Source organism: Palleniella intestinalis, from assembly GCF_013166595.1.
Taxonomy (GTDB): domain Bacteria; phylum Bacteroidota; class Bacteroidia; order Bacteroidales; family Bacteroidaceae; genus Prevotella; species Prevotella intestinalis.
Genome location: NZ_JABKKG010000001.1, coordinates 1 through 115,343 on the forward strand (window position 1 = coordinate 1; position 115,343 = coordinate 115,343).

Sequence of the window (115,343 nt, forward strand, 5' to 3'; positions counted from 1 at the left end):
GGACATAAGCACTGTATCGGACAAGAAAATTGCTATGATACAGCACAAAATCAACAAGAGACCAAGGGAAAAACTGAAATTCTCTACGCCGGTAAGGGAGTTTTTCAAATTCTTTATGTAACTTTGCAAAAACAATTGCACTTGCGGGTTGACTCTTTACAAAGCAATAAATGGCTGAGTTTTCTATAAAAATATCCAAAATAGTTGCGTACGTGAAATAAAAGAGGTAACTTTGCAAGACGATTGGAGAATTCATTCTAAATGCTGATAATAGAATTCTAACATACTAAATAATAGAACATGGAATACAAAAAAACCGGAATAGAGGGAGTCTATATCATTCAGCCAAAAGTGTTTAACGACCAGCGCGGATATTTCTTTGAGTCATTCCGTCAGGCGGATTTTGACGCTAACATTGGAGGGCATACAGAGTTCATCCAAGACAACGAGTCGAAGTCAAGCTATGGCGTCCTCCGTGGCCTTCATTATCAAAAAGGCGAATTCTCGCAAGCAAAACTTGTCCGTGTGATAAAGGGCAGGGTGCTTGACGTTGCGGTTGACATCAGGAAAGGCTCGCCGACATTCGGAAAATATGTCATGGTGGAACTTAGCGAGGACAACAAGACTCAGTTCTTTATTCCGAGGGGATTCGCCCACGGCTTCCTTGTGCTTAGCGATGAGGCTGTCTTCACTTATAAAGTAGATAATGTATATGCTCCGCAGAGTGAGGCGAGCATCCGCTTTGATGACCCGGACATTAATATCAAGTGGCCGATAGACGCAAATGAAATCCTGACGAGCGAGAAGGATATGAAGGCGAAGTGGCTGAAGGATGCCGAGGTCTTCGGGTAAGAGGCTTGCCGTTTGCAGTGCGGTGTGAACGGCAGGTGTTGTTTGGATGATAAATGGATTTTACTGCTGTGCGTAAGATATTCTTTTTTATGGCTTCCTGTTTGCTGTCTGTGTCATGTTATGATGCCGTCAGGGACAATACTGCCGTTCTTGAAGAAGACAAGGACGCGAAAGCTCTTCTGCAAGGCGTTTGGACTAACGGTGACGATGGTGAGGTGACGATGATGGTGAAAGGCGACAGTATCATCTATGCGGATTCCATGCTGTCTCCTGTCTATTTTGCCATTATAGGTGATACGCTGATGCTTCGCGGAAACACCGAGGCGCGTTATGCTATCACAAGGCATACGGCTCACCTTTTCGATTTTGAGAACCGTAATGGTGATGCTGTGCATCTGTGCAAGTCGGACAATCCTTATGACAAATACATCTTTGACGGGAGGAAGCCTGTTGTGCTTAACCAGCATCGCCTGATAAAGCGTGACTCCATAGTAGGGGATGGTGAGGACAGGTATCATGTGTATACGCAAGTCAACCCTTCGACATACAAGGTTGTCAGGACATCGTACAATGAGAATGGCATATTGGTGGAGAAAGTCTATTACGATAATGTCATTAATGTGTGTGTCTATAAAGGTGCGCAACGGCTTTTCTCTGCAGACGTGTATAAGCGTGATTTTGCAAAATATGTTCCGGAGTCATATCTCCGGCAGGCAGTGCTGAGTGATATTGGCATAGATGGGGTTTCAAACGGCAGTGTTGAGCTGACAGCCTCTGTCTGTGTGCCTGACTCGCCTACATCGTATAGGATAAAGATGATTGTTTCCAAGCAAGGGAAACTGACAATGAAAGTCCTTTGAACATGATTCTTGGCAATAATTTATGGTGTGATTGCAATAAAGCAGCAAAGGCTTCGAAAAGGAGCCTTTGCTGCTTTATTGTTTGAACGGTTTGTTGAAAAAAGTCTGTGTGGAGTGAAAAAGGGTCATACTGTGATTGTGATGAAAACTCCTTATGTAGGTAGAGTGCCATGTATCTTTGTAATCCACCGGCTCTGAAAATATGGCTTGGAGTAGGGCAGAGGTGAGGTTTGAAGGACAAGTCTCGACAGTGACCTCGCGATAACCTGCTCCGTTGTGGCCCGCCATTGAGTACACGCGTTCTCAGTTTTCTTGAATTATTTGATGAGTTCCCCGATCTAACCAGTATGACCCATGTGCAAAATTACAACTTTTTTCTCTTATAGCAAATAAAAACAAGGGAAATTTTGATTATTCCATAATTTTTTCTTAATTTTGCATTCCGTAAACAAACATACATTATTTATATAGTAAGATGTACAGAACAAATACCTGCGGTGAACTCCGCATAGAGAATGTAGGTCAGACAGTGACTCTCGCCGGTTGGGTGCAGGGCGTGCACAATCTCGGTGCTTTGATTTTTGTTGACCTCCGTGACCGATATGGCATTACGCAGCTTGCGTTCAGTGATGATGCTCCGGAGGAGCTCCGCCAGAAAGCCGGTCATCTTGGACGTGAGTATGTCGTTCAGGCGACAGGTGTTGTGGCAGAACGCTACTCCAAGAACTCCAAGATTGCGACAGGAGATATAGAGATAATAGTCTCCGAACTGAATATTGTAAGCGAGAGCCAGACTCCTCCTTTCACGATAGAAGACAATACTGACGGTGGCGATGAACTGCGAATGAAGTATCGTTACCTTGATTTGCGTCGCTCATGCGTCCGCAAGAATCTCGAATTGCGTCACCGCATGGCGATACTTATACGCAATTTCCTTGACTCACGTGACTTTATCGAGGTTGAGACACCTATTCTGATCGGTTCCACTCCTGAAGGGGCGCGCGACTTCGTTGTGCCTTCACGCATGAATCCGGGACAGTTCTACGCTCTCCCACAGTCTCCGCAGACTTTGAAGCAGTTGCTCATGGTGTCCGGGTTTGACCGTTATTTCCAGATTGCGAAATGCTTCCGTGATGAAGACTTGCGTGCTGACCGCCAGCCGGAGTTCACACAGATTGACTGTGAAATGTCCTTCGTTGACCAGGACGATGTCATAGCAATCTTTGAGGATATGGCGCGCTCACTGTTCAAGGAAATCAGAGGCGTGGAACTTCCTGCAAAGCTGCGTCAGATGACTTGGAAGGAGGCGATGGAAAAATATGGCTCTGACAAGCCTGACCTTCGTTTCGGAATGGAGTTCCGGGAACTGAAGGAGGTTTTCCCGGCAGGACAGTTTGCGGTGTTTGACTCCGCTAACTATGTTGGCGGTATTGTTGCTGATGGCTGTGCAACCTACACTCGCAAGCAGCTTGACCAGTTGACTGATTTTGTGAAATCACAGCAGGTTGGTGCAAAAGGACTGGTGTACATAAAGCTGAATGCCGATGGTACGATAAAGTCATCCATAGATAAGTTCTATACTCCGGAACAGTTGCAGGCTGTTGCTGACAAGTGTGGAGCAAAGAAAGGCGATTTGATTCTTATCCTTAGTGGTGAGCAGCCTAACAAGACACGTGTGCAGCTGTGCGCTTTGCGTCTTGAGATGGGCAAGCGCCTTGGACTGATGGACAAGGACAAGTTCGAGTGCCTCTGGATCATAGACTTCCCTCTGTTTGAATGGAGTGAGGAGGAGCAGCGTCTGATGTCTACTCACCATCCGTTCACTATGCCTAATCCGGATGACATTCCATTGCTTGACACTGACCCTGCAAAGGTTCGTGCAAAGGCGTACGACTTTGTATGCAACGGTGTGGAAGTCGGTGGCGGCTCACTCCGTATTCATGACGGCAAGCTGCAGGCAAAGATGTTCGAAGTGCTTGGGTTCACTCCTGAGAAAGCAATGCAGCAGTTCGGTTTCCTCATCAACGCATTTAAGTACGGTGCTCCTCCACATGCAGGACTCGCATTCGGCTTTGACCGTTTCGTAAGTCTTATGGCAGGCTTGGACTCCATACGTGATGTCATTGCATTCCCTAAGAACAACAGTGGGCGCGATGTAATGCTTGACGCACCTGGAACTCTTGACCAGAAGCAGCTTGATGAGTTGCAACTGAAATTGGACTTGAAGGATTGAATCCTTGATGTTTAGTCGTCGTGGACTTTGATGTTTGTCAATAAAAGTGCGTGTCTGTTGTCAAAATGGCGTAAATGCTTGAAATATCGTGCGATTCTTGTTGCTCATGTCGAAAATAATGTTTACTTTTGCATCATAATTACGAAAAGAGACTTATATTTTTTCAGGTAAATAATTATGGCAGAAAAGAAAACAGCTACTGTAACAACAAAGGCAGCAGCAACAAAGGTGGCGAAAGCTGCACCAGTGAAAAAGGCTTGTACAACAAAGAAAACTTGTGCAACCAAGACAGCCAAGGCTGTTGACATGGCAGTTGAGAATATAGGCTTCCGTGCAGGTGATGTTTATCAGACACTCGCAAGTGAGGCACAGCCAATGACAGTGGCAGAGATAGCAAAGGCTGCAAACATCAGTGAGACAGAAGTGCTCATGGGAGCCGGCTGGTTGATGAAAGAAGGTAAGGTTGCTGCAGAAGCAGACAAACTCATCCTTGCTTAATCAAGAAAAGGCTCATCAATAAGGAGTCGTTTTCTGAAATATCTCACTCTTAATAAACAAAGGAATTCTACCGGTCCATTATAAGGCAGGCAGAATTCCTTTTTGCTCTTTTAGAGGAAGGTTGCTTTTGTGCAAAAGTATGCTTTTCTCCTGATTAGATACAACGAAAGTAATAAAAAAGATTCACGCATCATTTGGCAGATTACAGTAAGGACATAACAGAATTGTTGTTGAGGATTCCTGACGGATTGCCGTTAAGGAAGATTGTGCGGCATGTATACAATGCCCACAATACGTTCTTTGAGACAATATCCATGGAGGAAGTCAGTCGTGATGTAGCCTCCTATCTTCAGCGACGGAGTAAGACTCCCGGGTCTCTTATCGAACGTGTGGGAGCGCGCGGTTTTTACCGCCTGAATCCTGATTCCGGAGAGTCCAGGCAACTGATGCTTCAATTTAGGGAGCAGGAAGAAGAAAATGCGGTGGAGCAGCATGAGGAGGAACAGAAGGGGGCGCCCGGTCTTTTTGATGATTTCTTCGACAGCCTGTAATTGTCTGATGCAGAAAAGGGTATGCGCTGATGATGCAGTAATACGGTAATAATTTTAATCCCCTGATATATTTATGAAGAATAATAACCTCGTGATTATGGCGGGTGGCGTAGGCAGCCGCTTTTGGCCAATGAGTACAGAAGAGACACCAAAGCAGTTCATTGATGTGCTTGGTGTAGGAAAGTCGTTGTTGCAGCTGACAATGCAGCGTTTCGCAGGAATCTGTGCCCCGGAAAATGTATGGGTAGTCACAAATGCTGCTTATGTGGAGAAAGTTCATGAGCAGTTGCCTGAGATTCCACGTGAGAATATTCTCAGTGAACCTTGCCGCCGCAATACAGCTCCATGTATTTGTTATGTCAGCTGGCGCATAAAGTCAAAGAATCCGAATGCCAATATTGTTGTGACACCGAGTGACCATATCGTTACAGACACACAGGAGTTCCAGCGCGTGATAAAGTCTGCTTTACAGTTCACAAGTGAGAGCGATGCCATTGTCACTCTTGGAATGAAGCCGACACGTCCGGAGACCGGCTATGGGTACATACAGGCGGACCTTGCTTCAAACACTCTGCGCAACAAGGAAATCTTTGCCGTCGAGCAGTTCCGTGAGAAGCCTGACCTTGAGACAGCCAAGGAGTATGTCAAGCAGAACAACTATTTCTGGAATGCAGGAATCTTTGTGTGGAGCGTCTCAACCATTGTCAATGCCTTCCGCCTTTACGCTCCTACGATAAACCGTATATTCGAGAATTTGGAGAGCGTTTATGGCACACCCGAGGAGCAGGCTATGATAGACAAAGTTTATCCGGAGTGCGAGAGTATCTCTGTGGACTATGCCATTATGGAAAATGCAGAGGCAATATATGTCCAGCCTTCTGATTTCGGTTGGAGTGACCTTGGCACATGGGGTTCGTTGTGGACTCTTGTCAAGCATGATGTCAATGGCAACGGATGCATCGGCAACAATGTGCGTATGATTGATTCTCATGACTGCATTGTGCATACAACGGAGGAGAAGCAGGTTGTCATACAGGGACTTGACGGCTACATTGTAGCAGAGAAAGACGATACATTGTTGATATGTAAATTGTCGGAAGAGCAGCGTATAAAGAACTTCCACGATTGATAAAGGCCAGCTTTGTATATGGACAACATAAATTACGGCAGGTATTCATGTTTGAATGCCTGCCGTAGTTGGTTTTGTTTGTATGTATGTTGTTTTCCGGAAAATTTTCTTGGAATTATTTGATTATCCGAACAGTAGTTTGAGGGCTTCCTCCACTCTTCTTACGGGATGGATGCTGATGTGGAATCGCTTTAAGTCTATGCCTGCGGTGTTGTGTTTCGGAATGATGATGTCTGTGAATCCGAGTTTTTCTGCCTCGGCGATCCTTTGTTCTATGCGGTTTACGGGGCGCACCTCTCCCGACAGTCCGACTTCGCCGCACATGCACCAGCCGGCTTCGACGGGGATGTCGATGTTGCTTGAGATGACGGCGGCAAGGATGGAGAGATCCATTGCCATGTCCGTGACGCGTAGTCCGCCGGCGATGTTTATGAAGACATCCTTCTGTATCAGTTTGAATCCCACGCGTTTCTCGAGCACGGCGAGCAGCATGTTCAGCCGTCGCTGGTCGAATCCTGTTGCCGAACGTTGCGGAGTGCCGTAGGCTGCTGTGGAGACAAGAGCCTGTGTCTCAACAAGGAATGGGCGCACACCTTCTATTGCAGCCGAGATGGCAAGTCCCGACATGCCATCCCGGTCTTGTGTGAGGAGGAGTTCGGATGGGTTTTCCACTTGCCGGAGTCCAGTCTGCTGCATTTCATAGATGCCGAGTTCGGATGTTGAGCCGAAGCGGTTTTTTATGGAGCGGAGGATGCGGTACATGTGATGTTGGTCACCTTCAAACTGTATGACAGTGTCGACGATGTGTTCAAGGATTTTTGGTCCGGCAATGGCTCCGTCTTTTGTGATGTGTCCGATGAGGATTATTGGTGTGCTGCTTGTTTTCGCGTATCTCAGCAATGCTGCTGCGCATTCGCGCACTTGTGTGAGGGAGCCTGGCGAACTGTCTACTGTGTCTGTGGCGATGGTCTGTATGGAGTCGATGATGACAAGCTGGGGGTGAATGTCATTCATGAGATTAAGGATGTTCTCCAATGAGTTCTCGCATATGACATCTATGTTGTCGTTGTTTGCACTGCTTCCCTTGCTTAAACGCTCCGCACGCATCTTTAGCTGGTGCGCACTTTCCTCTCCGCTGACGTAAAGTATGCGTATGTCGCTGATGTTGAGTATTGTCTGTAATGTCAGCGTTGATTTTCCGATGCCGGGTTCGCCTCCAAGCAGCACGATGCTTCCTTTTACGAGTCCTCCTCCGAGCACACGGTTGAGTTCATTGTCGTGCATGTCGAGCCGCGGTTCGTCTTTTGTTGCTATGTCACGCAGTTTGTGTGATGTCGGAGTGTTTTTCTGCCCGATACTTAAAGAACTCTTTGCGGAGTTGCCTGCGATACGTATCTCGCGGAATGTGTTCCACTGTCCGCAACTTGGGCATTTGCCAAGCCATTTTGATGATTCCTGTCCGCAGTTGGAGCAGACATAAGCTGTTTTGTCTTTTGCCATTATTTGTTTTTGGAAGGACATAATTCTGATATCGGGCATTTATTGCAATGCGCTTTTCTTGCTGTGCAGATGTATCTGCCATGGAGAAGTATCCAATGGTGGGCGCGGGACAAGAGTTCTGCCGGAATGAGTTTCACAAGTTCGCGTTCCACCTTCTCCGGAGTGTCGGCTTTTTTCGTTGCAAGCCCGAGTCTGTGGCTTACGCGGAATACATGTGTGTCGACCGGCATTGCAGCTTGGTCGAATGCGACGGCAAGCATCACATTTGCAGTCTTCCTTCCGACTCCGGGGAGCGAGACCAAAGCGTCGAAATCATGTGGCACCTCACCGTCAAATTCCGTGACAAGTTTTCTTGCAAGTTGCACAAGATGAAGAGATTTCGCATTAGGATAACTTACGCTTGATATATATGCAAGTATGTCCTCTGCTTCGGCTTTCGCCATTTCCTGTGGTGTGGGGAAATGCTTGAACAGTGCAGGTGTCACCATATTCACGCGTTTGTCGGTGCACTGTGCACTTAGAACGACAGCGCACAGCAACTGGAATACCGAGCCGAACTCCAGTTCGGTGGTGATTTCCGGTTGCTGTGCGTGGAAATATTCAAGTATGCGTTCTGTACGCTCCTTCTTTGTCATTATTTTTTCTTGTTCTCTTTCTTTGCGGCAGGTGCCGGCTTATATGCCTTGTTGAGTCCTGCGATAATTTCGTTTGTCACGTCGTATGCTTTGTCAGCATAGAGGAGGTTGTCTCCTGATTTTGAGAAGATTATAGAGTACTTCTTGTCTTTGTTGTACTTTTTCAGATAGTTGGCGATAGAGTCATGGAGGGCAATGTTGTATTTCTCCTGCTCTTGCTGGAACTCTGCGCCAAGACGCTGCTGAAGAGCCTGAAGGTCAGCGTTCTGCTTCTGCAAGCCAGCCTGAATGGCTTCTGCCTGTTCGCGTGTGTATGCATTCTGCTGTATCTTCTGCTGGAAATTGTTTGCGGCAGTCTGCAGAGCCTGACCTTTCTGTTGGATGGTAGCCTCGATGTTCTGTCCCTTTTTGGTAAGAATCTGTGTGTAGTCCTTGCAAAACTGGTATTGTGTCATGATAGAGTCGACCTCCACATACGCTATTTTGAGTTCTGCCGGTGCGTTCTGTGCCGGTGCGGCAGCTTCGTCTGCGCTCTTTGATTTGTCGCAGGCTGTCAGTGAGACAGTGGTGAGTGCAGCGATGGCGGCTGCACGGAAGATGTTCTTGTTCATTTCTTGTTTATGGTTTTTGTTTGTTGTTTCTCGATTGATTCGGGTGATTCGGGGTGCGGTCATGCTTTCTTGCGCATTTTCCTGCTGACGGTTTCTGCGCGTTCCCGTTCTTCCTTGTCTTGGTCCATGACGCAGTGTATTCCCCTGTCTTTCATGGCTTGGGAGTCGTGGATGTGGATTGACGACATTTCACCATCGGGTTTCAGCAGCACCTTTATTCCGATAAATGCCATGCCGATAGCAATAATTAACATCGAAAATAATAGAGTTTCAATCATTTTTTCGTATCTTTGCAACACATTTCTGATGTATTCAGGTGCAAAATTAGTAAAAAAAGTTCATATAACCTTATTAATTATATTAAATAATGACTAAAAATGAATTAAAACCCCAAATCGTGTTTGATGAGTTCGCGAAAATAAACGAAATCCCGCGTCCTTCAAAGCATGAGGAAAAGATTATAGAGTATCTCAAGAGTGTCGGTGAGGAGCTTGGTCTTCCTACGAAGGTGGACGAGGTCGGCAATGTGGTCATCTCGAAGCCTGCCACTCCGGGTTACGAGGGCAAGCCGACGGTGATATTACAGTCGCACATGGATATGGTCTGCGAAAGTCTTGCAGGCAAGGAGATTGATTTCGAGAACGACCCGATAGAGACTTACGTTGAGGGCGAGTGGCTGAAGGCCGACCGCACCACTCTCGGTGCTGACGACGGCATCGGTGTGGCGATGGAGCTTGCATTGCTGCGCTCCAATGATGTGGAGCACGGTCCGATAGAGTGCGTATTCACTCGTGACGAGGAGACAGGACTCACGGGTGCGATGGGCATCAAGGAAGGTTTCATGACCGGTGATTATCTCATCAATCTGGACTCGGAGGATGAAGGGCAGTTCTTCATTTCCTGTGCAGGCGGCATTGGCACTACAGCAGTGTTCAGGTACAACAGGGAGGAGATTGGCGGTGACTTCTTCTTTGTGGAGGCAGAGATAAAGGGACTTCTGGGAGGACATTCTGGGGACGACATCAACAAGAAGCGTGCGAATTCCATAAAGCTGATGGCGCGCTTCCTTTACAATGAAATGCAGAAGATGCCGGTGCGCCTTGTCTCCTTTGAAGGAGGAAAGGCTCACAATGCCATTCCGCGTGACTGCAAGGCAGTCTTTGCCGTTCCAGTGGCAAAGAAGGAAGAGGTGAAGGTGGACTGGAATGTGTTTGCTGCGGAAGTTGCCGACGAGTACCATGCCACCGAGCCGGGTATAGAAATGCTGATGGGTTCGGCAGAAGCCGGTCATGTGATAAAGGAGGAAGCCGGTAACCGCATTGTACGTTGCTTGCAGGCTGTTGACAACGGAGTGTTCGCAATGTGTCAGGACGAAGAGCTTTCTTGGCTTGTGGAAACATCAAGCAATCTAGCAAGTGTTCGCACGCAATGTGATGAAATGGAGATTGTTACATCGCAGCGCTCTTGTGTCATGAGCCAGCGTGACAATATCGCTGCTACAGTGAAGGCATGCTTTGAGCTTGCCGGTGCGGAGGTGGAGCAGGGCGATGGCTATCCGGCTTGGCAGCCACGTGCAAACTCACATCTTGTTGATGTTACTGCGGAGACTTACCGCAAGTTGTTTGGCAAGGAACCTAAGATTCTGGGAATCCATGCGGGACTGGAATGTGGATTGTTTGCAGAGCGTTACCCGAACCTCGACATGGTTAGCATGGGACCGACACTCCGTGGCGTGCACTCTCCGGACGAGAAGCTCCACATACCGTCAGTGCAGATGGTGTGGGATCATTTGCTTGAAATATTGAAGAATATCTGAGAAAAAACAGTAAAGTATTCATAGGACGAAGATGCGAGGGTGTCATGTCTTTGTGTGCATTCCTGCATCTTCGTCTTGTTGTCTTTTTTGCGTTTGCATTCCGGTGTGGATGCAAATGCGGAATTCTATCTTTTTGATTGAAATTGAATAAACGGAAAATATTATTTGCGCTGTCGCTGTTTTGCTTGTTCGGTGTCAGTTCTTTTGCCATAAAACATCCCAAACGTGAGGTTCGGGCGGTGTGGCTGACCACCATAGGCGGACTTGACTGGCCGCATTCTTATTCCCAGTCACAGTACAGCATGGCACGACAACAGGAAGAACTGCGGACGATTCTTGACAAACTGCAGCGTGCGAACATTAATACAGTGTTGCTTCAGACGCGCATACGCGCGACAAGCATTTTCCCGACGACAGCTGCTTCGGGCAACGAACCGTGGGACGGCTGCTTGTCTGGTTTCCCCGGAAAGTCTCCGGGATATGATGCTCTTTCTTTTGCGGTGGAAGAGTGTCACCGCCGTGGCATGGAGTGCCATGCGTGGGTGGTCGCCATTCCAGTTGGAAAATGGAATGGGGCGGGCTGCCGGCATCTCCGCAATTCGCAGCCGGGGATTGTCTATCGAATAGGGCAGGAGGGATACATGCGTCCGGAAGATTCGCGTACGGCAGTATATTTGGCGCGCTATTGTGCTGACATTGCACGGCGATACGATGTTGACGGCATCAGTCTTGACTACATTCGCTATCCGGAAGCGCAGGCTAAACTGCCGCGTGCGGATGTTGGGAGGGCGAACATCACCCGTATCGTGAAAGCGGTGCACGATTCCGTCAGGGCGGTGAGGCCGTGGGTGAAGTTGAGTTGTTCCCCTGTCGGGAAGCATGATGATACGCGCCGCTTTTGGAGCCGTGGCTGGAACGCGCGAAGTCGTGTGCTGCAGGATGCCAAGGAATGGATGCGATTGGGATATATGGACCAAGAGTACCCGATGATGTATTTCCGTGGAGACAATTTCTATCCTTTCGCTGTTGATTGGATAGAAGGCTGCCATGGCAAGGCAATGGTGCCGGGACTGGGAATCTATATGTTGCATCCGCGTGAGAGCAACTGGAGTTTGGATGACATTACGCGTGAACTCTATGTTCTTCGTCATGAAGGTGCGGGATTTTGCATGTTCCGTTCAAAGTTTTTCACAGATAATGTTAAGGGGATTTATGACTTCGTGAGCCACATCTTCTGCCGTTATCCTGCCATTGCGCCTGTGATGTGCGGCCGTGAAAGTGACGTTGTCCCGGTTCCTGCGGATATAAAAGTGTTCAGTTCGGCGGACGGGACGAGTGTGAGTTGGAATGGCAATGGGAAGGATTTATTATATAATGTGTATGTGTCGGATTCTTACCCCGTGGATGTGAGCAAGGCGGAGAATCTGCTGTGCGTGCGCAGAAAGGAAACCTCCATAGCAATCGCCAAACCTATGAAAATGTTTTTCGCTGTCACAGCGATGGACCGTTATGGCAATGAGAGCAAGCCATGCCAGCAGCCATATGCAAAACTTCCAGAGGAGATAAAGCCCGGTTGGTATTGGGTGACTCGCCCGCTTGGCAGATAGTTCGCTTGTGGTTTTCCTGTAAAGGAATTTTGTTTGAACAGGCAATGAAAGAAATGAAGTGTGACCTTTCGGATGACGGAATGTCACACTTTTATTGGTCGGAAGTAACCTTTTTCAGTACAAAAGGTCACCTTCGGTTTGCTATGCCGTCAAAATTGGATTTTACGGGGAAAACCGTTGTTTTTATCATTTTTCACCTCCAAAAACAACAAAAATGCAGAAAAATAGAAAAAAGTTCGCGAAATATTTGCACAGTTCGCGAAAAAGCTGTACCTTTGCACTCGCAATTAGGAAATCACTCATCCTTTGCAGGCAAGCAGGCCTTTTGGAGAGATGGCAGAGTGGTCGATTGCATCGGTCTTGAAAACCGACGTACTGAGAGGTACCGGGGGTTCGAATCCCTCTCTCTCCGCTAAGGGCTCTTGAAGAAATTCATGAGCCCTTTTTCATTTATTAATCCCATGAGTGGGAAATGTCAATCCGCCGAATGGGAAATGGCTGATGATTTTCATGGAAATAGAATAGTGAATCCATAGAACTGTAACCATAATAAATATAAAAAGAAATGTATCCACTTTTGTTTGAGCCAAATCTACATACTGTGGTTTGGGGAGGGAATAGACTTGAAGAATGGAAAGGAGTTGGCAGGACCGGTTCGCCTGTCGGAGAGTCATGGGAGGTGAGTTGTGTGCCTTCATCAACATCGGTCATTGCCAATGGCAGGTGGGAAGGCAGATTGCTTTCTGAGGTTATCAAGGAGTGTCCGTATGGAATACTTGGGGAGAAGGTCGCCAAGAAATATGATTGTGAGTTGCCTTTGCTCGTGAAATTCATTGATGCAGCGCAGGATTTGTCCATACAAGTTCACCCTGACGATGACATGGCGCAGAGGGAGCATGGCAAAATGGGCAAAAGTGAGATGTGGTACATCATTGACGCAAAGCCCGGTTCTTATCTTTATGCCGGTTTCAAGGAAAATCTTACACCGGAGGAATATGCGCGAAAGGTGGCGGATGGAACAATCTGTGAGAGTCTTGCGAAGCATGAGGTTCACAAGGGCGATGTGTTCTATCTTCCTGCTGGAAGGGTTCATGCCATTTGTGGCGGCATTTTTCTTGCGGAAGTGCAGCAGTCTTCCGATGTGACTTACCGTATATTTGATTATAACCGTCTTGGCATGGACGGCAAACCTCGTGAGCTGCATACGGAACTTGCATCAAAGGCTCTTGATTTTGAGGTTATAGACGAATACCGTACGATTTATGATGATGATGCTCATCGCGCAAACCACTGCATTGACTCACCTTTCTTCAATGTCCGCGTCGTGGATGTCGAGGCTCCTTTTCATCGTAATCTTCTGAAATACGATTCGTTCATAATAACGATGTGCTTGGAAGGAGACTGCAAACTGCGGATGCGTTCCGATTTGTCATCGGAGTCTGAGATTATCCTTCATGAAGGACATTCGTGCCTTATTCCGGCAGCGATAGCAGACTATGATGTGATTCCGTTGAATGGCAGGTCGTTGTTGCTTGATGCTTTCATTGACAACAAGGATCGCTCGCTGTTGTCACGTGCAACACGATTCCTGCATATTACGGACAAATAGAGTCTTTTTCTTTTGTGCAGCATTGCAGATGCTTTTGCTGTTCGTGAAGATTTAAGAAAATGAGATGCTTCCTGAAAGATTCCAAACTGTTTTTGGGGACATCTCGTTTTTTTTTTGTACCTTTGCATCACAAACTTAATAAAAAACATTAGAATCTTATGGCAGATATAAAGAATTATAGGATTGGAGTTGATTATAAGCTCTATACAGTTGGAGATAACGGAGAGCGTATTCTTGAGGAAGAGACAACAAAGGATGTGCCGTTCCGCTATCTTTCCGGTTTTGCGATGACATTGGATAAGTTTGAAGAAGAGACAGTCGGACTTAATGTCGGTGACACTTTTGACTTCACCATTGAGAAGGAGGATGCTTATGGTGACTATTTCGCTGACCGTGTGCTGGATTTGAGCAAGGACATGTTCTCTGTCGACGGAAAGTTTGACGCAGAGAACATAAAGGTCGGAGCTATTGTGCCTTTGCAGAATGAGGATGGCGCACGTTTCTTCGGACATGTGCTGGAAATCACAGACACTACAGTAAAGATGGACCTTAATCATCCTTTGGCCGGTCGCAGACTGAATTTTGTCGGCTGCATTGTTGAAAAGATTGAGGCTTCGGCACAGGAGATACAGGCAATGATGTCGCATCTTGCCGGTGAGGGCGGTTGCGGAAGTTGCGGCGGTGGTTGTCATGGTGGCGATTGTGGAAGCTGTGACGGCGGCTGTGGCGGTTGCAAATAAGCGGAAGAGCTTGGAATATAAGAATCATCAATAATATATAACCCGATTACTATGTCGAATAGCACAGGTACAATCTTTACGTTGACAACTTTCGGCGAAAGCCATGGTGCTGCCATTGGTGGTATTGTTGATGGTATGCCGGCAGGAATAGAAATAGACGAAGAGTTCGTTCGGCAGGAGCTGAATCGCCGTCGTCCCGGTCAGAGCGCGATAACCACAAGCCGTAATGAGCCGGATAAGGTTGAGTTTCTCAGTGGAATATTTGAAGGCAAATCAACCGGATGCCCTATCGGTTTTGTCGTTTATAACCAGAACCAGCATTCCCGGGATTATGAGAACATGCATTGCTTGTTCCGTCCGTCCCATGCTGATTTCACATACCATGAGAAATATGGCATACGTGACCATCGTGGCGGTGGCAGGACCTCTGCACGCATAACCATCAGCAGATGTGTTGCCGGTGCGTTGGCAAAACTTGTGCTGCGACAGATTGGTGTGGAGATTCATGCGTACACAATGCAGGTTGGCAATGTCGGGATAGGAAAGGATTATCAGAAATATGACTTGTCATTGGCGGAGACAAATGCTGTCCGTTGCCCAGATTTGCAGAAGGCGGCGGAGATGGAACAGCTGATAAAGGAAGTGAAGTCGGGAGGTGATACCATTGGCGGTATAATCCAATGTGTAGTGAAAGGCTGTCCCGTAGGGCTCGGCTCACCGGAGTTTGACAAGCTTCATGCAGTCCTTGGCAAAGCGATGCTGAGCATCAATGCCGTTAAGGGCTTTGAGTACGGTGATGGTTTTGATTGTGTCTGTACTCGTGGTTCGGAACAGAACGATGTGTTCTATACGGATGCGGACGGTTCTGTACGGATACGGACTAACCATAGCGGCGGAATACAAGGCGGACTGTCGAACGGACAGGATATTGTCTTCCGTGTGGCTTTTAAGCCTGTCGCGACATTGTTGAGAGAGCAGGAGACAATCGATGTGGAAGGAAATCCGACTGTGCTGAAGGCAAAGGGACGCCATGACCCTTGTGTCCTGCCGCGTGCAGTTCCTATTGTTGAGGCTATGGCTGCGATGGTTGTACTTGATGAATATCTTAAGAACAAAAGTGCAAGATAACAAGAAAACTGCTGAGAACTAATTTATATGGAGTTTTATAAATTGGTTCTCAGCAGTTTCTTTATTATATAGGGATAGGGCTTATTCCGAGAGAATCTGTGCGTAAATCCTTTCAAAATTACTGCGAAGGAGTGTAGGGGAGGCTATTATATTACGTATGTTTTTCAGGTGCTGTTCATTCTCCGAACCGGCAATCCAAAGGTGGATGTAGCCACGGGCGGAGTATTTTGCATCCAAATGTTTGTAGAACCGTTCAAAATGCTCCTCCTTGGTTTTCTCCGGATAATGGTCCATACCGTATTCTATTGTGCGGCGCATGATGGTTTCAGGCTCCAATTCACGGTCAGCCTCAGCAACAATCTTTCCATAGATGCTTCTCGGAGCTTTTGAAGCAGAGGCGCGATGATCCTCCACAGCCTCTTTCATTATCTTCAGCTGCTCCGGTGAGAACCAGCGTCTCAGTCTTGCATCGGTGATGAGAATCTTTCCTGATGTTATGTGGTGTATGGCGCGAGGACCTTCAAGTCCCAGATCGTGGTATGCTGCTATGACATACGCCATATCCTCGTCCGCACCGATATTGCGTGCGAGATTCAGGGAATTGTTAATCACATTTGTTGCGTGCCGTATAGAATGTGCACGGTCGAAATCATTGTATCGAGGGAGAATCTCTGTCTCGATAAAATTCATTATTTCAAGGTTCATATCAGTTATTGAAAGTCCAGTTAAGTCCAAAGCGGAACACACGTCCGTTGACAGGGTTGTGTGGGGTTAGGAAATAGTTGCCCTTTCCAGAACAGTTTACATGGCTCATCATAAAGAAGAAGCGGCATTGTTTCAGCTGGAAGTTCGCATAGACGTTGCAGATAGGGTAGTTGCCAACTTTTGTGCGTATGTCCGGGTTCTCCTGGATAGCGAATGCTTGTAGCTGAGGAACATATTCCGGTGCGTAATAATTTGTGAAGTAGCGCATGTCGACACCGAAGTCTGTTGCGAGTACTCGGGCTATCTTAAAGCGCAGGTACAGAGTGCTGTAGACATTGAATTTAGGTAATGGCAATACAACATCGTCTGAACTTTTCTGGAATGTGAGCACATTGTCAAAATGTAGTATGCCCCATTTCAGGTTCTGCCATAACTGCGCTGTGATGACCTGTACACTCGATGCCTGATGCGGTGCTGCTGTTGTGGCGATGTGTGCGTTGTTTTCTCCCAATTCGTATGATGTGCCGAGGTAGGCGTAGTTTGTGATGTTGTCGACAGCGAACCGAAAGCGTGTTTGCGTACGCTGAAGTGAGAAGTTACCTTCGATATGAGTGCGTGTTGTATTATCGATGTCCTCATTCCATTGGAAATGCCGAGATGTAAATGTCTCAAAATATTCGCTTGCATCATCAAGACTGAACTCAGCTTTTGCCTCCAGTGTCACAGTGTCCCCAAGCAATGGGAAATTGACTTCCGCCTCAGCTTCAATCTCGAACTGTCCTACATCGTCTCCGGCAACGCATACCTCACCTGTGACATCAAAGTTGAAAGTCTCGCCCTGATGCTTCGAGAGTTGTCCGCCTACAATGAAATTATGATCGTTCCAGCTCTTAAATTCGTATGGTGAGATTGGATTTGAATAGTGATTCAGTTCACTTGTCGCAAACACTTTGAGTCCGGCTTTCGCATATTTGTTGAATCCTTCGAGAAGAGAGACTCCGAAAGTGTTGCGAAGACATGAATATTTGTATCTGTCGTTGATGGAGTCTGTCTCCAGATTGTAGAAATCATCCCTGTAATAATTCTCAGGCGATTTGTATGCAAGATATGTTCTGCGGTAATTGTCAAACTGTGCTGTATGGAAGAAACTTGTAACAGGAACGTATTCTTCTTTGGTGAAGTCCTCTGTCTCTTGTTGTGGTTTTTCCTCGATGATTTCCCCGTTGCCGGCTTCCTCATTCTCCTTCTTTTCTTTCTCTGCCTTTTCCTTTGCAGCAGCAATGGCAAACTTTTTTGCTTCTATTTCCTGCTCCGTCATTGGAACACGTCGTGTGAAGCCCAAACTGTAGCGGTGGGTGAAGAATACGTGCTGATTGTCGTGCCTGTTCCAGTTGTTGCTCAGGACTGTGGGAATCTCGTTCTCACTGAAGTTGTCCGTGAACATTTCCGGATGTTTTATGTAATTGTCATCCAGTATGCCACCGTTCTCTGCTTGTTTCTGGTGGTTTGTGGACATCAGCAGATGTGCCTGGTATCTGTTGCCAAGATAGCTGCCCCACATAGTGTAGTTAAAATGCGAGGTGCTTTGGTTCTGGTAATATCCTCTTGCGTACAAGTAGTCAAACTTGAATCCCACTCCGAGTTTCTTGCCGGCGTTTACGGCAAACAAAGCTTTCAGGTGGTCTTCACCGTTAGTTTTGTTGCCGCATTGGTTGTACTCAAAGTTTGTTATTGGAGACAAGGTGTTTGTGAAATGGAAGTCCTGCGGTTTGACAAGGATTTGCGACCATCCGCTTGTGAATATGAATTCCTCGTCATCATCATCTCTATCTATGAAAATCCTATTAAGGCGTGGTGAGCCGTTATTGCCAAGTGTCTGATATTCTCCATATATTCCTGATGGGAACACATGGTTCATACGGAGATAGGAGGTTGTGTCAGGTTCGGCGTCATCAATGTCTCCGGACAAAGCGTCTACTGTCCAAACATAAAGTCCTTTAGGAATCTTTTTATGTTGAGCGGTAGAGTCACGGCGTCCGTTTGTCATATTGCCATCGGCATCGACCATTGTTCCATCGTCAGAGAGTAGTGTGTCGTCAAATTGTGCGTTGGCTGTTGCTGCACAGAGAAACAGGAGTGATATTACAAGAAGTCTTTCCACTTATAGAATTATGAGTTATACAATGATAGGGAATGGTGCTGTTGGGATGCCGCTTGTTATTTTCGGAATCTCAATACACATTCCGCCATTTTGAAGAACATGGCTGTCATAATGACAAGAATGCCTAATGTTGGTTCGGGCTGGAACCAGTAGAGCAGACCGCCCACTATTGCGCCAATCATGAAAATGATGTTCATAATCTGTCGTATAATGAAAACCCTGCTCCTGCCTCCATTATCTTCGTTGTCCATGTTTCTTTTATGTGTTTCCATTCTTTGCTTAGTTATTGTTGCTGATTCTTGAAAGATAGTTGAATATTTCCCCGACACGGTCAATAGTTTTTCTGCGGAATTTTCCGCTCAGAGGATAAAGCCGTGTGCCTTTCTTGTTTATGGCTTTGCTGTCTGTAATCCATTCCTCCGCAGTGTATATTTCCTTTTTGTCGGTTCTGTATTCGTAGGAAATGCGGCAGAGCTTGAAATCCACGGCGCCATCTTTACAATTGGCTATGAGTGTATAGCGGAATTGTGTGAAATCCTTTGAAATGAACGAGGAGGAGAACACCATTTCCTCATCAAGTTTCGCAGCGATGATGTGTTCGCGTTTGTTTACTGCGGCTATACGGCTGTCGGATTGCAGTGAGTCTTTTGTAAGAGATTGTATGACATTTAATGCACGGTCGTACAATTCGTCAGCAGAAACACCGGGAACAGTTATTGTCTTGTCCCATTCCACCTTACCGTTCACTTCCGGCACTTTTCCTGTAGCATATTTTGGCTCTATTTTAGAAATAGCTTGCTTTGTCCCCTTATGTGCGGAAATAGCTGTAGTATTTTTCTGCTCTTTCTGTTTCTTTCTGTTAGAGTTTTTAGTGTTCTCTACTTTAGTGTCTTCCGGCAATTCCCATTCGGATTGTGCCATTGAGCTTAGAGGGAGGCAGGCAATGGCAAGGATGATAAGTTTTTTCATGTTTATTGTTGATTAAGAAGGAATTGTTTGAAATCATTAAATTTTTTGTTTATAGGTATAACCACTTTCTTTCCGTGCATAAATGCTTGTAGACGTGCCGGTATCTCAATGTCTGTTGAAAGGATTCCGTCAACGGTGTCCTTGAATTTTGCCGGATGAGCCGTTTCGCAGAACACTCCCGTCTCACCGTCCTGCAATTGTTCCTCAAGGGCTTGATAACCACATGCGCCATGAGGGTCAAGTATATATCCGGTAGTAGCATAGCATTGTCTCATTGTCTCACGGATAAGCTCGTCACTGTATGTGGCACCGGCAATATCGGCGCAAATGTCCTGATGACTTCCTTTGTACAGTTCAATGATACGTGCGAAGTTTGAAGGCGCTCCGACATCCATGGCATTTGCGATGGTTTGGACTGAGGCTTTCGGTTCATAGACTCCTGTTTGCAGATATTTGTAGAAAATATCGTTGGCATTGTTGGCTGCAATGAAACGTTTTATCGGCAGTCCCATCCGCTTACCAAAGAGTGCTGAACATATATTTCCGAAGTTGCCTGACGGAACACAGACAACCAGCTTGTCTGCAAGACCTTTTTCTTTCATGCGAGCATAGGCATTAAAGTAGTAGAACGCTTGTGGCAGGAAGCGTGCAACATTAATTGAATTTGCTGATGTGAGTTTCAATTTTCGGTTTAACTCTTCATCCATAAATGCCGCTTTTACAAGTGCTTGGCAGTCATCAAACACTCCGTCAACTTCAATGGCGGTAATATTCTTTCCAAGAGTCGTAAACTGGCATTCCTGGATAGGGCTGACCTTTCCTTTCGGATAGAGAACATAGACATGTATGCCCTCAACACCAAGGAATCCGTTTGCCACGGCAGAGCCTGTGTCACCGGATGTTGCGACAAGGACATTCACTTGATGCTCTTTGTCGAGTTTTCCTTCTTTCTTCAAAAAATATTGTAGAATTCGAGCCATGAAGCGTGCTCCGACATCTTTGAAGGCAAGTGTCGGACCATGGAACAGTTCAAGTGTGTATATGTTTTCTGTAACTTTCTTTACAGGACAATCAAATTGCAATGTGTCGTACACAATCTCCTTAAGGGATTCTGCGTCAATGTCTTCACCGAAAAAAGCGTCGGCAATCTTGTACGCAATCTCCTGAAAGGACATTTTCTCAATATTGTCGTAGAACTCTTTCGGGAGTGGCTTGATATGCTCAGGCATATACAGTCCTTTGTCCTCTGCCAATCCTTTTACAACAGCCTTTTCAAGCGTTGCCATTTGGGCTTTTTTGTTTGTTGAATAATATAGCATAATAATGTTTTTTCTGTGTTTGTAATTGTCAGATTGACATTAGAGTCTTTATGAATTCATCTTTCTCAAGCAACCCATAACATCCGTTTTTACAAGCATCTTCGTCATATTGCTGTACAGAGTCAGGGGCGATGTTTGGTGCATAGATAAGAAATGGCACAGGGGCGGATGTGTGCGTGCGGTGGTGGACAGGTGTCGGATGGTCTGGCAAAACAGCTATTGCAACATCCTTTCCATTTACAGCTTCACAGACAGGTCCTATTATTCGTGAGTCAAGAGCTTCTATCGTCTTTATTTTCAATTCAAGGTTACCGTCATGCCCGGCCTCATCGCTTGCCTCAATGTGGAGATATACGAAGTCGTCGCCTTCATCTAACGCCTTTATGGCAGCTTCTGCTTTTCCTTCATAGTTTGTGTCGTAGAGTCCTGTAGCACCTTCGACATCAATACATGTCAGCCCCGCAAGAGTGCCTATGCCACGAATAAGGTCTACAGCAGTGATTACTGAACCTTTTTTTATCTGTGGAAATCTCTCTTGTAATGTTGTCATGTGTGGCCTGTAACCGCCAGCCCAAGCCCAGATGCTGTTTGCAGGGTCTTTTCCCTGCATAATGCGCTTTATGTTTAGCGGATGTTTAGCGAGAAGCTCTTGTGACTTGATTGTCAGATTATTGATGAGGTCAGCTGTTTGCCAGGGTGTTAGCTCTGTGGCTTCATTGCAGGCTGTACTGTTATTGTCTGCTTTGACAAGTAGGGGACGCCATGTCTGTCCCGGAACATCGTGGGGCGGGGTGCATAGTATGTTCTTGTTGCCGCCTTTGATTACAAGGAGGTGACGATACTGTACGCCTGAATAAAAATGAACTCTTTCATTTCCAAGATTCTCTTGCAGATATTCAATGAGCACTTTTCCTTCTTCCGTGTCAAGATGCCCGCAGGAGTGGTTCTTGATGTTCTCGCCCTCAATGCAGATGAGATTACAGCGTATAGCCATATCATCAGGAGCGAGTTCCACGCCGATAGATGCTGCTTCAAGCGGTCCGCGCCCTTCGTAAACCTTTTCTTGGTCATATCCGAGTATGGAGGAATTAGCAACTTCTGAACCTGGGTGAAAACCATCCTGAATGGTTTTCAGCATGCCTGTGCGCCCGTTTTTGGCAAGCATATCCATATAAGGTGTGTTGGCAGCTTGCAACAGAGTTTTGCCGCCAAGCTCTTCGTTATGCCAGTCTGCCATGCCGTCACCTACTATAATAATGTGTTTCATAGGTTCTTGTATTTACAATTCACATTATATATTAGCTATGGACATCACATTAGCGAACACACCGGCGGCTGTGACAGAAGCTCCTGCACCATAGCCTTGAATAAGCATTGGATATTCCTTGTATCGCTCTGTGGTCAGAAGCACAATATTATTTGAGCCTGCAAGTTCATAGAATGGATGCTCCTGCGGGACTTTCTGTAGTGAGACGCTTGTCTTGCCATTGTCAAGTTTTGCTACAAAACGCCACCTCATGTTGCTCTCTTCCATCACTTTACGCTCTGCCTCGAACTCTTTGTCGAGTTCCGGAAGTCTCTTCCAAAAAGTCTCCAGGCTGCCCTCAAAATATTCATCCGGAACGAAAAGGTGCTTCTCGACATCGTCTTGCTCCACTTTGTAGCCTGCCTCTCGTGCGAGAATGACAAGTTTGCGGACAACATCCATGCCGGAAAGGTCTATGCGCGGATCCGGTTCTGCATATCCTTTCTCGTGGGCAAGACGTACCGTCTCCGAGAATGGCACATCCTCGGAAAGTTCGTTGAAGATGAAATTCAGTGTCCCGGACAACACTGCTTCAATCCTGAGTATGCGGTCACCGGAATGCACAAGGTCGTTGATTGTTCCGATGATAGGCAGTCCTGCTCCGACATTTGTCTCAAAGCGGAATTTCACGCCATGAGCAAGTGCCGTTTCCTTAAGATGCTTGTAATTAGTGTATTTGGAAGAGGCGGCAATCTTGTTGCAGGCCACGACACTGACATTATGCTCAAGCAGCTCCTGATAGAGTTTTGCCACCTCAATGGATGCTGTGCAATCGACAAAAACACTGTTGAAGATGTTCATTTTCAGTATGCCTTCAAGCATTTTCTTTGCATTGCTTGGCTCCGCCTTGTCGAGTTGCTCGCGATATTTGTTCAAGTCTATACCCTCGCGTGAGAAGATCGCTTTCTTTGAAGAGGCTATTCCTACGACATTGAGGTTGAGGCGGCTGTACTTTTTCAGTATTTCCTGCTGGTCGCGTATCTGCTCTATTAGTTTGCCGCCTACAGTTCCTACACCGCAGATAAAGATGTTGAGGACTTTGTATTCCGAGAGAAAGAAGGAGTCGTGGATAACATTCAGCGACTTGCGGAGATATTTCTCCTGCACGACAAACGAGATGTTTGTCTCTGAAGCACCCTGCGCACATGCGATGATAGAGATGCCCGAACGTCCCAATGCACCGAACAGTTTGCCGGCAATGCCCGGAGTATGCTTCATGTTCTCACCCACAATGGCAACTGTGGCAAGACCACTTTCTGCTGACATAGGGAACATTGCTCCAGTTTCAATCTCTTTTGCAAATTCGTTGTTGAGCACAGTCACGGCACGTTCCGCATCGGTATCCTGCACACCGATGGATGTTGAATTCTCGGATGATGCTTGCGAAACAAGGAACACGGAAATGCCCTGCTCGGCAAGTGCTGTGAAAATACGGCGGTTGACACCTATGACACCGACCATGGAGAGACCGGTCACGGTGATAAGCGTCGTGCCTTTGATGCTCGAAATACCTTTGATTGGCTTGTTGTCATCGTCAACCTTCTGCTTGATGAGTGTTCCCGGATGCTGTGGGTTGAACGTGTTCTTTACCCTGATAGGAATGTTGTTTACACACACCGGATAGATTGTCGGAGGGTAAATTACTTTCGCACCAAAATTGCACAGCTCCATGGCTTCGATGAAAGATAGCTGGTTGATGGTGTATGCTGCCGGTATGACTCTCGGGTCAGCGGTCATAAAGCCATCAACATCAGTCCATATCTCAAGAATTTCTGCTCCGAGTGCGGCTGCAATGATGGATGCCGTATAGTCCGAACCGCCACGTCCAAGATTCGTAGTCTCGCCGTTGTCCTTGTCCATGGAGATGAATCCCGGCACAAGAGAGATGCGTGGAAGGTCGGCAAATGTTTTTTTGACAAGTTTGTTTGTCAATTCTGAATCAAGGATGTGCTTCCCATTCTTGGAAGAAGTCTTGATGAACTCCCGTGAATCAAACCAATGTGCCCCTTCAATAAGTGTTGCCACAATCTGTGACGAAAGCCTTTCTCCATAGGCAACAATGGCATCCTGAGTCTTTGGCGAAAGGTCATGTATCAGGTAGACACCGGAGTAGATGGAGCGCAACTGTTCTAGAAGTGCATCGACTATGTTAAAAAGCTTTTCCCTGTTTCTGGAATCAGTGATTATGGTGTCAATCATCTTATGATGACGGTCAACCATTGCGTCAAATTCCTGTTTCCACTCGTCTTTGCCTTCAACGGCAAGGCGTGATGTGGAGATAAGTTTGTCGGTTATGCCGCCAAGGGCGCTGACAACTACAACTACCGGTTGCTCTTCTGCAGCGTTAAGGACAATCTGCTTAAGGCTGAGAATACTTTCAACAGAACCTACACTTGTTCCGCCAAATTTCAATACTTTCATTTCGTTCTATTAATGTTTTTGGTCTGCTTGCATTCCCCGATACGTAAGGGGACGGAGACGGTTACACATCCGGGCACATGCTGGTTCGGCACCGTCCTCGTTCAAGACCTCAAAACAAAAGAGGATTCCCTTGCGTAAGACAAACTGCAAAGCCGGCCTTTGCCCAATGAATGATAATTTAGTGCAAATATACTAATAATTTCTCAAGAAACGATGCTTTTCTATGATTAAATATGTAATTTGTTTGCTTTTTTTAGTATTATGACTGATTGGCGAAGGTATGACGGAGACCAAGAGAGGGCAATCGTAAAAGTGCAACGCAAATGCTGCCATGGTCAAAGGTAACGTTTCACAATGCAAAAGGTTGTGTTTTGCCATGTTAAAGGTAACCTTTCACCCTGCAAAGTGTTACCTTTTGACAAGTATTGGGCAAATGATTTCTATCTTGAGTTTAATAAATTAATGCAAGTGTCTGATAATCACTGTGTAACTTTGTTTGCTTGTGCATAAAAAGAGCGTAAGTTCTGCAAACTATTATTCGCACAACTTACGCTTGAAAAAATCCTTTCCAAGATGTTATTTCATCATGTATTGTTTATTTGTAGAACTCTTTCTTTCCGGCTGAGAGAGTGTTCTTCATCAGTGAGCAGATTGTCATAGGACCGACACCGCCGGGTACAGGGGTGATAAAGGAACATTTCTCTGCAACTTCATCGAACTTAACGTCACCTGTCAGCTTGAAGCCGGATTTGCGTGTTGCATCAGGTACACGTGTCGTGCCGACATCTACAATCACAGCCCCTTCCTTTACCATGTCTACTGTGACAAAGTTAGGACTGCCAATTGCTGCAATGATGATGTCCGCTTCGCGGCATTCTTTCTTGAGGTCTGCAGAATGTGAATGGCACACGGTAACGGTGGAGTCACCGTATTGTTTCTGCATCATGAGCTGTGCCATCGGTTTTCCTACAATGTTTGAGCGCCCGAGAACGACACATTTCTTGCCGCTGGTCTCAATGTTGTAGCGTTTCAGCAGGGTGATGATGCCAAGTGGTGTGGCGGAAATGAAGCATGGCAGTCCGATTGCCATACGGCCGACATTGATAGGATGGAAGCCGTCCACGTCTTTTCTGTAGTCAATGGCTTCAATAATTTTCTGCTCATTGATGTGTTTCGGGAGTGGGAGCTGTACAATGAATCCGTCAACGTCCTCGTCCTTGTTTAGTTTGTCAACACAATCAAGCAGTTCTTCCTCAGTGATGTCGTCCTCGTAACGAATCAAGGTTGACTTGAAGCCGCAGGCTTCGCATGCAAGAACTTTGTTTTTCACATAAGTCTCGGAACCACCGTCATGTCCTACAAGCACTGCGGCAAGGTGCGGTTGCTTGCCGCCTGCTGCCATGATTTCCTTGACCTCTTCTGCTATTTCTGCCTTTATGGCTGCAGCTGTTGCTTTTCCGTCTATTAATTGGTACATGGGAATGGAAATATGATAAATTAAGATGCGTTGCCGTGTATGTGGCAACGCATGTGTACTATATGTTATCGTCTAAGGTTTTTCATGGCGTTTGCCATAGCCATCATCTTGCCGGGTCCCATGCCTGTCACCATTTTCATCATCTTGCGTGTCTGGTCAAACTGCTTTATCAGGCGGTTAACCTCCTGAATGTCAGTGCCGGAACCTTTGGCTATGCGCTGGCGGCGTGACTGGTTGATGATGTCCGGGTTCTCACGCTCCTTCGGTGTCATGGAGCCGATGATGGCTTCAATGTTCTTGAAAGGGTCGTCGGGGATTTCTATGTCCTTGATAGCTTTGCCTACTCCCGGAATCATGGCGGCAAGATCCTTGACGTTACCCATCTTCTTTACTTGCTGGATTTGTCCGAGGAAATCATTGAAATCGAACTTGTTCTTACGTATTTTCTTCTCCAGGCGCTTTGCTTCTTCCTCGTCAAACTGCTGCTGTGCACGCTCCACAAGTGACACAACGTCACCCATGCCGAGGATGCGGTCTGCCATTCGTTCTGGATGGAAGACATCAAATGCTTCCATTTTCTCTCCGGTGCCTATGAACTTGATAGGTTTGTCGACAACGGCACGTACGGAAAGGGCGGCACCACCACGTGTGTCACCGTCAAGTTTGGTAAGGATAACACCATCAATTTCAAGTCTGTCGTTGAATGTCTTTGCTGTGGTGACAGCTTCCTGGCCAATCATTGCATCGATGACAAGGAGGGTCTCGTCCGGATTCACTGCATCCTTGATGTCGCGAATCTGTACCATCAGCTCTTCGTCGATAGACTGACGGCCTGCGGTATCGATGATGACAATGTCGTTGCCGTTGAGCCGCGCATGGTTGATTGCTGCCTTTGCAACGGAAACAGGGTCTGTCGCACCTTCCTCTATATAGCATGGCACAGCAACTTGTTCTGCAAGTACACGGAGCTGCTCCATGGCTGCAGGACGGAAAGTGTCACAGGCAGCAAGCAATGGCTTGCGGTGCTGCTTGGACTTAAGCATCAGGGCAAGTTTTCCGGACATGGTTGTCTTTCCGGCACCGTTAAGGCCTGCCATGAGGATGACAGCCGGATGTCCCGGAGTGGACTCCAGTTTCAGTTCTGTAGCCTTACCACCCATGAGTGCTGCAAGCTCGTCATGGACAACCTTGACCATGAGTTCTCCAGGCTTTATGGCAGTGAGCACATTCATGCCCAATGCCTTTTGCTTCACGGTGTCTGTGAAAGATTTTGCAACTTTATAGTTTACATCGGCATCAAGCAGTGCACGGCGCACATCTTTAAGTGTTTCCGCAACATTGATTTCGGTGATTTTCCCCTCACCTTTCAGTATCTTGAACGACCTTTCCAGGCGTTCATTCAAGTTTTCAAACATATCTTTTCTTTGTATTTGTTATCTAAAATGCAAAGATACAAAAAATATATAAAAATACTGAGTTGAAAATTAAGATTTTAAGTTACTATAACAAAACTGTGGCATTTAATGAGGCTTATTGCTTGATAGTTTCTTTTTTGCTGGGTTATGTGACATTGTAGTTTCTGTTGATTTGCATTTGCTTGTAGCGGAATGACCACTGTTTTTCCTTCTCTTTTACGCCTGATATCTGTGAACGAGGGTGTTAATTGTGAAATTTTGATAATTTTTCATTTCATATTATGAGATTTCAATATAATTGGTTTACCTTTGCTGATGTTAGGTTCCTTTGTGAGCTTGCTGACATTTCTTAATGAATAAAAGATTCGGAGGGAATTTGGAATATAACTTTACATTCTGCTCATATACATTATTTCTGATAAACTAAAACCAACTGAAACTATGAAGAAAAAGATTATTGTATGCATCGCTGCATTGTTGGCGATGACTTTTAACTCCTGTGAGCAAGCTGATTTCACGCCTGATGAAGGAGAGGGGGTTGAAACTGTACCATCTGCAAAGGGAAAATCTGTGAACATCTCATTAAGGAGTGCCAGTGACACGCCGATAGAGTATCCTGTCCGCGTATATGCCTTTGATGAGAGTGGTATGTGCAAAGCTTCGGGAATAATAACTTCTGATGCGGAAAACACAGTCGTGCTTAAACTCCCCAAAGGCACTTACCGGTTGGCAGCAGTTTCATTGCCGGAGAACTATTCGCTTGTGGATGGCGATGTGCTGTCTTCAACAATAATTCGCATGCCGGAATGCGGATATGCCATGAAACCGTTTTCTACGGGCAATGCCGACGTTATTGTGTCATCGTCTGCGTCACAGTCTGTAAGTATCAGGATGGGATACAGGCAGGCTGCTGTAAACGTAAGGTTGCTCAATACGCCGGCAAACGTCACCAGTATGGATATTTCTCTCAGTACACCGTATAGCACCATGTCATTTAACGGTTTGTATGACAACGCAAAGTCTGTTACAGTCCCAAGCCGGAAATCCGGAGACTCATGGACTACGGAAACGTTTTATGTAATGCCGACACAGAACTCGCAGACTATGCTGACGATGCATCTGACATTTGATGATGGCTCCTCACAGTCATATTCCTACACTTACAATGCCATACTGAACGCAGGTGTCCCCTATGTGTTTACAGGACAATATGATGGAGTGGAATCCGATGCGGACATCACTGCTTCAATCCAAGGAGGGGAGTGGGCAAAGCCTATTGAGACAACCTTTGATTTTGGTCCTGGTGTAAACTCAGGTGGCAGTCATAACGAGACAACATGGTATATGTCTTCTTTACCAAAAGCAGGTGAAGTTGTCAATGGACATGTTGTTGTGATTTCGGATGAGAAATCGTCAGAAGAGGCAGATATAGTGTTGCTGTCCCTTGATGAATGGAGCAATGTTTATTCAATGGCAAATGAGAGCCATAAAGCGGAGACGACTGCGCTTGTCAGCAAATATGCAGAGAATGGTCTGATGGAATGGCGTTTCCCGACAACAGAAGAAGCTACGGTGTTGAATCAGCTTTATTCGTCAGATTCGGCATTGGAGGAACTCAATAGTGTGATTTCCAATGCCGGTGGTGCGAAATTGTCAAAGACAAAAACTGGTGGGAACGTTCGTTACCTTTGTAATAATGGCAAATCTACATTCACCTTTGCTGTGAATGGGAAGATTGGTTCTGCAGGCGCGACTGTTACATATAATCTCAGGCTTGTCAAGTCGATAACAGTCAAACGCAAATAAATTGCGTGACAGAGTGTTATATATGAAAATGTCCTCAAAACCGATTCGGCTTTGAGGACATTTCGCATAAGTGCTTTTGTTAAGTATTTTCATGTTCTTAAAACAATGAATTGCACTCGCAAAAGACACGCAGTTTGTTCTTTTTATGAGTTCATTGTAAGCAAGAACTCTTCATTGTCATGTGTGCCGCGCATACGGTTCTGTATTTCCGTCATAGCCTCGATAGGGTTCATGTCGGAGATATACTTGCGCAGAATCCACATGCGGTCAAGAGTTGTCTTGTCCTGCAGCAGGTCATCGCGACGAGTGCTTGACAGGATAAGGTTCGCAGCAGGGAATATTCTCTTGTTGGCAAGTGAACGTTCAAGCTGCAGCTCCATGTTTCCGGTTCCTTTGAATTCCTCGAAGATAACCTCATCCATTTTCGAGCCGGTGTCGATGAGTGCTGTCGCAATTATAGTCAATGATCCGCCACCTTCTATGTTGCGCGCTGCACCGAAGAAGCGCTTTGGCTTTTGCAGTGCGTTGGCATCAACACCACCGGTGAGAACCTTTCCACTTGTAGGCGCGACAGTGTTATATGCGCGTGCAAGGCGTGTTATCGAATCAAGGAATATCACCACATCGTGTCCGCATTCCACCATCCTCTTTGCTTTTTCCAGCACAAGACCTGCTATCTTCACATGACGCTCTGCAGGTTCGTCGAAAGTTGAGGCGATGACTTCTGCGTTCACCGTGCGTGCCATATCGGTGACTTCCTCCGGGCGTTCATCGATGAGGAGCATCATCAGGTAAGCCTCTGGATGGCTTGATGCTATAGCGTTCGCGATGTCCTTCATCAGTATTGTCTTACCTGTTTTCGGCTGTGCGACAATAAGTGCGCGTTGCCCTTTTCCTATAGGGGAGAAGAGGTCTACTATCCGTGTTGACAGATTTGTTGTCTTTGGATTGCCGCATAGATTGTATTTCTCGTCAGGAAAGAGTGGGGTAAGATGCTCGAAAGGCACACGGTCACGAATCTCCTGTGGGTCTCTGCCGTTGATTTTCAGTACATCCTGCAAAATGAAATATTTATCTCCGGTATTTGGCGGGCACACTGTGCATTCTACCATATCTCCCGTTTTCAGTCCTAACTTGCGCACTTTCGGCATAGGGATGAAGATGTCGTCAGGTGAAGAAAGGTAATTGTAGTCGCTTGAGCGCAGGAAAGCATAGCCCTCCGCCATCACTTCTGTGAAACCGATAGCCTTGATGCTCTCCTTGAAATCAAAGCATGGTATGCTGTCTTCTGACACTTGCAGTGATGCAGAGAGAATCTTGTTTGTTTGCGGATTGTCAAATATGTCGACATTGACAGTCATGTTTGTGTCCACAATTGGCAAATCCTCTATTGTGATGAAGTCTGTTCCGTCGCCGGGGTCTCCGAGCCAGATTCCGTTTTCTGAGGTTTCTGCATCTTCTTCAGAGTCACTGTCTTGCTCTTCGTCATCTTCTTCGTCCTCATCCTCGCCATCGGTGTCTTCCTCGGACATGTTCTGTGTGTTCATCTTTTCTTGGAGTTGGGCAATGGTGGCATCATCGACAATCTCTTCCTCAGGTATGGCATCATCCTCAGAATTGTCGTATTCCTGATTATCTGTGTAGTCTGTTGTACTGATAGTTTCCGGAAATTCCGGCTGCTCTGCATCCACATCATTGTAATCCTCGTCAGCAACTTCTGTTTCAAGGGAACTCTGGCTTTTCGCATTTTCCTCAGCGATTCTTGCAAGATACTCCAATTCAGCTTTTGACTTTCGCCCACGATGTTTAGGGAAAGGGTTTGCTGTGGAGTCGGACTCTGTGACCATTGGTGTTGAGAATACTTGCGCGTTTTCCATGGCTCTCTTTTGTGATGCTTTGGTGTCAAGGTTTTCTCCCTCAATGCCATTTACACTGTATACATGGTCCGGAGCTTCTTTCTTGACAACTCTTTTACGCATGCGCTTTATAGGTTCTTCTGTATCAACCATATTGTATTGTTAGAATAAAGTCGGGTGAATTTTAGAAAAAAGGCACGTCAAGGAAATGTGCCTTTGGAAATTTGTGCAAAGGTATGATTTTTTTTTGTTATTTCAAAATAATTTTAAGAAAAAGGTATGTGTTTTTTGTCCTTTTGCTCGTTTTTGTGTGTTTTTTGCTGGAAAAGCAATGCATATGCCTGTGTTTACAGTAAAGAATAGGTTGCGTTTGCAATATTGGATTTCTGTCATGCCGACTCATGTCGTGGCTGTGAGTCCGGCGGTATCGGGCACATGCCAACCTTAAGTAAGCATCATTTCATCCAAAGTGCTTTCTATGGTGTCTTGTTGCTGTTGCAAGAAAAATATCGCCTGTTGTGAGATACCCATATACCTTACTTTTTGCAGCAAAAAAATGTCATGAGTTTTCTAATCCTCTATTTATCATAATCGGAAAAACTAAGATTTCCGAGATGAAATGTGACACTTAATGTCCCCAATCGTTATCTTTCGTGTTGTGAAAGGTAACCTTTCATACTGCCAAAGGCAACCTTTTGCAATGAGGAAGGTTAGGAAAATCACTGTTGTTCGTTACAAAAAAATGGCGAAAGGTAACGATTTGCGGTGCTTTCTTGTGATTGTGATTTTGTATTACAATGATAATGCTCTGGTATACAGTGAAATAACGAATGGGAAGATTCATGCGATATTTGGCAGCCTGTCATCTCAATATTGTTTCTGCATGAAATATGGAGGGCAAAAAGACTCTGAGTTTTCCAATTCTTACATTTGGTTTGTTGTGTCAATTTTGTGAGCGAGTCTTGCAAGGTGCCGTGTGAAGCATGATACGCCATGCTATTAATATTATTAAGGTGTAATGCGGAAAAATAGCCTTTTTATAAAAAAATGCTTGAAATATTTTGGAGGATTCGGAAAAAATAAGTACCTTTGCACTCGCATTTGGAGAAATGCTTCTGATAAAGAATACTGAAATGCGGAAATAGCTCAGTTGGTAGAGCACAACCTTGCCAAGGTTGGGGTCGCGAGTTCGAGTCTCGTTTTCCGCTCACATCTTGAACAATGGCTTTCTTCTTGTGGAAGTAGAAAGGTTTTAATGCCCAGGTGGCGGAATTGGTAGACGCGCACGTTTCAGGTGCGTGTGCAGCGATGCGTGCAGGTTCGAGTCCTGTTCTGGGCACACAATATTGCAGAGTGTTCTGTGATTTTGGGATATGCTGGAGAGGTGGCGGAATTGGTAGACGCGCTACTTTGAGGGGGTAGTGTCAATTGTGACGTGGGAGTTCGAGTCTCCTCCTCTTCACCATTCAAGATTCTTAACCGAATGCGGATTGAACCTCCGCATTTCTTGCGGAAATAGCTCAGTTGGTAGAGCACAACCTTGCCAAGGTTGGGGTCGCGAGTTCGAGTCTCGTTTTCCGCTCTATTTTCCTTAAAAGGGGAAGCAGATGAAGTTTTTGACTTTATCAGTATAAGGTATATTTGAGATATGCTGGAGAGGTGGCGGAATTGGTAGACGCGCTACTTTGAGGGGGTAGTGTCAATCGTGACGTGGGAGTTCGAGTCTCCTCCTCTTCACCACTCAAGGAATCTTGTCAAATGCGGACAAGTTCTCCGTATTTTTCTTGCGGAAATAGCTCAGTTGGTAGAGCACAACCTTGCCAAGGTTGGGGTCGCGAGTTCGAGTCTCGTTTTCCGCTCTTCTTTTCTTAAAAGGAAAACAAAGAAAAAACACGACATCACTAATGAATTTATATGTAAGATATTTTGATAGCGAAATATTGGTGACCAATGCCGATGACGCTATCTCTTTTCTGTATGGTATAGACGAGATATGTATGAATGAGCGCATAGCCTCGGATATACGTGAGTATTACGAAAGTGACAACCGTTTCCCTAAACGCTACAAAGTGCGTCCGAAGGTCTATTTTATTATGATAAAGACTGATGCGGACACGATGCAGGCATTCAAGGACTATCGCAAAAAATCTGTATCACAGGCAAACGAAGGCAGCATGCATAACTCTTTCTATGGTCAGGGGTATAATGACTATAGAAATTCTAATGTGCATAACGTTGAATCGGCTGTCTATTCTTTGCAGAAGGAACATTTCGGCTGGTATGAAGGCTGTCTTGATTTCAAGCGTGTCGTGACCAACCCGTCCACAGGCAAGAGCGAATATCGTGATACGCATTTCGTAGCACGATGCAAGGCTATGTCTGGTATGGATTGCTATAATCGCATTGTTGACCATCTGTATTCGCGTGTTGACGGACGCAGCCAGTTCCCGTCAGCCAAAGGCAAGAATTTCAGGTATAAGTTCCTTGGCGAATGCAAACCTTTACCCATAGAGTACAATGAATAAGGTGATGCTTATAGGCAATGTGGGAAAGGAGCCTGATGTCAGGTATTATGCGGCAGACCAAGCCGTGGCTCATGTCAGGCTTGCTACAACTGAACGTGGCTACACCCTCCCCAACGGAACTCAGGTTCCTGACCGCACGGATTGGCATTCCCTTACTTTTGGCAAGGGATTGGCAAAGGTTGTGGAGCGCTACGTCCATAAAGGCGACAAACTCTATATAGAAGGACGTATCAGATACAGTACTATGGAGGACAAGCGTGGAGTGCGTCAGCTTGTAACCGATATTCTTGTTGATAATATGGAAATGCTGTCACCAAGGAAGTCTGAGAATACAGGGCAGACGCAACCTGCTGCCATGGGACAGGAAAAAGATAACATTGAAATTCCATTTTAGATGGACTTGGACATTATATTACAATCATTAGGGCAAGTGCATTTCATAACACCAACATTTGGTGTTGTTTTTGCTTTCGTGCTGACGCTCGTTCTTATATTCTTTTCCGGGTTGGCGAGTGGCTCGGAGATAGCTTTTTTCTCTCTTTCACCGAATGAACTTTCGGAACTCGCCCCGGAACATTCCAGTACAGATGCTACCATCAAATGTTTGCGTGAGGATTCCGAGCGCACTTTGGCTACAATATTGATTGTCAACAATCTTGTCAATGTGACTATAGTTATGCTGTGTAACTATATTTTCACACATATTGTTGATTTCGGTGGTGTTGTATGGCTTGAAATCCTCTGTGTTACAGTACTGCTGACATTTATATTATTGCTCTTTGGAGAGATTCTTCCGAAAGTGTACAGCCGTCAGAATCCATTGGCATTTTGCCGTAGGATATGCGGAGCGGTGATGGTATGCCGGACTGTATTCTGGCCGTTGGAATCTATACTGATGTCAACTGGCTTTTTAGCCTCCAAAGTTGTGCAAAAGGATAATCATGTCCTTAGTGTGGATGAGTTGGAACAGGCATTGGAACTTACAGACAAGGAGGATATTCGTGAGGAGGAAAGGATTCTCCAAGGTATTGTCCGCTTTGGTGATGAGATGGCAAAAGAGGTCATGACCAGCCGTCAGGACATTGTGGATTTGGAGATTCAGAGTTCGTATGCCGATGTGTTGAAATGTGTTATAGAGAATAATTACAGTCGCATTCCTGTCTATCAGGGAAGCGAGGATAATATCTGTGGTGTGCTATACATCAAAGATTTGCTGCCACATCTCTCCAAACCGTCGACATTCCGTTGGCAGTCGCTTATTCGACCGCCTTATTTTGTTCCTGAGACAAAGAAGATAGATGATTTGCTGCGTGATTTCCAAAAGAACAAAGTGCATATAGCCATTGTGGTGGACGAGTTTGGAGGAATATCAGGAATCGTTACTCTTGAAGACATTCTTGAAGAGATTGTAGGTGAGATTAATGATGAGTTTGATGATGAAAAACGTTCGTACGTGCAGATTGCCAATGGTGTATACGTGTTTGAAGGAAAAACATTGATAACAGACCTTGTGAAGATTCTTGATGTCAATGATGATGAATTTGACGAGGCAAGTGGCGACAATGGTACTGTAGCAGGCATGCTTTTGGAACTGAAAGGTGATTTCCCTATACTTCATGAAAAATTGGCATATAAGAATTATTCTTTTGAGGTTCTTGAATTGGAAGACAGGCGTATTTCCAAAGTTAAGCTGATGATTAGGACGGACAATGCATAATGCTCGTCCGTTCAATATGATTGCTTGTGATTACATTTGTTGTGTGGTAATGTAAAGGTAATCATGGGCTGAACTTCCAAATCGGAAGTCAGCCCTATCTTTGTGGGGAATCAATAATTTTTAGGGACAGTAATATTTCCCAAAGAAAAGAACCAAGAAGAAATGATGAATGAAAATGATTTTTCTGGCAGATATGCAATTGGAAAGGTTAGGCAGATTGCAGAAGAATTGTCGTGTGATGGTGCTGAAATAAGGCAACTTATTGATTGGTTGCAGCATTCTTCTGATAAGCGTGTGCGGATGAATGCTGCATGGGTATTGAACAATATTGATAGGAATACTCGTACAAGGCTGCTTTTGCCATATCGGGATGAATTGACTGACCTTGCCATGTGTGATTTGCCCTTCCGCCGTCAGATGATTCTTTCTTTGTTACTTGATTTTCCTGTAGATAACAATCCACGTATAGATTTGCTTGATTATTGTCTGGAACATCTGTGTGACGAGAAAGAGAGCCCCAGTAGCCGTGCTTTTATGATATACCTTGCAGCAAAGATGTGCAAGCCTTATCCAGAACTTTATGCAGAACTGCTCAACATGTTGGATATGTTGCCGGCTGTTCTGCCACCGAGTATTGCTTGTGCAAAGCGGAAAGTTAAAGGTAATATGCCTTGTAACAATATGCTTTGATATGCTTGTGCTAGTTTTTTTTGTTTGTCTGAGCACTAATATGCTTTCAAACATTATATAACCTAAGTTATAAAAAATATCGCCACTACCAATAAGTATGCACTTGTCAGTAGTGGCGATATTTTTTTATTCAAAGAACTATTAAATAAAATAGTTGCGTGAATTGATTGTTGTTTTATTTTTCAATATAAAGCATTGCAACACGGTTGAACTCGTATACTTCGAACAGTTTGTCTGTTTCACCGCAACCCTCAGCTGTGATGCGATTTGGGTCAATGCCGTATTTCTTAACGAGCATGTCTTTGACTGCATTTGCACGGCGTACACTAAGGTTCATGTTGTTATCATGTGGACCTTCTGGAGATGCATAGCCCTTGATTTGTATTTTAAGTTCAGGGTGATTCTGCATCATCTTTGCTGCAATCGCTACATTGTTAGCCTGCTCAGGAGTGATTACGGATTTGTCGAGCTGATAGAATACAGCCGGCAGACTTGGCTCGTTGATAATCGTTTTTGGTGCTTTTTCGCAATCATCAAGCGCTTTTTTCAGATTTGCAATCTCGTTTCTGAGTCTCTGGATTTCATCATTGTCTGCAGCATTTTTTGCACGGAGACTATTGATTTCGTTATTCAGAGCGTCAATCTCGTTCTGGTCACATGGCTCGACAATGAGGAAATTGTGTGAACCATTTGAAGTCTTGAACTTGTAGTTTACACCTACGTTGAGCTGCAAGAATGAAGCATTGCTATGGTATTTCACGCTTTGGAAGCCCTGTGAATAAGGGTCAGAGTTGACACCGGCTATATTGTAGATGATAGCAGGCTCTGCGTATACAGACCATTCACGGTTTTTACCGAAATTATAGTTGAGGTCCAAACCAATCTTATGGTTCAGCATATTCTTTACAGTTCCATTCTTGCTTGTGTTCTGTCCCCAATAAATACCTGTTATGACATGTATGTCAAACTTGCGTGGTTGTCCCAAATATCCCCAGAAGCAGTTGCTGATGTTTAATGAACCCAAAACTCCTGCTGTCCAGTAACGTGTGTTCTCTTTTTCTAAGTTCTCACCATACATCTCGTTGATATACTGACCAACACTCTTACCATTTGCTTTAGTGGAAAAATAATAGTTTCCTTCTAATGCAAGACCGAAAGAAGGGGTCAGCCATTTTCCAATGCGGAGACCTGCATTTCCGTTTACGCTGAATTTGTCAGGCTGGTTTGTTGTTTTTGTTGATGCACCACCATTTACGCCAATGTACCAGTTGTCAAAAAACTTGTTGCCATAAAAACCGTGTTCATTGTTTTGTGCATTTGCAGCCATTGCAACTATACTAAAGACTGCAATAAATAGACTCTTTTTCATTTTTGATATTTATTAAGGAATAAGAAATTAATCATATCTTCTGCAAAATTATTGTTTTTTCTTAATACCTCCAAATTTTCCGGTTAAAATCAATAAAAAAAAACGTTAAAATGCTGTAAATATTAGTGTTTTGATGATTATCTGGGTCTTTTGATGATTTTTTTCACAAAAACTTGCAAGTAAATATTAGTTGCCATTTGCTGGTTCGCAATCATTAACGAAATGACATTTTAAGTAATGTATTTGGATTACTCATATTGTTGACAGATACAGTATGAGCAATCCAAATGATTTGATAAAAGCATTTTTGAACCTCTTTGCGATTTTAATCTTCAAGTAATGCTTTCACTTTTTCCAGTAGCCATTCCTGCTGCTCCGGAATTGACATGTTACTATTGTCAAGAAGGATAGCGTCATCGGCCGGTTTTAGTGGAGACACTTCACGATTGGAGTCCATGTGGTCACGCTCCTTGACATTTTTCAGTATTTCGTCATAATCTGCCGGCATACCCTTTTTTTGCAGTTCATCATATCTGCGTTTAGCACGAACCTCCGCCGACGCTGTGACAAAAACTTTCAGTTCGGCATTGGGGAACACCGTAGTGCCAATGTCCCTGCCATCCATGACAATACCTTTTCCTTTACCCATTTCTCTCTGCTTGTTCACCATTGCCTCTCGGACAAATGGGATGGCGGCAATAGGGGAGACATGCTTGCTGACCTTAATGCTTCTGATTTCATCCTCTACACGCTCTTCATTAAGATAAGTGTCAGGGCATCCTGTTGTTGCGTTGAGTTTGAACGAAATGTTAATCTGTGGCATTTGGTTGCAGAGTTGGTCCATGTCAACCTTATTATCCATGCTTATCAGATTGTTGCGCATAGCATACAATGCTACCGTGCGATACATGGCACCTGTGTCTACATAGATATATCCGAGTTCTTTAGCCAACTGCTTTGCCATTGTGCTTTTGCCACAGGAAGAGTGACCGTCTATGGCTATCAAGATTTTTTTCATATATTATTATAAGATTTGTTTGTTATATTTTTATAGTATGAAAGCTATGTTTGCGATGATGCTTGATGATGATACATGATATTTTGCGTATGACAAGTTCAATCTGAATCGTTCAAGGTTTATGCCTGCTCCAATAGACAGACCGGCAGAATGGGCTGAAGAGTTCCCCTCGCTGTCAATGGTCTTCATCTCGTCTGCACGACGGAAGCTGTATCCTCCCGCAACATAAAACTGTTCAGAGAGCAGAGCTTCTGCACTAATACTTAAATGATTGATAATTTTGTAATTAAGGTGATTTAAGTCAACAAGAGTTGCGGAAAGTCTCAATGGTGATGTGCCCAATTGCTTGCTGACACCAAGTTGTATGTCAAGAGGCATTTTCTCATAATTATTATCATACGCTTTTATCTGTCCTCCAAGATTTTTGACGACGAGGCTGAATGACCATTCCGCATCCGGAAGATAGTAGTTCAATCCAAGGTCGACGGCAACGGCGAGTGATGTGTATGAAGAGATATTTCCATATACCATTTTTGCAGCAATGCCACCGGCAAGGTTTTCCATAAGTTCATATCCAAGAACCCCGCTCAAAGCTATATCCGTAGCAGAAAAAGTCCCAAGGTCATTGTTGTGCTCGTCCCTGTATTGCATGGAGCCATATCCCATATATTGCACTCCAATTCCCACATTCCACTTTTCTTTGAACACCATATTAAAAGCAGCAGAGGCATTATGGCATCCACTCATATAGTTCATGTATTGTAGACCGACCGTCTTTGGTGTGGCTCCTATGATTAGTGAAGGGTTTTGGAACATCATCATCAGGTCGTCATCAGGTATCGTGATGTTGTCGCCTCCAAGAGCTGCCGCGTGAGCACTAACCGGAAGACGAAGGAAATTATATTCTGTCCGACTCTCGTCCTGAGACCATAGGTTTGCGGTCAAAATGAGGAAAAGACAAGTGGAAAGTGTTCTCTTCATATAAATATTTATAATTTATCAGCAAAGTTAGTCATTTTTCCAGAAAAGAGATGTATATTTGCATATTATTTTATAATATAATAACGATTTTGATAGTAAGAAAGACATATCGTGCTGACATAGACCGGCTTCGTCCGAAGATATTCCTACTGGCTTTTATTGCTGTTGTAGGGGTGTTCTTGTTGGTACTGCAATGGCAATCTGTGAATTTCACATCCCGTCTTTTGGAAGACATTTCTGATGATGTCGAAGTCGACATGGATTTCCTGGCATCATTGAAACCGGAAGAGGATGTCATTGCCGCCAAGGTTCATGAGCAGCCTTCCTCAACGGATCAAATAAACAAGGTTGATGAACTGACAGACCAAGCAGAACTTGAGGAATTAAAGGAGCAGGTGAAGTTCACCACTTCAGAGTCAGACAATGCTGACCAACTGAAAGAGAGCGAGGCTGATCCGATAGCCCCGGCCAACGCTTCTGTTGCCGGTGAAGATGTTCCATTGCGTGTTGTAGAGCAGTTGCCGGAGTTTCCAGGCGGAATGTCTATATTCATGACTTGGCTTACCAATGAGCTCCACTACCCGCCATCTTGTCGCAAAGCGAATCAGCAGGGCACGGTGTCTGTGAAGTTTGTTGTGGAAAAAGACGGCTCTATAACAAATGTTGAGATAGCCCAGCCGTCTTACGCTCCTCTAAATACTGAAGCCTTACGTGTCATCAAGGCTATGCCAAAATGGAAACCAGGGCAGGAAAAGGGAAAGCCAGCACGTACAGTTGTTGCTATACCGATTGTCTTCGCTTTGTGATTCCAACAAAATTATGAATTAATTATTATAACACAAGTATGAAAACATCAAAAGAACTACTCGCCATTATCAATGAGTATATTGATAATATAAATTATGATAGGCAGCCTCAGTCTCTTTACGAACCAATAAAGTATGTCTTGTCTCTTGGTGGCAAGCGCATTCGTCCGATACTGATGCTTTTGGCTTACAATATGTATAAAGAAGACATTGAAGCTGTAATACCTTGTGCCTGTGGCATAGAGACTTATCATAATTTTACTTTGCTTCACGATGACCTTATGGATAATGCCGACATGCGTCGTGGAAAGGAAACTGTACATAAGAAATGGAATGCAAACATGGCTGTCTTGTCCGGAGACACAATGTTGGTTACTGCCTTTTCCCGTATGGCAGAGTGCGACGCAAAGCACATGCCTGACGTGATAAGACTGTTTACCAAAACCGCCCTCGAGATAGATGAGGGACAGCAGTATGACATAGAATTCGAGTCACGCAATGATGTCTGTGAGGAGGAATACATAGAAATGATACGCCTGAAGACAAGTGTACTGCTTGCCTGTGCCATGCAGATTGGTGCTATCCTTGCCGATGCTTCTAAGGAAGACAGGCATAACCTTTACATGTTCGGTGAGAAACTTGGTCTTTCTTTCCAGTTGCAGGACGACTATTTGGACGTTTATGGAGACCCAAAGGTCTTTGGGAAGAATATCGGTGGCGATATAATTGAGAACAAGAAGACTTTCATGCTCATCAATGCCACGAAGCTGGCAGAAGGTGATGATAAGGCTGAATTAGAAAAATGGTGCTCATTCTCTGCAGAACAGGTGATGACCGGAGATTGCGACCGAAACGAGAAAATAAAAGCAGTGACAGGCATTTATGACAAATTAGGCATAGGGAAACTCGCAAAACAGCGTATGGAAGCATATTATCAGGAAGCCTTGAGTCATCTTGATGCTGTCTCTGTTCCGGAAAGCAATAAGGCACAGTTGCGTGAGTTTGCGGCAAATATGATGAAGCGTGAGAAATAACACTACTATCCAACAAACATAAAAGAGCCGTGATAGATACCCATACACATTTGGACGGAGAGGAATTCAAGGATGACCTTTCGGAAGTTATAATGCGTGCAAAGGCTGCGGGAATAGAGAAGGCATTCATTCCCGCCATAGACTTGCAGTCGAGCAAGCGGATTTTGGCATTATGCCGGCAATATCTCGACTATTGTCATCCAATGATTGGCATTCACCCTGAGGAAGTCAAGAATGATTGGCGGGAACAAATGGATGGCATTATGGCACTATTGTCACCAGATGTTATCGGAATAGGAGAGGTGGGGCTTGATTATTATTGGAGCCGTGAGTTCGAGAACGAGCAGCTTGCCTGCTTTGAGAGGCAGGTGGAATGGTCTGTTGCCACACAGCTTCCACTTATGATTCATTGCCGCAAGGCGCAGAATGAAATGGTGAAACTGTTGCGCAGGTATGAGAAAGACTTGCCGGGCGGAGTGTTCCATTGCTTTACAGGCAATGAGCATGAGGCATTGGAACTTCTCGAATTTGAAAGGTTTGTGTTGGGAATCGGAGGCATATTGACATTCAAGAAGAGCAACCTTCCTCAGACATTGCCGTCTGTTGTGCCGCTTGACCGCATTGTGCTTGAGACAGACTCCCCATACATGGCTCCTGTTCCGCATCGTGGAAAGCGTAATGAGCCATCCTTTGTCGCAATGGTATGCAATCGTCTTGCGGAGGCTTATGGCGTTGCAGCAGCTGAGGTTGATGCAATAACGACAAAGACCGCCAAACGCATATTTGGGTTGTAGAGCAGGAATCATATTCTAGAATAGAAACGAAACAGCCGGATATTCCTTACGTCAAGGTGTATCCGGCTGTCTCGTTTCCGACTTTTACAGTTCTGTACGAATGTGCTATTTGCAGAATAATCTGTAACGTGGATTTCCGTGGTGATAATTCTTCAAGGGTAAAATATAACATAGGCAATAGAGATTGGTTAATATTTGTTCGTCTTGATTGTATAACGCATCATATAGCCTTTTATTGTAGCTGTTTCAGTGTTTTTTCATATTCGTGGTTGTTTGTTGCACTTAAAGAAAATACAATGGATTTAATTGGCGCAGGTTTTCAAGTTGCAAGATGAGCATAATGCTTCTTTTTGCTTATGTCTTGGAAAGGGTAGCCTTTGCCTGAATGCAAAATTAGTTGTTTTTATTGATGTTTTGCTTACGCCAATTGGGTTTAAGATATTTTTAACGAATATGAATTAGATTAAACAACTTCATTATAAAGGTAATATAATCATGACTATAAGAGGTCACGCTTCGGATGATGAATACATGAGTTCGGGATAAGAATGTCCATTTCAAAGTGGAAAATTATGTTGTTTTGCCAATATGAAAGCAAAATAAAGGGAAATGCTTGCAAGATGTCGGGTATTTGTTGTTTGTGGTGAAATGAAAACAAAACAGATGTTAAAATGCTGTTGCTGTGGCATAAGGTAAGACTTTGTGTTGTAAAAGGTAATCTTTTGTCAGGCGAAAGGTAACGCTTTGTATTGCGGAAAGTAACCTTTCATAATGTCATTCATTGTCTTTTTGATTTGATGTCAGCAGGCAGCCTTGCCAATTCCATCCTTTATGGGCTGATTGTTGTCATACGGCGGCGAGTGGCTATGGACATTGTGCATTCATCGTTTGCTCAAATTGCAGCAATTTGGATGTGTAGGTTGTTTTTTTTGTTTATAATAATGAAATAATTTGTATAATTCCACAAAATGCTGTACTTTTGCAATGAAAACGAATACCATATAGATTCATGACAGATTACGGTCTGTTCTATATAAATAATGTCATGTCATGACTTAATGTTGCTATAATAATAAAAATCCTTATCCATGTCAATTTTTTTGCGAAATATTGTTTTGCATTTAGGTGCCTGCCTTCGCACCACAGTTTTGTTCTTTGCATCCACAATCATTCTCTTGCCTCTTGCTGCCCAAGGTGAGAATGACGGCAGGACTCGGATTGTGATAGAGACTACATTGGGAAACATCAAGGTGGTACTATACGATGAGACTCCGCTACATAGCAAGAACTTCAAGTCGTTGGTGAACAGAGGGTTCTATGACGGACTGCTGTTCCATCGTGTCATAAATAAGTTTATGATTCAGGCTGGCGATTCTACAAGCCGCTCTGCTGCTCCCGGAGAATTGCTTGGCGACACCTCGGAACCTTATACAGTACCTGCAGAGATTCGTTACCCTGAACTTTTGCACAAGCGTGGAGCGTTGTGCATGGCACGTGAAGGCGATGCTGTCAATCCACAGAGAGCTTCGTCGGCATATCAATTCTACATCGTTTACGGAACACGTTTCAATGATGATATGCTGGATAAGGTGCAGACACGACTTGATGCGTCTGCAGGAGGAAAAGTCGTGCTTACACCGGAAGCCAGAGAGGTCTACAAACGCATAGGAGGCACTCCGCATCTTGATGGGCAATATACGGTTTTTGGCGAAGTCGTAGAAGGCATTGACATTGTGCGAGACATTCAATGGGTTGATACTGATGCCAATGACCGTCCGGTGAAAGATGTGCGTATCATCAAGGCTTATATGCTGGAAGATGAATGATTTCCGTTTTGTACATGAGACGGAAAGTGTTAGAGAATGTAGTGTTAAAAAAAAATAAATACAACTTATTACGGTTGCATACTCTTGGCGTTCTCACAAAAAATATGTAATTTTGCATTCTGTTTGGAATAAGTATCAATTAGAAACGCAAAAATTTAGGATAGAAATGTCTAAAGTTTGTATGATTACGGGAAAGAAAGCCATGATAGGCAACAATGTTTCCCACTCAAAGCACCGCACAAAGCGCAGCTTTGACGTAAACCTCTTCAGCAAGAAATTCTACTATGTAGAAGAACAGTGCTGGATTTCACTTAAGATTAGTGCAGCTGGTCTGCGTCTGATCAACAAAATCGGTCTCGATGCAGCTCTCAAGAAGGCTGTGGCAAACGGTTATGTTGATTGGAAGGACATTAAAGTTATAGGAGAATAATCAAAATGGCAAAGAAAGCTAAAGGCAACAGAGTGCAGGTTATCCTCGAGTGCACTGAGATGAAAGAAAGTGGTCTTCCTGGAACAAGCCGTTATGTAACTGTTAAGAACAGAAAGAACACTCCGGAGCGTATGGAGCTCAAGAAGTATAATCCAATCCTTAAGCGCATGACTGTGCATAAGGAAATTAAATAATCCATTAAACCGATTAGACAATGGCAAAGAAAGCGGTCGCAACCCTCCACGAAGGCAAGCAGGATGGTCGCGCTTACACTAAGGTTATTAAGATGGTGAAAAGTCCTAAGACCGGTGCTTATATTTTTGATGAGCAGATGGTCAAGAACGAGGACGTAAAGGATTTCTTCAAATAAATCAAGATTTCTTTCACCGTAATATTCGAAAAAGATACTTTTGTCCGCACAAAGTTCTGCAACGCAGAGCGTTGTGCGGATTTTCTGATTAGATATGGGATTGGGAAAAATCAAAGGACATGCTGCACTTATCGGTGCAAACGTTATATGGGGGTTATATGCTCCGTTATGTAAAGATTTGCTGAATGCGCAGATTATACCACCCCTCATTCTTGCCGGCATAAAGACAGCCGGTGCAGCGGCGTTGTTTTGGGTGCTTTGGGCTGTATTCCGTATTGTAAAGCCTTCCCATACTATTTCCAAAGAGCATATTGAGAAGAAGGACTATTTGAAAATCTTGAATGCTTCACTGATGATTATCGCTGCCAATCAGATATTCATCACTTTAGGATTGAAGTACGCCAGCCCGGTCGACGGAACGGTATTATGTGGTATCACACCATTCTTTACTTTGGTATTAGGAGTTGTTTTCCTGAAGCAGAGGGTGGGATGGATAAAAAACTTAGGAGCAATCCTCGGGTTTGCCGGTATGTTACTGTTTGTATTCGGCAGCGATGTAAATACTGCGATGCATGTCAGCAATCCGGTGCTTGGTGACACTCTGTTCGTATTGAGCCAGGTATGCGGAGCCATCTATCTTGTGTTTTCCGGTGATATTCTTGGAAAGTATTCATCATTCACACTGATGAAATGGATGTTCCTGATTTCCGCTGTAATAATGTTGCCGCTATATGTACCGGACGTTATGGCACTTGACTGGACATTGCTGTCAACAGACATGTGGATAGAGTTTGGGTATATCATCACCTTTGCAACATTCCTTGCATTCCTCCTCCTTCCGGTTGGTCAGAAGCAAGTGTCACCGACAACGGTGGCTATGTACAATTACCTGCAACCTGTCGTAACTGCCACTTATGCAGTAATATTCGGATTGGCACAGCTTAGCATGCAGACCATTGTTGCCACAGCATTGATTTTTGTCGGTGTGTGGATAGTAAACAGAGACAATAAATAAAAACACCACTCATGGGAATATTCAGTATTTTTAAGAAAAAAGAGACTCTTGACAAGGGGCTTGAAAAGACCAAGACCAGTGTATTTGAGAAAATCAGCCGTGCGATTGCCGGAAAGAACACTGTCGATGATGATGTGCTTGATGACCTCGAAGAGGTGCTGATAACATCAGATGTCGGAGTTGACACTACACTTAAAATCATAGAACGCATACAGCAACGTGTGGCGCGTGACAAGTATGTCTCCACATCAGAACTTAATAATATCCTCCGTGAGGAAATTGCCTCTTTACTTGAGGAGAACAATACAGGTGACCTTGATGATTGGGATCTCCCTTCTGACCATAAGCCGTATGTTATTCTCGTCGTGGGAGTTAATGGTGTAGGCAAAACAACTACAATAGGCAAACTGGCATATCAGTTCAAGCGTGCCGGCAAGAAGGTTTACCTCGGTGCTGCGGATACATTCCGTGCGGCAGCTGTCGAACAGATAGTTATCTGGGGAGAAAGGGTAGGTGTGCCGGTTGTAAAGCAGCAAATGGGAGCAGACCCGGCAAGTGTCGCGTTTGACACACTTGCCTCAGCAAAGGCGAATGGTGCAGATGTTGTAATCATTGATACTGCCGGACGCCTTCATAACAAGGTGGGCTTGATGAATGAGCTCAAAAAAATCAAGGATGTCATGAGAAAGGTTGTTTCTGAAGCACCTGACGAAGTTATGCTCGTCCTTGACGGCTCTACAGGTCAGAATGCTTTTGAGCAGGCGAAACAGTTCTCCGCTGTTACAGAAGTGTCATCCCTTGCCATAACAAAACTTGACGGAACAGCGAAAGGAGGAGTTGTCATCGGAATATCTGACCAGTTGAAAGTCCCTGTGAAATATATCGGACTTGGTGAGAATATGGAAGACCTTCAGTTGTTCAACCGCAGGAATTTTGTTGACTCTCTGTTTGGCAAGAAATAAGGACATTATAAGTTTAATGTCGTGTTGTTGAAGCTATTATATTGATATGATAAAAGGAAGAATTGACATAATCACGATGGGGTGCTCAAAGAATCTTGTTGACAGTGAGTCTTTGATGCGTCTTTTGGGAAAGAAAGGCTATGATGTACGTCATGAGCCAACTGTTCCTGAGGGTGAATATGTTGTTGTAAATACTTGCGGATTCATTGGTGATGCAAAGGAAGAAAGCATTAATGCTATCTTGGAACTTGCAGAAGCAAAGGCTGAAGGACGGATAGGAAAACTCATTGTCATGGGATGTCTGTCAGAAAGGTATCTCGCTGATTTGGAGGAGTCAATACCTGAAGTAGACAAGTATTACGGTAAGTTTGATTTCAAGGACTTTGCCGACTCATTACCGGAACTGGGCTGCAATCTCAATGATGGTGATGTGAAACTCACAACTACTCCCAAGCACTATGCTTATATCAAAATAAGTGAAGGGTGTGACCGTCGTTGTGCTTACTGTGCTATTCCTCTTATCACAGGAAAGCACAAGAGCCGTACTATGGAGGACATCCTTGACGAGGTTCGTCTTCTTGTAGCCAATGGCGTCCGTGAATTCAATGTCATAGCTCAGGAACTGACATATTACGGCATAGACCTGTATGGTGAGCGTCGTATAGCACAACTTATCGATGCAATAGCTCATGTGAAAGGAGTGAAATGGATACGTCTCCATTATGCTTATCCTAATCAATTCCCAATGGAACTCCTTGACGTGATGCGTAAGCACAAGAATGTCTGCAAGTATCTTGACATTGCACTGCAACATATCTCTGATAATATGCTTGAACGTATGCATCGCCATACTACAAAGGATGAGACGATGCAACTTATAGAATGCCTTCGTGAAGCTGTTCCCGGAATACACTTGCGCACAACTCTCATGGTTGGTTTCCCTGGAGAGACTGATGAGGATTTCCGTGAACTTGTTGATTTTGTCAAATGGGCACGCTTTGAGTGTATGGGCGCATTTGCCTATTCGGAAGAAGAGGGTACATACAGTGCCTTGCATTATAGAGATGATATTCCTTCCGAGACAAAGCAACTGAGGCTTGACAAGCTTATGCGTGTGCAGCAGAACATTTCTGCAGAGTTGCAGGCAAAGCTTATCGGAAAAACGATGACTGTCGTTGTTGATAGAAAAGAAGGTGACTATTATATCTGCCGTTCAGAGTTCAGTTCGCCGGAAGTAGACCCGGAAGTTCTTGTGCCTGCTCGTGAGAAAACTCTCCGCAAAGGATGTTTCTATGATGTCACCATAACCGCTGCCGAGGAGTTTGACCTCTATGCAGCGGTTGTGGAATAGTTTTGCTCATTATCCATAAACATACAGACTGTGAATAATAAGGAATTTATAGCTACTCTGGCAAAAAATACAGGTATTGGCAAAGAGAAGACACAGACTTTGGTCAATGCTGTCATAGCAGCCATGTCTGCAACGTTCGACGATGGTGATAATGTCACTGTCGCTAATTTTGGCACTTTTGAACCTAAGAAACGTACAGAACGTATCATTGTTAATCCTTCTTCTGGACAGCGTATGCTTGTTCCTCCAAAGATTGTGCTTAACTTTAAGCCTGCTGCAAATGTTAAGGATAATATGAAGAGAGGAGGAGTAGAATGAGTACGATGAAAGAACTTGCACGCACGATGTCTGAACGACAGGGACTTACACGTGCGGAGGCAGAACAGTTTGTCTATGCAATGTTTGACCTCATAAAATACACCCTGCATTCCGATGATCAGGTGAAAGTCAAAGGACTGGGCACATTTAAGGTTCAGACAGTAAAATCACGCAGTAGTATTAATGTGAATACCGGTGAAAGGGTTTTGATTGATTCTCATGAGAAGATAACTTTCACACCGGATAAGGCTATGGCTGAAGCGGTCAATAAACCTTTCGGACATTTCGAGACAGTCGTGCTCAATGATGGGGTTGTCTTTGATGATATGGAAAATCCTGCAAATGACGAAGTGGGAATTTCCGATGAACCTCGTATAGAACCGAGCATGCAAGAAGCTATGCCAAAACCTTCTAATCAGATAACTAATGTACAGATTATACCGACTGTTCCTGAGGATCTGAATATTGGTTCAGCAAGTAATGAGGCTATTCCAGAGAATCAGGAGATGATTTCTGGCAATCATGAGGAAATTCTGGACCAAGAACATGAAACCATTCCTGAAGATGAGCGGAAGGTTGAAGAAGAGGTTGTTGCAACAGACTCGGAAAACATAAACGCTTCAGACATTAAATCCTTACTGTCGAAGACAAATGCAACGGAAGAAGAATCTCCAGAACAAAATGCCGAAGATGACAAACCGTCTTCTGACAGATCAGGCAAGAAGATGATGTTCTTCCTTTACAGTGTGCTCCTTGCCGCCTTTTTTGTAGCTGGATTCTTTACAGGTCGCATGACGATGACCACAGAACATGCTGCAACCTCTCAGACAAATGTTCCTCCGAAAAAGACTGTTATAAGGAAAGTTGTAAAAAGCGCTCCTAAGCCAGTAGCTGTCAAAAAGAAAGATACTATCCATGTGGAGCAGCCAAAAGCAGAGGTTTCACAACAGCCAACAGTAGAACCGTCAAAGAGTCCGGAAAAGGAAATCCTTGTAAATTCATACGATTCCGACCCGAGAATACGTACAGGAGCCTATATTATCACCGGCATAGAAAAAACTGTAACTGCGAAAAAGGGGCAGACCCTTGAAAGCATTTCAAAGACATATTTAGGTCCTGGAATGGAATGCTATGTAGAAGCTGTCAATGGCGGAGCGAAAGAATTGCGTGAAGGACAAAAAATAAAGATACCTTCTCTCATACTCAAGAAGAAAAAGCAATAAAGCTCAATGTAGAAATATACACTCGACATTTCATAAGACAAACAATCGTCCACATACAGTGCATCGCATTGGAGTTGGGCGATTGTTTTTATTGTCCTTAAACAATAAAAGTGTTATTGTTTTAAAAAACTAAAGAGTGAGGTAAAACCATTTCATTATTTTTTATTACCTTTGCAGTAATTAAGGATAATAATAAATTATTTTCTCTAAACAATGGGTGGTTTTTTCGGGACGATTCAAAAGAAAAGATGTGTTGAGGAGTTGTTTTATGGAATAGACTATCAATCACATCTTGGTACAAAACGTGGAGGTATGGCTACTTACAGCAAGGAGACGGGTGGTTTCAAACGCTCAATCCACAATCTGGAGAGTACATACTTTAGGACTAAGTTTGAGGACGAGTTGCCGAAATTTTTCGGTGAGCAAGGAATTGGGGTAATATCAGACACGGATGCCCAGCCTTTGTTGATGAATTCTCATCTTGGCAGATTCGCTATCGTTACAGTAGCGAGAATAAATAATGCAGAGGAGATTGCCCACAAACTGCTTGCGGAAAACATGGTGCTTTCTGAATTTTCTTCTGGCAGAATCAATCCTACTGAGCTTATCGGGCTTTTGATAATCAAGGGCAAGGATTTTGTCTCAGGAATTGAGAATGTTTACAAGAATGTTCAAGGTTCTTGTTCTATGCTTATTCTAACCGAGGACGGAATAATAGCAGCACGTGACTTTTGGGGCAGGACACCGATTGTTGTTGGACAAAGGAAAGACACTGATGGCAGCATTGAAGCCATGGCGGTAACGTCTGAGACCACAGCTTTCCCTAATCTTGGTTTTGAAATTTCTCATTTTATAGGACCGGGTGAGATTGTGCGACTGACAGCTGGCGGCATGCAACAGTTGCGTAAACCGGAGACGCAAATGCAAGTTTGCTCTTTTCTGTGGATATACTATGGTTTCCCTACATCAATCTATGAAGGTAAGAATGTAGAGGAAATGCGTTATCAGACAGGCTTTGCTATGGGTGAGGAAGATGATACAGAGATTGACTGTGCAGGCGGAATTCCTGATTCGGGTATAGGCATGGCTGTGGGATATGCTGCTGGTCATCATGTTCCTTTCCAGCGCGCAATTTCAAAGTATACTCCTACATGGCCACGTTCTTTCATGCCAACTAACCAAGAGACACGTAACCTTGTAGCGAAGATGAAGTTGATTCCAAACGAGTCCATGCTCAAAGGCAAGCGTTGCCTTTTCTGCGATGACTCCATTGTCCGCGGAACACAGCTGCGTGAAAACACGAAGATTCTCAAAGAACTTGGTGCAAAGGAGGTTCACATGCGCATTGCCTGTCCGCCGCTTATATGGGCATGCCCATTCATAAACTTTTCTGCATCAAAGAATGTTCTGGAACTTATAACACGTCGTGTTATTGAGGATTTTGAGTCAGGAAGAACAAAGGCAACACAATTGAGTGATGTTTCTGGTGGAACAAAAGGAGATGATGTGTCTGAGATGGAAATCTCTGACGAGCGTCTGCATCAATATGCACAGACAGGCTCTCCTGAATACGAGGCAATGGTTGCAGAGATAGCGAAACGACTAAATCTTGATTCCTTGCGTTTCACAAAAATAGAGGATATTATAGAAGCTATAGGTTTGCCAAAGTGCAAGATATGTACCCATTGTTTTGATGGAAGTTCGAGTCATACGATAAAATAATTTCTAAACTTTTATAGCCCTTGTACCTAAAAATAGTGGTACAAGGGTATTTTTAGTACCGCTCTATTGGATTATAGAATAGAGGAGGCGGAAAGAGAATTTGCAAACTTTACTTGAAGAATCTTTGGCATTAGCATTGTTAACGTGTCAGTTCACCAAAGCCATAGAGTAAGTCTGCACGTCCGCCTGTCGGGCGGAAATAAACCAGGCACGAATAGCGATTCTCCGTTTGGTGGTAGTTGCCTTCTGTTGGTAGTGTTATTGTTTCTCCATTATTCTGGCGGAGGAGGTATTGATATGAGTAATATCCCATTTTAAGTTTGACAGCGCAATGGTATTGCTTGTGTTCTGGGTCATACTCCATAAGATACTCATTTAGTAGACGGTCGTTTGTCCATTGGCCATTAAGGTAGACATCACCTTTGAATGGTCGTGGTGAGTCATATGTGAAATGGCAAATAAAGTATTCTGATTCTGTGTCATTGTTTATGTTGTCAGTGTTGCGAATGTAGAATGCTCCGTTGGCATCCTCGTCGTAGACATAATTCGGGCGTGGTTTGTCGGTGAATAGCCATACATGATAGTTCTCTCCGTCGAAATCCGTATGGTCAACTCCCATGGAGGTTCTATGGAGGTCAAGAAACTCAAATTTTCGGTATTCGTTTCCTGCTGTAAAAATCAAATCTTTGCTATGCTTCCATTCCATTCCATCAGCAGAGCGGAATGTCGGGCGTGGCAGCCATCGTGCGCTTGTCCACCTATTATTTTGCAGAGCAATTGTTTTTATTTGGTTATCAGGGTTCTGTATTCTGACATTATTATATGAGAGACGAACAGTGAGTTGTTGGTGTGCATTGTTAAAATCAATATCTGTTGCTGTGGTCATGTCAATACCTACACTGAACTTTGGTTCTATAACCATAAAGCAACATTTTGCTATGTCTTTTCCAGAGTTGTCATCTGTTATTGTGATTCTGTAGTTGCCGGAGAGTTTTAAGCGACATTGTTCATTAGGTAACTGGAGACGGTAATGGGTGTAGAGTGTAGCCATATTTATGGATTCTTGGTAGTCATCAATTGTCAGCCCATTGTAAAATCCATCAATGAAATCTGTCTCAAAAAGTCCTTTGCTTGGTGTCCAATCCGCCTCACAATGTTCGAGTTTGTAAGTGTATCGGTGATAATCATGTGTAAGGTCATCAAATTCTATATTTATTCTTTCATCGCGTCTGAGAGAAATGATAGGTAATCCAAGCCAGTTCTGGTCCGCAACAATTTCAAGAGACTTTATCTCTGGTGAGAGGATTTCATGGCGTTGAGCACTGATGTAAGTAGGTATCAGTGAAAAGAGGTATGTTGCTACTATTATAATTGTATATTTTTGTTCCATGACATGATTTTAATATTGCTGTTGCAAAGATACAAAAATTAATTGAAAAATAGCACTCAACCGACAAAATAAAGTTTTGTAAAAAATAAACATACTTTTCTTATTAAAAGTTTGGAGGTTGTAGTAAAAATTATTATCTTTGCATAAAATTTACATTATAGTATATGAAAAAAATATATTTCTTTTTCCCTCTCCTGATTGCAGTGATGACTCTTATGAGTTGTGGAACTTCTAAAAAGATTGTCTATTTTCAGAATGCAGATGAGGTAAGCCTTGAGGCTTCTCGTATGTTGTATGATGCAAAAATAATGCCGAAAGACCTGCTGTCTATTTCTGTACACACTACAGACGCGCAGGCTTCTGCTCCATTTAATATTACTTCTAGTCAGGGAGCTGGAGGTACAAGTAATAACGGTTATCTTGTTGATAATGATGGTAATATAGAATTCCCTATATTGGGTAAACTTCATGTGTCAGGACTGACAAAAAACCAATGTCAGGATATGATTGCTGCCAAACTGAAACCTTATTTCTTAAAAGAGGAATCCCCATTGGTCAAGGTAAGCATGGCAAATTACCGTGTAACAGTTCTTGGAGAAGTATCAAGTCCTGGAGTTGTTCCTGTATCGGCAGAAAAGATGAGTATTCTTGAGGCTATTGCCGAATCAGGTGATTTGAGCATTTACGGAAAGCGTAATAATGTATTGCTTATAAGGGAGGATGAAAAAGGTGAGAAGAAAATGCATCGGCTGGATCTTACTGATGCAAATATAATTAATTCACCTTATTTCTATCTTCAGCAGAATGATGTTATTTATGTTGAACCAAATAAAGTGAAAAGTGGTAATTCTGCCATAGGCACCTCTACAACAATATGGTTGACGGTTATAACATCATTGGTATCAATAGCTTCTTTAGTAATAAGTATTGCAAGATAAAATATAAAGAGATACAGGAAATGCCTGTATCTCTTTAATTTCATAAATTACTTTCTCATAATCAAATAAAACTCAAGTTAATTATAAAATAAAGTAAAATATTATGTGTGGTATCGTAGGTTACATTGGACAAAGACAAGCTTATCCTATTCTTATTAAGGGACTTAAAAGACTTGAATATCGTGGCTATGACAGTGCAGGAGTTGCACTGATAAATGAAAATAACGACCTTGGAGTTTATAAAGCCAAAGGAAAAGTATCTGTATTGGAAGCTGTTGCAGAGAAAGGTGATACAACAGGTTGTGTAGGAATCGCCCATACACGTTGGGCTACACATGGTGTACCAAGTGAGGCGAATGCCCATCCTCATGTGTCACAGTCCGGCAATCTTACTCTTGTACATAATGGTATAATAGAGAATTATGCTACTCTTCGTGAGCAGCTTATGGAACGTGGATACAAGTTCAAGAGCGAAACAGACACAGAGGTTCTTGTGCAGTTGATAGACTATATAATGACGACAAACAATGTCAACCTTGCCACAGCCGTACGCGGTGCGTTGAACCAAGTGTTTGGTGCATATGCTATAGCGGTTATTGACAGTCGCCATCCTGAACAATTGATAGCAGCAAGGAAATCTTCACCGTTGGCAGTTGGTGTGGTAGAGGACAATTCTGAATTCTTCCTTGCGTCAGATGCTTCCCCAATAGCAGAGTACACAATGCAGATTGTGTATCTCAATGATGAGGAGATGGCTATTATGGAGTGCGGCAAACCGTTGCAAGTCTTCAAACTGAATGGTGAGGCTACTGACGCTGTTGTGAAGGAGGTTGATGTGGATTTGTCTATGCTTGATCATGAGGGCTTCCCTCATTTTATGTTAAAGGAAATCTTTGACCAGCCGAATGTTTTGAAGGATTGTATGCGTGGCAGAATCATTGAGTCTCCTTACTCTCACCAGCCGGAAGTCCTTCTGTCTGCAGTGAAGAACCATCGTCGTGAACTTTTACAGGCCAAGCGCATTGTCATTGTATCCTGCGGAACATCATGGCATGCAGGTCTGATAGGCAAGCAGCTGATAGAACATTTCTGCCGTGTTCCTGTGGAAGTGGCGTATGCATCGGAGTTCCGTTATTCCGACCCTGTCATAGAGCCTAATGATGTCGTAATGGCAATATCACAGTCCGGAGAAACTGCAGATACTCTCGCAGCAATCAGACAGGCAAAAGAGAAGGGTGCTCTTATATTTGGAATAGTCAATAGTGTTGGCTCCAGCATTGCACGCGAGTCGGACACTGGTACTTACATCCATGTCGGACCGGAGATAGGTGTCGCATCCACCAAGGCTTTTACCGGTCAGTTGGTTGTTCTCACAATGATAGCACTTGCCCTTGGCATGGCAAAGGGAACTGTTGAACAAGAGGAATATGAGGAAACTATAAATGAACTTGTTGCCATACCTGACAAGATTAACAAGATTCTTGAGCAGAATGACAAGATACATGCTTTGTCACAGAAGTTCACCTATGCGCACAATTTCCTTTACCTTGGTCGCGCATGGAATTATCCTGTGGCTTTGGAAGGTGCTCTGAAACTGAAAGAAATATCATACATTCATGCTGAAGGTTATCCTGCAGCAGAAATGAAGCATGGACCTATCGCTTTGATTGATGCGGAAATGCCTGTTGTTTTCATAGCAACCCATCATTCCCTTTACCAAAAGAATATCTCCAATATGCAGGAAGTCATCTCTCGTCAGGGGCACATCATAGCAATTGTTACTGAAGGTGACGAGGAAATCAATAAAATGGTAGATGAGGTTATAGAAGTTCCACAGACTTTGGCGTGCCTTGCTCCTCTATTAAGTGTCATACCATTACAGCTGTTGTCTTATCATGTCGCTGTGGCAAAGGGGCTTAATGTCGACCAACCACGTAATTTGGCAAAGTCTGTAACAGTAGAGTGATTTTTATTATATATATTAAAAATGAAAGATGTAACACTTGTCCTTCAGGACGGTACAGAATTTCACGGCAAATCATTCGGTTATGAGAATCCGGTTGCTGGTGAGGTTGTTTTCAACACAGCAATGATGGGCTATCCTGAATCTCTTACGGATCCATCATATGCAGGCCAAATAATGGTGCTTACATTCCCTTTGGTGGGTAATTATGGTGTGCCGGCATTTTCGTTCGAAAAAAATGGCATCGCTACATTCATGGAGAGTGATAAGATTTACGCTAAGGCATTAATTGTTTCCGATTACAGTGAGAGCTATAGCCATTGGAATGCCAAGGAGAGTCTCTCGGATTGGCTCAAGCGTGAAGAAATTCCAGGCATAACAGGCATTGACACCCGTGAACTGACAAAAGTCTTGCGTGAAAACGGTGTAATGATGGGTAAAATTCTTTTTGACAACCAGCCTGACAATATTCCGGAAGCAGAATATAATGGTGTAAACTTTGTAGATAAGGTCTCATGCAAAGAAATTATTCATTATGCGGCAAATGTGGCAACACCAAACGAAGCAAAAACTGTCGTGCTTGTTGATTGTGGCGTCAAGGCAAATATCATAAGATGCCTTATCAATCGTGGAGTAAATGTAGTAAGAGTTCCTTGGAACTATGACTTTACTAACATGGAATTCGACGGGTTGTTTCTTGCTAATGGACCTGGTGATCCGGACATGTGTGTTGAGGCTGTTGACAATATACGCATGTTCATTGAGCGTGAAAGCAAGAAAGCAGACTGTGGCGTGCGTCCTATTATGGGAATATGTATGGGCAACCAGTTGTTGGCAAAGGCAGCTGGGGCAACTGTTTATAAGCTAAAGTATGGACACCGTTCACATAATCAGCCTGTACGTATGGTTGGCACAGAGACATGCTTTGTTACATCACAAAACCATGGGTATGCAGTTGATGCAAAGACACTTGGTTCTGATTGGGAACCTTTGTTCGTCAATATGAACGATGGCTCTAATGAAGGTATAAAGCATAAGAAATTTCCTTGGTTCTCTGCCCAATTTCATCCTGAAGCATGTTCTGGCCCTGTTGATACAGAATTTATGTTTGATAGATTCGTGGAATTGCTTTAAGGCCCTTGGTCTGTTTACATAAAAGAGTTTATGGACATATTATAAACTTATTCAGTTAAAAACATGGTTGACAAAGATATAAAGAAAGTTTTGCTCCTTGGTTCCGGAGCTTTAAAGATAGGTGAGGCCGGTGAGTTTGATTATTCAGGTTCACAAGCGCTGAAGGCTCTTCGTGAAGAAGGGGTCAAGACAGTGCTGATTAATCCAAACATTGCAACAGTCCAGACTTCTGAAGGTGTTGCTGACCAAATTTATTTTCTCCCGGTGCAGCCATACTTTGTAGAGCGTGTCATTGAGAAGGAACGCCCTGATGGTATTCTTCTTGCATTTGGAGGACAAACCGCTCTTAATTGTGGTGTGGAACTGTATAAAAATGGTGTGCTTGAAAAATACAATGTCCGTGTTTTGGGTACGCCTGTGCAAGCGATTATTGACACAGAAGACAGAGAGCTATTTGTGAAGAAACTTGACGAAATTAATGTCAAGACAATAAAATCCCAGGCTTGTGACAATATCGAGGATGCTCGCAAGGCTGCTTCGGAACTTGGCTATCCTGTCATAATCAGAGCTGCATATGCCCTTGGAGGTTTAGGTTCGGGCTTCTGTGATAATGAAGAAGAACTTGACACTCTTGCTGAAAAGGCATTCTCTTTCTCTCCACAGGTTCTTGTTGAGAAATCTTTGAAAGGCTGGAAGGAAATTGAATATGAGGTAGTGCGTGACAGATACAATAACTGTATAACAGTCTGCAACATGGAAAATTTTGACCCACTTGGCATACACACCGGTGAGTCAATAGTCATAGCACCATCCCAGACACTTACAAATTCCGAGTATCATAAGCTGCGTGCCCTTGCAATAAAGATAATTCGGCACATTGGTATTGTTGGCGAGTGTAACGTACAGTATGCTTTTGACCCGCAGTCGGAGGATTACCGTGTCATTGAAGTGAACGCACGCTTGTCACGCTCTTCTGCTCTTGCCTCAAAAGCAACAGGCTATCCTCTTGCATTTGTTGCAGCAAAGCTTGGTATGGGATATGGTCTCTTTGAACTGAAAAATTCTGTTACAAAGACAACGTCTGCATTCTTTGAACCAGCATTGGACTATGTTGTATGTAAGATTCCTCGCTGGGATCTTTCCAAGTTCCGTGGCGTAAACAAAGAACTTGGCTCTTCAATGAAATCTGTCGGAGAGGTTATGGCTATTGGCCGTAACTTTGAAGAGGCAATACAGAAAGGTCTGCGCATGATAGGGCAGTCCATGCATGGTTTTGTGGAAAATAAAGAACTTGAGGTCGCTGACGTCAAGACTGCTTTGAAGGAGCCTACAGACAAGCGCATATTCGTCATAGCCAAGGCGATGCAACGTAAGATTTACACCGTTGAGCAGATTCATGAAATAACGAAAATTGACAGATGGTTCCTCGAGAAACTTCAGCATATAGTGGACATTGATACGCAATTACGCCATTGCACCTCTGTCAATGTTCTTGACAAGGAGTTATTGCGCACTGCAAAGATTTATGGATTTACAGATTTCCAAATAGCTCGCGCTGTTGGGCTTGAAAAGGAAATGGGCAATATGCACAAGGCACTTCTCGCTGTGCGTGCTCTCCGTAAATCATACAACATCTTGCCTGTTGTGAAACAGATAGATACTCTTGCAGCAGAATATCCGGCACATACAAATTATTTGTATATGACATATTCCGGTATAGGAAGTACAGAAAAACCAGCGCACGATATCAAGTTTGAGAAAGACAATAAAACTGTGATAGTGCTTGGCTCTGGTGCTTATCGTATTGGTTCTTCTGTTGAGTTTGACTGGTGTGGCGTACAAGCTCTCAATACTATACGCAAAAGCGGATACCGTTCTGTTATGATAAATTATAATCCGGAAACAGTATCCACGGATTATGATATGTGCGACCGCCTTTATTTTGACGAGCTGACGTTTGAGCGTGTTATGGACATCATTGAGCTTGAGTCTCCTCATGGTGTGGTTGTGTCGACCGGTGGCCAGATCCCAAACAATCTTGCCATGAAACTTGATAAGGAAAATGTGCCAATCCTTGGAACTTCAGCAAAGGATATTGATAATTGTGAAGACCGCGCACAATTCTCCTCTATGCTTGCGAGAATAGGCGTCGACCAGCCTGAATGGTCAGCGCTGACCAGTATGGACGACATCAATGATTTTATTGATAGGGTAGGCTTCCCTGTTCTTGTCCGTCCGTCTTATGTGCTTTCCGGAGCAGCGATGAATGTCTGTTCCAATCGTGAGGAGCTGGAGCGTTTCCTTCAGCTTGCCGCGAACGTATCAGCGGAACATCCGGTAGTAGTATCAAAATTCATCGAGCATGCTAAAGAGATTGATTTTGATGGTGTTGCAAAGGATGGTGAAATAATAGCTTATGCCATCTCCGAGCATGTGGAATTTGCCGGAGTGCATTCCGGTGACGCAACTTTGCAGTTTCCTCCACAGAAGCTCTATGTTGAGACAATGCGTCGCATAAAGCGTATAACGAAGCAGATTGCACGCGAGTTGCATATCTCAGGTCCTTTCAACTGCCAGTATATGGCGAAAGACAATGATATTCTTGTAATAGAGACCAATCTTCGTGCCAGCCGTTCATTCCCATTCGTTTCCAAAGTCTTGAAACTTAATTTTATAGACCTTGCAACGAAAGTGATGCTTAATGTTCCGTTTGATATGCCGGACAAGAATCTGTTTGACCTTGATTATGTAGGTATAAAGTCAAGCCAATTCTCTTTTAACCGTTTGCAAGGTTCTGACCCTGTGCTTGGCGTTGACATGGCATCAACGGGAGAAGTTGGTTGTATCGGTGACGACACATCATGTGCTCTTTTGAAGGCTATGCTTTCAGTGGGTCATCGTATTCCAAAGAAAACAGTCCTGCTTTCAACTGGTGCAACGAAGCAGAAAGCGGAAATGCTTGATGCTGCACATGAGTTGATAAAGAATGGATATGTGCTGTATGCTACCGGTGGCACGCACAGATTCCTTTGCGAGAATGGTGTGGAAAATATTGAAGTGTTCTGGCCATCGGATGAGGGGAAATATCCACAGGCTCTCGAAATGCTTCATGAAAAGAAAATAGACATGGTGGTCAACATACCAAAGAACCATACAGCTCGTGAGCTGGACAACGGATACAAGATTCGCCGTGCGGCAATAGACTTGAATATCCCACTGATTACAAATTCACGGCTTGCAAGCGCATTCATACACGCTTTCTGCACTATGCCAATAGAAAACATTGCAATAAAATCTTGGTCAGAATATAAATAATGGCAATAGTTTCACCTTCGCTGCTGGCAGCGGATTTCCTTCATTTGGAGAAGGACATAGAGATGATAAACAAAAGTGGAGCAGATTGGCTTCATTTGGATATTATGGATGGAATGTTTGTACCAAACATCTCGTTCGGGTTCAGCGTGCTTGACGCCATAGCAAAAGTTCTCAAGAAGCCAATGGATGTTCATTACATGACAATGCGTCCGGAAGATTACATAGAAAGAACTGCAAAGCTTGGCGCAAAATCCATGAATGTTCATATAGAGGCTTGTGGTGAAAGGCTGCCGGATATTATCAGGCGCATCCATGCTGAAGGAATGAAAGCTGCCGTTACCATCAGTCCGGGCACTCCGGTTGAGGCTGTCCGTCCATACATAAACGATGTGGAGATGATTCTCGTAATGAGTGTTTATCCCGGTTTTGGCGGTCAGAAATTCATCGAGGCAACCATCGAGCGCATTCATGCCCTGCGTAACATGATTTCCGAATGTGGCAGTAAAGCCTTGATTGAAGTAGATGGAGGTGTTGATGCTTCAACTGCTCCACGCCTTGTCAAGGCCGGTTGTGACGCGCTTGTGTCCGGTTCGTACATATTCAAGGCTGACAATCCTATTGAGGTGATAGATTCATTAAAACGACTAACCTTATAAATCTTAAATAACTATGAACATAAAAGTTCGTCTGACTATCATGAACTTCCTGGAGTTTGCCGTCTGGGGAGCGTATCTTACAAGTATGGGCAATTATCTAGCAAATGCAGGTTTTGGTTCAATAATCGGATGGTTCTATTCCATTCAGGGAGTTGTGAGTATGTTTATGCCAGGCATAATGGGTGTTGTTGCGGACCGTTGGATACAGGCTCAGCGTCTTCTCTCCTTGTGTCATCTTGTTGCCGGAACTTTCATGGCTGTTGCCGGATTCTATGGAATGTCTGATGGCTGTGACATAAGCTTGCTTTTCACATTGTATGCAATCAGTGTTGCTTTTTACATGCCTACATTGGCATTGTCCAACTCTGTGGCTTTCAACTCTTTGACAAAAGCCGGATTGGATACGGTGAAAGATTTTCCGCCAATCCGTATTTTTGGAACAATTGGCTTTATCTGTACAATGTGGCTCGTAGACATTTGTGGTTATCAGTCGACAAGCCAGCAGTTTATAGTGTCAGGTGCTCTCAGTCTCATTCTTGCAGTCTATGCACTTACTCTTCCGGCATCTCCTGTAAAGGCAGCTTGTACAACATCAGACAATTCGGAAACTATTGTTCAGAAACTTGGTTTGGATGCCATACAACTTTTCAAGAAGAAGGAAATGGCAATATTCTTTATCTTCTCAATGTTCCTTGGAGTAAGTCTGCAAATCACAAATGGGTATGGTAACACTTACATATCAGCATTCAAAGAAATTGCGGAGTTTGCAGACACTTTCGGTGCACAGCATGCGAATATTCTGATTTCCATTTCCCAAATCAGTGAGACATGCTGCATCCTTCTGATCCCATTTTTCTTGAAACGTTTCGGAATAAAGAGTGTCATGATGATTGCAATGGGAGCATGGGTGCTTCGCTTCGGACTTTTTGGCACAGGCAATCCCGGAGACGGTGTATGGATGTTTATTCTCAGTTGCATTGTTTATGGTGTTGCATTTGACTTTTTCAACATTTCTGGAGCATTGTTTGTGGACAAGAGCACGGATTCTGATATTCGCTCTTCCGCTCAGGGACTGTTTATGATTATGACAAACGGACTTGGAGCCACGGTCGGTACTCTTTCCGCGCAAGCCGTCGTAAACAATTATGTATTCTATCAACCAGAGAGTCTCCAGATTGAAGGATGGCGCACTTGCTGGTTCATCTTTGCAGGCTACGCTCTTGTGGTTCTCGTGATGTTTGCAATAATCTTCCAACCAAAGAAAACAACCAAATAAATAAAATGTGTGGAGCAGGGGGATGATTACAAGTCCCCCTCTTCTATTGTTTAATGCTACGTTAAATAATCAAATTCATCTTCTTTATGCAGGAAAAAGTTGAATTGAAAGTTCATAGTGTCTCAGAGATTGTCGGCAACCCTGAAGTTGGTATTGTCGTGCTGATGGACAAGGCTGAAGTCATGCAGATTGCTATTGTATGTGACAAGGCGATGAAAGAATCCCTTCACATGCATATCTCCAAACAAAGAGTGTGCAATACGATGCTGCCTGATGTTTTGGCGAACATACTCCTCAACCAAGTCGGCTACAAGTGCGAGCTTGTGATAAATGACATCGTTGACGGTGTGTATAAGGCAATGATAATCAATACAGACACCAATCAGCCTTTATCTCTTCGCGCCTCTGATGCAATCCTAATGCATGTCATCACCAAGACACCGCTCTACGCCACCATGCAACTGATGAAGCGCCAAGCTGTTCCCGCCACTAACGGTGGCATATCAATGGCACTTCCGTACAACGCTTTGTCAGACAAAATGCTGCAGGATGCGATGCAAAGCGCGGTAGAACAGGAAAAATACGAAATGGCTTCTGCAATTCGTGACGAACTGAGGAAGAGGGGGAAACTTTAGAATAGTGATTCTTCTGTAGAGTACTTCTCTCCATAATTTGTTTTTATTGCAAAATTCAATTCCTATACTGACAAAAAACATAATTCACCATAAAATGAAAGAAGTCCGCTTTTTTTATGCACCAGAAGCGACAATGTCCGAAGAATTGCCACAGGAAGAGGCGACACATGCCATTCGTGTCCTACGCCTGCAGCCAGGCGATGAGATATTCCTGATGGATGGCAAGGGTGCGTTCCACCGTTCCGAAATAACACTTGTCACGAATAAAAAGTGCCTGTACCGTATTGTGGAGACAATGCCACAAGAGCCAACCTGGCATGGACACATACATCTTGCCATTGCCCCTACAAAGATGATGGATAGGATTGAATGGATGATTGAAAAGGCAACCGAGATTGGTTTTGATGAGATTTCCTTCCTCAACTGCCGCTTCTCAGAACGAACAAAAATCCGTACTGACAGGGTTGAGAAAATCGTAGTGTCAGCTGTGAAACAAAGCCACAAGGCTTGGAAACCTATAGTCAATGAGATGCAGGATTTCAAGAGCTTCATTCGTCAGCCACGTGAGGGGCGTAAGTTCATCTGTCACTGCTATGAAGAAATCTCTAAAAAGGATTTTTTCAGGTTGATAAGTTCTGTTTCACACGAGGACTCCTTGCATGAAAGTGACGATATAACCGTGCTTGTCGGTCCGGAAGGCGATTTCAGCATCGATGAAGTCCGCATGGCGATGGACAACGGTTATGAGTCTGTCACACTTGGCAAGAGCCGTTTGCGTACAGAAACTGCCGGTCTGCAGGCTGTATCCATGTCCAATCTTGCAAGAAGACTTTGAGCAAATGAGGTATTGCAACGCCGGTTTGGGATAAAATTTGTGTCACATCGGTTTCTTGGTTGTCATAAGTGAGAAAGGTATATGATATTACGTGAAAATCAGGAATAAGAAGTGACATAATAAAAGGTTACTTCTTGTATTATAAAAGGTAACGCTTGGTGTAATGAAAGGTAACACTTTGAGTGGTCAAGTGTTACCTTTCATTGTATATATAATGTTTTAACATCTTTTGTGTTTTATGTTTGCTAAAACAATAAGATATATGACAATTTGTAAGCAACTGTCCTGTTCTGCTGATATATTGTCGAAATGTAAAATCTCCGGTCTTGAAAGAAAATTTCTTTTCACGGATTTACGCAGATTATAATAGAACAGAGGTGGCTCTTTGTTATGCTACAGCACGTTACACTTCATCTGCAGCGTATATGAAAGCAGTGGCTGCAGACTTGTAATCAAAGATTTCCTCGTCCTTGAAGAAACGTTTAAGTTCGATTGCCGCATTCTCAATGGAATCGCTTGTATGCACAATATTCTCTTGGGATGACATGGCGAAGTCTCCTCGTATTGTGCCCGGAAGGGCTTTGCGTCCGTTGGTGGTGCCTGCCATCTGTCTTACAACCTCAACGGCTCCAACGCCTTCAAAGCAGCAGACTATTACCGGAGTTATCATCATTGCGTCCTTCAACTGTTGGAAGAACGGACGTTCGGCAAGGTGGGCATAATGCTCACTGAGGACTTCGTCCGTCAGCCGGCACATTTTCATTCCTGCCAAGCGCAGTCCCTTTTGTTCAAATCTTTTCGTCACTTCACCGACAAGTCCACGCTGTAGACATGAAGGTTTGAGGATAACCAATGTTTTTTCCATTGTTTTTGTTTAGTTAATAGGATTAGTATGTTGTTTTATTATGTCTATTCTTACCGGCGTATAATGTCTATACAGCTGTTCGGAATATTCTTTTTCTTGTTGCCGTCAGGATAGCTCCTCGGGTGAAAAGGTAGCAGTTGAATGCTGCCCACAGTCCATGGTTCTGCAGAGTGGGGTAGAGCATGTAGTTCAGGGATATGAATATCACCATTCCGGCAGCTGTGGACAGCAACATATAGTGTGTGGCTGCCGCACCGATATAGATGCCATCCCAAATGAATGCTGCCATGCCACATATTGGGAACAAGAGAATCCACAGCCTGTAGTCCATTGCAGAGTTGCGTACATCGGCATCATCTGTCAGCATACTGATAAACCATTGTCCTCCGATAAGGTACGTCAATGTGAATGCAGCAATCATTATGCCTCCCCAAATGAACAGATTGCGTACAACGAGGTTATAGCTTTTTCTGTCCTGTGCCCCTATGGTCTTGCCGGCAAGAGCTTCTCCTGCAAATGCGAAGCCGTCCATGAAATAACTGTACAACGTGAATAGCTGCATAAGGATTGTGTTGACGGCAAGTGCTGTGTCACCGAGGCGTGAGCCTGCCGCTATGAATATGAAATGCACAGTGATAAGACATATTGTCCTGAGGAATATGTCCTTGTTGATAGAAAAGAACCTTGATAAGTCATCTTTGGAAATCTGCTTTATGACTTCTGCAAGTCGGTTTGTTTCTGAAAAAACAATCTTTTGATATTGCTTCTTCAGCATAAGAAGAGCTGTGAGAAAAACACCCCATTGTGCAGTAACTGTTCCCAAAGCTATGCCTTCAACCTTCATTCCGAATCCATAGACAAGCGAAAGGCTGATGATGATGTTCAAAATGTTCTGTGCTATGGCTATGAACATTGGTGTACGGGAATTTTGCATTCCTATCAGCCAGCCGTTGATAGCGAACAATCCCAGTGATGCCGGTGCTCCAAAGATACAGATATTGAAATATATACGTGCCAATTTGCCTACATCTTCCGATGGGGCAATGATGAAAAAAGCTGTCTCTCTGATAATTACAGCCAACACGATGAGTGCAGTGGATATCAGCAATGCAACTCCAAGGCTGCATACAAGCAGCTTTCTTATCTCCTGAAAGTCTTTCCTTCCGTAAGCCTGTGCTGTCATGCCGCTTGTTCCCATACGTAGGAAAGCAAACATCCAATATATAATATTGAACAACATTCCGCCAACAGCTATCGCACCGATGTATGCTGCCGAGCCGAGATGCCCTGTTATTGCGACATCTATCAGTCCGAGCAGTGGCACTGTTATGTTGGAGATTATGCTGGGGAGGGCAATGTCAAGGATTTGTCTGTTCATGGATAAAGAAGGTGAACCGGAAAGTCTATGCTGGAATGTGCTGGGATGTCCAACCGGGTAATATGTAGATTGCTACATGAGTTCGAGACCAAGTTCCCTTACAAGGAAATTGAACGATGGCAGTTGACTCTTGAATTTCGCAAATAGTTCCGGCGGTGTCAGGATTTTCTTCAGTTCCGTATTCTCAGCCAGACGGTAGGATATGTTTATCTCGGAATTTGCAAGTTCTTTTGCCAGTGTCGCCCAAATTCTTGTATGGATTTGTTTCAGTTGGTCAAGTAAGATACTGTTTGTAACAACTATTTCCACATTCGGAAAGTCCGTGATGTGTGGCTCAAGGTTACGCATGCTTGTTGCAAGCCCGATGTATTCGCGTTTCTGTGCCATGCGGTTGCACATAGCCATCCATTGCAAGGCAAGTTCGTCATTGTTGAAAACTTTTGCTTTACCGTCGTCTATAACCTTTGTCTCTACGTTGGCGGCTTGTACATTGTCCTTTTTGGAGAGAGAACTGAATGTTCCGCCAAGAGCACCGAGTTTCATTTTTGGCATACCGGAGACAGACTTTGGCATATCATGATGCTTGTTCTCTGAGACTGCTGTTCCGGCATTTGTGGCAGATACGGTTACTCCGCTTCCTTGCTGTGCTGTCTGCTCTGCGTTCTGCAAGGAATTCACAGCCCCGGCCACCTGCTCTGCCGGTTTTGGCTGTTTGGGAGTGATGTTCTTAAACAGGGATTTCAATCTTCGCCCCAGACGGGGCGCACCGTCGCTACTGTCTGCCGGTTGTGTTATTTGGGCAACTTCTATGAGTGTAAGTTCGACGAGAAGCCGTTTGTTGCTGCTTTGACGGTAGTTAAGGTCGCACCGTGTAAGTGTCTGCAGAGCCTTGTAGAGGAACAATGCAGAGCATTTTTGCGCTTGTTCCTGATAGCGCTGTGCATAACGCTTGCTTGTCTCGAGGAGCGGGATTGTCTGTGCATCCTTGGCCATCATCACGTTGCGTATGTGCTCGGCAAGTCCGCTGACAATGTTTCCGCCATCCATACCGTCGGAAAGCATTCTATTGAGCAATACCATTGTCTCCGCACATTTGTTTTGGAGTGCAAGGTCTACAATTTGGAAATAGTTTTCTATATCCAGGAGGTTAAGGTCTTTGACAACTTTTTCCAATGTTATGTTTCCCTGGCAGAATGATGCCGCTTGGTCGAAGATGGAAAGAGCGTCACGCATCCCACCGTCCGCTTTTTCAGCAATGACTTCCAAAGCCTCCTCTTCATAGGTGTATCCTTCCTTTTCGGCAACCATTTTCAGATGATTGACAGTGTTTGGTACTGTCATTCTGTCGAAGTCATAAATCTGGCAGCGTGATAGGATTGTCGGGAGAAGTTTGTTCTTCTCTGTCGTTGCAAGGATGAATATAACGTACGATGGCGGTTCCTCAAGTGTCTTTAGGAAAGCGTTGAATGCTTGTGTGGACAGCATATGGACCTCATCAATGATGAAGACTTTGTATTTGCCAACTTGTGGTGGAATACGTGTCTGCTCCATCAGTTGCTTAATGTTTTCGACAGAATTGTTTGATGCAGCGTCAAGTTCGAATATGTTGTAGGAGCGTTGCTCTGCAAAAGCTTTGCAACTCTCACACTCTCCACAAGCTTCACCGTCGGCAGAAGGGTTTTCACAGTTGATTGTTTTGGCGAAAATGCGTGCACATGTTGTTTTTCCCACACCACGTGGACCGCAGAAAAGAAATGCGTGTGCAAGTTTTCCTGACTTGACAGCGTTTTTCAGCGTGGTAGTCAGAGCTTCCTGTCCTACAACAGATGCGAAGGACATGGGGCGGTATTTGCGTGCTGAAACTTGGTATTCCATAATTCAGTTGTCGGTTATTGTTATTTTTCGCAAAGTTACGAAAAATGGATGAGATATTAAATAAGGTATTTGATAAATTAAGAAATTATAAGGAACAGGTGATTTTACAAACAAATCTTAATTATTGCGCTTGGTGGTTGAAAAGTACGGGAAATTTGCGTACTTTTGCAAAGATGATTTTTTGTAATATGTTTTTATGAACAAAACGGCAATACATAGCATACTTTCACGATATAAATATCTGATAACTTTTGTTATTGGCACTATTGTCGTTGGTTTTGCGGATTCGAATAGCCTGTATCATCGTGTGTTGCTCCAATATGAAATCTTAGATTTGCAGTCAGAGATAGAACAATACACTAAGATTTATGAGAAAGATAAAAGTCAGCTACGTGATCTTGAGCGTAATCCGAGAAACATAGAACGCATAGCTCGTGAACGTTATTTTATGAAGACAGACAACGAGGATATCTTCGTGCTCAGTACAGATCCACGTTATGTCAACGAATTCCAAACAACTAAAAGCGAAGAGGAAAATGAATAAATCAAATGGTGTTGTCATGCTCATTGGTGGGCTTCTGATGGTAATAAGTACAGGTCTTCTCGTAGCCTCAATGCTAATGTCGGAATACGATTGGGCTTCTGTTGCTGCGAAGATTGTTCCATGGACATATATAGTAGGTTCTGCCACGTATGTTGTAGCACAGCGCAGGGATGTTGCTGATAACGGAACTTTGACACTTAGGAGGTTGTATTCTATCCAGCTTGTTTCTGGAATTTGTTTTGTTTTAGCTGGTCTGTTGATGGTAGAGAATGTTTATCATTTCCTGCGTCCACTCATTGTCAGCAGCATTGATGGTTATTTCACATATATCCAGTTTGTCCACAACAATTGGGTTGTTCTGCTTCTTGTTGGTGCAATATTGCAAATGTACACGACTCACAGAATATCGTCAGAGATGAAAAAATAGTCTTAAAAACCTATAAAACATGGTAGGATAAAATTAAATTGAATGAATTTTTTTTCATTCTTGAATATATCATAGTACCTTTGCATTGCAAAAGCACTTATATTTTACCTTAATTAGATGAATAAAATACTATACACCATACTGACAGTTTTGACTTGTACTTCCTGCTCTAAGACGTTTGAGGTGCAGGGTACTTCCAATATTTCCACACTTGATGGTCAGATGCTGTATTTGAAGGCTATCAAGAACGGTGAATTAAAGAATATTGACTCTTGCGAGGTTGTACATGGACAGTTCAAGTTCTCTGGCTCAACAGATTCTGTATATATGGCAACTATCTTTATGGACAACGAAAGTGTCATGCCTATAGTGCTGGAGGAAGGTAAAATATCCATTCAGCTTAATAATACAAAGCAGAACTGTACAGGTACTGCACTTAATGACAAACTGTCACATTTTATAGACAACTACAATAGGCTGCAAAATCAGTATAATGACCTCTCGCATCGCGAGAACCAAGCGATTATGGATGGTGCAGACATGAATGATGTCTATAAGAATCTTACTGCTGATGCCGAGCGTATAGCTGTAGCGCAGGATAAATTGATAACAGGATTTATCTGTGATAATTTCGACAATATCCTTGGTCCTGGCGTGTTTATGATGATTACATCTGTATATGAGTATCCGGAACTGACCCCATGGATAGAAGACATAATGAGCAAAGCGACAGATACGTTCAAGACAGATAGCTATGTGAAGGATTATATGGATGCTGCACAGCGCAACCAAAACATAATGAACGGCATGGAGACTCCAGCGCCACAACCACAAGCTCCTATCAGTTCAACTGAATCCATGCCACCGACTCCTGCTGACATGGCTGAACCGGTGGAGCAGCAATAAATATAATATTTTGAGAATACTTATAAAGAATGGAACGATTGTCAATGAGGGAAAGTCTTTTGTTGGCAATATAATTACAGATGGTGACAGGATAAATGCCATTGTCCCATCAGAAGAAACTCCCTGTGGTGTTTATGACGAAGAGATAGACGCCACAGGGTGTTTTGTTATTCCCGGAGTGATAGACTCACATGTGCATTTCAGAGAGCCCGGACTTGTGCATAAGGCAGACATCGAAAGCGAAAGTCGTGCTGCTGCTTATGGTGGTGTGACCACATATTTTGATATGCCAAACACAAAACCTCAGACAACAACGCTTGAGGCTTTGGAGGACAAGTTCATTATAGCAAAGGAGAAAAGCCATGTGAACTACAGTTTCTTCTTTGGCGCAACTAATGATAATGTGGAATTGTTTTCCGGTATTGACCGTCACCGTATTCCAGGGATAAAGCTATTTATGGGTAGTTCCACAGGAAACATGCTCGTAGATAGTGGAAAATCATTGGAAAAAATATTCCAAGTGTCAAAAGAACTTTCCTTACCATTAATGGCGCACTGTGAGGATACCGGTATCATAGACTCCAATATGGAGAAAGCCAAAGCACAATATGGTGAAGACCCGCATGTGAGATTACATCCTATTATACGCTCAAAAGAAGCATGTATGGCATCTGCGGCAAGAGGATTGGAACTCGCAAAAAAATATGGTACACATTTTCATTTGGCTCATGTCTCAACGCAAGAGGAACTTGCCCTTGTCAAGAAAATTAACGCCGAATGCGTGAATAAAGAAATTACTAGCAGCATTCCTCAGATAACATGTGAGGCAACAGTAAGCCATTTGATGTTCTGTGATAAGGATTACGAAACTTTGGGAACGCGCATAAAATGTAATCCTGCAATAAAAGGCATTGCGGATAGGGAAGCATTGCGTAAAGGACTTTCCAATGGAACCATATTTACCATAGGAACTGACCATGCTCCACATACTCTCGAAGAGAAAACAGGTGGAGCGTCAAAAGCTGTTTCAGGAATGCCTATGCTACAATTCTCATTAGTGGCGATGCTGTCGCTTGTTGACGATGGTGTCTTAACAATAGAGCAATTGGCAGATCTGATGTGCCATAATCCGGCACGGTTGTTCTCTGTTCGTGACCGAGGTTTCTTGCGTGAGAACTATAAAGCGGATATTGTCATTGTTTCAAGAAATATTGAAGGGTGGACACTTACTGCTGATGGCATAAAAAGCAAATGCCATTGGAGTCCGCTGGAGGGGAAGAACTTTCATTGGAATGTAGTTCACACATTATGTAATGGAAAACATATATTAGCGAATGGTGTATTTGATGAAGAATCACGTGGAGAAGAAGTGTGCTTCCGTTAATAATTGATTGAATTCATAAAATAAGATGCAGATTATAAACACATTAGAACGAAGAATATGAAACATTACTATAACAATACCCCACAGGATTATTCTTATATTCAGGTCGAGTATGAAGCTCCACTGCTTGAGTATCTTTTGAAAAACGTGAAAATGTCACGCAATAAGATTAAGGATACTTTGCAGGGGAGGGGAATAAAAGTTGGTGGCAAGACTGTCACGCAGTTCGATTATCCATTAAAGCGTGGAATGAAACTCGCGATCTCAAAGTCGAAGCGCAATGACACATTCAAGTCAAAGTGGGTTAAAATAGTCTATGAAGATCGCTATCTTATCGTTGTGGAGAAAATGCCGGGTATTCTTTCCATGGCAGGGGCACACACAACACTCAATGTAAAAACTGTCCTTGACGAATATTTCTGCAAAACAAGACAAAAGTGCCGTGCACATACTGTCCATCGCCTTGACCGTGATACAAGCGGATTGATGGTGTATGCAAAAGATATGGAGACTGAGCAGATACTTGAGCACAATTGGCATGATATTGTGTTTGACCGTAGGTATGTTGCTGTGGTATCCGGTGAGATGGAGGATGACCAAGGTACTGTTGCAAACTGGCTGAAGGACAACAAAGCATACGTAACTTACAGTTCTCCTGTAGACAATGGTGGAAAATATGCTGTGACACATTATCAGACATTGGCACGCACAACTGAGCATTCGCTTGTGGAATATAAATTGGAAACAGGACGCAAAAACCAGATTCGTGTCCATACAGCCGACCTTGGGCATCCTGTATGTGGAGATGTAAAGTATGGTAATGGGGATGATCCGTTGCACCGCCTGTGCCTGCATGCATATATGCTGTGTTTCTACCATCCTGTAACACGCGAACCAATGGAATTTACAACACCGATACCTTCCACCTTCCGTAGGCTTTTTAAATAATTCTACCCATTAATACGATGTGTATATTTTGCTTCATAAATATGAATCTATAATATGCAGGAACAATCGAAACCATAACATAGAATAATGTAACATGGAAAATTTAACATACTATGCCCTCTGCATTGTAGCCTTTATCATTGGTGTATGGCTTCTGAAAAGATGTGTTGGATGCCTGATACGTACAATCATAACAATCATCATTCTTGCAGGGTTGGCATACATTTATTTCAATTTCTACTCATGAAACTGCAAAAAAACATTAAATATAATGTTTCAGTAAACGATATGTAGTGTTAATTTGCTAAAAATGAGTAACTTTGCATTCGCTTTCACGTGTTGGAAGCATATTATCTAATTATTAACCGTGGCACGTGTGCCGCACAAAACAATTATTTAACTCATGGCAACAAAAATTCGCCTCCAGCGTGGTGGTCGTAAGGGCTACGCATTCTACAGTGTTGTAATCGCAGATTCACGTGCTCCACGTGACGGTCGTTTCATCGAGAAGCTTGGAACTTACAACCCAAACACAAACCCTGCAACTGTTGACATCAATTTCGAGCGTGCTCTCTACTGGGTAGAGTGTGGTGCTCAGCCAACAGACACAGTACGCAACATCCTCAGCAAAGAGGGCGTTTACCTTATGAAGCACCTCAAAGGTGGTGTTAAGAAGGGCGCATTCGATGAGGCTGCTGTTCAGCAGAAGTTTGACGCTTGGAAGCAGGCTAAAGTAAACGGTATTGATGCTGCAAAGGCTGCTATTGCAAAGGCAAAGGAAGCTGCAAAAGCAACACAGCTTGCGGCTGAGAAAGCACAGAATGAAGCAAAGGCAAAGGCTGTAGCTGAAAAGAAGGCTGCCGCTGTTGCTGCACAGGCTGAGGCTGCAGCAGAAGAGACAGAGACAACAGAAGCTGCTGAGGCTTAATTTCTTTTTCTTCTCAAAGACCGAAGAAATCTTTTGTCTGGAAATGCTTCTACAATTTCTCAGACAAAAACTTAAATCCGCACATATCTTATTTCACAATGGGATATGTGCGGATTTCTTTTGTAGAGTATTATAAAGGAATTAGCGGACTAATATTGGGGAATTACTTTACATTTAAGTTGTACTTGTACTAAGACGCAGTTGATTTTTAGTAATAAATTAGTTTCCAACAATTACTTACTATAAACATAATGACTCTATAGATTAAGGAGTTGTCGCAGGTCTTGAACATACCGTTCAAACGCTGTACGTCCATAATCTGTTACACGGCAGGTGGTTCGGGGCTTCTTTCCTGCAAACCCTTTCTCCAACGCAATGTATCCAGCGGAAGAAAGTTTATCAAGTTGCACACTGAGATTTCCGGCAGTAGAACCAGTTTTTTCTCTAAGATAAACGAAATCAGCTTCTTCCACATTCATAAGAATTGACATCACAGCCAATCGTAGTTGTGAGTGTAGCAATGGGTCAAGTTCTTTCATTCTCTTTGCTTCTTTTAATTTTCTTGGCTATAATAAATGCAGGAACAATAAACATCAGAAGAAAACATAGCATGTAGAGTGGCACAACCCATGAATAAAGCAATGGGATGCGGCAAAGAGTACAAATGATCATTGCTACTCCGGAAAAGATGGAGAACAGACCGCCAAACACATACGAGTTCTCTTTTAACAGTACACCGGTCATTGTTGCTCCAAAGCCTACAATGATAAAAGCGTAGAACAGCATGGCAATCCATGCTTGTGGATAGCCGCATTGATGGGCTATAAAGCAGCCAATACTAATGCCGATAGCTATATAGCCTACTATTTGCCATAGTCTGTCTGTTGCATAATCAACATAGGTTTTGGCACTCTTTGTATCGGCAACCTTTGATGCAAGAACTATGTTTGCCGGAATTCCGATGATAGGAATGGCGAACCAAACAAAGTGAAACCAAGGATTATGCGTGGTAGTGATAAGAATCCACGTTGCGGCAGCAGTCGCAATAGTGACAACTGCCCACATAATCGAGATACGGAGATCGGACATCGCTACACGTTGCTTGGAGTTCTGAATCATGGAGGTAATCAGTTCCATACTTTCCTGTGGGGTGAGTTTCTTGTCGTTCATAATCAAGAGTTTTTGAGAGGTTTGTAATTAGGTTTATTTTATAAACCATAGTGTTCTGAAAAAAGAGCGGGCGCGCGCTGCCACTCTTAATTCTGCTGCAAAGATAATAAAGTTTATTTTATAAACCAAATTATTTTATAGAAAAATTACAAAAACTTTTATCCTACATAACAATCGTTTATAATAGTAACATATATAAGTTAATCCACAAAATTAAAATGATATTATCTTCCAATCGTTATGTATGGGCTTGTCTTTCGCCTTCTCTGCTTGTTCTTGTGGGCGGAAGACCATAGGCATAATCGGTGATGTATCCTATATTCCTTCTTCAACTTACACTTTTCCCTCAAAATAACAGCACAGATAATGCATTTGTGGACTAACTTAGAAAGAAGCAGGTTCCGTCTCACGACGAAACCTGCTAACAACACAAACACAAAATAGGCTCTCATGGACAATCCCGTCAAGCCTATTTTATTATCTTTAGTTGAGTCCGAAAAGAACTTTCAGACCACCATCTACACCAGAGAAGCCCATAAAAGAGAGGGCGAGCAAAGATGCTGTAATGAGAGTTATAGAAACTCCTTTCACTCCCTTTGGAATATTTGCAAACTCCTGCTGCTCACGAAGTCCTGCAAAGAGAATCAGGGCAAGACCAAAGCCTAATGCTGATGCGATTGCATAGTCGATAGACATGAGGAGTGAGTAGTCCTTCTGGATTACAGAGATTGCCACACCGAGTACGGCACAGTTTGTTGTGATCAGAGGGAGGAACACGCCGAGAGCCTGATAGAGTGGAGGGGAAACTTTCTTAAGAACAATGTCCACCATCTGCACAAGAGCAGCGATTACAAGGATGAATGAAAGTGTCTGGAGATAACCAAGCCCGAATGGATTGAGTACAAACATCTGAAGACACCATGTCACCAAAGTAGCAACGAACATGACTGCGGCAACCGCTCCGGACATGCCCAATGCTGTACTGACTTTCTGGCTGACACCAAGGAATGGGCAGATGCCGAGAAACTGTGACAGGACGATATTGTTAACGAATATCGCTGCAATAAATACCAATATATATTCCATAGTTAAGCCTTCTTGAATTTGTTAATGACTGCGATGATATAGCCCAGTGTGAGGAATGCTCCCGGAGGCAGGACGAAAATCAACATAGAATACTCGGAAGGAATGAGTTCAAGTCCAAACACAGTACCGTTGCCGAGAAGTTCACGGCAGATACCGAGTATTGTTAGACCGATTGTAAAACCAAGTCCGATGCCTATACCGTCAAGGGCAGAGTCAAGAGCATTGTTCTTGCATGCGAAAGATTCTGCGCGACCGAGAATGATACAGTTCACCACGATAAGTGGGATAAAGAGTCCGAGAGATTTGTTCACTTCCGGAGCGTACGCTGCGAGACAGAACTGCACAATGGTCACGAGTGTGGCGATTACAACAATGTACACAGGGATATGCACCATATCCGGAGTGAGTTTCTTGATGAGAGAGATTACAATGTTCGAGCAAATAAGCACAACCATTGTGGCAAGTCCCATCATCATACCGTTTATGGCACTTGTGGTAGTGGCCAAGGTAGGACACATACCAAGCATCAGCACAAAGGTAGGATTCTCCTTTACGATGCCGTTAATGATAATTCCAATTTTTGACATAATGTGTTCCTCCTTTATTTGTTTTCCTTAAATGTGTTGAACGCCTGCTGTACAGCGCGCAGGAAAGAACGAGATGTGATTGTTGATGCTGTTATAGCGTCAATGTCACCGCCATCCTTTGATACTGTGAGGTCGCTCTCTGCCGGATTCTTGCCAACAATGCATCCCGGCTGATCCTTCTGGAACCAGTCTGAAGCCTTTGCACCAAGTCCCGGAGTCTCAGCATGTTCAAGGACAGTGTAACCAAGGATTACACCATTCTCATCAAAGCCGACAAGAACCTTAAGGTTACCACCGAAACCATTAGGGTCAGTAGATTGCACTGCTGTTCCCTTGTCTGTTGTGTAGATGACAAAAACCAGATCCTTGCCGTCAATGTTGCGTGTAACCTCTTTTGTATCCTGTACAGTCACCTGGTCAGCAGCAAGAACAGACTTGATACCGTCAGCAAGAGTTTTCTCAGCCTGCTTGTCAATGGCAGGCTTTGTCGCCTGATTGACAAATGCGAGGAGACCGCCACAGATGACTGCCACAGCTACGAGGACAATCACCATATTCTGAAGATTTGATTTTAGTTTTTCCATATCTTTGCCTCCTGTTTATTTGTTAGCCGGAACCTCTCCAAAACGCTTTGGTTTGGTGTACATATTAATGAGTGGTGTGAATGCGTTCATGATAAGGATTGCGAAAGACATTCCTTCCGGATAAGCACCCCAGTTACGTATGATAACTGTCAGGACGCCGATTGACACACCATAGATAATCTGGCCTTTCGCACACATTGGAGATGTGACATAGTCTGTCGCCATGAATATTGCACCCAGCATAAGACCACCTGCGAAAAGCACTTGGAACGGATTAGCATAAGTATTGCAGTCACAAAGCCAAAGAAGGCCGGCAAGTACGAATACTGTGCCAATGATTGATACAGGTATGTGCCAAGTGATGATTTTCTTCCAAAGGAGATAGACAAGTCCGAGGAGGAGTGCCAATGCACAAATCTCACCGATTGTTCCGGCACCGGCTGTTGCATTACCGAGGAACATGTCTGTTGCAGAAGGAAGCTGCTCCAATGCCGAAGCATCACCTTTTATCGCCTGCTTCATGAGTGCGAGAGGGGTTGCGCCTGTTTCTGCATCAAGGTAGCTTGTCATCTGTCCCTGAAGCGGCCATGATGTCATTGCGGTAGGGAAGCTGACCAGCAGGAAGCAACGTCCTACAAGTGCAGGGTTGAAAGGATTCTGTCCAAGCCCGCCGAATGTCATCTTGCCTACTCCGATAGCGATGAGCGCGCCAACGATAATCATCCATATTGGAAGGTTGCTCGGCAGGTTCATACCCAACAGAAGTCCGGTGAGAGCGGCAGAACCGTCGCATACAGTCATACGTTCCTGCTTCAGAATGAATTTGCTTATTGCCCATTCAAAGAATACACAGGCAATAACGCTTGTGGCACACACAATGGCAGAACCAAGCCCGAAATAGTAGAAGCTGACGAGAAGAGCAGGAACAAGTGCGATGATTACACCGTACATATTCTTGCTCACACTGTCATTTCCGTGTGCATGCGGAGAAAATGAAACTATAAGATTTCCCATTTTATTATTTTAATTTATAAGGGATTTAAATTGATTTAAGTGATTTCATGTCAGCCGGTTTGCATCCTGCCGGTAAGTTTACAGGCTTGTTTGCCGGTTTTACTGTCGGTATTGCAGTAGGAACGAATGGTTTGTCAGCAGTAGACATAGGCTTTGCCGTTCCCTTTCCTGCCGGTGCCGGTGCACTGCCACTCTTTGCCGGTGCAGGAGCCGGTGCTGCATTGCGTGAGCGTATGATGCCCATTACCGTAGACTTTCCGACACGTATGTTGTCAAGGAGAGGACGATGAGAAGGGCATGTAAACTGGCAAGAACCACATTCGATACAAGATGTAATCATCTCTGCTTCAACCTTATCCCACATCTTCTTTGAAGAACAAGTTGCAAGGAGGTAAGGCTCAAGACCCATAGGACAAGCACCTACACATTTTGCGCAGCGGATACAAGGGTCTGCCTCCTTGCGCTTAGCGTCAGCATCAGTGAGGACAGTGATACAGTTCTGACCTTTTCCTACTGTAACATCGAGTGTATTGACGGCACGTCCCATCATAGGACCACCCGCAAGAACCTTGTTGTCACCTGCCGGCATGCCACCACACAGATCTATAAGCTCTTGGAACGATGTGCCCATACGTACAACGAAGTTGGAAGGAGTCTTTATCTGTTTGCCGGTAACGGTTGTATAACGCTCAAAGAGAGGCTTATTCTTCATTACTGCCTCATATACAGCATAAGCAGTCGCAGCGTTCTGTACGATTGCACCTACATTGACAGGTATTGCCGGAGGTGCCGGAACCTGACGGCGTATGACAGCATCGACAAGCTGTTTCTCGCCACCCTGTGGATATTTCTTTGCAAGAGGCACAACCTCTATGTTGGTGATATTCTTCTCCGCAATCTTCTCTGCTATGAGTTTTATTGCAGCAGGCTTGTTCTCCTCAATGCCGATATATCCTTGATTCACTTTCGCGCCCTTCATGAGAATTTTCACGCCCTCAATGAGTTCGTCCGCTTTCTCAAGCATAAGGCGGTAGTCAGAAGTGATATAGGGCTCACACTCCACACCATTGATTATTATGCATTCTGCTTTTGCAGTAGGTGGGGGGCAAAGTTTGATGAATGTAGGGAAACAAGCGCCACCCATACCCACAATACCTGCATTCTTGATGCGGTTGACAATTTCCTCAGGTGTAAGTTCCGGATGAGCTTCCAGTGTCTCCAGCTTCTCCGAACGGTCAATTGTTGGTTCCCATTCGTCACCCTCAACCTTTATATATACAGCAGGTCTGTTTGCTCCTACGGCATCGACAGCCTCACCAACCTTTGTCACAGTTCCGGAAACAGAGCTGTGGACAGGAGCACTGACGAAGCCACCGGCCTCGGCAATCAGTGTTCCGACCTTGACCTTGTCACCTTCTTTGACAACAGGTTTTGCAGGAGCTCCGATATGCTGTGTCATCAGCAATACAGCCTGCTTAGGAAGTGGAGCAGGCTTTGTAACGGCGTCATTGCTCAGTTTGTTCTCTTCCGGATGGACGCCACCAAGTCTAAAAGTACGTACTTTCATTTGCTATACCTCCTTGAATTAAATGGTTTTGAGTGATTTCATGTCTGCAGGCTTGCATCCTGCCGGCATATTCATAGGCTTGTCGCAAGGCTTTACTGTAGGAACGGCAGTAGGAACGAATGCCTTTTCCACAGGAGCAGGTTTGAAAGACTTCTTTGCTCCGCCTTCAGCCTTTGCGACAGGCTTTTCAGCAGGTGCAGGATTAGCTGCAGCCGCACCGAGCAAATCAACAATCTTTGACATTGTGTCCTCACCTCCGACAGGGCATGAAAGTCCGTCAATGGAGCCTTCATTAGAGCCTTTGATGAGAGCATTTGCCAGACCGGCACAACCGGGGAAGCCGCAGCCACCGCAGTTGGCGCCAGGGAGAGCCTCGAGAATCAATGGCAGTCGGGCATCCTCCTCAACAGCAAACTTCTTGGAGAGGACATAGAGCAACACCGAAGCGATGAGCGCTATGACACCCAAGACGAGTACTGGAACGATAATCTCATTCATAATTTTGTTTATTTTGTTAGTTATTATGTGTAGTTTTCACTTTTCTTCAATCGAGAACCGGAATTTCAACTGTATCAGGTTCTTACAGTAATAAAGCGCAATGTAATATATGCCGAACACAGCCATTCCGCCAATAGCTGCGTAACCTTGGTTGTACGGCTCAGCAACAGGGCAGAATCCGTCAGGCTCTGTCATGTTAAGGATAGAGAGAATTGCAGCGACCGCCAGCACAACCGGTATGACAAATGCTATAAGTACCGCTGTCAGACCCATTTTTCCTCCCATGACGACACAGACATCCTGACCAACACGGTATTTGCCGGATTTGCGTGTCCAGACATCAATGACTTTCTCTTTGCTGTCTGCGGAATTGCAGTGACTTGCAATCTTGCAATGCAGGCATGCAGCTGTCTGGGCGATGCGCACCTGTATGTGTTCGCCTTCAATGGAAATGATTACGCCATCATGTTTTATCTGTTCGTTCATTAGTGTTCTCTTGCGTGTCACATGCGAGCGTATATGTGTCAAAATATGCGCATGATATGATTTAAGGCAATAATGTTGCTTGCAAAGTTATATTATTTTTTTGAATAATGAAAGAAAAATAACAGATTTTCACAATGAAAAGATGAAAACATGCTAAAAAACCTTCAATTCTTCGTAAATTCTTTGTACAGGCAGCCCCATAACATTGAAATAGGAGCCTTCGAGCTTTGTCACGCCGACATAGCCTATCCACTCTTGCACTCCATAAGAGCCGGCTTTGTCAAGAGGATGGTAGTTTGATACATAATATTCGATTTGTTCGTCTGTAAGGTTGGCAAAAGTGACATCGGTTTTCACGCTGAAATGGCGCATTTTTGTCTTTGTGCGGAGGCATACTCCGGTGATGACATGATGGGTTTTGCCACTGAGTTTCCGCAACATAAGGCATGCTTCCTTCTCGTCTTTCGGTTTTCCCAGCACTTCGCCATTAAGGATTACGACTGTGTCGGCTGTGAGCACAATGTCCTCATCGTTGATTTCGCCTATATTTACATCATTGAAATAGGGAATGGTCTTCTTTTGTGCTATGTATTCAGGCACAATTTCCGCTTTCATTGTGCGAGGGTAAGACTCGTCGATACCTGGAATGACCCATGTCCTGAACTCCATGTCCAGTCCGCCAAGAAGCTCTTTTCGTCTTGGGGAATTACTTGCAAGGATAATCATTGTTGTATTTGTTATGTTATGTTTTCTTATTGATTATATGGTGTTTTCTTATTGGAGTTGTAGTGTTTCCTTATTGGAAATTATTACTGTCGTTAATGCCTTTTTTGTACAACAGTAAACGTATGGAAACGCAGTGTTATGAATGGTGCTGCGAAAGGTAACCTTTTGCATGGTGAAAGGTTACCTTTTATGTAGTAAACCGTTACCTTTTACATGGTCAACTGTAACCTTTTGTTTTTGTATATCAAGCTTTGGATGAATTAATTTGTGATAACTTATTATAAAACCGTTATATAGCTTGAAATGTATTGATGTGCACATTCTCCCATTTCAGCTTATCTTCGTTCTGCGGTTTCCGTTCATCTGTCGCAAAGCCGAAGGCTATCACACAAAGAACATTCTGTTCGTCTGGAATGCCAAGTATGCCACGGATTACCTCGGTGGCACTTGTACCGTCGCTAAGTCCGCGTTTGTCCATCTGTACCCAGCACGAACCGATACCCAATTCCTCTGCCTGATACTGCATGCTTATCGCTGCGATGGAGCAGTCTTCTATCCAGCAGTCCGATTCATGAGGGCTTGCCGTGAGGACGATTGCGAGCGGTGCGTCCTTTATGAAAGCACCGCCGAGGTCCTTTGCGTCTGAAAGTTTCTCCAGGTCGGTCCTGTCTTCCACAACGATAAAATGCCATGCGCGTGTGGATTTGCTTGTCGGTGCCATAAGCCCGGCACGCAGTATCAGTCTTACGTCATCTCCGTCAAGAGGTTTCTCAGAGAATTTGCGGTGCGAACGGCGTGTCTGCACCAGTGTCTTGAAGTCTGTCATAAATTATTGTCGCTATCTTTTGCTGTGAATTATTGTGAATTTTTTGCAAAGTTACAAATTAATGTCAATAAAGGAAGCATGAATTATGTTTTTTTTATTACCTTTGCAAAGATTTCCTGAAAATGACATATTAATATAGTACACGTTATTGGTTATGATAAAAAAGATTTTCGCAGTCATTGTCTTATGTTGCGCTCTGATTGCATTTTTGTTGCTCACACCGATGTCAAACGCTGGCGGCACTCGTTATGTCTATGTTGATGCTGACGACAATGCAGACTCTGTCTACGCAAAGCTGGACACAATAAGCCATGGCTATTCGCTTGCCACATTCAAGTGTTTGTCTTCTGTGTCAGGTTATGCCGGACATGTCCGTACCGGACGTTATGCCTTGGAGAGTGGGGTGGGTGCTTTGCAGATGCTGCGCCACATGCGCAATGGGCAGCAAGCTCCTGTCATGCTGACCGTTCCTTCAGTAAGAACCATTGACAGATTTGCCGAAGAAATGTCCAAGCGGCTGATGATGTCTGAGGAAGAACTGCTGTCCGCGCTTGCCGATGAAGCGACATGTGAGAAGTATGGCTTTGACACTCTGACCATACAGTGCATGTTCATCCCCAACACTTACGACATCTATTGGAATGTCTCTGTAGAGAAATTCCTTGACAGAATGAAGAAAGAGTCCGACAGATTCTGGACTTCCGAACGCAAGGCAAAGGCAAAGGAGGCGGGAATGACACCTGTAGAGGTCATCACATTGGCAAGTATTGTCGATGAAGAGACTGCAAACAATGGCGAGAAACCCATGGTTGCCGGCATGTATGTCAACCGTTTGAAATCCGGAATGCCGCTCCAGGCAGACCCGACAGTCAAGTATGCTTGGAAGCGTTTTGGCTTGAAACGCATCTACAACAAACTGCTTTTCATCGATTCGCCATATAACACATACCGCAACACCGGTCTTCCTCCGGGACCAATCCGCATCCCTTCCGTGGCAGGCATAGACGCTGTCCTTAACCATGTCCACCACGACTACATGTACATGTGTGCAAAAGAGGATTTCTCCGGCACCCACAATTTTGCCGTGACTTATCCTGAGCACCTTAAAAACGCTGCGAAATACACGGCAGCCCTTAATGCACGTGGCATAAAATAACGATTCCATTATGATTTCAATAGACAATCTTCACGTAGAATTCAGTGCACGCCCCTTATATGACCATATCTCGTTTGTGATAAACGACAGAGACCGCATCGCCCTTGTGGGCAAGAATGGTGCGGGAAAATCTACACTTCTTAAAATAATCAGTGGCATACAGACACCGACAAGCGGCAATGTCACTATTCCCAATGGTACTACGGTCGGCTATCTTCCGCAGGTGATGAAGATTCAGGACGACACCACAGTCCGCGACGAGACACGCAAGGCATTTTCCGATACCATCCGGATGGGCAAGAAGCTCGAGGCAATGCAGCAGGAAATGGCTGAGCGTACGGATTATGAAAGCCAAGGATATATGGACCTTGTGGAACGTTTCACCAACCTCCATGACCGGTATATGATGCTGGGAGGCGAACAATATGAGGCGGAGATGGAACGCACGCTTCAGGGACTTGGCTTCTCACGTCAGGACTTGGACCGACCGACTGCGGAGTTTTCCGGTGGCTGGCGTATGCGTATAGAACTTGCAAAGATTCTGTTGCAGAAGCCTGACATTCTGTTGCTTGACGAGCCTACCAACCACCTTGACATCGAATCAATACAATGGTTGGAGCAATATCTGGCACAATCGTCATGTGCTGTAGTCCTTGTGTCCCATGACCGCGCTTTCATCAATAACGTGACAAACCGTACAATAGAGATAGTCTGCGGACATATCGAGGACTACAAGGTTAAGTATGATGAGTATGTAGTGCTCAGAAAGGAGCGTCGTGAGCAGCAGTTGCGTGCTTATGAGAACCAGCAGAAAGAAATTGCGGACACAAAAGCATTTATTGAGCGTTTCCGTTATCAGGCAACGAAGGCGGTGCAGGTGCAGCAGCGTATACGTCAACTGGAGAAGATTGTGCCGATAGAAGTGGACGAGATGGACACATCTGCCCTGCGTCTGAAGTTCCCTCCATGCCTGCGTTCCGGCGATTATCCTGTGATATGCGAGGATGTGGAGAAGACATACCAGCATCTTGTCTTTGAGAATGTCAATCTCATCATAAAGCGTGGCGAGAAAGTTGCCTTTGTCGGCAGGAACGGCGAGGGAAAGTCCACGCTTGTGAAATGTATCATGAGCGAGATTCCTTTTGGTGGAACACTAAAGGTTGGGCATAATGTGCAAATAGGTTATTTTGCACAGAATCAGGCACAAATGCTTGATGATGAGCTTACAGTGTTCGAGACAATAGATCGTGTTGCCAAAGGTGAAGTGCGCTTGCGTATCAATGACATTCTTGGAGCTTTTATGTTTGGTGGTGAAGCGTCAGAGAAAAAAGTGAAATTCCTTTCCGGTGGTGAGCGTTCTCGCCTTGCCATGATTCGTCTGCTTTTGGAGCCAGTCAATTTCCTTATCCTTGATGAGCCGACCAATCATCTCGACATGCAGTCAAAGGATGTGCTGAAAGAAGCCATCAAGGCTTTTGATGGAACAGTCATTGTTGTGTCCCATGACCGCGAATTCCTTGACGGGCTTGTCGACAAAGTATATGAATTCGGTGGAGGCAAGGTGCGCGAATATCTTGGCGGCATATACGACTGGATACGCTCTCATGAACAATCAAAGGCGGAAATATCACAACCGAAAGCAAAAGAAGTTGAGGAAACTCCCGTGCAGAATGAAGTTCCGCAGAGTGAAGAGCCTTCAAAGGATGACATGTTGAGCTATGCCGAGCGCAAGGAACGCAACAAGAAAATCTCTAAATTGGAGAAATCCATCAAGGAGGTTGAGCGGAAAATAGAGACTCTTGAGAAGCGTTTGAAGGAGTTGGATGCAGTACTATGCTCACCGGAAGGAGCAAGTGACATGGCTGTTGTCAACGAGTACACTTCCACCAAGCAAGTGATTGACACAGAAACAAGCCGTTGGGAACAACTGTGCGAGGAACTTGAAGAGTTGCGTTAACGGTAAGTCTTTTGAAGAGTTTACCTGATAAACATTCATTATGTATAGTAAATAAATCTCGAATTATATAAACAAAGAAAATGAATTTCAAGAACTTAATGGCGATAATGACTATCGCAGCAGCACCTGTTGTTGCCGGTGCACAAGAGTTTGGAGCCGGAATCAAGATGGAGAATCTTGATAAGACGGCTAATCCGACAGAAGATTTCTACCAGTATGCTTGCGGAGGTTGGATGAAACTCAATCCACTTCCAGCAGCTTATTCACGCTTTGGCAGCTTTGACCAGCTCGGCGAGGATAACAATAAGCGTGTTAACGCTATCCTTGACGACATGCTCAAAGGCAGTTTCAATGAAGGAACCATTGAGCGTAAGTTGGCTGATTTCTACAAAATGGCTTTGGATCAGAAGCGCCGCAATAAGGAAGGTGTCAAGCCTGTAATGCCTATTCTCAACGACATAGAGGCTGCTAAGAGTGTTGCTGATCTGCAGGCTCTCCAACTGAAGTACACTCCGTTTGGCTATGGTGTGCCTATGGGTATCGGCTTCGGTGCTGATGAGAAGAATGCCAAGATGAACATTCTTAATGTTTACCAAGGCGGTCTGACTCTCGGACAGAAAGAGTACTATCTTGATGATGACAAGGCAACAAGTGACATCCGTGCCGCTTACAAGCAGCATATTGTAAATATGTTCCAGCTGTTCGGCTTCAAGAAGCCGGTTGCACAGAAGAAAATGGAGGCTGTCCTTAAGGTTGAGACTGCATTGGCAAAGGTTTCCAAGTCAAGAACAGAACTTCGTGATGTAGAAGCCAACTACAACAAGATGACTCTTAAGGAGTTCAAGGCAAAGTACCCTAATGTGAAACTTGAGGAGCTGATGAATGCCGAGGGTGCGAAGAGTGAATATATGCAGGAGCTTATCGTCGGCCAACCGACATTCGTAGAGGGTGCAAACAAGGTGCTTGGCGAGATGACTGCTGACGAAATGAAGGCATACATGGAGTGGGATGTCATCCATGGCGCAGCAAACTATCTCAGTGACAAAGTGCGTCAGGAGAACTTTAATTTCTTCGGCAAGACAATGCGTGGCAGCAAGGAAGAGCATCCGCTTTGGAAACGCGCTACAGCGCAGGTGGAAGGTGTTATGGGTGAGGCTCTTGGCAAAATCTACTGTGAGCGTCATTTCCCTGCTTCTTCAAAGGCAAGAATGGAGAAACTTGTCGAGAATCTTCAGGTTTCACTCGCCGAGCGCATCCTTGCTCAGGACTGGATGAGCACCAAGACAAAGATGGCTGCTCTTGAGAAACTCAGCAAGTTCTATGTAAAGATTGGCTATCCTAACAAATGGAAGGACATGAGCGGTCTGACAATAGACCCTTCAAAGTCATATTATGAGAATGTCAAGGCTTGCCGTGCTCATTGGAACAGCGTGGCTATCAAGGAAAAGGCAGGTCAGCCTGTTGACAGAGACGAGTGGTTCATGACTCCTCAGACTGTAAATGCTTACTACAATCCTACAACAAATGAGATTTGTTTCCCGGCAGGAATCCTTCAGTATCCGTTCTTTGACTCTGCATCTGACGACGCTTTCAACTATGGTGCAATAGGTGTTGTCATAGGTCATGAGATGACTCACGGATTTGATGACCAGGGCTGTCATTTCGATGGTGACGGAAACATGCGTGATTGGTGGACAAAGGAAGATGCTGAGAATTTCAAGAAACTTGGCGACCAGTATGCAGAATTTTTCTCTTCAATCAATGTGCTTCCTGATCTGAAGGCTAACGGCCGCTTTACTTTGGGTGAGAACCTGGCTGACCATGGAGGACTTATGGTTGCATTTAATGCATACAAGAACGCTACAAAGAATGCTCCTTTGAAGACAATTGATGGTCTGACTCCGGACCAGCGTTTCTTCTTGGCTTATTCCGGCGTTTGGGCAGGCAATATCACAGAGAAGGAAATCCGTAACCGTACAAAGAGCGACCCTCATTCACTTGGACGCTGGAGAGTGAACGGTGCGCTTCCACATATTGATATGTGGTACGATGCATTCAACGTCAAGTCTTCTGACAAGATGTACATTGCTCCAGAAAAGCGTCTGAAACTTTGGTAATAGAATATACAGATGATAATAAAGACAGCAGAATATTCAATATCTTCTCCAACTGTCGGACAATGTCCGAATGATACAAAGAACGAGTTCGCATTCATCGGTAGGAGTAATGTCGGCAAGTCCTCGCTAATCAATATGCTTTGCAAGCATCGAGGACTTGCCAAGACCTCTGCCACACCGGGAAAGACACTGATGATAAACCACTTCATTATAAACAAGGAGTGGTATCTTGTTGACCTTCCCGGTTATGGTTTCGCAAAACGCTCGAAAACTGTTAAGCAGAAACTTGAGCAGATGATAGCCGGATATATCCTCCAGCGGCAGCAGTTAGTGTGTACTTTTGTGCTTATCGATGTCCGTCATGACCCACAACTGATAGACCGTGAGTTCATCGACTGGCTCGGAGAATCGAACATTCCTTTTGCCATAATATTCACAAAGGCAGACAAACTTGGAATTGTAAAGGCTCGTGCAGCAGCCAATGCATGGATGGAGAAATTGCGTGACCGCTGGGAGGAATTACCTCCGTACTTTATAACCTCGTCCGAAAAAGCCATTGGCAGAGATGAGGTTCTTGACTATATTGAATCAATCAATAACGAATTGGCAAATGGCTAATCCTGTTCTTGATGTACAGAATCTGACCAAATCCTTCGGCGAGAGAGTGCTGTTCTGCAATATCAGTTTCTCTATCGCCGAAGGACAACATGTAGGTCTTATTGCTCAGAATGGCACGGGCAAATCTACTCTTCTCTCAATGCTTATGGGTATTGAGGGGGCTGACACCGGCTCAATTATTTATCGTAATGACATAAAGACAGGTTTCCTTTGTCAGACTCCGGATTTCAATCCTGAAGCATCTGTGCTGGAGACCTGCACGGCAGGGCAGACAGAACATGAACAACATCTCAATGCAAAGCAGATTCTTACACAACTCAAAATCCGTGATTTGAATCAGCCCATGGGACAATTGTCCGGCGGACAGCAGAAGCGTGTCGCTCTTGCTGCCGTATTGATGACAGACCCGGATTTCCTTATATTGGATGAACCGACAAACCACCTTGATCTTGAAATGATAGAGTGGCTTGAAGGTTTCCTTTCCCGTGGCAACAAGACCATTCTTATGGTCACCCACGATAGATTTTTCCTTGACCGTGTATGCTCTGTCATACTTGAACTTGACGGTGGGGCTATGTACACTTATCGTGGTAATTATCAATATTATCTTGAAAAGCGTCAGGAGCGTATAGACAATCAGCGTGCCGAGATTCAACGCGCAAACAATCTGTACCGCCGTGAATTGGAGTGGATGCGCCGTCAGCCACAAGCACGTGGGCATAAGGCGCGTTACCGTGAAGACGCTTTCTATGAATTGGAAGCCATAGCCAAGCGGCGTATGGAAGAACGGCAAATACGTTTGAAGGCCTCCACTGTATATATAGGCTCTAAAATCTTTGAGTGTCAGTACATCAGTAAGTCATGGGAACGTGAAGGCAGTGGGCCACTTGTGATCATGAAGGACTTCTACTACAATTTCACCCGTTTTGAGAAAATGGGCATTGTTGGTAGCAATGGTGCAGGAAAGTCAACCTTCATAAAGATGCTCCTTGGACTTGAGAAGCCTGATTCCGGACGCTTTGATATTGGTGAGACTGTGCGTTTCGGCTATTTCTCACAGGAAGGTTTGAAATTCCGTGAAGACCAGAAAGTTATTGATGTCATCCGTGAGATTGCCGATTACATAGACTTGGGGCAAGGACGCCATCTTACTGCATCACAATTCTTACAGTATTTCTTGTTTACTCCTGAACAGCAATATAATTATGTATATAAACTTTCCGGAGGAGAAAAGAGAAAACTGTACTTATGCACGGTATTGATGAAGAATCCGAATTTCCTTGTTCTTGACGAACCTACTAATGACCTTGACATTAAGACGCTGCAGGTTCTTGAGGAATATTTACAGGATTTTCCGGGATGCGTAATAGTGGTTTCCCACGACCGTTATTTCACAGATAAAATTGTCGACCATTTGCTTGTTTTCCATGGTAATGGTGAGATACAGGATTTCCCCGGTAATTATACACAATACCGTGAATATCAAAAGCTATTGCCGAAAGAATCTGTGTCCTCACAATCTGCGGCGCGTTCAGACTCTGCGGTTCAACAGACAGTCTCTAAACAAACCGGCAGCCGGCGTGATGGCGGAGAAAACAAACGGCGTATGTCGTTCAAGGAAAAACGTGAGTTTGAACAATTGGAACAAGATATAGAACAGCTCACAGAAGAGAAAAAAGACATAGAACGTGCATTGTCCTCCGGAACGGCAAGTGTAGAGGAAATCACAGAAATGTCGAAAAGATTCCCGATAGTTAGCGAGGAATTGGACATGAAAGAACTTCGTTGGCTTGAACTGAGCGAGCTTCTATAAAAAACAAATTATTAAAATGAAAATCCGTTAACGGGTTATGAATACATTTAAAGTAGCATTATTCGACCTCGATGGTACTCTTATGGACACTGAGGGACAGTACACTGTGTTTTGGGGAAAGATGGCGGCGAAATATCGCCCTGACGTCCCTAATCTTGAACAGATTATCAAAGGCACAACGCTTATACAGATCTTTGAGCGTTACTTTCCAGACAAGAAGTGGCAGGAAGAGATAACTTTGGCGCTTGATGAGTGGGAGAAGCAGATGGACTATGTCTTCATTCCTGGTGCACTTGACTTTGTCCATGATATTAAAAGTCATGGAGTGCGTTGTGCCATAGTTACCAGTTCCAACATAAAGAAGATGGAGGTTGTTGCCGATAAGGTTCCTGAATTCCGCACCCTTTTTGACCGTATCCTCACGTCTGAGGATTTCGCTGCGTCAAAACCTAATCCGGATTGCTATCTGAAAGGTGCATCCGTATTTGATTGTAAAAAGGAGGAATGTGTCGTATTTGAAGACGCCTTTACAGGATTGCAGGCAGGTATGTCTGCCGGAATATATACAATAGGATTGGCAACAAACAATAGCCGTGCTCAGATTCAGGACAAGTGCAACTATGTCATTGATGATTTTGAAGGACTGACATATGATAGAGTTGCGGCCTTGATTAACGAATAATCTACTTTATTAACCATTCAATCAACTTATGGCAAAAAAGAAAGTAGAAAATGTTGAGACTACGGTCTCAGAACAACCGAAATTGCAGGAAGAAGAAAAGAAGACTTCTGCCAAACGCACTTCACGTAAGAAAACGATAAAAGAGCAGGAAGACACTTCTGCAGAAGAAATCGCCACTACAGAGGTAAAGCCAAAACGCACGGTTCGCAGAAAGAACACCAAGAAAGCGGAAGTGGCGCAAGAAGAAGCAAAGGCAGAGGAAGTGCTTCCTGAACCATCTGTAGAGACAGCAGATGTAGCAACTACCGCCAAAAAGGAGGAACAGGTTTCTAATAATCAGACAGAAAAGAAACAAGAACCAAAACCAGTACCACCATGTCCTACATTGCTTATAAAGGACATTGTGGATCTTGTCAATGCCCCACAGCGTCAGCTGCTCTTGAATGACCAGCAGATACAGCAACTAACCGCGGAAGAGGCTGCAAAACGTTTCCGTTGGATAGAAGGAACCCTCGCCCTTGTACTGAACTATGATGTCGTTCTATCTGACACGAATATTTGGATAGAACTCCTTACAGGACACACCTCTTCCCACTCTGACCCGCGGTTTAATGCGCGTCTGCAGTTTGAGAGACAGTTGGAATTCATCTCAAGACTTTCAAAATTCCGTGGTGCGCGCTTCTCCATGATGTCTGAAACGTATGAGGAAATCGACCGTTTTGCCACACAAATGGAACCTCCTGCAGTAGATGCAGATATGAAAGACGAGGCTGTCTGCCGGAATATTGCAGCACGACTTGCCAAGCGTCTGATACTTTCGCAACAGCGTGAGAACCGTCTGCGTATAGAAGGCATAGGGGCCGAGAGCCACCACAGTGCTTTTGCCGACCCTGCGATAATCCGTCGCTGTGTAGAACTTTTCGCCCAAGGAAAGAGAGTTCTGCTCCTTACGAATGATGCATCTGTTGCAATCCGCTCCATGGGGATGTGCGATGACCTTCAGAGAACCAATGGGATAGATGACGAGACTTGGGATAGCGTTTATGCACCGCTTCGTCCGATGGTAATGACATTTGATGATCTGAAGATTCTTGATGCCTATACCCGCCAGTATCATTTCCTGCAGATGGCAGCCGGAAAGCAGTGGATGGAAGATGTGCCACAGCAAATGCACAAGTCTGTTGTAACTCCGTTGGAACTGTGGATTGACGGATTCCGTCCTGGCGACCGTCATTCTGACAAACAGGGAAATAAACAGAAACATGGTAATGATCAGAAAAACCGTGTGAATGCCAACCAAAGTCAGAGGCAGAAACAAAATAATGCTCAGGAACAGAAGAAAGAATCAGCAAAGCAACAGAAGAAAGCAGAACCGGTGCAGACTCAGGCTGAGACACCAAAGACAGACACAGCTGCACCGGTGTCACAAGCAGAAATCCCACAGCATACAGAGGAACAGCAGGAAAAGAAGACAAAACACCGTAATGGACGGCGTGGCGGACGCAAACCGAAAGCCCTAAGTCAGGAATCTGCAAATGCACAGGAGCAGAAAACAAACGATTAATAACATAGATATGGGACGTAATAAATATTCTCAACATGAGATAGACATTATCGGAATGCTTCTTAGAAAGAAATGTTCCGGAACTCGTTTCCAGCAGAAACTCATACGACATCAGTTGCGGACAAACTTTGAGTTTAATATTTCTGATTTCAATGAACCGGGAAAAGCATTCGGCTATGAGGAATTACAGGCAGCCATCCAACGAGGTGCTATCCGCATTCTTGATGATGCAACCATCGCAGACATGAAAGCGAAGCGTCAAAGAGACCGTGAACGTGATGCTACTATGGTTATGGAGCAGGCTGTTGACAATGGTGAACAGACTGATTGGCAAGAGGCTCTGCGTGAATGGGAAGAATGGGAAAACTCCAATAAAGAATAATTCCACAACGGCAATCATGATGGAACTTACATTTGTCAACATAATAGATTATATAGGAACTTTCGCCTTTGCGATAAGTGGAATACGTCTTGCATCAGAAAAGAACTTCGATCTCTTCGGTGCATTTATCGTTGGCATGGCAACAGCCTGTGGTGGTGGCACTTTGAGAGATATTATGCTGGGTATGAATCCGTTTTGGATGACACAGTGGGTATATCTCGCCATCACAGGCTTCGCAATCCTCCTTTATATTCCGTTTCACAAGTTCATCAACAAGATTGGAACAACAATGTTTCTTTTCGATTCCATCGGCTTGGCACTGTTCACTGTCGTTGGATTCCAGAAAACCATGGATGCCGGCTTCTCTTTCTGGACGGCAAATATAATGGGTGTTATGACCGGTGCGGCAGGAGGGGTGATTCGTGATATTCTAATCAATGAGGAGCCACTTATATTCCGCAGGGATATATATGCCCTCGCATGTGTTGTTGGTGGAATAGTCTATACCGCAGTACTTCTGTTTGGACTGTCAATCATCACAGCACAGATAGCATGCGCCGTCTCTGTAATCGTAATGCGTGTTGGTGCAATAACGTACCATTGGCAATTGCCAATATTAAATGAAGACTAAAAAATGAAGTATAACAATATTATATGGGATCTTGACGGAACTCTCATGAACACATTGGAAGACTTGGCAGATGCAACGAATTTCGCATTGCGGGCTTTCGGCATGCCTGAGAGGACAATAGATGAAATCCGCCAGTTTGTAGGTAATGGAGTGAGAAAACTGATAATCCGTGCTGTTCCCGATGGTGAGGAGAACCCTCGGTTTGAAGAGGTTTTTGCCAAGTTCAAGGAGTATTACATGATACATTGCCAAGATCATACAGACCTTTATCCGGGCATTGCGGACACATTGCAAGAGTTGCACAAGAAAGGTTTCCGAATGGCAGTCGTCAGCAATAAAATACAAGAAGGCGTGTCAGAACTTCATGAAAAGTTCTTCAAAGATACAATTGCCATAGCCATTGGTGAACGTCCGAATGTACGGAGAAAGCCTGCTCCTGACATGGTGCACATCGCAATGAAAGAGTTAGGTTGCACTGCTGAAAATACGATATACATAGGAGATTCTGATGTGGATATTATGACAGCAAAAAACTCAGGGATACCTTGCATCTCTGTCCTTTGGGGATTTCGCGACAAAGAATTCTTGCTTGCCAATGGCGCAGAAAACTTTGCCGCAGTTCCTGCTGACATCACAACAATGGTGAAGTAGGGCTATTTCATCAATCCACCTTTTGTTTGTTGCAATGGTCATAGAGCTTGCAACCGGCACATCCTCCATTGCATTCTGTCGGGTTCTTGAAAGAATAATATATTCTCCTTGCCACAAAGATAATGGCAAGGAGAATTATAATGCCAACGATAATATATTGTATCATTTCCATACGTTTTTATTAAACCAACTTACAATATAAGCAATCCAATCCGGTATACTAAGGCAGAAACTATCCATGCCACAGCAGTGGTATATACTATTGCAAACACCGCCCACCACCATGAGCCGGATTCGTTCTTTATTGCTATTATGGCAGCTGTACAAGGGAAGTATAGCAGTACAAACAACAGAAAGGCAACTGCACTCAATGCTGTTATACCTTCAGCCTCCATTTTTTGACGAAGGACATTGTACTTTGTATCTCCGCTAACGACTTCCTCATCGTCACCAAACGAACTGTCTCCGGAATATAGCACTCCTATTGTGGAAGCTACAATCTCTTTTGCACCGACACCGGCAACCAGTCCCACATCAAGTTTCCAGTTGAATCCCTGTGCATAAAATACAGGTTCTATGGCTTTGCCTATCCTGCCTATATAACTCTGCTCCTGATGCTGTGACAACGGAGTGCCTTCAGGTGTCCGTGGGAAATAGCCGAGAGCCCATACTATGATGGATGCTACAAGAATGATGCCACCCATCTTCTTCAGATACTGCTTGCCTTTTTCCCATGTATGGCGCAGGATTGCTTTTGCCGTAGGGAAACGATACGGTGGCAGTTCCATTACGAAAGGTGTGTCTTCTCCCTTTACAAGAAAACGTGAGAGTATACGGCTTGCCACTATTGCCGTTAGTATGCCTGTCGCATATATGCAGATAAGTATAAAGGCTTGATATTCGACTGCAAAGAATGCACCTACAATCATTATATATATAGGCAGGCGCGCTGAACATGACACGAACGGCATTATAAGCATGGTTATCAAACGCGACCGTCTGCTCTCCACCGTGCGCGTAGCCATTATTGCAGGGACATTGCATCCAAATCCCATAATCAAAGGAATAAACGATTTTCCATGCAATCCCATTTTGTGCATAGGCTTGTCCATGATAAAGGCAGCACGTGCCATATAGCCGGAGTCTTCCATAAATGAGATGAAAGTGTACAAGATGAGAATCTGTGGCAGGAATACTATCACAGAACCAACACCACCAATAATGCCATCTACAGTCATGTCCTTCAGCGGACCATCCGGCATGTATGTACTTACATAGTTTCCGAACCATGCCACAGCTTCTTCTATCCAGTCGGCAGGGTATTGCCCAATGGTAAATGTCATTTCAAACATGAGGAAGATAACGGCAAAGAACAGTGGGAAACCAAGATATTTGTGTGTGATGACATGGTCAATCAGATGTGTCACCTCGTATGTGTCCTGTTTTGCCCCAATGCCATATTCCGTTTCTTGCAGTGCGCCATTGATAAAACCATATTTAGCATCCATTATGGCAGTCTCTGCATCCGTTTTCAGCTCCTGTTCTATCTCCTTGGCAGCATTGTCTCTTACTGCGAATATCTCTTCTGCATGAGGGAGGGTTCGTGCATATTCTTCTATCTGGCTGTCACCTTCAAGGAGTTTTATTGCCACGAAACGAGTGGAGTAGCGACGTTTCACACCTTCATCCGTATATAGCAAGTCACGTACATCCTCGATACCTTTTTCTATATATTTCCCATGATTGATATGTATATGCCCCTCTTTTATCTTCCCTTCATAAATTTCAATTATCGTATGGAATAGTTCTTGCACACCTCTGCCACTCTTGAACACAGTCGGCACCATAGGTATTGCGAGAAGGTTTCCCAAACTTTTGTGGTCAATGCTGTCGCCACGTTTCTCAGCCTCGTCAAACATGTTGAGAGCGCACACCATACGCAAGTGCATATCAATCAGTTGTGTCGTAAGGTAAAGGTTCCTCTCAAGGTTTGATGCATCGAGAACATTAAGTATTACATCAGGAGTGTGGTTTACAATCTGCTTTCTCACATAGAGTTCTTCCGGACTATATGCTGACAGGGAATAGGTTCCGGGCAAGTCGACGATGTGGAACTCATAGTCCTCAAAATAAGCGATGCCTTCCTTGGCGTCAACGGTTACACCGGAATAATTGCCGACACGCTCATGCGCGCCTGACACATAGTTGAACAATGAAGTCTTGCCACAGTTCGGATTTCCTACAAGTGCAACGTCTATATGGTGGCGTTTCTTCTTTGCCATTTCATACATGGCTTCTTCTTTGCCACAGTCAAGCAACAAGTCTTGCACCTCTTGCTGATTCTGCACCTTCTGTATGTCCTGCGATGAGACGACCTCAATCATGTCAGCCTCGTCCCTGCGCATGGAAACTTCATATCCCATGATGAGATATTTGACAGGGTCTTGCAGCGGAGCATTAAGCAACACTGTTATTTCCTTTCCTGTTACGAAGCCCATCTCAACAATACGCTTGCGGAAACCTCCATGGCCAAGCACTTTCACAATGACTCCTTTTTCACCTGTATGTAGCTCTGATAATCTCATGTTCTTTATAATTTTGAATGCAAAATTAATTATTATTTATGAGATAATCAAATGTTTTACACTGTCACAAACAACAAATACCAACTATTAGGTATGAAATGTGAAAAATGTTTACATCAATTTGGGAAGATTTGGAGTTATAACGATAAATTTGTAACTTTGCAGAAAGATGAATACATTTGATTGGTGGATTTAATATTATACGGATATGATTGATTTTGATATGCCGGAAGAGAAACAGTATAGCGCACGTATAAGCCGTCAGAAACTCATGGAAATAAAAAACGGTGTACAGAAGTATGTTTTTGCCGGGCGACGTTATCGGAATGTCAATTTCACGGCTGCGCAGCTGGCGAAGAATATTGGCACCAACACGCGATACCTAAGTGCTGCGATAAGGCTGCACTACGGATGCAATTTCTCAGAACTTGTCAACAAACTGCGTGTGGATGAGGCAAAGCAAATCATGCTTGCACCAGACAGTACTCTGACCATGGAGGACATATCTTATTCTGCCGGTTTCTCCACACGTCAAAGTTTTTACAACGCCTTCAACAAGTTTGTTGGAATGAAGCCTAAGGAATGGCTTGCCAATGAATTGGAAAAGAAACGCGAAGAGGAGGAGAAGCAGCGCGAAGAGTTAAAGGCTACCACTCCTTTTGGCGGCATTGCTTTTGAATGACATCTTACAAACAAGGATTATTATTATTACATATTATGGAACGTTTTGCTGATATTCAACTATTAAGATACAAACTGAAAGACTTTGAAACTCTCACCATTAGTCAGAAGCGTTTGGTGTATTGCTTGTCGCAGGCTACATTATGGGGTAGGGACATAACTTTCGACCAACATGGAAGTTACAACCTGAAGATAAGGAAAATACTTGAAATATGTTTCCCTGACTCTGAATACTTGAAAAGAGTATGGTTCTCAAGTGGTATACATCATCACTACAGCTGTCAGAAATTCTTACCGGATTTTACGAAACAGGATTTCATTCAGGCTCTCCTGTCATGCCCTAAGGAGAACCTTCCTTTGAAAAAAGGGCAGACTGTGGATGACCTTATAGCGGAGCTTCTTCCGGTAATGTTCGATTCAGAAGTTATGCCACAGCGTGTCAACCAACGCCAAGGTGAAGACCTCGTCGCAACGTCTGCATGCAATTTCTATGACGGTGTCACGCAAGAAGAGGCTGTTTCATTCTACGAGAACAAGAAGAAAGAGTGGGCAGAGAGCCATCCTGAGGCATCGAAGGATGAGCTGCCGTCTTTCGGACTGAACTCACGCCTTGTGAAAGACGGCACGAACATAACAGAAGAGACATACAAAATAGGTGGAAAATACTCCGCATACATCGAGAAAATCGTATTCTGGCTGGAAAAAGCAATGGAATTTGCGGAGGATGAATCCCAGAAGGAAGTGATTGCTTCATTGGTTTCCTATTATAGAAGCGGTGACCTGAAGGAATTTGATGAGTATTCAATAAAGTGGGTAGGGCAGACCTCTCCGCGAGTTGATTTTATCAATGGCTTCATCGAAGTCTATGGCGACCCCATCGGATTGAAAGGTTCGTGGGAAGGCATCGTGCACTATAAGGATCTTGAAGCGACGCATCGCACAGAGATATTGGCTGAAAATGCTCAGTGGTTTGAGGACAACTCTCCTGTTGACAGCCGTTTCAAGAAGCCTGTTGTCACAGGTGTTACGGCAAACGTTGTATGCTGTGCCATGCTTGGCGGTGACGAATATCCGGCTACAGCAATAGGCATAAACCTTCCTAATGCCGATTGGATAAGGGCAAAGCATGGCTCGAAGTCAATCACAATATCAAACATAACTGCTGCTTACGATAGCGCTTCCAAGCACAGTGGCTTCAGGGAGGAATACATTGATGAAGCGGATACTCTGCAACTCATAGGAAAATACGGATATATAACGGACGATTTGCATACTGACTTGCATGAGTGCCTTGGTCATGGTTCGGGACAAATGGCACCGGGAGTTTCGCTTGACATGCTGAAATCCTATGCATCGACAATCGAGGAGGCACGTGCGGACCTTTTCGGGCTGTATTATATGGCAGACCCGAAACTCGTAGAACTTGGGCTGCTGCCTAATGAAGAGGCTTATAAAGCACAGTATTACACATACATGCTTAACGGTCTGCTGACACAATGCGTTCGCATTCCTATTGGCGAGGACATCCAAGAGGCTCACATGCGTAACCGTGCCATTATTGCCAATTGGGTTTATGCAAAGGCAAAATGTGCATGTGAGAAAGAAATGTCACAAAAGCCTTGTGTTGAATTGTATGAGGTGGATGGAAAGACATATATGCGTATCAATGATTATCCTGCGCTCCGCACGCTTTTCGGAGAACTTCTTGCTGAGGTTCAGCGCATAAAAAGCGAAGGCGACCATGACGCAGCACGTGACCTCGTTGAGGCTTATGGCGTGAAAATTAATCAAAAGACGCATAAGGAGATAAAGAGCCGTTACGAGAAACTTGGGATTGCTCCATACAAGGGCTTCATCAATCCGGTACTGACAGAGGTCTTTGATGCAGACGGAAATGTCACAGACGTAGTTGCCAACTATACAGAATCTTACTCAGAGCAGATGATGCGCTATTCAAAAGAATACTCTGCATGAGACATTGCAAACCATATTCGCAAGCAATGTGTTTTCTGTGTTTTGCAGAAGCGCCAACAACTGTTTGGCAAAAGGTTACATTTCATTGTACAAAGTGTTACCTTTGGCATGCCAAAAGGTAACCTTTTGGAGGATAAAGTGTTACCTTTTGTTTGTTGCGGAATTATGCTCTGATTTTCAAGTTGTTATGAATAAAATATAAGTTATGGACAGTCACGAGACAGCAAGGGATATTCGTTCGCGTTTTCGGTCACTTATGGACGGTGTGGTTTCCGAGAACATGCGTAACAGTGGTGCAAGCTACCGTATTAATTGGGGTGTGTCACTTATGCACATCAAGGATTTGGCAAAAGACTATGAGCCTGATTTCCATGTAGCATTAGAGTTATGGAAGGACAATGTCCGTGAATCAAAAATTATGGCTCTCCTGCTTATGCCGGTAGAAGAGTTCACTCCTGACATCGCCGGTATATGGGTGGATGACATAAAATCGCAGGAAATAGCGGAGATGGCGGCAACACTATTGTTCTCGAAAGTGGAGTATGCTCCTGAAATGGCATACAAACTGATTGCACAGAGCGATGTCATGCACCAAATACTTGGCTACAACATCCTTTCACGTTTGTTCTCCGAGGGGAAAATCCCTGACGCACGGGGACTTGAAGAACTGATGGACCAAATTAGCCTTGCATTGAAAGATGATGGTATATCTGTCAGGCATGCTGCCTATAATTGCTTCCTGAAACTTGACACGTGTGACAAATTGGCAGACAGTCCGTATTGGCATGCTTTATGTAAATCAATTCAATAGAACATTACAAATCAAAAATAACAGAATTATGACAATTAAACCATTAGCAGACCGCGTATTGGTACAACCAATGGCGGCAGAAGAAAAAATCGGCGGTATCATTATTCCTGACACTGCAAGTAAGGAGAAACCTATCCAGGGAACTGTTGTCGCAGTAGGAAACGGCACAAAGGATGAGGAGATGATTCTCAAAGCCGGTGACAATGTGCTTTATGGAAAGTATGCCGGAACAGAGGTTGAGTTGGAGGGCGAGAAGTATCTCATCATGCGTCAGTCTGATGTACTGGCAGTTTTAGCATAATAGAATTATAAGTGAACTAACAAAAGAGAAGAAAAATGGCAAAGGATATTAAATTCAATAGTGACGCTCGCGAACTTTTGAAGCGTGGCGTTGACCAGCTTGCAAATGCTGTGAAAGTGACTCTTGGTCCTAAGGGACGCAATGTTGTCATAGAAAAGAAGTTTGGTGCACCTCAGATAACAAAGGACGGTGTTACTGTCGCTAAAGAGATTGAACTTGAAGACAAGTTTGAAAACACAGGTGCACAGCTCGTTAAGAGTGTTGCTTCAAAGACAGGTGATGATGCCGGCGACGGAACAACAACTGCAACAATCCTTACACAGTCTATTGTTAACGAGGGACTTAAGAATGTCACTGCAGGTGCAAACCCTATGGATCTCAAGCGCGGTATTGACAAGGCTGTCAAGGCTGTTGTGGAGCACATTGCAAAAAATGCAGAAAAGGTTGACGACAATTATGAAAAGATTGAGCAGGTTGCTACTGTGTCAGCCAATAATGACCCTGAAATCGGCAAACTTCTTGCAGAGGCTTTCCGCAAAGTAAGCAAGGATGGTGTCATCACAATTGAGGAATCAAAGTCTCGCGAGACATACATTGGTGTTGTTGAGGGTATGCAGTTCGACCGTGGATACTTGTCCGGCTATTTCGTAACTGATACAGAGAAAATGGAGTGCCAGTACGAGAACCCATACATTCTTCTCTATGACAAGAAGATTTCAAACATCAAGGAGTTCCTGCCAATCCTTCAGCCTGCAGCAGAGAGTGGACGTCCACTTCTCGTTATAGCAGAGGATGTTGACTCTGAGGCTCTTACCACACTTGTTGTCAACCGTCTCCGCGGTGGCCTGAAGATTTGTGCTGTTAAGGCTCCAGGCTTCGGTGACCGTCGTAAGGCTATGCTTGAGGACATCGCAACACTGACAGGTGGTGTTGTAATCTCTGAAGAGAAGGGCTTGAAACTCGAGCAGGCTACAATAGAGATGCTTGGTTCTTGTGACAAGGTTGTTGTTGGCAAGGACAACACAACGATAGTCAACGGACACGGTGAGTCACAGATGATAAAGGATCGTGTGAACCAGATAAAGAATGAGATTAATTCTACAACATCTTCTTACGACAAGGAAAAACTTCAGGAGCGTCTTGCAAAACTCGCCGGCGGTGTAGCTGTGCTTTATGTAGGTGCAAACTCTGAAGTGGAGATGAAGGAGAAGAAGGATCGTGTTGATGATGCTCTCTGCGCTACTCGTGCAGCGATAGAGGAGGGTGTTGTTGCCGGTGGCGGAACAACATATATCCGTGCACTTGAAGCTCTGAAAGGCTTGAAGGGAGACAATCAGGACGAGGAGACTGGTATCCGTATCGTTGAGCGTGCCGTTGAGGAGCCATTGCGTCAGATATGCTTCAACGCTGGTATTGAGGGCGCTGTCGTTGTCAATAAGGTTGCTGAGGGTGAAGGTGACTTTGGTTACAATGCTCGCACAGGAGAATATGAGGATCTTCGCAAGGCTGGTATCATTGACCCGGCAAAGGTTAGTCGTGTCGCTCTTGAGAACGCTGCATCCATTGCCGGCATATTCTTGACAACAGAGGCTTGCATCTGTGATGCTCCTGCACCTGAAGCACCAATGCCTCCAATGGGTGGCGCACCGGGAATGGGCATGATGTAATTGCCATAATACAATATAGAATTAGTTTACAATGAAAATCCCTGCTTTGCATGAAGAACAAAGCAGGGGTTTATTTGATTATAGAACTGTATTAACGTTTGGTAGATATTATGCCTATTTCTGAATTGTGGATGTATTTGCTTTTACATTGTTCTTATTGCTGTATGCCATGAACATTACGGCACAGAGTATAAGGACAATGCCGATAAGATTACCGCCTGTGATAACTCCACCGAATGCAGCCAGTGATACAGCCAATGCCGTGATAGGTTCAAGCGCACCAATGATACTTGCCGGTGTGCTGCCAATGATATGGATGGATTTGGTTATGAGCAATAATGATATTACTGTCGGGAAAACAGCCAGCCCAAAAGCATTGCCCCATGATTGTATGTCAGGCAGTGGTGCTATATCCATACCAAAATTGTTGGAAATGAAGAATACTATTGTTCCGAATGCTAAAGCAAAGAATGAAAGACGGGATATGCTCATGTCCTTTAGTATGCTTCTGTTTACTCCAATAAGATATATTGCATATGTAAGTCCTGACAATATGGCTAATGTCATTCCTATCAGACTGAAACCACCACCTGTTCCATCTTGTTTCAGCATACATATGCCAAAAGATGTGACAATTATGCAAAGGAATGTATTGCGTGACATGTGTTCATGAAACACAAGCCATGAAAGTAGTGCGACAAACAATGGATAAGTGAATAATATTACCGAAGCAAGTCCGGGGTCCATATATTTGAAGCTGAAGAAGAGTCCTGCCGATGAACTTGCGAAGAGTGTCCCCATAATCATTGTTGCCAATGCCTCGTTTTTGGTGAGCCGGAAGGATTGTCCTTTGGCCAGCATATAGATGCCCATCAGTACTGTAGATATGGCATAACGGTAGAAGAGTACACTCATTGGAGTGATTCCTTCATTGTAGAGTGGCATTGCAAACAGAGGATTCAGCCCGTAACTGGCAGAACCTATCATAGCCAGTAGGTATCCCCAAGCTGTTGAAGATGTGTTTGTGATCTTCATAAAAATTATAGAATTGTATTTTATGAAAACAGTTTGTGACAAGTGAGCATGGAAAAGCCAATCAAATGTCTTTGTATGAAATATGATTGGCTTTATTTTATGGACAAATATGGACAAGAGAGTATTATCTGAATGAATCGGTAAGCAGTTTTATCTCCACTTGCGGTGCGATGCGTTCATATAATATATTGTGTACAGCATCAAGGATTGGCATATTGACATGCATTCTGCGGTTTATCTCCGTCATACATTTCGTGCCAAAGTAACCTTCGGCGATCATCTCCATCTCTATCTGTGCCGACTTTACAGAATATCCTTTACCAATCATCGTTCCGAACGTCCTGTTCCTTGAGAAATGAGAGTAACCGGTTACAAGGAGGTCGCCCATATATGCGGAGTCGATTATGGAAGAGCACTCCAGTCCTTCCGCGGCAGACACAACCTGAAGGAAGCGGTTCATTTCCAACAAGGCGTTTGAGATGAGTACGGCTTGGAAATTATCACCATATTTCAGTCCGGAGCATATTCCTGCAGCTATGGCATAGACATTCTTCAGGACAGAGCCGTATTCTATTCCGAGAACATCGGATGATGTCTTTGTTTTTATTGAGTTGGATTTCAGCACCTCTGCAAATGCTTGGGCTTTCTCAGTGTCGGCACAGCCGATGGTAAGATATGTGAGACGGTCCAATGCCACTTCCTCTGCGTGTGACGGTCCTCCTATGCAGGCAAGGTTTGCGTATGGGACATCATAAACCTGATGAAAATATTCCGAACATACCAGATTCTCGTCAGGGACAATACCTTTTATGGCAGTGACAATAAACTTGTCAGATATTCGTGCACGCAGTTTCTTCAAGTGGTTCTTGAGGTAGGGTGAAGGCGTGACGAACACTAACGTGTCATAGTTTTGGACAATATCGTTGAGGTCGGACGAAAAGAAGATTTCATTGATATTGAAATGAACGCCTGTGAGGTATGCAGGATTATGCTGCAGATTCTTGAAATCCTCTATGCGGTCATTCCTTCGCATGTACCAGCCGATGTGATGTGTATGTGCGACAACAATCTTGGCGATAGCTGTTGCCCAGCTACCGCCTCCGATTATTGCTATTTTTCCACAATCAAACATAAGTTTAAGTGTTATGCGTTGGCTTTTTCAATCATAGCCTCAAACTCGTCTACCTTAGGATTCTCTAATCCGAGTTTGTACTTCTTGTTTACACCGCAAACATCCATCTGCAGTTTCTGTGCTTTTACATTCTTGATGTCAGAAACGAGATAATAACCCGCTTTGTTGAAGAGTGGCACCCATTCTTCTGTCACACCGACTTCTGCCCATTCCGCATTTGTTGAGCGTGGTGCTTTCTTCTCAGGCTTCATCTGTGGGAAGAGCATTATTTCGCCTATTGCGAACTTCCCTGTCATGAGCATCACAAGACGGTCAATACCGATACCGATGCCTGATGTCGGTGGCATACCGTACTGCAGTGCGCGGAGGAAGTCATGGTCGATAATCATCGCTTCATCGTCACCCTTGTCAGCAAGTTTCATTTGGTCTATGAATCTCTCTTCCTGGTCGATAGGGTCATTCAGCTCCGAGTAGGCATTTGCAAGTTCTTTACCGTTGACCATAAGCTCAAATCGTTCTGTAAGTCCAGGCTTTGAGCGGTGCATCTTTGTAAGCGGAGACATCTCGACAGGGTAGTCGGTGATGAATGTCGGCTGTATGAATGTTCCTTCGCAAGTTTCACCGAAGATTTCATCGATGAGTTTTCCTTTACCCATCGTCTCGTCAACTTCGACACCGACTTTCTTTGCCACCTCACGCATCTCGTCCTCTGTCATTCCGTTGAGGTCGTAACCGGTCTTCTCCTTTATGGCGTCAAGGATAGGCAGGCGACGATATGGAGCTTTGAATGAGATGACTTTGCCGTCAATTTCCACTTCCGGTTTGCCGTTCACAGCAATGCAGATTTCCTCAAGCATCTTCTCTGTGAATTCCATCATCCAGTTGTAGTCCTTATAGGAAACATACAGCTCCATGCATGTGAATTCCGGGTTATGTGTCTTGTCCATACCCTCATTGCGGAAGTTCTTTCCCATTTCATACACACCTTCAAATCCACCGACAATCAGTCGCTTGAGGTAAAGCTCTGTTGCGATGCGCATGTACATGTCCTGATTCAGAGCATTGAAATGAGTAATGAACGGACGCGCGCTTGCACCGCCGGCAATATTCTGCAGGATAGGAGTGTCGACTTCTGTGTATCCTGCATTGTCAAGTATTCTGCGCATTGTGCGTACCACTGTCGCACGTTTGAGGAATGTGTCCTTGACGCCTTCGTTGACAACGAGGTCAACATAACGCTGGCGATAACGCAGCTCAGGGTCGTCAAACTTGTCGTATGCCACACCGTCCTTGTACTTCACGATAGGCAGTGGCTTAAGGCTCTTGCTGAGTACTGTCAGTTCCATGGCATGAACGGAAATCTCACCTGTCTGTGTGCGGAACACATAGCCTTTGACACCGATGAAATCGCCGATGTCAAGGAGTTTCTTGAATACTTTATTGTAAAGTTCCTTGTTCTCGTCAGGACAGATGGCGTCACGCTGAATGTACACCTGTATGCGCCCCTTGGAATCCTGTATCTCTGCAAAAGCCGCCTTGCCCATGATACGCTGTGACATCATTCGGCCTGCAATGCATACCATTCGTGAGTTCTCAGGTGTCGCCTTTCCCGGGATTTCGTTCCCTTCCTCATCCTTTTCTTTTGGAAGGTCGACAAAGTTCTCTATGATTTCTGTGGAGAATGCGTCTGTCGGATATTCTGCTGCCGGATATGGGTCGATTCCCATATTGCGTAATTCTTCGAGTGACTGACGGCGTACAATCTCCTGTTCTGAAAGTTCTAAAATGTTCATATCTGTTCTTATTGCTTAATGTTCTGATTTCACTTTAGTTTGCAAATTTAATAATAAATAGTGTAACAGCAAAATCTTCCCATATTATTTTATTATAAATTAAGTTAGTCTACAAACTTCATTTGCATAATTGGCTTGCCATGTAATGGCGTGTTGCTGTTCCTATTGTGTCATATATATATCATCGGATACTAATAACTGTGATAAAATGTTGTAACATCTTGAGAGTCAATTATATATATTACATAAAGGAAATAATTGTTGTGCGGTGTTGCTGTAGTAACGGTACAGTAACGCTGTAGTGATACTACAGTAGTGCTGTACTAACACTACAGCAACGCTGCAATATAGTTACAGTAATGTTGCAGTAAAAGAAGCACAATGTCTTGCAGATAGAGTGTCAGAGCTAATGATGTCACATGGGTTTGCCAAGTCGTTGATTATAATTTTGTGGACATACTTGTGCCTAGAAGATTAGTATTGAATCATGTTGTCATCCGTATTGAATTACACAACAATCAAATACCATTCATTGTGTCATTCGTGTCTAATCGCAAAACCTTTTTGATTTGAACGCATTCCTCAATATATTTATGTAACTTTGCGCACGGAAATATATTATATGTAAAAAAATATCCTTTTAGGGGTTGGGAAAATCAAATGTTTATTGTCATATAATCAAACAACATGACAACAATGCACAACACAGAGCACGACATAGACATTATTTACAAAAGACATCAGAGCAAGATGCTTCGTCTGGCGACGCTTCTGCTGAAGGACACACAGGCTGCGGAGGATACCGTCAGCGATGTGTTCTTGTCCTTATCCGACTGCGGCATCGGCAATGTTGCAAACATTGAAGGCTATCTCCTTACGACGGTCCGCAACAGATGCTTGAACAGACTCAAGAGCCTGAGCCACAGGGAAAAGGTGAAAAGATGCCTGCCCATAGAGAACGTTCCTGACAATATATCATGCAATGATTATTGCATGGAAGCGGAAGAGCGAATGCAAGCCATCGAAGCATTCATCCTCGAAAACCTCACTCTGCAGACGCAGACAGTGATGCGGATGCGATTCCGAGAGAATATGAAATATGCGGAAATAGCGACCAAACTAAACATCAGCGAGGCTGCTGTATATAAGCACCTTGCGCAAGGAATCAGAAAGCTGAGACAGAGATTCAACCCATAATAGTAACAACCCTGAAAAGATGATTCAATGGAGAAAACAGATCTTATACTCAAACTTATTGAGAAGCCGGAGAATTTTACCGAAGAGCAAATCGCAGAGATTCTCTCCGATGAGGAGTGCCTCAAGCTGTATCTCACCGTCTGCGATGTTGACAGTATGTACAAGGCATCACGACGCAGCAAGAAGAAGCCTTTTGTGCAAAGATACCAATGGGCAGCGTCCCTTGCGGCGCTTCTTGTGTCGGGAATAGCCATCGCTACTGTGAGCACCGGCTTTTTCCGACATGACGATGTCCCCTCAGGACAGGCGGCAAGCGTTAAAAGCGAGCGGCAAGTGATGCAGGCGGAGCAAACAATGCCGGCAAAGACAACAGCCTCAAGCGCGGTACGGAAAACATTCGACAATGCCACACTTGACGATGTTTTCGCAGAGATGGCGCGCCATTACGGCTGTACCGTGATATTCGAGAATGAGAAAGCGAGGCAAATCAGAATATTCTACGAATGGGACAGCGCGATGCCGCTCTCTGATGTTGTCAAGGAACTATCCAATTTCAATAAAATCTCCCTGTCTATGACTGAAGACAGCGGGCAGATTTTGCTTACCGTCAAATAAACGCACACCATAATCATGAATAGAATTATTTTCACAATAATATTATGTATAGCACTTTCCTCTGCCCACGCGCAGAAGATTGTCCGCAATTACCACGGTACACCGCTGCCGGAAGTTCTCAAGGATTTGAGCAAGACAGCAGATAAGAGAATATCATTCATTTACAACGATTTGGAAGATTTCTCCATTACAAAGCGGATAAAGCGCAACAAAGTGTCCGATGCCATACGCGAGGCGGTGGGATTCTACCCGATACGCATCGTGGAGAGCGACAGCCTGATTTTCGTGGAGTGCATCGACAGCGACCAAAGCCGTCTTGTCGGCCAGCTTGTCGACAGCAAGGGCAAACCGGTGGCTTATGCCAACATACAGTTGCTCAGTCCTAAGGATTCCACGTATATCACCGGTGGTGTAAGTAATGAGGCGGGACGGTTTGTCATCCCTTCCCCGATAAAGCAAGTGCTGGCAAAAATCAGCTGCGTAGGCTTCAAAACCATCACCCGGCTGTATAATGTCACCGACATAGGCAAGGTTTCCATGCGCGAGGCGGGCATCATGCTACAGGCTGTGCAAGTGGAGCAGAAGGAGGCAGTGCGCGACGGCGACAAGGTGAAGTTCTATCTTTCAAAGGATTTGAAGAACAACGCTTACGACGGATACAGTGCGCTTTCTTTGCTGACCCTTCCCGGCATCGATGTTGATGCTGTAAACAAGAGCATCACAAAACTTGGTGCGCCCGGACTCCTCATTTGTCTCAACGGACGCCCCGTGGACAGCGACGAGATCGAGACAATCAATCCGAAGGATATTGAGCGTATCGACTACTATCCTTACTACAACGCCGACTACCCAACGGCAGGCACAGTGATTGATTTCAGGGTAAAGCGCAGAGACCACGGAGGACAGATGTATCTCCATGCAAGCGAAGACCTTAACATAGTCTCGGGCAACGATATCGCAGACTGGAAGACATACCGCAAGAACACTGAATACAACGTGAAAGTGTCAGGCGACTATGCCCATTTCAGCCGTCCGCGTGGCACAGAAGAGGAAACAAACATGATGTTCCCTTCGGAAGAGATAACAAAAACCACAGCAAACACGCCGTCAAAGACACACCGTAACAAGATAGGCGGGAAACTCTCGCTTCTGCATTACATCGGCAAGAAGGACATGTTTCAGGCAGCAGCCTTCCTCAGCAAAAGCCATGATGCGAAAGGTAACAATCTTGTCGAAAGATTCTCTAACGAGGTTGATTCGCGCTCGACAACCGACAGGACACACAGCGACAACATTGCCACATCGGCACGGCTGTACTGGAAGAAATCTTTCGACTGCGGTCTGCAGATTCGGGCAACAATGAGAGGCAGTTACACAAGAAACAACAACAACCGTGACTACATGACTGTGAAGAATATTCTCTCGGAGACAAAGGAGGACTACTACACACTGCACCCGAGCCTCAGCATCAACATGCCATGGAAGAAGCATGCCTTCTCGCTCAAAAGCGTCTATTATTATGACAATTCTGAGATAACGTATCTTGAGAATGCGAACTCTGACGGCAGTACGCTGAAATTCGGACAGCTCATCATTGACCTCGTTGACAACATCCGCTTCTCGAAGAAATTCCAGCTGTCGATAGACCTTCAGCAACGCTTTGTGAACGTTGACAACAGCATCATGTCGTACAACAAAAGCTATTTCACACCGAAGGCATACTTCACCATCGAAATGCCAAAAAGCAGCCAGCTGTCGTTAGGCGCGTTCATGGGCGTGTTCAACCCGGACTTCAACCTATACGACACAACAGTGAAGTCCATTGACCCATACCAGACACTTACCGGCAATCCAAACTTGCCTATCAGAGACGTGTGGTCGGCATACTATAGCTTCTATATGCAGCGAAACTGGGGCTACCTGCAGTTGTACGGTAGTTACGAGCATTCAAGCGATGTCATCTATCAAACGACTACCTATGATTCAGAGGCAAACGTGTTCCGTCACTCTTTTCTCAGCGGCGGCAAGAAAGAGGATTTTGGAATCAATGCCAACGGACAGCTTAACATCATCCCAAAGAAACTAAAGTTTGCTGTCGGGCTGACATACAACCACAAGACAGAGCACGGCGTACCACGCAACACTGTGGACTTTCTCTGGCAGACTTACGAGTTGACATACATCGCGAAAAAGTTCAATGTGCAGCTGTCATACACGTCTGAGTCAAAATACATCGACCTCGGCAAGACCATCACGATGCCGGCCTCACTCCGATTCTCCGCAGGCTACAACCACAAAGGCCTGAACCTGAATTTCTACACCAAGAACCCATTCATGCGTTGCCACACAAAGATTGCCTACTCCGTTGATGGTTTCAACCAAGCATTACGCTATTATGAGCCGTACAAAGCCTACAACCTCTTCAACATCAGCGTCTCTTATCGCTTCAACTACGGCAAGAAGCACAAATTCAATGATGTGGATATCGATACGCAAAGCAAATCTGCGATATTGTGATGTCGCCGCGTGCCAAAAGGTTGGCGACCGGCAGAAGCAAAGCCTGCTTGACAATCCCCACGTCAACGCTATGAAAGATGATATCTCTTAATGCTGAATCCCTTGGACCGGCATTTCAAAATACGGCGGTTTTTCTGCTCCACTGATGGAGGTCGGGAATACCGCCGTTTTTTTAGTGGTGTTATTTTCTGTTCAGCAAAGAATTCAAGCAGTGGCTGACAGGAATTTCAAAAAAGCGGTTGACTATGATTGAGACAATTACCAACAATGGCAGACTGATTGCAAACTCTACTATTAAAGGCAAGTCGATGTTTAGCTTTGACATGGTTCCACGTGTGGTATGAAGCCATGGCATATATTTTGGAATGATTCCTTTCTCAGCTTGCGGCATATAGGTATAGGCAAGCACGAATCCGCTTAGCATCATAAATATGGAGACAGCCATGTCACCGGAAGGTTTTATGGCTGCTCCTTTGAAACCGAAATGTCCGACAAAGATAAGAAGTTCCTATCCCACGCAACATCTGTAAAGACTGCAATTTCTTTTTTTTCATGGCATTCTATCTTTGCCCCGCAGCAGAGAGAAAATTGCTATTTTTCTATTTGTGCATTATACTTTGTCCATCCGAGATAACCGGAGTTCAATTCTACAACTGTGTAGCCGTTCTGTGCAAGAATCGTGGCTGCCTTCTTGCTGCGCCTGCCACTGCGGCAGTAAAGGGCGATGGTCTTTTCTTTTGGCAATGATTTCAAGGCTTCAGCCTGAAAATTATCGTTCAGCACATCAATGTTTACCGCATTGGCGATGTGTCCATCGGCATATTCCTCAGGAGTGCGCACATCCTGCAGCACGGTTGCTGTGTCTGCAATGACTGTGCGGAACTCTTCCGCTCCAACACTCTTGAACATGTCCGTTTGGGCATTGCATCCCAAAAGGCTGCAAATGAAAGTCATGAGTCCCATGAATATAATCTTTTTGGTCATCTTGCTATCTGTTGGTTACTTTATCTCCTTGATGTCCCGCTCGACATTGTGGCGGATTTTATCAAGATAACGGCGCATGCCTGTCGCGTCCTTGTGGTCGATAATGTCCAAGAGTTCTTTCAGTTCCGTGCGTATCTTCGCCACATTGTCATGGGTATAGGGGTTGAAAAGAACTTCCTGCAACAAGTAGTCGTCTTCATTGAGTACGCCTTTTGCTATGCGCATGTGGCGCTTGAAGGTCGTGCCCGGTGCGTCCTGATGCTCCATTACGGCTGAGAAGACGAAGGTGGAGACAAACGGAATGCTCAACGAATAAGCCATTGTGCGGTCGTGCTCCTCGAAGGTGTACTCGTAAATGTTCAGTCCGAGGCGCGAGTAAAGGTCTTTGAAGAAGCAGCGTCCCATGTAATCGCCCTCGTTTATGATGATTGCGTTCTCTTCGGAGAGCTGCTGAAGATTGGCGAATGTCGGTCCGAACATGGGATGGGTTGAGACATAACGATGACCGGTCTGCTCGTAATATTCGCGCAGCCCAGTCTTTACAGAGCTTATATCGGAAAGTATGCAACTTTCAGGAATGTATGGCATAACCTCATCAAATGCCGGGATTGTGTATTTCACAGTCACGGCATTGATGACAAGTTCAGGTTCGAAAGCCTTTATTTCTTCAAGTTTGGAGAAACGTTGGCAGTTGTATGTGAAGCGGAGACGCTTTGGGTCTTTCTCAAATGCTGCGACTTCATGGTCGAAACTCAGCAAGTCGATGAAGAAGCTGCCCATCTTTCCCGCTCCCAAAACAAGGATTTTCATACAGTAATTATTTTATTTTCCTACAATCTCAAGCTGCTGGCGCACAGACTCTTCATGGATATGCTCAAAGACTTGCTTCACGAACTCAGGTGCCATACCGCAAAGAGAACCTTGTGCAGCACGCTTGTTAAGAATCTCATTATAGCGTCCTGTCTGAAGGACGGTCATGTTGTGTTCTTTCTTGTACTGTCCTATCTCACGGCAGATACGCATGCGTTTTGAAAGAAGGTCCATCAGTTGGTTGTCCAAAACGTCGATCTCATGGCGCAGCTGCTGTATTCCTTCTGTTGTCCAGGCGGAATCACGGACAACGAGTAATGACAATATGTAGTCAAGGACATCAGGAGTGACCTGCTGCTTTGCGTCAGACCACGCCTTATCAGGATTGCAATGCGCTTCCACCATAAGTCCGTCGACACCGAGATCGAGAGCTTGTTGGCACAGTGGCGCAATGAGTTCGCGTTTGCCTCCCATGTGGGAAGGGTCGCAGATGATAGGCAGTTCAGGAATGCGGCGGCGCAACTCTATAGGAATCTGCCACATCGGCTGGTTACGGTAGATGGTCTTGTCGAATGAGGAGAATCCGCGATGAATAACTGCGAGTTTCTCTATACCGGCAGCATTCAGTCGTTCAAGTGCACCAATCCACAGTTCGAGGTCTGGATTGACAGGGTTCTTGACAAACACCGGAATGTCAAGTCCTTTCATTGAATCGGCAAGAGCCTGCATGGCGAATGGGTTTGCCGAGGTGCGTGCGCCAATCCAAAGAATGTCAATGCCGTATTTCATAGCCAGCTCGACATGCTCAGGTGTGGCTACTTCCGTACCGATGTACATGCCGGTGGTATCCTTCACTTGCTTCATCCACTGCAGAGCCGGTTCGCCATGTCCTTCGAAGCCGCCCGGTTTGGTACGTGGCTTCCACACTCCGGCACGGAACATGTGACAGCCTTTTGCTGCAAGTTCGGTGGCAGTGGTCATTATTTGCTCCTCTGTCTCTGCGGAGCAAGGACCTGCGATGACAAACGGGCGTTTCTGATCGCTTGGTAAATTCAGTGGTTTAAGATTGAGTTCCATTATTTTATAAGATATTCGTTGTTACTATTATTATTACAACATATTGTTGCAAGTATTTGTTATTTTCACGTTTCACATGACAGCTTTGATACGCTCCAGTGCCTCCTTCATCTTCTCATCCTTGGCACAAAGGGAGATTCGTATGAAACGCTCTCCATTAGAGCCGAAGATGAATCCCGGAGTTATGAACACTCTGGCTTCATGCAGCACTTTCTCTGTCAGTTCCTCACAATCGCAACTGTCAGGAATCCTTCCCCAAAGGAACATTCCCACTTGGTCTTTGTCAAAAGTGCATCCTAAGGTTGCCATTATTTCTTCGGCTATGACACGACGGCGTTTGTATGTCGTATAGTTTGCCTCATGATGCCATTCGTCAGTGTTCAGGTAAGCTTCTGCTGCCGCAAGCTGCAGTCCGCGGAAAGTGCCGGAATCAATGTTTGACTTCACTTTCAGAATCCATGATATGAACTCCTTGTTTGATGCGCAAAGTCCTACACGCCATCCCGGCATATTATGGCTTTTTGACATGGAATTCAGCTCTATGCAGCATTCCTTGGCATCCTTTACCTGAAGGAGCGAGATAGGGTTATCGTTGATGATGAAGGAATAAGGATTGTCATTCACAACAACGATATTCTTCCGTCTTGCGAAATCAACAAGTCTTTCGTAAGTCTCTATCTGTGCATTGCCACCGGTAGGCATGTTAGGATAGTTGGTCCACATCAGTTTCACATTGGACAAATCCATGTTTTCAAGCTGTTCCCAATCAGGCTGCCAACCGTTCTTCTCACAGAGGTTGTAATTTATTATCTCTTGTCCGAGCAACTTTGAAAGTGAAGTGTATGTAGGATAGCCCGGATTTGGGACAAGCACCTTGTCTCCCGGATTGCAGAAAGCAAGAGTGATATGCAGTATTCCCTCCTTTGAGCCGATGAGAGGCTGTATTTCTGTCTGCCAGTCAAGGGCTACATCAAACCATCTTTTGTAATATCCTGCCATGGCTTTCCTTAGCTCCGGTGTGCCTACCGTCGGCTGATAACCGTGTGCTGTCGGGTCATTGGCAACTTCACACAGTCTTTTCACTGTACCGTCGGACGGCGGCATGTCAGGTGAGCCGATGGCAAGGGAGATGATGTCCTTGCCTTCTGCGTTAAGCTGTGCCACTTCCTTTAATTTCCTGCTGAAATAGTATTCCTGGACTAATTTCAGTCTGTCTGCGGGCTGTATCATAGTAGTGTTAGCATTTTATCATTATGCGGCTTTGTATTCGCCAAGGATTTTCAATTCACGTGTCAATGGAATTATAGCATCAACCGCCTGTCGGTATCTCACAAGATTGTCATAAGTGATGTCAACATAAAACATGTATTCCCATTCTCTTCCGATTATCGGCAATGACTGTATCTTTGTCAGCTGCATGGTGTAGAAACTCAGAATGGAAAGCACTTGCGACAATGAGCCTTCTTCATGCGGTAAAGAGAACACAAGACTTGACTTGTTTGTTTCATTGATAGGGCGGAGCATGTCTGCCTTGCGTGGATCGGAGAGTACAAGGAAACGGGTGTAATTATGCTTGTTGTCCTCTATGTTGTTCTCAAGTACTGTCAGTCCATAAAGTCTTGCAGCATCAGCATGGCAAATGGCGGCAACCCTTGTAACTTGGCTTTCTGCTATCCACTGTGCCGCCCCTGCAGTATCGTCAGCTTCAATGATTTTCATGTTCTGATGTTGTGACAGATATTTGCGGCACTGCATCAATGCAACAGGGTGGGAGTGAACCTCCTTTATGTCCTCTATGTTTTGTGACGGAAGGCAGCAAAGGCAGTGGCTGATATGTGTCTTGTCCTCACCCACGACTGTCATTCCACTTTGAAGCAACAATTCATAGTTATGAAGAAGAGACCCGGCAATAGTATTTTCTATTGCTGTCAGTCCTATGATTGTCGGGTCATTCTTCATGTGCTCGAACACTTCTTCAAATGTCGCACAACATATCATCTGTAACTGCTCACCCTGAAAATAGTGGTGTGCCGTAATGTCATGGAAACTGCCTTCAAAACCTTGTATTGCTATTCGCTTCATTGATATGTGATTTTTTTTATAATATAATGAAAAATCCCGCCAGACTTGTATCTGGGCGGGATTTGCATATATGGATGTTTATATATCTGCTTTCATAAGTTGAAATTCACACGCAACTTCCCGCTTCACATTGCCCTGCAAAGTAAAAGTAAAAGAAGTATGTAAATGACTTATTCATATTTATTTCTCTTATTTGATTGCAAAATTAAATATTTTGCATCATTTTAGCAAGAAAACGTTATGCAAACTATCTTTGCATTATGAAATTTTAACCATTGCACCGTCAGATGTTATATCATCATTCTCGAGAAGTTCCGTTAAGGTTTGGTTTATGAGTTCTCTTTTATAAGGCAATTGTACAATTTCCACGATATGGTGCTTGTTGCCATCTGCAAGCAAATCCAATATAGCTTTTTTGACTTCAACGGGCGGATCTTGCGGACGCTTTCTTTTGTCTATGCATACATCGCACTTTCCACATTCGTAATCGGAGTCTTCACCAAAATATCTGATAAGCTGCTGCTGACGGCAAATGACATCACAATTAATATAATGAATCATGCTTTCTATGTGTTCCACCATTCTGTCACGCAGATTGTCATACGCCTCTTTGGAAATGTACACATGCTTCTCATCGACTCTGTCTACAAGAAAGGTCAGTCGCGGCTCTGTCCTCGGAGGAATGAACTCTATGATACCTCTTTGGCGAAGGTCTTTGAAGAGCGTATAGATGCGTTGTGGGGTGGAGGAGCACTTAAAGGCTATCGCCCTTATGTCCACATACACAAAGTCACAGAAAAGTCCAGAATAGATTCTCATCATTGCGTCTATCATGTCTTCTTCCTCTTTAGGAATTGAGCGTAAACGATAAAGATCATCTCGGGACACTGTGAATTTCACTCTCGAATTGTCATCCGGATTTGTCTCATAACTGATATATCCGGCATTGTCAAGAATATGCAAGGATGCATCAACAGCATAAGTGGAATAGCTGTACACAAGACAGAACTTGTCCAAAGGGAATATAACTGACAATCCTTTTCCCATGCCAACACCTATCTCGTAGAAATACGCAAGCCGTTCATATACCTTTTTTATATACTCCTTATCAGGAAAACATTGCAAAAGGCGGCGACGCATGAATGCCGGTGTGCTTTTCATTGTTATCAGGACCGCATATGATAATTTTCCGTCACGTCCTGCTCTGCCTGCTTC

Annotated in this window: 104 protein-coding genes, 7 tRNA genes and 2 pseudogenes (1 of these 113 running past the window's edge); 70 read left to right on the top strand and 43 right to left on the bottom strand. The window is 44.3% G+C overall.

What is annotated here, in order from left to right; translation table 11 throughout:
• The 7 genes and pseudogenes from HPS57_RS14270 to HPS57_RS00030 all read left to right on the top strand — a co-directional run.
• Positions 1–121, top strand: a pseudogene (locus HPS57_RS14270) (IS30 family transposase); the annotation flags it as partial.
• A gap of 179 nt (positions 122–300) precedes the next feature.
• Complete coding sequence (gene rfbC, locus HPS57_RS00005) at positions 301–852, top strand: dTDP-4-dehydrorhamnose 3,5-epimerase (RefSeq protein ID WP_172179107.1); 552 nt, start codon at positions 301–303, stop codon at positions 850–852.
• An 89-nt stretch (positions 853–941) separates the two neighbouring features.
• Positions 942–1,712, top strand: a complete 771-nt coding sequence (locus HPS57_RS00010; protein ID WP_172179108.1) for a DUF4738 domain-containing protein — start codon at positions 942–944, stop codon at positions 1,710–1,712.
• 475 nt (positions 1,713–2,187) lie between these two features.
• Positions 2,188–3,945: an aspartate--tRNA ligase gene (aspS, locus tag HPS57_RS00015; RefSeq protein ID WP_172179109.1), complete on the top strand. Its 1,758-nt coding sequence runs from the start codon at positions 2,188–2,190 to the stop codon at positions 3,943–3,945.
• A gap of 177 nt (positions 3,946–4,122) precedes the next feature.
• Complete coding sequence (locus HPS57_RS00020; RefSeq protein ID WP_172179110.1) at positions 4,123–4,443, top strand: winged helix-turn-helix domain-containing protein; 321 nt, start codon at positions 4,123–4,125, stop codon at positions 4,441–4,443.
• A gap of 194 nt (positions 4,444–4,637) precedes the next feature.
• Positions 4,638–4,994 carry a hypothetical protein gene (locus tag HPS57_RS00025; protein WP_216653350.1) on the top strand — a complete coding sequence of 119 codons (357 nt, stop codon included), beginning with the start codon at positions 4,638–4,640 and terminating at the stop codon, positions 4,992–4,994.
• Positions 4,995–5,067: 73 nt separating this feature from the next.
• Positions 5,068–6,123 (top strand): mannose-1-phosphate guanylyltransferase, encoded by a 1,056-nt coding sequence (locus HPS57_RS00030; protein WP_216653351.1) that lies wholly within the window; start codon positions 5,068–5,070, stop codon positions 6,121–6,123.
• Between the two features lie 123 nt (positions 6,124–6,246).
• Here HPS57_RS00030 and radA read toward each other — a convergent pair whose 3' ends face one another.
• The 4 genes from radA to HPS57_RS00050 are packed head-to-tail and all read right to left on the bottom strand — an operon-like array spanning position 6,247 to position 9,147.
• On the bottom strand, positions 6,247–7,623 hold the full coding sequence (gene radA, locus HPS57_RS00035; RefSeq protein ID WP_172179111.1) for a DNA repair protein RadA: 1,377 nt from the start codon (positions 7,621–7,623) through the stop codon (positions 6,247–6,249).
• On the bottom strand, positions 7,623–8,258 hold the full coding sequence (gene nth / locus HPS57_RS00040; RefSeq protein WP_172179112.1) for an endonuclease III: 636 nt from the start codon (positions 8,256–8,258) through the stop codon (positions 7,623–7,625). The genes radA and nth overlap by 1 nt, the downstream gene beginning before the upstream one ends.
• The gene (locus tag HPS57_RS00045) at positions 8,258–8,869 is read right to left on the bottom strand and encodes an OmpH/Skp family outer membrane protein (RefSeq protein ID WP_172179113.1); all 612 of its coding nucleotides are present in this window, start codon (positions 8,867–8,869) and stop codon (positions 8,258–8,260) included. Before HPS57_RS00045 ends, nth begins: the two co-directional genes overlap by 1 nt.
• A 59-nt stretch (positions 8,870–8,928) precedes the next feature.
• Positions 8,929–9,147 carry a hypothetical protein gene (locus HPS57_RS00050; RefSeq protein ID WP_172179114.1) on the bottom strand — a complete coding sequence of 73 codons (219 nt, stop codon included), beginning with the start codon at positions 9,145–9,147 and terminating at the stop codon, positions 8,929–8,931.
• Positions 9,148–9,236: 89 nt separating this feature from the next.
• On the opposite strand from HPS57_RS00050, the gene HPS57_RS00055 reads away from it, so the two are divergent.
• The 6 genes from HPS57_RS00055 (at position 9,237) to aroC (ending at position 15,769) form a co-directional block, all read left to right on the top strand.
• Positions 9,237–10,685, top strand: coding sequence for an aminoacyl-histidine dipeptidase (locus HPS57_RS00055; protein WP_172179115.1), 1,449 nt, complete (start codon positions 9,237–9,239; stop codon positions 10,683–10,685).
• 143 nt (positions 10,686–10,828) lie between these two features.
• The gene (locus HPS57_RS00060; protein WP_172179116.1) at positions 10,829–12,292 is read left to right on the top strand and encodes a glycoside hydrolase family 10-like protein; all 1,464 of its coding nucleotides are present in this window, start codon (positions 10,829–10,831) and stop codon (positions 12,290–12,292) included.
• A 327-nt stretch (positions 12,293–12,619) separates the two neighbouring features.
• A tRNA-Ser gene (locus HPS57_RS00065) sits at positions 12,620–12,704 on the top strand.
• A 153-nt stretch (positions 12,705–12,857) separates the two neighbouring features.
• On the top strand, positions 12,858–13,901 hold the full coding sequence (locus HPS57_RS00070) for a type I phosphomannose isomerase catalytic subunit (RefSeq protein WP_172179117.1): 1,044 nt from the start codon (positions 12,858–12,860) through the stop codon (positions 13,899–13,901).
• A gap of 158 nt (positions 13,902–14,059) precedes the next feature.
• Entirely contained in the window at positions 14,060–14,641 is a 582-nt protein-coding gene (locus HPS57_RS00075) for an FKBP-type peptidyl-prolyl cis-trans isomerase (RefSeq protein WP_172179118.1), read from the top strand.
• Between the two features lie 51 nt (positions 14,642–14,692).
• Positions 14,693–15,769, top strand: coding sequence for a chorismate synthase (gene aroC / locus HPS57_RS00080; RefSeq protein ID WP_172179119.1), 1,077 nt, complete (start codon positions 14,693–14,695; stop codon positions 15,767–15,769).
• Between the two features lie 81 nt (positions 15,770–15,850).
• Here aroC and HPS57_RS00085 read toward each other — a convergent pair whose 3' ends face one another.
• The 9 genes from HPS57_RS00085 to ffh form a co-directional block, all read right to left on the bottom strand.
• Positions 15,851–16,474, bottom strand: coding sequence for an HD domain-containing protein (locus HPS57_RS00085; RefSeq protein ID WP_172179120.1), 624 nt, complete (start codon positions 16,472–16,474; stop codon positions 15,851–15,853).
• A 1-nt stretch (position 16,475) separates the two neighbouring features.
• Positions 16,476–18,635 carry a putative porin gene (locus tag HPS57_RS00090; protein ID WP_172179121.1) on the bottom strand — a complete coding sequence of 720 codons (2,160 nt, stop codon included), beginning with the start codon at positions 18,633–18,635 and terminating at the stop codon, positions 16,476–16,478.
• Positions 18,636–18,691: 56 nt separating this feature from the next.
• Complete coding sequence (locus HPS57_RS00095) at positions 18,692–18,886, bottom strand: hypothetical protein (RefSeq protein ID WP_172179122.1); 195 nt, start codon at positions 18,884–18,886, stop codon at positions 18,692–18,694.
• Between the two features lie 28 nt (positions 18,887–18,914).
• Complete coding sequence (locus HPS57_RS00100; RefSeq protein WP_172179123.1) at positions 18,915–19,604, bottom strand: DUF4468 domain-containing protein; 690 nt, start codon at positions 19,602–19,604, stop codon at positions 18,915–18,917.
• A 2-nt stretch (positions 19,605–19,606) separates the two neighbouring features.
• Positions 19,607–20,923, bottom strand: coding sequence for a threonine synthase (thrC, locus tag HPS57_RS00105; protein WP_172179124.1), 1,317 nt, complete (start codon positions 20,921–20,923; stop codon positions 19,607–19,609).
• A gap of 28 nt (positions 20,924–20,951) precedes the next feature.
• Entirely contained in the window at positions 20,952–22,190 is a 1,239-nt protein-coding gene (locus HPS57_RS00110; RefSeq protein ID WP_172179125.1) for a cofactor-independent phosphoglycerate mutase, read from the bottom strand.
• Positions 22,191–22,214: 24 nt separating this feature from the next.
• Positions 22,215–24,650, bottom strand: a complete 2,436-nt coding sequence (thrA, locus tag HPS57_RS00115) for a bifunctional aspartate kinase/homoserine dehydrogenase I (protein WP_172179126.1) — start codon at positions 24,648–24,650, stop codon at positions 22,215–22,217.
• A 595-nt stretch (positions 24,651–25,245) separates the two neighbouring features.
• Complete coding sequence (gene folD, locus HPS57_RS00120) at positions 25,246–26,127, bottom strand: bifunctional methylenetetrahydrofolate dehydrogenase/methenyltetrahydrofolate cyclohydrolase FolD (protein WP_172179127.1); 882 nt, start codon at positions 26,125–26,127, stop codon at positions 25,246–25,248.
• A gap of 65 nt (positions 26,128–26,192) precedes the next feature.
• Positions 26,193–27,542 (bottom strand): signal recognition particle protein, encoded by a 1,350-nt coding sequence (gene ffh, locus HPS57_RS00125; RefSeq protein ID WP_172179128.1) that lies wholly within the window; start codon positions 27,540–27,542, stop codon positions 26,193–26,195.
• Positions 27,543–27,983: 441 nt separating this feature from the next.
• Between ffh and HPS57_RS00130 the strand changes: the two genes are divergently transcribed.
• Positions 27,984–29,348 (top strand): FimB/Mfa2 family fimbrial subunit, encoded by a 1,365-nt coding sequence (locus HPS57_RS00130; RefSeq protein ID WP_172179129.1) that lies wholly within the window; start codon positions 27,984–27,986, stop codon positions 29,346–29,348.
• Positions 29,349–29,491: 143 nt separating this feature from the next.
• On the opposite strand, the gene rho is transcribed toward HPS57_RS00130, so the two are convergent.
• Positions 29,492–31,357: a transcription termination factor Rho gene (rho, locus tag HPS57_RS00135; RefSeq protein WP_172179130.1), complete on the bottom strand. Its 1,866-nt coding sequence runs from the start codon at positions 31,355–31,357 to the stop codon at positions 29,492–29,494.
• A gap of 982 nt (positions 31,358–32,339) precedes the next feature.
• Here rho and HPS57_RS00140 point away from each other — a divergent pair.
• The 10 genes from HPS57_RS00140 (at position 32,340) to HPS57_RS00185 (ending at position 36,136) form a co-directional block, all read left to right on the top strand.
• Positions 32,340–32,412, top strand: a tRNA-Gly gene (locus HPS57_RS00140).
• A gap of 49 nt (positions 32,413–32,461) precedes the next feature.
• Positions 32,462–32,543 (top strand) — tRNA-Leu (locus HPS57_RS00145).
• 39 nt (positions 32,544–32,582) lie between these two features.
• Positions 32,583–32,669, top strand: a tRNA-Leu gene (locus tag HPS57_RS00150).
• Positions 32,670–32,713: 44 nt separating this feature from the next.
• Positions 32,714–32,786: transfer RNA gene (locus tag HPS57_RS00155), tRNA-Gly, on the top strand.
• A gap of 71 nt (positions 32,787–32,857) precedes the next feature.
• Positions 32,858–32,944, top strand: a tRNA-Leu gene (locus tag HPS57_RS00160).
• Positions 32,945–32,990: 46 nt separating this feature from the next.
• A tRNA-Gly gene (locus HPS57_RS00165) sits at positions 32,991–33,063 on the top strand.
• A 45-nt stretch (positions 33,064–33,108) separates the two neighbouring features.
• Positions 33,109–33,729, top strand: coding sequence for a hypothetical protein (locus tag HPS57_RS00170; protein WP_172179131.1), 621 nt, complete (start codon positions 33,109–33,111; stop codon positions 33,727–33,729).
• Complete coding sequence (locus tag HPS57_RS00175; RefSeq protein WP_172179132.1) at positions 33,722–34,123, top strand: single-stranded DNA-binding protein; 402 nt, start codon at positions 33,722–33,724, stop codon at positions 34,121–34,123. The genes HPS57_RS00170 and HPS57_RS00175 overlap by 8 nt, the downstream gene beginning before the upstream one ends.
• The gene (gene gldE / locus HPS57_RS00180; RefSeq protein ID WP_172179133.1) at positions 34,124–35,446 is read left to right on the top strand and encodes a gliding motility-associated protein GldE; all 1,323 of its coding nucleotides are present in this window, start codon (positions 34,124–34,126) and stop codon (positions 35,444–35,446) included.
• A 162-nt stretch (positions 35,447–35,608) separates the two neighbouring features.
• Positions 35,609–36,136, top strand: a complete 528-nt coding sequence (locus HPS57_RS00185) for a HEAT-like fold family protein (protein WP_172179134.1) — start codon at positions 35,609–35,611, stop codon at positions 36,134–36,136.
• Between the two features lie 175 nt (positions 36,137–36,311).
• Here the strand turns inward: HPS57_RS00185 and HPS57_RS00190 are convergent, their stop codons facing one another.
• From HPS57_RS00190 to porQ, 3 genes are all read right to left on the bottom strand, one after another.
• Positions 36,312–37,505 (bottom strand): OmpA family protein, encoded by a 1,194-nt coding sequence (locus HPS57_RS00190; RefSeq protein WP_172179135.1) that lies wholly within the window; start codon positions 37,503–37,505, stop codon positions 36,312–36,314.
• A 325-nt stretch (positions 37,506–37,830) separates the two neighbouring features.
• Positions 37,831–38,523 (bottom strand): (d)CMP kinase, encoded by a 693-nt coding sequence (cmk, locus tag HPS57_RS00195; protein ID WP_172179136.1) that lies wholly within the window; start codon positions 38,521–38,523, stop codon positions 37,831–37,833.
• Positions 38,524–38,553: 30 nt separating this feature from the next.
• Complete coding sequence (gene porQ, locus HPS57_RS00200; RefSeq protein ID WP_172179137.1) at positions 38,554–39,504, bottom strand: type IX secretion system protein PorQ; 951 nt, start codon at positions 39,502–39,504, stop codon at positions 38,554–38,556.
• Between the two features lie 89 nt (positions 39,505–39,593).
• On the opposite strand from porQ, the gene HPS57_RS00205 reads away from it, so the two are divergent.
• The 13 genes from HPS57_RS00205 to HPS57_RS00265 all read left to right on the top strand — a co-directional run bounded on the left by HPS57_RS00205 (position 39,594) and on the right by HPS57_RS00265 (position 51,355).
• Positions 39,594–40,310: an energy transducer TonB gene (locus HPS57_RS00205; protein WP_172179138.1), complete on the top strand. Its 717-nt coding sequence runs from the start codon at positions 39,594–39,596 to the stop codon at positions 40,308–40,310.
• A 38-nt stretch (positions 40,311–40,348) separates the two neighbouring features.
• Positions 40,349–41,344 carry a polyprenyl synthetase family protein gene (locus HPS57_RS00210; protein ID WP_172179139.1) on the top strand — a complete coding sequence of 332 codons (996 nt, stop codon included), beginning with the start codon at positions 40,349–40,351 and terminating at the stop codon, positions 41,342–41,344.
• A 29-nt stretch (positions 41,345–41,373) separates the two neighbouring features.
• Positions 41,374–42,138: a TatD family hydrolase gene (locus HPS57_RS00215; RefSeq protein WP_172179140.1), complete on the top strand. Its 765-nt coding sequence runs from the start codon at positions 41,374–41,376 to the stop codon at positions 42,136–42,138.
• A gap of 1,148 nt (positions 42,139–43,286) precedes the next feature.
• A complete protein-coding gene (locus HPS57_RS00220; RefSeq protein ID WP_253946417.1) occupies positions 43,287–43,964 on the top strand; it encodes a peptidylprolyl isomerase in 678 nt (225 codons plus the stop codon).
• Positions 43,965–44,130: 166 nt separating this feature from the next.
• Positions 44,131–44,394 (top strand): 50S ribosomal protein L28, encoded by a 264-nt coding sequence (gene rpmB, locus HPS57_RS00225; RefSeq protein ID WP_135939819.1) that lies wholly within the window; start codon positions 44,131–44,133, stop codon positions 44,392–44,394.
• Positions 44,395–44,399: 5 nt separating this feature from the next.
• Entirely contained in the window at positions 44,400–44,588 is a 189-nt protein-coding gene (rpmG, locus tag HPS57_RS00230; RefSeq protein ID WP_135939818.1) for a 50S ribosomal protein L33, read from the top strand.
• A 20-nt stretch (positions 44,589–44,608) separates the two neighbouring features.
• A complete protein-coding gene (locus tag HPS57_RS00235; protein WP_135939817.1) occupies positions 44,609–44,764 on the top strand; it encodes a DUF4295 domain-containing protein in 156 nt (51 codons plus the stop codon).
• Positions 44,765–44,858: 94 nt separating this feature from the next.
• Positions 44,859–45,779, top strand: a complete 921-nt coding sequence (locus HPS57_RS00240) for a DMT family transporter (protein WP_172179142.1) — start codon at positions 44,859–44,861, stop codon at positions 45,777–45,779.
• Between the two features lie 11 nt (positions 45,780–45,790).
• Positions 45,791–46,741 carry a signal recognition particle-docking protein FtsY gene (ftsY, locus tag HPS57_RS00245; protein ID WP_172179143.1) on the top strand — a complete coding sequence of 317 codons (951 nt, stop codon included), beginning with the start codon at positions 45,791–45,793 and terminating at the stop codon, positions 46,739–46,741.
• A gap of 46 nt (positions 46,742–46,787) precedes the next feature.
• Positions 46,788–48,092: a 30S ribosomal protein S12 methylthiotransferase RimO gene (gene rimO, locus HPS57_RS00250; protein WP_172179144.1), complete on the top strand. Its 1,305-nt coding sequence runs from the start codon at positions 46,788–46,790 to the stop codon at positions 48,090–48,092.
• A 30-nt stretch (positions 48,093–48,122) separates the two neighbouring features.
• Positions 48,123–48,410 carry an HU family DNA-binding protein gene (locus tag HPS57_RS00255; RefSeq protein ID WP_172179145.1) on the top strand — a complete coding sequence of 96 codons (288 nt, stop codon included), beginning with the start codon at positions 48,123–48,125 and terminating at the stop codon, positions 48,408–48,410.
• A gap of 5 nt (positions 48,411–48,415) precedes the next feature.
• Positions 48,416–49,633, top strand: a complete 1,218-nt coding sequence (locus HPS57_RS00260; protein ID WP_256378273.1) for an HU family DNA-binding protein — start codon at positions 48,416–48,418, stop codon at positions 49,631–49,633.
• Positions 49,634–49,846: 213 nt separating this feature from the next.
• Positions 49,847–51,355 (top strand): amidophosphoribosyltransferase, encoded by a 1,509-nt coding sequence (locus HPS57_RS00265; protein ID WP_172179147.1) that lies wholly within the window; start codon positions 49,847–49,849, stop codon positions 51,353–51,355.
• A 139-nt stretch (positions 51,356–51,494) separates the two neighbouring features.
• Here HPS57_RS00265 and HPS57_RS00270 read toward each other — a convergent pair whose 3' ends face one another.
• Positions 51,495–52,745: a type IX secretion system plug protein gene (locus HPS57_RS00270; protein ID WP_172179148.1), complete on the bottom strand. Its 1,251-nt coding sequence runs from the start codon at positions 52,743–52,745 to the stop codon at positions 51,495–51,497.
• 164 nt (positions 52,746–52,909) lie between these two features.
• On the opposite strand from HPS57_RS00270, the gene HPS57_RS00275 reads away from it, so the two are divergent.
• From HPS57_RS00275 to HPS57_RS00310, 8 genes are all read left to right on the top strand, one after another.
• The gene (locus HPS57_RS00275) at positions 52,910–53,683 is read left to right on the top strand and encodes a polysaccharide biosynthesis/export family protein (protein WP_172179149.1); all 774 of its coding nucleotides are present in this window, start codon (positions 52,910–52,912) and stop codon (positions 53,681–53,683) included.
• Between the two features lie 103 nt (positions 53,684–53,786).
• On the top strand, positions 53,787–55,649 hold the full coding sequence (gene glmS / locus HPS57_RS00280) for a glutamine--fructose-6-phosphate transaminase (isomerizing) (protein ID WP_172179150.1): 1,863 nt from the start codon (positions 53,787–53,789) through the stop codon (positions 55,647–55,649).
• A gap of 21 nt (positions 55,650–55,670) precedes the next feature.
• Positions 55,671–56,780: a glutamine-hydrolyzing carbamoyl-phosphate synthase small subunit gene (gene carA, locus HPS57_RS00285; RefSeq protein WP_172179151.1), complete on the top strand. Its 1,110-nt coding sequence runs from the start codon at positions 55,671–55,673 to the stop codon at positions 56,778–56,780.
• A gap of 63 nt (positions 56,781–56,843) precedes the next feature.
• Positions 56,844–60,095 carry a carbamoyl-phosphate synthase (glutamine-hydrolyzing) large subunit gene (carB, locus tag HPS57_RS00290; protein ID WP_172179152.1) on the top strand — a complete coding sequence of 1,084 codons (3,252 nt, stop codon included), beginning with the start codon at positions 56,844–56,846 and terminating at the stop codon, positions 60,093–60,095.
• A complete protein-coding gene (gene rpe, locus HPS57_RS00295; protein ID WP_172179821.1) occupies positions 60,092–60,751 on the top strand; it encodes a ribulose-phosphate 3-epimerase in 660 nt (219 codons plus the stop codon). The genes carB and rpe overlap by 4 nt, the downstream gene beginning before the upstream one ends.
• 13 nt (positions 60,752–60,764) lie before the next feature.
• Positions 60,765–62,027 (top strand): MFS transporter, encoded by a 1,263-nt coding sequence (locus HPS57_RS00300; RefSeq protein WP_172179153.1) that lies wholly within the window; start codon positions 60,765–60,767, stop codon positions 62,025–62,027.
• Positions 62,028–62,113: 86 nt separating this feature from the next.
• Positions 62,114–62,662 (top strand): bifunctional nuclease domain-containing protein, encoded by a 549-nt coding sequence (locus HPS57_RS00305; protein WP_172179823.1) that lies wholly within the window; start codon positions 62,114–62,116, stop codon positions 62,660–62,662.
• A 94-nt stretch (positions 62,663–62,756) separates the two neighbouring features.
• Positions 62,757–63,497 carry a 16S rRNA (uracil(1498)-N(3))-methyltransferase gene (locus tag HPS57_RS00310; protein ID WP_172179154.1) on the top strand — a complete coding sequence of 247 codons (741 nt, stop codon included), beginning with the start codon at positions 62,757–62,759 and terminating at the stop codon, positions 63,495–63,497.
• A 403-nt stretch (positions 63,498–63,900) separates the two neighbouring features.
• Here HPS57_RS00310 and ndk read toward each other — a convergent pair whose 3' ends face one another.
• From ndk to HPS57_RS00325, 3 genes are all read right to left on the bottom strand, one after another.
• Positions 63,901–64,362, bottom strand: coding sequence for a nucleoside-diphosphate kinase (ndk, locus tag HPS57_RS00315; RefSeq protein WP_172179155.1), 462 nt, complete (start codon positions 64,360–64,362; stop codon positions 63,901–63,903).
• Positions 64,363–64,429: 67 nt separating this feature from the next.
• Complete coding sequence (locus HPS57_RS00320; RefSeq protein ID WP_172179156.1) at positions 64,430–65,740, bottom strand: MATE family efflux transporter; 1,311 nt, start codon at positions 65,738–65,740, stop codon at positions 64,430–64,432.
• Positions 65,741–65,812: 72 nt separating this feature from the next.
• Positions 65,813–67,618, bottom strand: coding sequence for a DNA polymerase III subunit gamma/tau (locus tag HPS57_RS00325; protein WP_172179825.1), 1,806 nt, complete (start codon positions 67,616–67,618; stop codon positions 65,813–65,815).
• Between the two features lie 193 nt (positions 67,619–67,811).
• On the opposite strand from HPS57_RS00325, the gene HPS57_RS00330 reads away from it, so the two are divergent.
• From HPS57_RS00330 to HPS57_RS00360, 7 genes are all read left to right on the top strand, one after another.
• Complete coding sequence (locus HPS57_RS00330; RefSeq protein ID WP_172179157.1) at positions 67,812–68,159, top strand: FtsB family cell division protein; 348 nt, start codon at positions 67,812–67,814, stop codon at positions 68,157–68,159.
• Positions 68,152–68,586 carry a hypothetical protein gene (locus HPS57_RS00335; RefSeq protein WP_172179158.1) on the top strand — a complete coding sequence of 145 codons (435 nt, stop codon included), beginning with the start codon at positions 68,152–68,154 and terminating at the stop codon, positions 68,584–68,586. Before HPS57_RS00330 ends, HPS57_RS00335 begins: the two co-directional genes overlap by 8 nt.
• A gap of 117 nt (positions 68,587–68,703) precedes the next feature.
• Positions 68,704–69,492 carry a DUF4369 domain-containing protein gene (locus HPS57_RS00340; RefSeq protein WP_172179159.1) on the top strand — a complete coding sequence of 263 codons (789 nt, stop codon included), beginning with the start codon at positions 68,704–68,706 and terminating at the stop codon, positions 69,490–69,492.
• A gap of 10 nt (positions 69,493–69,502) precedes the next feature.
• Entirely contained in the window at positions 69,503–70,876 is a 1,374-nt protein-coding gene (locus HPS57_RS00345; RefSeq protein WP_172179160.1) for a dihydroorotase, read from the top strand.
• A 57-nt stretch (positions 70,877–70,933) separates the two neighbouring features.
• Positions 70,934–71,824 carry an RluA family pseudouridine synthase gene (locus HPS57_RS00350; RefSeq protein WP_172179161.1) on the top strand — a complete coding sequence of 297 codons (891 nt, stop codon included), beginning with the start codon at positions 70,934–70,936 and terminating at the stop codon, positions 71,822–71,824.
• A 94-nt stretch (positions 71,825–71,918) separates the two neighbouring features.
• Positions 71,919–72,071 (top strand): hypothetical protein, encoded by a 153-nt coding sequence (locus tag HPS57_RS00355; protein ID WP_172179162.1) that lies wholly within the window; start codon positions 71,919–71,921, stop codon positions 72,069–72,071.
• A gap of 156 nt (positions 72,072–72,227) precedes the next feature.
• Complete coding sequence (locus HPS57_RS00360; RefSeq protein WP_172179163.1) at positions 72,228–72,752, top strand: 30S ribosomal protein S16; 525 nt, start codon at positions 72,228–72,230, stop codon at positions 72,750–72,752.
• 257 nt (positions 72,753–73,009) lie between these two features.
• On the opposite strand, the gene HPS57_RS00365 is transcribed toward HPS57_RS00360, so the two are convergent.
• The 11 genes and pseudogenes from HPS57_RS00365 to HPS57_RS00415 all read right to left on the bottom strand — a co-directional run bounded on the left by HPS57_RS00365 (position 73,010) and on the right by HPS57_RS00415 (position 81,296).
• Positions 73,010–73,291: a winged helix-turn-helix domain-containing protein gene (locus HPS57_RS00365; protein WP_172179164.1), complete on the bottom strand. Its 282-nt coding sequence runs from the start codon at positions 73,289–73,291 to the stop codon at positions 73,010–73,012.
• Complete coding sequence (locus tag HPS57_RS00370; protein ID WP_172179165.1) at positions 73,278–73,922, bottom strand: hypothetical protein; 645 nt, start codon at positions 73,920–73,922, stop codon at positions 73,278–73,280. The genes HPS57_RS00365 and HPS57_RS00370 overlap by 14 nt, the downstream gene beginning before the upstream one ends.
• A gap of 483 nt (positions 73,923–74,405) precedes the next feature.
• The gene (locus tag HPS57_RS00375; RefSeq protein WP_135938823.1) at positions 74,406–75,008 is read right to left on the bottom strand and encodes an electron transport complex protein RnfA; all 603 of its coding nucleotides are present in this window, start codon (positions 75,006–75,008) and stop codon (positions 74,406–74,408) included.
• Positions 75,009–75,010: 2 nt separating this feature from the next.
• Positions 75,011–75,595, bottom strand: a complete 585-nt coding sequence (rsxE, locus tag HPS57_RS00380) for an electron transport complex subunit RsxE (protein WP_172179166.1) — start codon at positions 75,593–75,595, stop codon at positions 75,011–75,013.
• 14 nt (positions 75,596–75,609) lie between these two features.
• Complete coding sequence (locus HPS57_RS00385) at positions 75,610–76,179, bottom strand: RnfABCDGE type electron transport complex subunit G (protein WP_172179167.1); 570 nt, start codon at positions 76,177–76,179, stop codon at positions 75,610–75,612.
• A 15-nt stretch (positions 76,180–76,194) separates the two neighbouring features.
• A complete protein-coding gene (locus HPS57_RS00390) occupies positions 76,195–77,193 on the bottom strand; it encodes an RnfABCDGE type electron transport complex subunit D (RefSeq protein ID WP_172179168.1) in 999 nt (332 codons plus the stop codon).
• 217 nt (positions 77,194–77,410) lie between these two features.
• Positions 77,411–78,760 (bottom strand): annotated as a pseudogene (gene rsxC, locus HPS57_RS00395) (electron transport complex subunit RsxC); the annotation flags it as partial.
• 18 nt (positions 78,761–78,778) lie between these two features.
• Positions 78,779–79,258, bottom strand: coding sequence for a (Fe-S)-binding protein (locus HPS57_RS14490; RefSeq protein ID WP_172179170.1), 480 nt, complete (start codon positions 79,256–79,258; stop codon positions 78,779–78,781).
• A 36-nt stretch (positions 79,259–79,294) separates the two neighbouring features.
• Positions 79,295–79,744, bottom strand: coding sequence for a SoxR reducing system RseC family protein (locus HPS57_RS00405; protein WP_172179171.1), 450 nt, complete (start codon positions 79,742–79,744; stop codon positions 79,295–79,297).
• 153 nt (positions 79,745–79,897) lie between these two features.
• Complete coding sequence (locus HPS57_RS00410; protein WP_172179172.1) at positions 79,898–80,470, bottom strand: Maf family nucleotide pyrophosphatase; 573 nt, start codon at positions 80,468–80,470, stop codon at positions 79,898–79,900.
• Positions 80,471–80,759: 289 nt separating this feature from the next.
• Complete coding sequence (locus tag HPS57_RS00415; protein ID WP_172179173.1) at positions 80,760–81,296, bottom strand: nitroreductase family protein; 537 nt, start codon at positions 81,294–81,296, stop codon at positions 80,760–80,762.
• 154 nt (positions 81,297–81,450) lie between these two features.
• Between HPS57_RS00415 and mltG the strand changes: the two genes are divergently transcribed.
• The 10 genes from mltG (at position 81,451) to HPS57_RS00465 (ending at position 92,867) form a co-directional block, all read left to right on the top strand.
• A complete protein-coding gene (gene mltG, locus HPS57_RS00420) occupies positions 81,451–82,452 on the top strand; it encodes an endolytic transglycosylase MltG (RefSeq protein ID WP_172179174.1) in 1,002 nt (333 codons plus the stop codon).
• A 10-nt stretch (positions 82,453–82,462) separates the two neighbouring features.
• Positions 82,463–84,409, top strand: coding sequence for an ABC-F family ATP-binding cassette domain-containing protein (locus HPS57_RS00425; protein WP_172179175.1), 1,947 nt, complete (start codon positions 82,463–82,465; stop codon positions 84,407–84,409).
• Positions 84,410–84,489: 80 nt separating this feature from the next.
• Positions 84,490–86,526, top strand: coding sequence for a M13 family metallopeptidase (locus HPS57_RS00430; RefSeq protein ID WP_172179176.1), 2,037 nt, complete (start codon positions 84,490–84,492; stop codon positions 86,524–86,526).
• A gap of 12 nt (positions 86,527–86,538) precedes the next feature.
• Complete coding sequence (yihA, locus tag HPS57_RS00435) at positions 86,539–87,144, top strand: ribosome biogenesis GTP-binding protein YihA/YsxC (RefSeq protein ID WP_172179177.1); 606 nt, start codon at positions 86,539–86,541, stop codon at positions 87,142–87,144.
• Entirely contained in the window at positions 87,137–88,957 is a 1,821-nt protein-coding gene (abc-f, locus tag HPS57_RS00440; RefSeq protein ID WP_172179178.1) for a ribosomal protection-like ABC-F family protein, read from the top strand. Before yihA ends, abc-f begins: the two co-directional genes overlap by 8 nt.
• Positions 88,958–88,994: 37 nt before the next feature.
• Positions 88,995–89,639 (top strand): HAD family hydrolase, encoded by a 645-nt coding sequence (locus tag HPS57_RS00445; protein WP_172179179.1) that lies wholly within the window; start codon positions 88,995–88,997, stop codon positions 89,637–89,639.
• A gap of 28 nt (positions 89,640–89,667) precedes the next feature.
• Positions 89,668–91,203: a PIN domain-containing protein gene (locus tag HPS57_RS00450; protein ID WP_172179180.1), complete on the top strand. Its 1,536-nt coding sequence runs from the start codon at positions 89,668–89,670 to the stop codon at positions 91,201–91,203.
• A 10-nt stretch (positions 91,204–91,213) separates the two neighbouring features.
• Complete coding sequence (locus HPS57_RS00455; RefSeq protein WP_172179181.1) at positions 91,214–91,585, top strand: hypothetical protein; 372 nt, start codon at positions 91,214–91,216, stop codon at positions 91,583–91,585.
• 16 nt (positions 91,586–91,601) lie between these two features.
• Positions 91,602–92,216 (top strand): trimeric intracellular cation channel family protein, encoded by a 615-nt coding sequence (locus tag HPS57_RS00460; RefSeq protein WP_369811413.1) that lies wholly within the window; start codon positions 91,602–91,604, stop codon positions 92,214–92,216.
• A 3-nt stretch (positions 92,217–92,219) separates the two neighbouring features.
• On the top strand, positions 92,220–92,867 hold the full coding sequence (locus HPS57_RS00465; RefSeq protein ID WP_172179182.1) for an HAD family hydrolase: 648 nt from the start codon (positions 92,220–92,222) through the stop codon (positions 92,865–92,867).
• Between the two features lie 10 nt (positions 92,868–92,877).
• Here HPS57_RS00465 and HPS57_RS00470 read toward each other — a convergent pair whose 3' ends face one another.
• Entirely contained in the window at positions 92,878–93,039 is a 162-nt protein-coding gene (locus HPS57_RS00470; protein WP_172179183.1) for a FeoB-associated Cys-rich membrane protein, read from the bottom strand.
• Between the two features lie 19 nt (positions 93,040–93,058).
• Positions 93,059–95,452, bottom strand: a complete 2,394-nt coding sequence (gene feoB / locus HPS57_RS00475; protein ID WP_172179184.1) for a ferrous iron transport protein B — start codon at positions 95,450–95,452, stop codon at positions 93,059–93,061.
• A 208-nt stretch (positions 95,453–95,660) separates the two neighbouring features.
• On the opposite strand from feoB, the gene HPS57_RS00480 reads away from it, so the two are divergent.
• The 5 genes from HPS57_RS00480 to groL all read left to right on the top strand — a co-directional run bounded on the left by HPS57_RS00480 (position 95,661) and on the right by groL (position 100,886).
• Entirely contained in the window at positions 95,661–96,134 is a 474-nt protein-coding gene (locus HPS57_RS00480; protein ID WP_172179185.1) for a helix-turn-helix domain-containing protein, read from the top strand.
• Entirely contained in the window at positions 96,131–98,107 is a 1,977-nt protein-coding gene (locus HPS57_RS00485) for a dipeptidyl-peptidase 3 family protein (RefSeq protein ID WP_172179186.1), read from the top strand. The genes HPS57_RS00480 and HPS57_RS00485 overlap by 4 nt, the downstream gene beginning before the upstream one ends.
• Before the next feature lie 205 nt (positions 98,108–98,312).
• The gene (locus tag HPS57_RS00490) at positions 98,313–98,918 is read left to right on the top strand and encodes a DNA alkylation repair protein (protein WP_172179187.1); all 606 of its coding nucleotides are present in this window, start codon (positions 98,313–98,315) and stop codon (positions 98,916–98,918) included.
• 28 nt (positions 98,919–98,946) lie between these two features.
• A complete protein-coding gene (locus HPS57_RS00495; RefSeq protein WP_135938800.1) occupies positions 98,947–99,219 on the top strand; it encodes a co-chaperone GroES in 273 nt (90 codons plus the stop codon).
• Between the two features lie 35 nt (positions 99,220–99,254).
• On the top strand, positions 99,255–100,886 hold the full coding sequence (gene groL / locus HPS57_RS00500) for a chaperonin GroEL (protein ID WP_172179188.1): 1,632 nt from the start codon (positions 99,255–99,257) through the stop codon (positions 100,884–100,886).
• Between the two features lie 114 nt (positions 100,887–101,000).
• Here the strand turns inward: groL and HPS57_RS00505 are convergent, their stop codons facing one another.
• The 3 genes from HPS57_RS00505 to lysS all read right to left on the bottom strand — a co-directional run bounded on the left by HPS57_RS00505 (position 101,001) and on the right by lysS (position 104,846).
• The gene (locus HPS57_RS00505; RefSeq protein ID WP_172179189.1) at positions 101,001–101,921 is read right to left on the bottom strand and encodes a DMT family transporter; all 921 of its coding nucleotides are present in this window, start codon (positions 101,919–101,921) and stop codon (positions 101,001–101,003) included.
• Positions 101,922–102,045: 124 nt separating this feature from the next.
• The gene (locus tag HPS57_RS00510) at positions 102,046–103,053 is read right to left on the bottom strand and encodes an NAD(P)H-dependent glycerol-3-phosphate dehydrogenase (protein ID WP_172179190.1); all 1,008 of its coding nucleotides are present in this window, start codon (positions 103,051–103,053) and stop codon (positions 102,046–102,048) included.
• 11 nt (positions 103,054–103,064) lie between these two features.
• Complete coding sequence (gene lysS / locus HPS57_RS00515; protein WP_172179191.1) at positions 103,065–104,846, bottom strand: lysine--tRNA ligase; 1,782 nt, start codon at positions 104,844–104,846, stop codon at positions 103,065–103,067.
• Between the two features lie 687 nt (positions 104,847–105,533).
• On the opposite strand from lysS, the gene HPS57_RS00520 reads away from it, so the two are divergent.
• Genes HPS57_RS00520 through HPS57_RS00530 form a run of 3 tightly spaced genes read left to right on the top strand, consistent with a single transcriptional unit; the run spans position 105,534 to position 109,175 of the window.
• Positions 105,534–106,043, top strand: coding sequence for a sigma-70 family RNA polymerase sigma factor (locus HPS57_RS00520; RefSeq protein ID WP_172179192.1), 510 nt, complete (start codon positions 105,534–105,536; stop codon positions 106,041–106,043).
• Between the two features lie 27 nt (positions 106,044–106,070).
• Entirely contained in the window at positions 106,071–106,658 is a 588-nt protein-coding gene (locus HPS57_RS00525; RefSeq protein ID WP_172179193.1) for a DUF4974 domain-containing protein, read from the top strand.
• A gap of 15 nt (positions 106,659–106,673) precedes the next feature.
• Positions 106,674–109,175 (top strand): TonB-dependent receptor, encoded by a 2,502-nt coding sequence (locus HPS57_RS00530; protein WP_172179194.1) that lies wholly within the window; start codon positions 106,674–106,676, stop codon positions 109,173–109,175.
• 591 nt (positions 109,176–109,766) lie between these two features.
• On the opposite strand, the gene HPS57_RS00535 is transcribed toward HPS57_RS00530, so the two are convergent.
• The 6 genes from HPS57_RS00535 to HPS57_RS00560 form a co-directional block, all read right to left on the bottom strand.
• Positions 109,767–110,159 (bottom strand): rhodanese-like domain-containing protein, encoded by a 393-nt coding sequence (locus tag HPS57_RS00535; protein ID WP_172179195.1) that lies wholly within the window; start codon positions 110,157–110,159, stop codon positions 109,767–109,769.
• 15 nt (positions 110,160–110,174) lie between these two features.
• Positions 110,175–110,969: a prephenate dehydrogenase/arogenate dehydrogenase family protein gene (locus HPS57_RS00540; RefSeq protein ID WP_172179196.1), complete on the bottom strand. Its 795-nt coding sequence runs from the start codon at positions 110,967–110,969 to the stop codon at positions 110,175–110,177.
• Positions 110,970–110,981: 12 nt separating this feature from the next.
• A complete protein-coding gene (locus HPS57_RS00545) occupies positions 110,982–112,046 on the bottom strand; it encodes a bifunctional 3-deoxy-7-phosphoheptulonate synthase/chorismate mutase type II (RefSeq protein WP_172179197.1) in 1,065 nt (354 codons plus the stop codon).
• A gap of 72 nt (positions 112,047–112,118) precedes the next feature.
• Positions 112,119–113,276 (bottom strand): pyridoxal phosphate-dependent aminotransferase, encoded by a 1,158-nt coding sequence (locus tag HPS57_RS00550; protein WP_172179198.1) that lies wholly within the window; start codon positions 113,274–113,276, stop codon positions 112,119–112,121.
• Between the two features lie 21 nt (positions 113,277–113,297).
• On the bottom strand, positions 113,298–114,128 hold the full coding sequence (locus tag HPS57_RS00555; protein WP_172179199.1) for a prephenate dehydratase: 831 nt from the start codon (positions 114,126–114,128) through the stop codon (positions 113,298–113,300).
• A 258-nt stretch (positions 114,129–114,386) separates the two neighbouring features.
• Positions 114,387–115,343, bottom strand: the 3' portion of a protein-coding gene (locus HPS57_RS00560; RefSeq protein ID WP_172179200.1) for a RecQ family ATP-dependent DNA helicase. Its footprint extends 951 nt past the window's final position; only the last 957 of its 1,908 coding nucleotides appear in the window; the start codon falls outside the window, past its right edge — the gene reads right to left on this strand; it ends in the stop codon at positions 114,387–114,389.

What these genes read in the sequence shown, in the direction of transcription:
- rfbC (WP_172179107.1), top strand. Translation starts at nt 301, where the DNA reads ATGGAATACAAAAAAACCGGAATAGAGGGAGTCTATATCATTCAGCCA.
- HPS57_RS00010 (WP_172179108.1), top strand. Translation starts at nt 942, where the DNA reads ATGGCTTCCTGTTTGCTGTCTGTGTCATGTTATGATGCCGTCAGGGAC.
- aspS (WP_172179109.1), top strand. Translation starts at nt 2,188, where the DNA reads ATGTACAGAACAAATACCTGCGGTGAACTCCGCATAGAGAATGTAGGT.
- HPS57_RS00020 (WP_172179110.1), top strand. Translation starts at nt 4,123, where the DNA reads ATGGCAGAAAAGAAAACAGCTACTGTAACAACAAAGGCAGCAGCAACA.
- HPS57_RS00030 (WP_216653351.1), top strand. Translation starts at nt 5,068, where the DNA reads ATGAAGAATAATAACCTCGTGATTATGGCGGGTGGCGTAGGCAGCCGC.
- radA (WP_172179111.1), bottom strand. Translation starts at nt 7,623, where the DNA reads ATGGCAAAAGACAAAACAGCTTATGTCTGCTCCAACTGCGGACAGGAA.
- nth (WP_172179112.1), bottom strand. Translation starts at nt 8,258, where the DNA reads ATGACAAAGAAGGAGCGTACAGAACGCATACTTGAATATTTCCACGCA.
- HPS57_RS00045 (WP_172179113.1), bottom strand. Translation starts at nt 8,869, where the DNA reads ATGAACAAGAACATCTTCCGTGCAGCCGCCATCGCTGCACTCACCACT.
- HPS57_RS00050 (WP_172179114.1), bottom strand. Translation starts at nt 9,147, where the DNA reads ATGATTGAAACTCTATTATTTTCGATGTTAATTATTGCTATCGGCATG.
- HPS57_RS00055 (WP_172179115.1), top strand. Translation starts at nt 9,237, where the DNA reads ATGACTAAAAATGAATTAAAACCCCAAATCGTGTTTGATGAGTTCGCG.
- HPS57_RS00070 (WP_172179117.1), top strand. Translation starts at nt 12,858, where the DNA reads ATGTATCCACTTTTGTTTGAGCCAAATCTACATACTGTGGTTTGGGGA.
- HPS57_RS00075 (WP_172179118.1), top strand. Translation starts at nt 14,060, where the DNA reads ATGGCAGATATAAAGAATTATAGGATTGGAGTTGATTATAAGCTCTAT.
- aroC (WP_172179119.1), top strand. Translation starts at nt 14,693, where the DNA reads ATGTCGAATAGCACAGGTACAATCTTTACGTTGACAACTTTCGGCGAA.
- HPS57_RS00085 (WP_172179120.1), bottom strand. Translation starts at nt 16,474, where the DNA reads ATGAACCTTGAAATAATGAATTTTATCGAGACAGAGATTCTCCCTCGA.
- HPS57_RS00095 (WP_172179122.1), bottom strand. Translation starts at nt 18,886, where the DNA reads ATGGACAACGAAGATAATGGAGGCAGGAGCAGGGTTTTCATTATACGA.
- HPS57_RS00100 (WP_172179123.1), bottom strand. Translation starts at nt 19,604, where the DNA reads ATGAAAAAACTTATCATCCTTGCCATTGCCTGCCTCCCTCTAAGCTCA.
- thrC (WP_172179124.1), bottom strand. Translation starts at nt 20,923, where the DNA reads ATGCTATATTATTCAACAAACAAAAAAGCCCAAATGGCAACGCTTGAA.
- HPS57_RS00110 (WP_172179125.1), bottom strand. Translation starts at nt 22,190, where the DNA reads ATGAAACACATTATTATAGTAGGTGACGGCATGGCAGACTGGCATAAC.
- thrA (WP_172179126.1), bottom strand. Translation starts at nt 24,650, where the DNA reads ATGAAAGTATTGAAATTTGGCGGAACAAGTGTAGGTTCTGTTGAAAGT.
- folD (WP_172179127.1), bottom strand. Translation starts at nt 26,127, where the DNA reads ATGTACCAATTAATAGACGGAAAAGCAACAGCTGCAGCCATAAAGGCA.
- ffh (WP_172179128.1), bottom strand. Translation starts at nt 27,542, where the DNA reads ATGTTTGAAAACTTGAATGAACGCCTGGAAAGGTCGTTCAAGATACTG.
- HPS57_RS00130 (WP_172179129.1), top strand. Translation starts at nt 27,984, where the DNA reads ATGAAGAAAAAGATTATTGTATGCATCGCTGCATTGTTGGCGATGACT.
- rho (WP_172179130.1), bottom strand. Translation starts at nt 31,357, where the DNA reads ATGGTTGATACAGAAGAACCTATAAAGCGCATGCGTAAAAGAGTTGTC.
- HPS57_RS00170 (WP_172179131.1), top strand. Translation starts at nt 33,109, where the DNA reads ATGAATTTATATGTAAGATATTTTGATAGCGAAATATTGGTGACCAAT.
- HPS57_RS00175 (WP_172179132.1), top strand. Translation starts at nt 33,722, where the DNA reads ATGAATAAGGTGATGCTTATAGGCAATGTGGGAAAGGAGCCTGATGTC.
- gldE (WP_172179133.1), top strand. Translation starts at nt 34,124, where the DNA reads ATGGACTTGGACATTATATTACAATCATTAGGGCAAGTGCATTTCATA.
- HPS57_RS00185 (WP_172179134.1), top strand. Translation starts at nt 35,609, where the DNA reads ATGATGAATGAAAATGATTTTTCTGGCAGATATGCAATTGGAAAGGTT.
- HPS57_RS00190 (WP_172179135.1), bottom strand. Translation starts at nt 37,505, where the DNA reads ATGAAAAAGAGTCTATTTATTGCAGTCTTTAGTATAGTTGCAATGGCT.
- cmk (WP_172179136.1), bottom strand. Translation starts at nt 38,523, where the DNA reads ATGAAAAAAATCTTGATAGCCATAGACGGTCACTCTTCCTGTGGCAAA.
- porQ (WP_172179137.1), bottom strand. Translation starts at nt 39,504, where the DNA reads ATGAAGAGAACACTTTCCACTTGTCTTTTCCTCATTTTGACCGCAAAC.
- HPS57_RS00210 (WP_172179139.1), top strand. Translation starts at nt 40,349, where the DNA reads ATGAAAACATCAAAAGAACTACTCGCCATTATCAATGAGTATATTGAT.
- rpmB (WP_135939819.1), top strand. Translation starts at nt 44,131, where the DNA reads ATGTCTAAAGTTTGTATGATTACGGGAAAGAAAGCCATGATAGGCAAC.
- rpmG (WP_135939818.1), top strand. Translation starts at nt 44,400, where the DNA reads ATGGCAAAGAAAGCTAAAGGCAACAGAGTGCAGGTTATCCTCGAGTGC.
- HPS57_RS00235 (WP_135939817.1), top strand. Translation starts at nt 44,609, where the DNA reads ATGGCAAAGAAAGCGGTCGCAACCCTCCACGAAGGCAAGCAGGATGGT.
- HPS57_RS00240 (WP_172179142.1), top strand. Translation starts at nt 44,859, where the DNA reads ATGGGATTGGGAAAAATCAAAGGACATGCTGCACTTATCGGTGCAAAC.
- ftsY (WP_172179143.1), top strand. Translation starts at nt 45,791, where the DNA reads ATGGGAATATTCAGTATTTTTAAGAAAAAAGAGACTCTTGACAAGGGG.
- rimO (WP_172179144.1), top strand. Translation starts at nt 46,788, where the DNA reads ATGATAAAAGGAAGAATTGACATAATCACGATGGGGTGCTCAAAGAAT.
- HPS57_RS00260 (WP_256378273.1), top strand. Translation starts at nt 48,416, where the DNA reads ATGAAAGAACTTGCACGCACGATGTCTGAACGACAGGGACTTACACGT.
- HPS57_RS00265 (WP_172179147.1), top strand. Translation starts at nt 49,847, where the DNA reads ATGGGTGGTTTTTTCGGGACGATTCAAAAGAAAAGATGTGTTGAGGAG.
- HPS57_RS00270 (WP_172179148.1), bottom strand. Translation starts at nt 52,745, where the DNA reads ATGGAACAAAAATATACAATTATAATAGTAGCAACATACCTCTTTTCA.
- HPS57_RS00275 (WP_172179149.1), top strand. Translation starts at nt 52,910, where the DNA reads ATGAAAAAAATATATTTCTTTTTCCCTCTCCTGATTGCAGTGATGACT.
- glmS (WP_172179150.1), top strand. Translation starts at nt 53,787, where the DNA reads ATGTGTGGTATCGTAGGTTACATTGGACAAAGACAAGCTTATCCTATT.
- carA (WP_172179151.1), top strand. Translation starts at nt 55,671, where the DNA reads ATGAAAGATGTAACACTTGTCCTTCAGGACGGTACAGAATTTCACGGC.
- carB (WP_172179152.1), top strand. Translation starts at nt 56,844, where the DNA reads ATGGTTGACAAAGATATAAAGAAAGTTTTGCTCCTTGGTTCCGGAGCT.
- HPS57_RS00300 (WP_172179153.1), top strand. Translation starts at nt 60,765, where the DNA reads ATGAACATAAAAGTTCGTCTGACTATCATGAACTTCCTGGAGTTTGCC.
- HPS57_RS00305 (WP_172179823.1), top strand. Translation starts at nt 62,114, where the DNA reads ATGCAGGAAAAAGTTGAATTGAAAGTTCATAGTGTCTCAGAGATTGTC.
- HPS57_RS00310 (WP_172179154.1), top strand. Translation starts at nt 62,757, where the DNA reads ATGAAAGAAGTCCGCTTTTTTTATGCACCAGAAGCGACAATGTCCGAA.
- ndk (WP_172179155.1), bottom strand. Translation starts at nt 64,362, where the DNA reads ATGGAAAAAACATTGGTTATCCTCAAACCTTCATGTCTACAGCGTGGA.
- HPS57_RS00320 (WP_172179156.1), bottom strand. Translation starts at nt 65,740, where the DNA reads ATGAACAGACAAATCCTTGACATTGCCCTCCCCAGCATAATCTCCAAC.
- HPS57_RS00330 (WP_172179157.1), top strand. Translation starts at nt 67,812, where the DNA reads ATGAACAAAACGGCAATACATAGCATACTTTCACGATATAAATATCTG.
- HPS57_RS00335 (WP_172179158.1), top strand. Translation starts at nt 68,152, where the DNA reads ATGAATAAATCAAATGGTGTTGTCATGCTCATTGGTGGGCTTCTGATG.
- HPS57_RS00340 (WP_172179159.1), top strand. Translation starts at nt 68,704, where the DNA reads ATGAATAAAATACTATACACCATACTGACAGTTTTGACTTGTACTTCC.
- HPS57_RS00350 (WP_172179161.1), top strand. Translation starts at nt 70,934, where the DNA reads ATGAAACATTACTATAACAATACCCCACAGGATTATTCTTATATTCAG.
- HPS57_RS00355 (WP_172179162.1), top strand. Translation starts at nt 71,919, where the DNA reads ATGGAAAATTTAACATACTATGCCCTCTGCATTGTAGCCTTTATCATT.
- HPS57_RS00360 (WP_172179163.1), top strand. Translation starts at nt 72,228, where the DNA reads ATGGCAACAAAAATTCGCCTCCAGCGTGGTGGTCGTAAGGGCTACGCA.
- HPS57_RS00365 (WP_172179164.1), bottom strand. Translation starts at nt 73,291, where the DNA reads ATGAAAGAACTTGACCCATTGCTACACTCACAACTACGATTGGCTGTG.
- HPS57_RS00370 (WP_172179165.1), bottom strand. Translation starts at nt 73,922, where the DNA reads ATGAACGACAAGAAACTCACCCCACAGGAAAGTATGGAACTGATTACC.
- HPS57_RS00375 (WP_135938823.1), bottom strand. Translation starts at nt 75,008, where the DNA reads ATGGAATATATATTGGTATTTATTGCAGCGATATTCGTTAACAATATC.
- rsxE (WP_172179166.1), bottom strand. Translation starts at nt 75,595, where the DNA reads ATGTCAAAAATTGGAATTATCATTAACGGCATCGTAAAGGAGAATCCT.
- HPS57_RS00385 (WP_172179167.1), bottom strand. Translation starts at nt 76,179, where the DNA reads ATGGAAAAACTAAAATCAAATCTTCAGAATATGGTGATTGTCCTCGTA.
- HPS57_RS00390 (WP_172179168.1), bottom strand. Translation starts at nt 77,193, where the DNA reads ATGGGAAATCTTATAGTTTCATTTTCTCCGCATGCACACGGAAATGAC.
- HPS57_RS14490 (WP_172179170.1), bottom strand. Translation starts at nt 79,258, where the DNA reads ATGAATGAGATTATCGTTCCAGTACTCGTCTTGGGTGTCATAGCGCTC.
- HPS57_RS00405 (WP_172179171.1), bottom strand. Translation starts at nt 79,744, where the DNA reads ATGAACGAACAGATAAAACATGATGGCGTAATCATTTCCATTGAAGGC.
- HPS57_RS00410 (WP_172179172.1), bottom strand. Translation starts at nt 80,470, where the DNA reads ATGATTATCCTTGCAAGTAATTCCCCAAGACGAAAAGAGCTTCTTGGC.
- HPS57_RS00415 (WP_172179173.1), bottom strand. Translation starts at nt 81,296, where the DNA reads ATGACAGACTTCAAGACACTGGTGCAGACACGCCGTTCGCACCGCAAA.
- mltG (WP_172179174.1), top strand. Translation starts at nt 81,451, where the DNA reads ATGATAAAAAAGATTTTCGCAGTCATTGTCTTATGTTGCGCTCTGATT.
- HPS57_RS00425 (WP_172179175.1), top strand. Translation starts at nt 82,463, where the DNA reads ATGATTTCAATAGACAATCTTCACGTAGAATTCAGTGCACGCCCCTTA.
- HPS57_RS00430 (WP_172179176.1), top strand. Translation starts at nt 84,490, where the DNA reads ATGAATTTCAAGAACTTAATGGCGATAATGACTATCGCAGCAGCACCT.
- yihA (WP_172179177.1), top strand. Translation starts at nt 86,539, where the DNA reads ATGATAATAAAGACAGCAGAATATTCAATATCTTCTCCAACTGTCGGA.
- abc-f (WP_172179178.1), top strand. Translation starts at nt 87,137, where the DNA reads ATGGCTAATCCTGTTCTTGATGTACAGAATCTGACCAAATCCTTCGGC.
- HPS57_RS00445 (WP_172179179.1), top strand. Translation starts at nt 88,995, where the DNA reads ATGAATACATTTAAAGTAGCATTATTCGACCTCGATGGTACTCTTATG.
- HPS57_RS00450 (WP_172179180.1), top strand. Translation starts at nt 89,668, where the DNA reads ATGGCAAAAAAGAAAGTAGAAAATGTTGAGACTACGGTCTCAGAACAA.
- HPS57_RS00455 (WP_172179181.1), top strand. Translation starts at nt 91,214, where the DNA reads ATGGGACGTAATAAATATTCTCAACATGAGATAGACATTATCGGAATG.
- HPS57_RS00460 (WP_369811413.1), top strand. Translation starts at nt 91,602, where the DNA reads ATGATGGAACTTACATTTGTCAACATAATAGATTATATAGGAACTTTC.
- HPS57_RS00465 (WP_172179182.1), top strand. Translation starts at nt 92,220, where the DNA reads ATGAAGTATAACAATATTATATGGGATCTTGACGGAACTCTCATGAAC.
- HPS57_RS00470 (WP_172179183.1), bottom strand. Translation starts at nt 93,039, where the DNA reads ATGGAAATGATACAATATATTATCGTTGGCATTATAATTCTCCTTGCC.
- feoB (WP_172179184.1), bottom strand. Translation starts at nt 95,452, where the DNA reads ATGAGATTATCAGAGCTACATACAGGTGAAAAAGGAGTCATTGTGAAA.
- HPS57_RS00480 (WP_172179185.1), top strand. Translation starts at nt 95,661, where the DNA reads ATGATTGATTTTGATATGCCGGAAGAGAAACAGTATAGCGCACGTATA.
- HPS57_RS00485 (WP_172179186.1), top strand. Translation starts at nt 96,131, where the DNA reads ATGACATCTTACAAACAAGGATTATTATTATTACATATTATGGAACGT.
- HPS57_RS00490 (WP_172179187.1), top strand. Translation starts at nt 98,313, where the DNA reads ATGGACAGTCACGAGACAGCAAGGGATATTCGTTCGCGTTTTCGGTCA.
- HPS57_RS00495 (WP_135938800.1), top strand. Translation starts at nt 98,947, where the DNA reads ATGACAATTAAACCATTAGCAGACCGCGTATTGGTACAACCAATGGCG.
- groL (WP_172179188.1), top strand. Translation starts at nt 99,255, where the DNA reads ATGGCAAAGGATATTAAATTCAATAGTGACGCTCGCGAACTTTTGAAG.
- HPS57_RS00505 (WP_172179189.1), bottom strand. Translation starts at nt 101,921, where the DNA reads ATGAAGATCACAAACACATCTTCAACAGCTTGGGGATACCTACTGGCT.
- HPS57_RS00510 (WP_172179190.1), bottom strand. Translation starts at nt 103,053, where the DNA reads ATGTTTGATTGTGGAAAAATAGCAATAATCGGAGGCGGTAGCTGGGCA.
- lysS (WP_172179191.1), bottom strand. Translation starts at nt 104,846, where the DNA reads ATGAACATTTTAGAACTTTCAGAACAGGAGATTGTACGCCGTCAGTCA.
- HPS57_RS00520 (WP_172179192.1), top strand. Translation starts at nt 105,534, where the DNA reads ATGACAACAATGCACAACACAGAGCACGACATAGACATTATTTACAAA.
- HPS57_RS00525 (WP_172179193.1), top strand. Translation starts at nt 106,071, where the DNA reads ATGGAGAAAACAGATCTTATACTCAAACTTATTGAGAAGCCGGAGAAT.
- HPS57_RS00530 (WP_172179194.1), top strand. Translation starts at nt 106,674, where the DNA reads ATGAATAGAATTATTTTCACAATAATATTATGTATAGCACTTTCCTCT.
- HPS57_RS00535 (WP_172179195.1), bottom strand. Translation starts at nt 110,159, where the DNA reads ATGACCAAAAAGATTATATTCATGGGACTCATGACTTTCATTTGCAGC.
- HPS57_RS00540 (WP_172179196.1), bottom strand. Translation starts at nt 110,969, where the DNA reads ATGAAAATCCTTGTTTTGGGAGCGGGAAAGATGGGCAGCTTCTTCATC.
- HPS57_RS00545 (WP_172179197.1), bottom strand. Translation starts at nt 112,046, where the DNA reads ATGGAACTCAATCTTAAACCACTGAATTTACCAAGCGATCAGAAACGC.
- HPS57_RS00550 (WP_172179198.1), bottom strand. Translation starts at nt 113,276, where the DNA reads ATGATACAGCCCGCAGACAGACTGAAATTAGTCCAGGAATACTATTTC.
- HPS57_RS00555 (WP_172179199.1), bottom strand. Translation starts at nt 114,128, where the DNA reads ATGAAGCGAATAGCAATACAAGGTTTTGAAGGCAGTTTCCATGACATT.